Here is a 114661-nt window from a genome sequence, read left to right on the forward strand (position 1 = left end):
ACGAACACAAAGACGCGAATGAGCGTAGATTGCCAGTCCATGTCACCAAGGGCTGTTTGTGAGAGCGGCGTTAAGCACCCTCCTCAAACAGCTTGCGGTGATGTGGGTCTCAACTCTGGATTGGCATATGTATTGTAGCAATAGCTCCAGATGGAGGCGCGTTAGAGGTATTGAGAATGCCAGAAGGGAGATATTCCACATCGTCAGACAGTTCGTCGTAGGGCACGAACTCATAACTTCCATCTTCTTCTACAATCCACCCTCCTTGCTCGCGGCGTTCGCTTTGGTCTGCAGCATCAGGATTTGATGCTTCCCACAGTTCTTCCAATATCCCTAATTCATCAAGCGTCTCCATGACCTCAGCATGCGTAGCGTTGTCGAATTCTACTTCCGAGCAAGGGGTAATGTCATCCTCCTCATCGTCACAGTACTCCGGCGGGGCGTCGCTTTCACAGGGGGCGACCGGCTCGCAGTCTGATCCGGGAGGTGGATTGATCTCTGTGCAGTCTGTGTTGTTATCTCCTCCACCCGGTTCATCCCCATCTGAGCCACCGGGACCGCCTGGGTCATCAGGAAAACGATCTCCCCCCGTGGGCGGACTGCCGCCACCACATGGCACGGGTATTTCCTCAACGCCTTCAACTGTGCAGTTTCTGATTGGATCATAAGAAGGTCCCCTACACGTGACAAGGTATTTTATCTGTGTGCACGTTGACTTGGGAATAAGTCCTTGATCCTGAAGCGCTTGTTGGTTTGCATTTTCGAGGCCTGGATACAGAAGCTGCTCTTCAAGCACGCCTTCCGCCTCATCGGTGTCAGGAATGACGCAGGTTGCATACCGAACGCCAACCTCTTCACGCAGTCCGGGACGCGAAACAGCCATGTAGCGCGCAACGGCGCGCGTCTGGCCACCCGCGTCCTCTATAACCTCCTCTGGAAAGTGCAGATACCGGCTATGAAAGGCCACCTCGTCCGAATAGGGGCGCGAGGCCAGGTAGCAGCCGTAGGCGGAGGCGTCGGCATTGCTCTTTGGGGCAGGCTCGCCGGGTGTGAGCAGCTCGGACCCTGTGGGCATCGGTGCCAGCGCCAGCCCCGATGAATCATCGGGCACCGTACGTGCCGTGGGGTCGGCGTCATCTTGTTGCAGATCAACAGACGAGTCGCAGCCTGCAACAAGGAGCAGCCCGCCCAGCAGCAGGAGCGGAATGGGGTGGAGTAAAGACGGTAGAGACGAAGGACGTGGACACGAAGCCGTCGAAGGCCGCAAGGAGAATAGCACAGGTACGAGAGCAGGCAATCCGAAAAGCAGACGAGCACAGCGCAACGGCAGCAAAATAACCGTATGCACCATTGCACCCGATCACGCCTCGTACCGACGGCGATCGTATGGGGCGCATGCCGATAGATACGTCACTCGGCATACGCAGACGGGCAGCTAAAATGCACTTATAGAGTAGCCCCCCCCCGCAGATCTGCAAGGTTAAATTGTAACGAAGTTGTGAGTGGGGTTTATCGCAGACGCCTTCGGTATCGGTAGTATGGATTAACGGGGAGTGTGTACATGTTTAGCGACCTGTAGCCCGGAACGGCATGCGCTCTACGAACATCTCTTCCACACTGGCAGAAGCATACGGCTCACAGGCTGGGAGCGTCACATGAAGTACCGCTTCGGATCCACCCCTCAGTCGCTGCGCGACAGCTCCCCTCTCCAGGGGAGCGGCTTGTGATGGCACGTTTACACTTGTTTCTTCCTACACTAAAACACGTGCACGAGGACCGTTCGCGTCCGTCGAGGCAGCTTGTCGGCTCTGCTCACAATTCTGGTTCATGGGTACCAGCGTAGACGCACCAACAAAAACGCCCCACCGAGAGCCTATCTCGATGGGGCGCGGTCTGGGTGTTGGGGGCGGCAACGCGTGTTGCATCCCCCTGAACCTGTATGGTGTGCGGGCATCAGCTTTCGCCTTCGAAGGGGTAGACGTCCTTCAGGAGCGCTTGCAGCTTGGTTCGTCCACGGTTGATGCGGCTCTTGACCGTGCCCATGGGCAGGCCGGTGATCTCCGCAATCTCGTCGTAGGCCAGCTGCTGGATGTCGCGCAGCACCACCACTTCGCGGAAGGCGGGCGGGATCTCGTTCATCGCCTCCTGAATGTAGTGATCCTGAATCGTGCTCTCCGCGTGCTTATCGGGCGAGAACGACTCGTCCGGGATTTCCATCTCGTACTCTTCGTTGTCCCGGTTCACCGACTGGATGGACTGCATCCGGCGGCGCTTGCGCTTGCGGTATTCGGAGCGCGCCAGGTTTCCGGCAATGGTGTAGAGCCATGTCGAGAACTTCGCAATGCGCCGGTACGAGTGGCGATTGCGGTGCACGCGCAGAAACGTCTCCTGCAACAGGTCTTCGCAGCGCTTCATATCGCCCAGAAAGCGATAGAGGTACTGCATGAGCCGGTCGGAGTACCGCTCCACAAGAATATTGAATGCCTCCACGGTACCGGCCTGAAACTGCGACATGAGATCTTCATCACTCATGTCTTGGAGCGCATCATACCGGTTGAAGGACTTGGTGTCCTTCTTCGTTTTGGTTACGACTTCTTTGTCCTTCGCCATATATCTGCTATCGTTGCTACGTAAACGCCAATGGGCGGCGGGGCGCGTCTGTTCGTATTCCTAAATACGGGCCGAGCCAAACCAAACGCAAATGCAAGTTGTCACGAATACGGCACGCCCTGCCTTGTTCCTCCACACCTGCTTTGTGGACTATGATGTGCAGCAAATTACAGTCCAACATGCGGAAATGGAGCCTGTTTACCGTAAAGAGACGTGAAATTGCCGTTTTTTGCGCCATCCTGTCGGTAGAGCGCCGCATCGGCAGGGGCGCTCGGGGGCGCTGGTGGCGTTTTTCGAACGCATTGCCTACGTTGTCTCTCGTGATTTCCCCACCCGGCTGTTCGCTTTCGCACACGCTCAACGACACCTTTTGTCTATCATGCGGTACATCTCTCTTCCCTCTGTCGGCGTATTGTGGATGCTTGGCACCCTGCTCATTCCGCTCATGGGATGCAACGACAGCGCCCCACCCTCGTCTTCATCGTCGGATTCGTCGTCGGAGCCGCCCATTGCGCTTGCCATTCACGGCGGTGCGGGCACAATCTCGCCCGAGAACATGACCGATGACCAGGAGGCGGCCTATCGCACCGCGCTCAGCGAGGCCCTCGACGCCGGGTACGCAGTCTTGAACGAAGGCGGCTCCAGCCTCGATGCCGTAGAGGCGGCCATCGTGCGCATGGAAGACGACTCGCTCTTCAACGCGGCCCGCGGCGCGGTCTTTACCAACGAGGACCGCGTGGAACTGGACGCCTCGATTATGGACGGCGCGACCCGTAATGCGGGGGCCCTTACGGGTGTAACTACTGTGCGCAACCCCATCCGCCTGGCGCGCACCATCATGACCGAGTCGCCTCATGTCATGATGGCGGGCGCAGGTGCCGAGGCCTTTGCCGATGGCTTCGACCTGGAGCGCGTCGAGAACTCGTACTTCCATACCGATCGGCGGCTGGAGGCTGCGCAGCGCGCCCGCGAGTCAGCCACATCGAGCCTGCGTCTCTCTGAAGACGAGAACCAGAAGCTCGGTACCGTAGGTGCCGTGGCGCTCGACCGCGACGGCAACCTGGCGGCGGGCACCTCCACCGGCGGCATGACCAACAAGCAGTTCGGCCGCGTAGGCGATTCGCCCATCATTGGGGCCGGCACCTACGCTCACAACGCCACCTGCGCAGTGTCGTCAACCGGACACGGCGAGTACTTCATGCGCGGGGTGGTGGCGCACGACATTGCGGCGCGCATGCAGTACGGCGGACAGTCGCTCACGGATGCGGCCAACGCGGTCGTGCACGACATGCTGCCCGACATGGGCGGCAGCGGCGGCGTCATTTCGCTGGATGCGGAGGGCACCGTGGCCATGCCGTTCAACACCTCGGGCATGTACCGGGCCTCGGTCGATGCAAGTGGCGAGCGCGTCGTGCGCATCTATGGCAACGAGGAGGAGGCTGCCTCCACCGAGTAGTTCTCCCTACGCCCCCCTCTGATTACGCCCCTGTTGCATGGATTCGCCGGAGGCCAACGAACCCACTGAGTATCCCATTGATGGCGTGCTCGACTTGCATGTGTTCGATCCGGGCGTGATCGGCGATCTGGTGCCCGACTACCTGCGCGCCTGTCACGCCAAGGGGATCTGCCGCGTGCGCATCATCCACGGTAAAGGCACCGGGCGCTTGCGACAGGGCGTGGTAAAACTGCTTGATGGCGACCCGCTGGTGCTGCGCCATCGCCCGGCCACCGACCGCAGCAGTTGGGGCGCTACGATTGCGTTTTTGGATCCCGAAGCACCGCCTGAGCCTACATAGCGCGGGGTCATGCATCACTTGCTGTACCTGCCTACACAAACAAACGGGCGCCCCTGCGGGAGCAGACGCTCACAACACAGCGTACCGCTCCCAACTGCTCTCGCAGGTCATTACAGTCCAAACAGCAGGCCGCCCCGGATGCCAAATGCATTCAGGTTCTGATCACCGTCCGTGAAGTAGACCGAGTAGCCCAGTTCCACAAACGGCTTTAGCGGCAGCAGGTCGAACTGTGCGCCCGTCACGATATTGATGCCCGCGTCGGTGACTGTATCAGCCGGTCCCTGCGCAAGGAAGGAGAAGCCAAGCCCGACGCCCGTGTACGGCGTAAACACCTGATTGGAGACGCCAAACGGAAAAAGCGCATTGACATTCAGCGTCGAGAAGTTGATGTCGGCCCCGTTTTCGTCGTCCAGGAAGTAGAAGTCGTACGTAGGATTGATAATGAACGGCAGCGCGACCGAGGAGATGCGCACGTCGGCGCCTGCTGCGAAGGTGGTGCTTCCCTCTTCGAGATCGTCGCCAATATCCAGACTAAGGCGTGGGCCTACTGTGAAGCCCACCTGGGCATCGGCTGTCGTTGGAAGCGCGAGCATGCAAAGTAGGGCCAGCGCAGCGGTGCAAAAGACACGAGTCATAACGGAATGTGGCATCTAATGGAAAAAGCATTGTACCTTCGAATATCGCAGCCATCCTGCAAAGGTGCAATGGGCAAACGTATCCGCCTCAACAAAAAACGACGCAGCCCCCTTGAAGGGACTGCGCCGTGCATTGAACAGCTTAGCCGGTGTGCGCCTCTCTACAGGTCAAAGAGCACGCCTCCGCTAAGCCCAAAGAGCGTACCCGAATCCCCTTCCGAGAAGATAATTCCGAGTTCACCCTGCACGAAGGGCCGAAGTCCACTGTTGAGGTTGAACTCGACTCCACCAACCCCGCTCAGGCCAATGTCTGTGCTGCTGCTTTCGGTCTCTATATCGAATCCAAAACCAGTACCGCCCGTGTTGCCTATATTGTTATTTTCGTATGAACTGCTAAAAATCTGTGCACCTGCGCCTGCGTACGGCATAATGACCGAATTTTCGATCTCAAAGTCGACCAGCGCATGGGCTCCTGCTTCCCAGAAGGTGGTGTTTTCAGGCGCAAAGTAAAAGTTGAAGAACGGATTGATGCGTACCGGTGCGTCGCCCAGCCCGATGCGGACATCAGCGCCTATGAATGGGTCTTCGACATCACCAAGTCCGATGCCCGCTTTCGGACCAACAGCTACACTGGTCTGCGCCTGGGCCGCAACGGGAAGCAGCAAAAGTGCGAGAAGGATAAGCGTCCACGTGTACCGTTTCATATCGTTGGGAACCATGTCTGTACGAGGTCTATGATAGCACGCCTTCACGCAAGGAGGCCGTTACAACCCTGCGTAATTGCGTATGCGCTTTAAAAAAGCATTGTACCTTCGAATATCGCAGCCATCCTGCAAAGGTGCAATGGGCGATCGTATCCCCCCAAACAAGAAACGACGCAGTCCCTGTGAGGGAGCTGCGCCGCATGCGTCATGAAAGCGCGTTATCGATTACAGGTCAAATAGCACGCCTCCGCTAAGCCCAAAGAGCGTACCTGAATCCCCTTCCGAGAAGATGATTCCGAGTTCGCCCTGCACGAAGGGGCGGATTCCACTGTCAAGATTGAACTCGACTCCGCCAACTCCACTCAGGCCCAGATCAGTACTGCTGGCACTTCCTCCAAAATCTCCTCCCAACTCAATCGATGTGTTAAGAATCTGAACCCCACCACCTACAAAAGGCGCTATTGGTGAGTCGTCTACGGGAAAGTCAAACAGTCCGTTGACACCTGCCGACCAGTATGTGAAGTTCTCAGGGGCAAAATAATATTCAAACTTCGGGTTGATGCGCACTGGAAAATCTTCAAGCGCTACACGCACATCGGCCCCGACGTACGGATCCTCAATGTCGCCCAAGCCAAACCCGGCCTTCGGACCTATCGACACAGTTGTTTGTGCCTGCGCCGTGGCAGGAATCAGAAAGAGCGCGAGAAGCAGAGCTGTCCAGGATAGTCGTTTCATAACAATGGTTGTTGTCAGTAATTGGAGTACGAGAACCCCGCACAAGGGGGACGTTACAATTATGCGTAATTGCGCTCTCCTTACGGACATTTGCTCGTTTGCCCCTGTCTCTTTGTGTAATCATGCGTATAGACGCGTGATTATGGCACCGGCGGAGGCATCATGTCAAGAACAACGGTGCGCATCTTTTTTCTGGGCCGCTGGATGGTTACTATGCGTTTTCTTTGGGCTGCCGTCGTGCTGATTCTGCTTCCCGTCGCCCCTGCTGTTTCGCAGCCCGCTTCGATTGGTGTGGTGTGGACGCCTACCGGGCCATCGGAGACGCAGGTGCAGGCGCTTCGTACCATGCGCGACGCGGGCTTGCGGCACGTGCGTGCTGCGGCGTGGCCCCGGCCCGAAGCGCTACAGGCGGCTCACACCTTCGGCCTGCAGCTATATATTGACCTTGCCCCTCCTGTTGCCGATCCGTCGGTGCTCCGTGAGCGCCTTGCGCATCCGGCTGTGCGTGGCGTGGGCTGGGCTGGATCGCTTACAACGCGCGGCTGTGCCCGGTGGAACGCGCTCCGCTCAACTCTTCCTCCGTCTTCAATGCGCTACGTGGTAGCTCCTGTGGCTCCAGCAGGGGTCGCCTGCTCCTTCGATGCCTCCACCACGGTACTGGCGGACGTGCGTATGCTGGACCGACCGTTTGCACGCTGGTATCAGTGGCGGGCGGCTCACGCTGGTCCAGTCGGGCTCGCAGCGTTAGGTCCTGCCCGAATGCTAACAGACGGACAAGGCTGGCAGGTGCCGCGCTCTATGCTGGCTCAGGCGCGCACCCTGGAGCACCTGTTGGAGCAAGTACACACGCGCGGCGTCCCGATTGCGTTTACCGCAGCATGGAGCACGACATCTGTACAGGGGCCGCTTCGCTTTCATATAGCGGAGAGCGACTCGCTGCTGCCTCCAGGCAAAGTAGTAGCCGCTTCTACGACGGGCCCGCCCCCGCCCTTTGCCTGGCCAACCGGTTCGGTTTCTACCATAGCGCGCGCGTTTCCAACCAGCACAACACTTGCGATCTGGGGACTTGTACTGGGCCTGATGGGTGTTTTTGTGCGCCTCCCGACGGCGCGCCGTACGGTACTGCGCTACCTGTTTACTCATGGTTTCTACCGGGCCTCGCTACGTGAGGGCCGCGACGCCACGGGCCCCACGCTGGCGGCGCTTGGCCTGCTGGTGGGCGGAGCGCTTTGGAGCGGCGGCCAGGTCCTGGTCGACCGTGCTACCTGGCTACGTCCGATACTGCTCGGACTGGAGGCGCTGCCGCCCTCGCTGCAGTCATGGGTGGACGTGGGCATGACGCACCCAGGCTTTGCTGCTGCAGTTGTAACCCTGGCGCTGGGGGGCGCTCTGCTCTTCTGGACTACAGCCGTTGCTCTTGGCCTGCAAGCCGTGGGCACTCCTGTTTCATGGAGCCAGGTGCTTATGATGGGTCTGCTGCCCTGGTGGGGGGCGCCGCTATGGGCATTCGGAGCTGCTGCTCCTGCCGTTGGAACGGCTCTTCCTTTGGTGCTCTTCGCCATCGCATTCGCTGCAGCAGCATGGTCGGCGCTACGCACGGCGTACGACCTGCACCGCACGATACATCCGCCGCTTAGCATTACGCTTGGGGCAGCCCTGTGCGCTCCGGGAAGCATCTTGCTGTTTGCCGTAGTGGGAATCGCCTACAGCACGGGCGTAGACGGGCGCTGGGTGCTACAGCTTCTGGTCCATGCATAACCCATGGTCAATGCGTGTTGCACAACTGCACATTGCACAACAGGATGTCGCATGCCTTACCTTTCTGCGCTGCATCGCTACTTTGGCGGCGTGGGTGCATGGGCAGAGGCTCCGTCGTTACTCATTGAGGAAGGCGTTGCAGCAACGAGGTCTGCCCAGGACCGCTCGGCAAATGTATGAAATGGCTCTTTTTCATGGAGCCATCCAAAGTGGAGCACAAACGGCGTGATGCGCATCCGGTCGCCCATGCCGGGCAGACGGGAGAGAATTGCGATGAGCAGATCACGGATCGTTTCGTTGGGGATGCCCCGCAGGTCGTGTATGAACGGCAAGGTGTAATAGTCGCACACCACGTGTTCAAAGTCAGGGTCGTAGGTCGTCAGTCCGTCGATAAAGTCGAGCTGGGGCGTGTTGTGGCCCTGCATCCACGAAAAGACGTGCAGGTCGAGCTTGCTCATTGCCATGGCCATGCTCCACTCGCACGATTCTTCGCTGCGCCCCTCGTCGAGGCGGCTGCGGAAGTGCGTGTCGTCGTCTTGACGAAGGAAGTGCCGCGCGGTGGCGCAGAACGTCTCTGTGACGGATCGGTCTTGCGCATACAGCATACCCGCTTGCACGCGGGGCAGATACGAGAGGCCAAAGTCGCTGAGCGTGCGGTCGCGCCGGTTCAACAGAAACTCAACAAGCACGCCGAGCCCCTTGGGGCCTCCGAAGAAAAAATCGGCGCGCATCCGTCCGGTTGCGGTGAAGGGGAATGCCTGCAATTGCTGCCACAACGGATCAGGATTGCGGCACCACACCATATCTGTATCGACAAAGAGGCACCGGTCGTAGGGCATAAACCGGTCGATGTGGTGCTTGAACCCGACAATCGACCGGTGGGCTTCTGGAAGCAGTTCGATGCGGTCGAACAACGTATCCACCCCTGCCTCGGCCAGATAGGCCTTGTGCGACGCCGGGCAGTACAACGCAACCGGGCGCGTGGTGTCATAACGACGCAGGGTCGATACTGAGGCCGCTGCGTGGCGTGCGTAGGCCTCATCTCCGTAACTGTGCAGGACGTATCCTTCTGTGGGCATGAAAGGCAGGGAACAACCGAAGCAACAGCGGGCCCGCTTGCCGCGGGCGTCTCCTGAAGGATAAGCGCCTTATTGCTCGCTGGTTTCTTGCTGGGCGCGGGCCTGGCGTTTCTTGAGGCTATTCATCAGCGTATCGAAGCCACGACGACGCATCACATTCTGGAACGAGCGCGCATACCCCTCGGCGGTGCTCACCTCGTCCAAGATTATGTCCGTGGCCAGCCAGGTGCTGTCTTTGTGGTGCATGACGTAGTCAACGGGCGTGTCACTGCCCTGGTAGCGCGTGGTCGTGCGCACAAACGCGCTGTCGTCTTCAACCTCGATACGGTCGTACGTAACCTGTGAGTTGTAGACCTCCAGGTCGCTCAGCGACTGCTGGCGCACCACATCTTGGAACACGTCTACAAACTCGGTGCGCTGCTCGTCTGAAAGGTCGCTCCAGAACGGCCCCATCGCCTGCTGCCCCATCGCCCGAAAGTCGATGAAGCCGTTGATCAAGGTCATGAGCTCCTGGCGCTGCGCACGGCTGAAGTCGCTCTCGGTGCCGTTCAGGATCGCCTTGATCTCGGCATCGCGCTCTTCAAGCATCGTGCGGATAGCATCGGCCTCCGACGACGCACCTGACTGCGCATGGGCCTGTGTCGCGCTAAACAGGAGTACGACGGCCAATAACGCCATGAGCGAAGCGGTGAATCCAAAACGAGACAGCAGAGAAGGCCACATAGCAACGCGTGGGATTAGGAAAGTCATGTCGATAGGATGCATGCGGCTATGGTTCAATAAGCATGCCGCGTTCCACTTCTTGCGGTAGCGTGCCTGCCGTGCGAAGCAGGCGCAGCACCGCCACATTATAGCGCTGAACGGCCTCGTAGTAGGAGGCGCGGGTTTCGAGATTGGCCTGCACCGCATCCACCAGGTCTTGCGGATCGCCCAGGTCAAGATCAAAGTTGATTTGCTCGGTACGAAGCCACTCGCGCGTGGTGCGCACCGATTCGTCGAGCGACTGCATGCGTTGCTGGGCGATGCGGGCGGTGCGGTAGGCCTCTTCGACTTCCACAGCAATGAGCGTCTCGGCAGCCTCGCGCTGATAGGCCACTTCAGCGCGCTGCGCCTCGGCCTGCTCCACACGAGCCCGTGTCTGGAAGAAGTTCAGATTCTGCTGAATGCCAAATCCAGTGCGCGTGGACTGTCCACGATATGAGTCACCAATAAATGCATTTTCCTGCCGATACCGCCCCGGCGTCGCGCTGATACCGTACGATGCCTGCAGCGCCAGCTTCGGGTAGTAGTCGGAACGGGCCACCTCAACCAGCGCCTCGCGAGCAGCAAGGCCCGCGGTGGCCTGCTCAAACTCGGGACGATGACGGCGTGCATCGGCCTGATACATGGCAAGCGAATCGCCCAGCAGGTTCATGGGCAGCGGACGCAGCGTCTCGGCTTCCACGGCAACAGCGGTGTTCGCGTTGGGCATAACCTGTGCCTGAAGCGCCGCCCGGGCGGTGGCCTGGCGCTCGCGCACCTCGGTGCGGCGACGCTCAAACTCATCTTGCGACAGGTCGAGCTTGAACAGGTCGGCCTGGCTCACCTCGGTGCTGCCTTCGTCGAGCAGCGTCTCGACTTCGTTGCGGGCCTGCCGCAGCAGCGACTCGGCTTCGTCGGTAAGATCACGCAGAGCATTGGCCAGGAGCATGTTCTGATACAGTTCGCCGGCCCGCATTGCCACCTCCAGGCGCTGCCCCTGCACACGGGCGTCCTCGGCCTCGGCCCCGTGTCGCGCAGCATCAATGGTGCCCGAGAGTTCGCCCCAGGTAAGCAGCGGCTGCTGCACAACAGCTTCGACCCGGTTAAACGGGCGCAAGCTCCCAATCTGCCAGTCGTTCTCGACGTCGGGGTTCAGGTAAAGCTCGCTGGTCGGGCGCGTGTTGTTGTCTGGAATGTCAAGGCTCGGCGCAATGGAGTGCGCGGTGCTCAGGGTAAAGTTGGTCGCAAACCGGCTGGCCCGTGCTTCCTGATAGCGCGCGGCGGCTCTGTTGCGCTGGGCGGCCCGCACCTTAATATCAGGGCTGGTTTGCAACGCCTGCATAATCGCATCTTGCAACGATACCGTGGTGGTGTCGGGCGCCGTCTGGGATTGCGCTCCGGCTGGGATGGCGCTAACTGCTCCCCCCACAAGAGCGACTGCCAGAAGTATCATGCACAAACGCACGGTGCCCTGCCACATGCCAGGTGCTGTTCGAGTCGAGACAGGAAAGAAGCAAGACATAAGCTGCGTTAGAAAACCGCATAAGAGAACGTCATCGGTGGGGCCGCCTGCATGGCGCGAAACGTAACACGCCAGAGATGGGTGTTAAGAAGAGCCCCTTCGGGCCACATGCTTATTTTCTTGGATGCTGCTGCCCCTTATGCCAACCGACGATCCTCAGCCGCTGGGCGACATTCTCGGCAACGTACTCGACCGCCTCAACGTAGGCGGCAAGATCGACGAAGCCCGCGTGGTGGAGGCGTGGGCCATGCTCGCAGGCCCACAGATCAACAAGGTCACCGAAAGCGTGTGGATGAAAGGGCCGCGCCTCTTCGTCAAGATTCAGTCGGCAGCGTGGCGTCAAGAGCTCCATCTACAGCGGCAGCAGTGGCGCGACCGCCTCAACGAAGAGCTGGAGCAAGAGCTTATTCAAGAAGTCGTGTTTCGGTAGGATGCGCCGGGAGCTGCTCTCGTACATCCAACTGTCGCATCTCCACTTGCTCAACGGTTGCCCCTGCGCCTGTTACCCTTCAAACGCCCCCAGCACAAGTGAGGTGTTGTGGCCGCCGAACCCAAATGCGTTGTTCAGCACCACGTTAAGCTCGCGCTCTTGCGGCTCGTTGAACGTATAATTGAGATCACAATCTGGGTCGGCCTCCTCAAAGTTGATCGTGGGCGGCACCACGTTGTGCTTCATCGCCTGGATGCAGGCAATGGCTTCAATCGCACCGGCTGCGCCCAGCAAGTGTCCGGTCATGCTCTTGGTCGAGGAAACATTCAGGTCGTAGGCATGGTCGCCAAAGACCTGCTTAATGGCTGAGGTTTCGGCAGCGTCGCCCAGCGGGGTAGATGTACCATGGGCGTTGATGTAGTCGATGTCTTCCGGGTTCATCCCAGCGGTTTCGAGCGCGCGGTTCAGTGCCAGCTTTACGCCGCCGCCTTCCGGATCGGGCGCGGTGAGGTGATGGGCATCGGCAGACATGCCGGTGCCAAGCACTTCTGCATGAATGGTTGCGCCTCGGGCCTGTGCGTGCTCCAGACTTTCCAGAAAGAGCGCCCCTGCGCCCTCGCCCATTACGAACCCGTCGCGGTGCTTGTCGAAGGGACGGCTGGCATGGGCCGGGTCGTCGTTTCGCGTGGAGAGCGCCCGCATGGAGGCAAAACCCGCAATGCCGAGCTTGGTCACGCACGCGTCGGTGCCTCCGCAAACGGCCCCGTCAATGGTGCCGTCTTTGATGAGACGAAAGGCGTCAGAGATGTTGTGGTTGCCGGTGGCACACGCCGATACGACAGCGTGATTGGGGCCGCGGAATCCATGCTGAATCGCGATCTGCCCACTGGCAATATCGGGAATGAGCATCGGGATAAAGAATGGCGAGACGCGCGTTTCACCGCTATTTATGAAGTAGTCGGTCTGCTCATAGAACGTCTGCATTCCGCCAATGCCGCTTCCATAGATCACACCAATGCGATCCTTCAGGTCTTGCGGCATCTCGTCGCTATCGAACCCAGCGTGGCGCACCGCCTCATCAGCGGCAACGAGCGCGTACTGGCAAAACGGGTCCATGCGACGGGCCGATTTGGCATCGAGGTAGTCCTCGGCATCGAAGTCGGGCAGTTCGCAGGCAAAGGTGGTACGCAGCTTTTCGGCATCGAACGACTCGATGGGAGCAGCGCCGCTGGTGCCGTTGAGCGCGGCCTCCCAGAACGCATCAACGGAAAGGCCCAGCGGGGTAAGCGCGCCCATCCCGGTAACAACAACACGGCGAGCAGACATGATAACAACAGCACTTTGAAGCAGATGGTGAACAAGAGGCCCTGCAGCCGAGCCGCAGCGCCCCAGAACAGCAAACCCGGCGCACCAACTCGCGTCTGGGCGAGGGGCGGCCGGGAGGCTGGATACAGCGCCGAAACGACGTTACGCCGCTTTTTCAGAGAGATAGTCAACGGCATCGCCCACCGTCGCAATGTTCTCAGCGTCCTCGTCTGAAATCGTCAGGTCGAACTCCTTTTCGAATTCCATAATCAACTCGACTGTGTCGAGCGAGTCGGCCCCCAGGTCGTTTGTGAACGACGCATCGGTAGTCACATCGGACTCGTCTACGCCCAGCTTTTCGACGATGATGTTCTTAACGGCGGACTCGATATCAGTAGCCATGGGTTAGGGTTGTTTATGCGTTAAATCAGTACGAAATATGTTCCTCGACGGAGGAAGTAACCCGACGCCGCCGCATCGTTACGGGGCGCGTATCGGGGGGAATGACATGCGTAGGCGGCTGTGGGGCCGCTTCCGCGCCTGTCCGCACACTACACGGCGCCCGTGTGCAAATGGTTTCGGTATGCAACCACCGGATGCCGTGAAGGACTGACGTGCGGAAAATGGGAATGACCCGTTAGAATGCAGCCAGTTCGCGGGCGGCCTCAATCACGTCGTCGTCGCTGGGTAGCACTTCACGCTCCAGGCTGTGTGCAAACGGAATTGGGGAGAACGCCCCTGCTACGCGGCGTACCGGTGCATCCAGCTGCTTAAACGCGAGATCGGCGATCTGAGCGCTAACCTCCGCGCCGTAGCCAATGAACTCATGGTCTTCGTAGAGCACGAGCGCACGGTTGGTCTTCGACACCGATTCGAGGATCGTGTCGGTATCGAGCGGGACCATGGTGCGCAGATCAATCACTTCCACGCTAATGCCTTCTTTGGCGAGCTCTCGGGCCGCGTTGTTGGCCTTATGCACCATCATGCCGTAGGTGATGATGCTAAGATCGGTGCCTTCGTGGGCCACACGTGCCTGACCGAACGGAAGCAGATACTCTTCGGGCGGGGTGGGCGTGCGAGCAGCAGCGGCGCGGTAGAGCGCTTTGTGCTCCAAGAACATAACGGGGTCTTCCATCCGCATGGCCGTGGTAAGGAGCCCTTTTGCATCCGCGGCCGTGGAGGGCATCGCGATCTTCAGACCCGGGGTGTGACCAAAGATCGACTCGATGTTCTGCGAGTGGCAGAGTCCGCCATGGATGTATCCGCCGCACGGCACACGAATGACCATGGGGCAGCTCCATGTGTTGTTGGAGCGGTACCGGAACGGCGCCACCTGGTTGCGCAGGTGCTGCATGCCGGGCCAGATGTAGTCGGCAAACTGGATCTCGATGACGGGACGATAGCCACTCGCGGCCCAGCCGACGGCGCTTCCGATGATGGAGGCCTCAGCCAGCGGCGCGTTGAAGCAGCGATCTTCGCCGTACAGGCGCGTCAGGTCTTTTGTCGCGGTAAAGACGCCGCCCTTGTTACCCGCTACGTCTTCGCCGTAGACAACGATCTTCTCGTTACGCGCCATCTCTTCTTTCAGCGCCCGATTGATCGCATCCACCATAACGATGGGATCGGCATCGGAGTCGAGGTCAGATTCGTCGTTGTAGCTAAGGCCAAGATCGCCTTCGAAAAAGACGTGCTCGGTGGCCGTGGCCGGGTCCGGGTCGGGCTGCTCTTGAGCCCACTTTGCAGCGTCTTCGACCTGCTGATGCACATCGTCATGAAGGGCGTCGAGCTCTTCGGATGCGAAAAGGTTCGCTTCGATGAGCGTGTTTCGCATCCGCTCAATAGGATCGATGGCACGGTCGGCCTCCAGCTCGTCGTCGGGGCGATACTTGGTGTGATCGTCAGACGAGGAGTGCGGCAGGAGGCGCACCACATCGGCCACGAGGCACACCGGGCCGCCGCCGTTGCGCATGTGGGTGATGGCGGCTTCGGCGGCGCTGGCCATCTCGAAAAAGTCGGTGCCGTCTACGCGGATGCGGCTGAGCCCGTCGTATCCCGCTGCCAGTTTGTAGGCCGTGCCGCCTGCAGTTTGCTCTTCGACGGGGACCGAGATCGCATACTTGTTGTCCTGCACCATAAACAGAACAGGAGCCTGGGCACGCGTGGCCCAATTAAGCGCCTCGTGGAAGTCGCCCTGCGAGGTGGCGCCATCGCCGCACGACGCGTAGACGAAGGCGTCGTCGCCGCGCTGCTGAATGGCGAGGCCGAACCCAACGGCCGGCATAAACTGCGCCCCCACCGACGAGGATGTCGTCATTACATTCAGGTCGCGCAGCCCGAAGTGCTCCGGCATCTGGCGTCCGCCCGAATGCGGGTCATTGGCTTTGGCGAGGTGGGCGAGGAATGCATCTTCGGGGCGCATGCCCAGCGACAGCGTGATACAGAGGTCGCGGTAGTACATGGCAAACCAGTCGTGGCCCGGCTGCGCGTGGAGCCCGACGGCAGCTTGTGCCGCCTCGTGCCCTGAGGCGCCAATATGAAAGTGTCCTTTGCCCTGCTTGAGAAGCGTCATCATTTTCTCATCGAGGCGCCGCGACAGCATCATGGTGCGCAGCACCTGTCGCAGCGTATCGGGCGAGAAATCGTGCGGGGTACGGGGCTCCAGGTCGAAAGGGGCCTCGTACTGCGGCGTAGAAACCGCGTCGGTGGCGGCATGGGCCGCAGCATCGGCAAGATGCGAGTTCGGATTGGGCATGGGAGAGCGCTGGTTCATTCCTACCAAGTTCGAGCGGATCCGCCGACGGGCCAGGCCGGTCGGGGGCGATGCCGGAAACGATGCCAGGCAGACGTAGTGCGCTGCCTTACAAAGCGCTTCCGATCAATTAAGTATAGGGAGATCTGTACTGGATTCGGGTGAAAAACTGCTTAGAACACCGCTCTCTGCATCCCCCTACACAGGATGTCATACAAAATGTCGGGCTACAAGGCCAAATCGGACGTATCGGTCTGCCCTGTATCGCTATTGCTTGAAGACGACGCAGTGCCCCGTCCTGGCACCTTATCGTTGTCCTCCGCACTATCGTGCTCCGCATCCTCCGAGCGCTCGCCTGGCGTTGCAGTGTTCATCAGGGTTTTCATGACGCGCGTGGCGGCTTCGGTAGCATGCTCCACATCGTCGGGCGAAGGCGACGGCTCGTCGAGCGTCTCCATCGACGTAGTGGGCGCATCAAGCCCGAACAGCAGCGGGTTGTCCTCCTCGGTTTCAGCCCGAATACGATCCAGATGCATGCGCATACCCGACCGCAGGCTCGGCAGCAACTGGATGGTACGCACGCGGTTGCCGGTCCGAATGCGAATGGTGCCGCTGTCCATGTCCACATCGTCGGCTCGCAGCTTTAGTGCCTGCTTCATTTCGATGGAGCAACGCAGTAGCAGGTGTGCAAACAAGCTGCGCGCCGATGTTGGACGCGGAAAGGACTCCACCTCATCGATCTCATCCTGGTCTTCGGCGTGGCGGATGTCGGTCAGGTAGAACATCACGGCGTCGAGCGCCTGGTTGCGCTCGGCCTCCGACAACTGGGCCTGGCTGCCCAAAAAATCCATAAAGGCAGATACGCTGTCCATCCACACTACCGGCAGATCCTGATTTGAACAAAACCGGTGATAACAAATTGTCCACACCCCGTAGATCTCGGCGCGCTGGCGCGGCACGTTGAACTGCGGCGCCAGGCGGCGAATAGTATCCAGCAGGTCAACCTCCTCATTGCGAACGTTGATCGTGGGCTTTTCGGGGTCAGCCATGACGATAGACTTCAGCCAAAGAGGGTGCGGGTGAGCGTGGCGTTCCTGCCATTGCATCTACGTTGCACGAGCCCTACACGGGGGCATGCTTGTACAATACGTCTCCTGCTTAGGTACTTAAGAGTACGCAGGCAGGCAATGGTTCGCACGCAATGGGTTAAATGGGTTATGAGCAATATACAGATTGGAACGGTACGGGCGCAATGCCGCATTTCCGAGTGCTGAACTGACGTAGCCTGTCTCCAGTGTAGCACGCCTCTTGCGCCTCCTACAGCGGACCTTTGCAAACAACTACTTCGTATAGATTCATTAGCTGTTCCGTTACGCTACGGTATGATGCTACTTCATGTAGCCCGCACAGCTAACGGCGCAAACGTTTCCGCTGCATCACTCTTTTGTGTTCTCGTTCTTTTATTCATTGCCTGTTGGACGCAGAGTAGCGCACGCCAGGCACAACAGCCAATGTTGGGTATGATTGGGACTGGAACCAGCACGTTGCGGCCGCGACATCAATGGCTGTTGCTGTGCGCCCTACTTTTCACTCTGCTGCTAAGCAGTATTCTCCCTTGCGGGGTTTATGCCACAGCGCACGACCGCCCCGTGGCCTCGTGGCTGACGGAGCCGCGTGACACAACCGAAACCAGTTTGTGGGACACGATTCCTCTTGCCGGTGCCGATACGGCATCGAACACCAGCTGGTACGCGCTTCCACTCATGTACTACACCCCTGAAACCAGCGTTGGCGGTGGGTTCTCGGCTGGTTACTTCTTTGGTAGCGACCCCGCGCGCATCTCCAGCGTCAAGTCCGACCTGTCTGCCACGCTGAACGGCGAATACGAGGTATCATTCGACTCTGAGTTGTATCTGAACGACGGTCGCTACCGTTTATGGGCTCAGGTCAATGCCGCGCAAACGCCAACCTCCTTTTTTGGGGTAGGCCCTAACAGCAACACCCGTGAATCCTACACGCGACAGATGGTTGATGTGAAGATGCGGGGCGCACGACGCCTTACGCAGGCCTTGCATGTGGGCCTACGCATGCGTGTACGTCGTACCACCATTACATCGGTGGATGACGGGGGCCTGCTTGACCAGAATGCAGTGCCTGGTGCCCGCGGAAGCAGCGTGGTTGGCATTGGCCCTATTCTGTTTGTAGATACCCGCTCACGTACCTACTACCCGCGCCGTGGGCACTACGTCTCGCTGTATGCCCTGACCCATCCGTACGTGCACAACGCCCAGGGCACGTTTACACGGTTTGGGGCAGACATGCGGCGGTTTCTTCCTATGGGCACAGACCAGGTGCTTGCCTTGCAGGCCTATGCCGAGGCCGTTACGGATATGCCACCGTTTGCGCTCCTGCCTAAGCTGGGAGGGTCGGCGCGCATGCGGGGCTATCAGAATGCACGCTTCCGCGACCGCGTGACGGTAAGCGCACAGGCCGAGTGGCGCGCTCCAATATGGTGGCGCATTGATGGGGCCGTGTTTGCCAGCGTGGGCACCATCGCGCCACGCATAGCCGAGCTTGGCCATAGCGGACTGAAACCCGCAGGAGGCATTGGAATGCGGTACAAACTGAACGACTCGGGCGTACGCCTGCGCGCCGACTTTGCCGTTAGCCCCGACGGTACCGGACTATACTTGACGGGCTCCCCTCCGTTTTAGGATAGCACACGTTGTTTGGCCAATCCCCTAACGGATTCACTCCGAACTGACACCTCAAACACTCCTCACACCTCTCAAACCCTAACTTTGTAACGATTGATGTTCTCACGTTATGATCTCTACCGAACGGGGTCATAATGGTGCGTTTCCAGATAGGCCGCACTTTGCGAGCACACACGCATCGCTCATACACACCGTTCGCCTCCGGTTCATTTCTCTAAGCGCCTGGTCTCTGGTGGGAGACCAGGCGCTTTCTTTGTATGGGGCTGCTAAGGATGTGCGTTCTACACGCGGGCAGAAAAGGAGTCAAGTGACCCACACAGCAAAAGGTAGCGGTTCAACGCTACGTGATGGAGGCAATAGGCCAGTAGCCGGAGACGGGGAGCGCCGTCCGGTGTGGACGTCTCCGCATGGCTGACGGGAGCGAATGGGGGACCGTTCACCCCAGAAAAGATTCTTATCAGGGGAGTTATCATTTAACGTCTATCCACTACCCAACAAAAAAAGCGCCTTGAAACCAAAGCTCCAAGGCGCTCTTCGTGCTTGACGTGTGCCCGAGAGAGGACTCGAACCTCCACGGCCTAAAACGGCCACATGGCCCTCAACCATGCGCGTCTACCAATTCCGCCACTCGGGCATTCTAATTTGGATTTTTAGATTTTGGATTGTCGATTCTGTTTCTCAAATCCAAAATCCGCAATCTGAAATCCGCAATCCAAAATGGTGTGACCCCGGCAGGTCTCGAACCTGCGACCCACGGATTAAAAGTCCGTTGCTCTACCAACTGAGCTACGGGGTCGGCGATGTACACGGCACAGGGTCCATGCGCGTTGCCTATTACGATCAGACAACGTAGCACCTACAATGATTCGTTGCAAGAAGATGTGCCCGCTCGTACGCCGAGATTCCTTGAAGCGTTTGTGACCTCTGTGTGCAGGGCGACCTACTGGGCCCCTTGCGCGGCTCATGTGCTGCTACCGATCCCACAGCACATGCATCGGCTCACGCATCACCAACCGCCCTTCCAGAAGCCGGGGGGCGTAGTTCATGAAACCATGTACGGTGTAGATTTCGGGTGGCGTACAGTTGTACAGCCACTTTCCTTGACGTACGCCCGTGCGGTCGTCGGTCGTAAGGAGCAGCGCCACGAGTCCAGTCGTGCCCGTCCCGCGAAAGCAGTCCACGGCCTCGCCATCGCCACCCATGGTGCCAGGAATGTAGCCATAGTCGAGCGGATACACCACGGTGGGATAGTCGGGGTGCGCACTGCGTGCTGGCCGGTCAATGATGAGCCCTCGTGCTGCAATGAGCGCCTCCCATGCCTCCCACCGTACCTGTTTGGCAACCAGCGATGTAAATGCGGTGTGGGGGGCAAGCATAGCAGTGAGATGACAGCACGTTGAGGGATGCGACAGGCAGCAGCTACGCGTGCAACGCAGACCTGCAGCACAGACGTTCCGGCCATTGTGCCGCCTATGATTTTCGATGCGATCATACGCGCGCCTCTTGCGTGTATGGGTCTCGTGTAACGAAATTGTGTAACGAACAGGCTGCCTGCCTGCTTCGCGTCGTAACTCTTTGGTTAGGTTCCCTTTGCTATGGCCTCCCCGCCCCCCGAATCCAACGAATCAACGACTTCGTCAGGCCCCGATGCGTCCGCCTCCCCAGTTACAAACGGCACGCCAGCCGGCGAGTCGTCGACCAACAAGTGGTTTGAGTACTTCCTGAACGGCGTCGAGCGGCTGGGCAATATCTTGCCGCATCCGGTCACGCTATTTGCGCTGTTTGCGCTGAGCATTGTTGTAATTAGTGGCATCGCCGAGTGGCTGGGCGTGGCGGTCGAAGATCCGCGCCCCGGCGTAGATCGCACCATCGAGGCCATTAGCCTGATGAACGGCGAGGGCTTGCGCCGCATTGTGGAGAACCTGGTGGAGAACTTCACTTCGTTTGCGCCGCTGGGCACCGTACTCGTGGCGCTGCTGGGCGTGGGCGTGGCCCAGCACTCCGGACTCATCAAGGCATGTGTGCGTGGCATTGTGCTAACGGCGGCGTCGGTGCGGCCGAAGGGCGACGGCATCATCGCGTTCCTGCTGGAGCCGCGCCGCCTCGTTACGCTGTCGGTGGTGTTTACCGGGGTCATCTCAAACACCGCCTCGGAGCTGGGCTACGTGGTGCTTGTGCCCCTCGGTGCTATCGTCTTCCTATCCATGGAGCGCCACCCGCTGGCCGGTCTTGCCGCCGCGTTTGCGGGCGTGTCGGGCGGATACAGCGCCAACCTGCTCCTGGGCACGATCGATCCACTTCTTGCAGGGCTCACGCAAGAGGCGGCCCAGCTTCTGGATCCCGAGTACACGGTGCACGCCGCTGTAAACTACTACTTTATGATCGCCAGTACCTTCCTCATTACCGGCTTGGGCACCTGGGTTACGCTTAGCATTGTGGAGCCGTGGCTGGGCGAGTACGACCCGTCGCTCGCCTCCGAGGATCTGAGCGATGATGCCCAGCTCGAACCGCTCTCGGACAACGAAAAGCGCGGCCTGAAGTGGACCGGCATCGCTGTCCTCGGTATGACCGCCGTCTTAGCACTCACCATCGTACCTGAATGGGGCGTGCTGCGCAATCCCGACACGGGCGAAGTGCTGAACTCCCCGTTCCTGAACGGCATCGTATCCATCATCTTCATTGCCTTTGTGATTCCTGGCTTCGTCTTCGGATACGCCACCGGCTCCATGACCAGCGACCGCGACGTGGTCGACGGCATGGCCGAGGCCATGAGCACCCTCGGCCTCTACATCGTCATTGTGTTCTTTGCCGCGCAGTTTGTCGCGTTCTTTGGGTGGACCAACCTGGGCCAGATCGTCGCGGTTACTGGCGCGCAGTTTCTTGAAGACATCGGTCTAACCGGACCGCTCGTCTTTGTCGGGTTCATCTTCGTATCCGGCTTTGTGAATCTGATGCTGGGCTCGGCCTCGGCGCAGTGGGCCGTCACCGCACCCATCTTCGTGCCCATGCTGATGCTGACGGGCTACAGCCCCGAGGTCATCCAGGCAGCCTACCGCATTGGCGACTCGGTGACCAACATCATTACCCCCATGATGAGCTACTTCGGCCTTATCCTCGCTTTCGCTGAGCGCTACGAGAAGAACATCGGCATTGGCACCGTCATCTCGGCGATGCTGCCGTACAGCCTCGCGTTCCTGGCCGGATGGATGGTGCTGTTCTACATCTGGGTGTTTGGGCTGGGGCTTCCTGTAGGTCCGGAAGCGCCCACCTTCTATACCCCCTAATAAGGCAGGCGCGTAATAGAGCGGAGGCACTGGGCCTCTTTTCACCGACCAACTGCGTAGTTTCATGGCGGTAGGCCGCACTGTGCTTGGAGGATTCGTAACACTGGTCAGCATGCTGGTGCTGACGCTATTCAGCATCGGGTTTGCAAGCGCCTACCTGCCGCCTGCGTGGTTTTGGTGGACGGGTCTGCCTGCCTCGCTCTTGCCGTTTCTGGCCATGGCCGCGGCGGGCCTCTTCCTGTTGCACGCGTTGCTGCGCCACAGCCGCTGGGTGGCGGTTCATGCTGTCATTGTTGTGCTGTTCATCAGCCGTGCGGGTTGGCCCGCCCCTATGCAGGCGGATGCCAACACCGCTACCAACGCCGACACGCTCACGGTAATGAGCTTCAATTACACCCCACAGGAGCCTCGCCCCGAACATGCTCCTGCTTTGCGCGGCGCGCTCGGGCATCTTGCCTCCACCTATGCCCCTGATCTTATTGCCACGCAGAGTACCCGCGTGTTTCAGCGGCGTGGAGGCATTGCTCTTATCAACGAACTCGACACGCTGGCTACCGTCGGCTATCAGGCCAAGCCCGATGCCGGGTTTGCGCCCCGATTCGACACGCGCGTCCCGCTCTTTAGCCGCCTACAAGGACCGGTGCAGCAAGAACCCATCGTGCTGGAGGCCCAGCAAGACACCGACCGCCACATCACGCGCGCCGAACTCTCGTGGCGCGGACGCGATATTGTCGTCTACAACGTGCACTTGCGCTCCTTTGAGCGCGGCTATGCGCTCGATCTGCTCGAAGCCGGGCGCTACCGCGATGCGCTGCGCGAGCTCGTAGCCGTCTACCGCCGCGATGTGCTGCGCCGTGTGCACGAGGTGCGCGAGCTGCGCCGCCGCCTCGAACGCGAAACCAAACCCACGCTGCTTATCGGCGACCTCAACGCCTCTCCCTTTAACTGGGAGTACCGCCACGTGCGCGGAGCGCTGCGCGATGCCCCGGCACGCCTGGGGGGCAACTGGCGCTTTACCTGGCACACACGGATGCCGCTGGCCCGCATTGACCATGTGCTCACCAGCACGCACTGGGAGGCGCTCTCCATGCACGTCGATGCCACCACCATCTCCGACCACTTTCCGCTGATCGTCACGCTGCGACTTCGGGAGGATGCGTAGGACCGCCTTCCCTCCTACGCGCCATCCGATACCGCGGGCCCCCGCCCCAGTGCGCGCTCGACGCCCTCGGCCAGGGCCAGCAGCACGACCGTCAGCAAGGCAGCAGGCACGGTGCCTTCCAGAATCAAACCCATATCGGCGCGGCGGATGCCGGTCAAAATCGGCTGGCCGTACCCGCCTGCGCCAATGAGCGCACCCAGCGTGGCGGTGCCCACGTTAATCACGACCGCGATCTTGATGCCGGCCAGGATCGACCCCGCTGCCAGTGGCAGCTCTACGCACCAGAGCTTGGCCCATGGCGACAGTCCCAGCGCCGTGGCCGACTCCATGAGCGGGGGCGGAATGTCGCGCAGGCCTGTGTACGTATTCCATACAATCGGCAACAGGCTGTACACCACCAGCGCGGTGACCGCTGGTACGTAGCCCACGCCCAGCGGCGGCACCATCAGCGCCAGCAGCGCCAGCGCAGGCACGGTGTAGGTAACACCGACAGCAATCAGCACCGCAGGCCCCACCCAGCGCAACTTGGCGGCGATGATGCCCAGCGGAATGCTGAACCCAATGGCAAACAGCAGCGACACGCCCACCAGCGCCAGATGCTCGGCTGTCCGCGTCTGTACACGGTCCATGCGCGACGGGGCCTGGACATCCCCCGAAACGATATTCAGCGCCCGCTGCACGAACGCTGCTGCAACCTCGCGCTCCGGTTCTCCCTGAATGGCAGATCGGGCATTCAGCACACGCATGGTATCAGCAGGAATGCGGTCTTCGAGACGGGCCAGCGCAGCGGGGGCGGCAGGCGCCTCGGCCTCCAGGTCGGCGCGGTAGACGAGCACGGCCTCGTACTTGGGAAAATGGCCACGGTCGTCTTCCAGCACGCGCAGGTCGTAGCGCTGGATCTCGGCATCGGTCGAGTAGAGGTCAATCACGTCGATGGCGTCATTCGTCAGCGCGCGATAGGCGATGTCGTGGTCGAGCCCCTGCGCCGTAAAGGGGAGATTGTAGACCTGGCGAAGCGAGGGCCAGCCATCGCTGCGTTCCATAAACTCGTTCGAAAAGCCGACCCGCAGATCCGGGTGATTGCGCAGATCCGAGATCGTCTCGATCCCCAGTTTCCTGGCGTGGGCCTCCCGCATCCCCAAGGCATAGGTGTTGTTGAAGCCGAGCGGCGCTGTCATGCGCACGCCGCGCTCCGCCAGCACGTCGCGTAGAGTGGCTGGAGTCACCTCCGTGTCCGCCAGAATTTCCTCGATGAGCGTGCCCGTGTACTCGGGATACACGTCAATATCGCCCCGGACCAGCGCGTCCCACAGGAACCGGGAGCCGCCCAGCTGTTCGCGATGGCGTGTATCGAATCCGGCATCCTGAAGCGTGTAGGCAGCAGCCCAGCCCAGAATTACGTTTTCGGTAAACATCTTGGATCCAACCGTAAGCGTTGAATCTTGGGCTGCTAAGGACACTGGGGCTACGCCCACGCCAATAAGCAGGAGCCAGCAAAGAAAGCGCATGCGCATGAGACGGAGGGACCAACGAAGCGTAGGGGAGGCGAAGCGATGTGCTCAGGTGTCGAGGGCCGTTGTCAGCGACTGTTGCGCCTGCACGAACTCGCGAACGAAGTCGGAGGCCGGGGCGTCGCGCAGTTCGCGGAAGGGGCCCTGCTGCGCCACCTGTCCACTGCGCAAGAGCACGATCTGGTCGCCAAAGTAGGCGGCCTCGTGCAGGTCGTGCGTGACGAGCACCACGGTTTTACCCAGGGTGCGGAAGATGCGTCGCAGGTCGGTTTGCAGGTCGGCGCGAATGAGCGGATCGAGCGCGCCAAGCGGTTCATCGAGAAGGAGCAGCGGCGGATCGAGCATGAGCGCGCGCATCAGGCTCACGCGCTGGCGCTGCCCGCCCGAAAGCTGCGGTGGGGGCACATCGAGGCGGTCGGCAGGAAGCTGCACCAGTTCAAGCAGCGCTTCGATACGGTCGCGGATGCGCGTGGTGCTCCACCTTAGGTGCTTCGCCAGCAGCGTTACGTTGCCCCGGGCCGTGCGATGCGGAAAGAGCCCGCCCTCTTGAATGACGTAGCCCATGCGGTGGCGCAGCGTACGCAAGTTGGCATCAGACAGCGTGGTGCCGTCTACGCGAATGGTGCCGCTATCCGGACGAATCAGCCCGATAATGAGGCGCAGCAGGGTCGACTTTCCGCATCCGCTGGGCCCAATGAGCACGGTGGTCTGTCCCTCAGGCACATGAAGCGACACGTTGTCGGCGGCGCGTTCGGCTCCGAAGGTTTTGGTGACATCGGTGAGGGTGACCATAGCAGAAAGCCCAGGCAGAAAGAACAGACGTACACGTAACGGCTGCTCCCTGCTGATGTGCCTGTCCGTCAATCCATGATGAAACTACGCGTCCTTCCATGCCGTGCCCGGATCATTGCAGGATGCGTCGCGTGCATCTTTTGCTTCTAAAAAAGCGCCAACGTAGCTCAGTTGGTAGAGCAGTCCCCTCGTAAGGGACAGGTCACCGGTTCGAGTCCGGTCGTTGGCTCCATATGCACATTTCAGCCCCGCTATCCGGCGCAGGTCCCCCCTCCTGCGTGGATGGTGGGGCTTTTTTGTTGTGCCCTTGCTGTTGGGAGGTAGGGGCGCTTTAGCATCCCCAATGCTTTTCCCGGATCCTGCTCATCTCTGCACTGTTTTTACATATCCCACATCCGCCTGATGTATCCCCGTGGTGCAGCGACTGTGCGGTGCGCTGCATCTGCTTCATAAGCTGATTTTGCTGTTATGGCTACGCCTTCTGTATCAACGCTACCCCGTCTGAAGAACGGCGACCGGCTCACACGCTTCGAGTTCGAACGCCGCTACCAGACGATGCCCGGCATCAAAAAGGCTGAACTGATTGAAGGAAAAGTTTATATGCCCTCTCCTGTAACCGCCCGCCACCACAGCCAGCCTCATGCATACCTTACGACGTGGCTGGGCACATACGCTGTCCACACGCCGGGCGTCACGGTGCACGACAATGCCACTGTGCAGCTCGACCTGGATAACGAGCCGCAGCCCGATGCCCTCTTGCGCATTGACGAGGCGTGCGGCGGACAGTCGCACATCAACGATGATGATTACATCGAGGGCGCGCCGGAGCTGGTGGTGGAGGTCGCGCACAGCAGTGCGGCGTACGACCTGCACGACAAGAAGCGCGCGTACCGGCGCAACGGCGTGCAGGAGTATGTGGTGTGGCAGATGGAGGAGGCGCGCCTCGACTGGTTCCAGTTGGAGGGCGGCGCGTACACGACGCAATCGCCCGATGAGGACGGCTGCCTGCACAGCATGGCGTTTCCAGGGTTGGTGCTGGATGTGAATGCACTCTTGGATGACGATCCGGCGGCGGTGCTCACTCGGCTCAACGAGGCGCTCGGCAGCGAGACGCACCGCAACTTCGTGTCGCAGCTGGAGGAGGCCCGCTCGGATGCGTAGCACATGCCTGTTTGCATGGAGCCCCATGCAATGGTATGCCCCCCGTTGGACGGGTAAACGAGGTGCTCTGGCGGCTCTTGTATTGATCTTGGAGCACCACCGTTATGTCCACTTCTCAGGCGGCGCAATGAATCCAACAGCCGCCGTGCCGATTCGCAGGACGGTATGCGCAGCATCCCACAGCGGAGCAAGCAACAACGGGGACGGCTGCTGCAATATAGCTTCAGCGCGAGACATAACGTGCACTACGCCGATGGTGCGGAGCGCCAGCAGCCCCGCGCCCATGGGTCCGAGTATGAGTGGCGCGCCCCACACGAGCAGCGCCGACGCGTAGTAGGCAGTAAGATGCAACGCGGGCCCCGTCGCGTAGGCGCGTCCGGTTGAGGTGTGGCGGCGCTGCGCCCGCAGCCAGCGGCGCCACGAACGGGGCGATTTCGTCGGCACGTGTGCCCGGGCGTCCCAAACAGCACGACACGGCACCCCAGCGTGGCGCGCTGCCTGCACGAACAGGTCATCGTCGCCGCTGAGCAGGTGCGCGTGTGCCTGGTGTCCATCCACGCATTCGTAGACCGAGGTGGAGTAGCTCAGATTGCGGCCCACGGCCATGTACGCTGTGCCGTGCTGGGCTGCTGCCAGCATAGCGATGTTTGCCGTCCACGTTTCGTATCCTGCGAGCCGCTGAAGCACGCCCCGTGGCTCCGCAGGTAGGCTGGCGCCAATGAGCACCGCGCTCTGGTCGGTGTGCATGTGGCACTGGGCCAGCACCGCCAGCCAGTGCGGCGGCGGCGTGCAGTCGGCATCGGTGAAGGCAAGCACTTCGGTGGACGCGGCCTGGATGCCTGCATTGAGCGCGTGCTTCTTGCCGGGTGGTCCGCTATGGTGCACGACTTGCTCGCGGGGACGCAGGGCCGCCTGCGTATCCAACCAACGAGCCGTGCCATCGGTCGAGTGATCGTTGACCCACACGATGTGCACGCTGGGATGCGTTTGCGCCCGGAGCGCCTGCGCCAGTGCGGGAAGCTGGTCCTGTTCGTCACGGAGCGCCACCACAACGGTGATGGGCGGTGCTGCTTCAAACGAGGCGTCGCCGTTCGCATCTCCAACAGAGGCCGGGGGATGCGTAGGTATTCCTGCTAACAGCCAGGCCAGGTATCCAGCTTGCACGAAAAACGCCCCCACGCACAGTACTTCGATCATGACGGGCGTTCTTTTGGGAGAGAGCTTGCGGACAATGTGCTACATCCTACCTGCTGCGCCCATGTGGTGCAAGCAATTCGTGTATTCAATTGGACTTGTGCCCCCGTGTGGGGGAAAGTTTTAGTGGATTTGATAGAGCCATCCCGCACGCGCTTTCGAAAGCGGTGGCGGCGTTGCATATTGCAAGTCGATCTATTTCACGAATCCCCCTTCCTATGACTGCACGCGCGAACGAATGGCCCAACCTGGGGCGGTTCTGGACCATCCCCAACGCGCTGAGTCTGCTCCGGCTGGTGCTGGTGCTGCCTATTGCCTGGCTGATCTGGCAAGACGGTCCGCTGGAATGGGTGGTGGGGCTGGTGCTCGTGGCGATTCTTACCGACTGGTTCGATGGGCGCCTGGCCCGCTGGCTCGGCACGGTATCGGAGTGGGGCAAGGTGCTTGACCCGCTGGCCGATAAGGCCGCGGGTGGACTGGCGGTGCTGGCGCTTACGTTTCGGGCCTCCGACCCCAACCTGCCGGTGTGGTTTCTGCTGCTTGTGCTCGTGCGCGATGGTGCCATCGTCGCCGGGAGCGCAATTCTGGCGCGCCGCGTGGGCAAGGTCGTCATGAGCGCCTGGCTCGGCAAAGCCGCCACCACATGGCTCGCCATTACCGTGCTGGCCGCCCTGCTGCGCGCCGACGCGCCTGTGCTGGACGTGTGCGTGTACATGACGGCGGGGCTGCTCGTTGTATCGTTTTTTGTGTACACGTGGCACTTCATCCGCACCGCGCAGGCCCCTGAGGGGCAGAAGAAAGTCTACCAGATGGATCTGAGTGCCACTCGCGGGCATCCCGATCGGCCTGATTCGACTGCAGGGGCTGACGCCGAGCCGCCCGACCAGGAAAGCTCCAGCGAAATGCCCTCCCGCGAGCCTCCTCCCGATACGGAAACCCAACAGGCGCGCTCGGGCACCTCATCCCCCAACACATCGTAAGGCGGATGCGTACAGCGCATCTGCATCCTTCCATACTCTTCTCGCTGACCCGCTGCATCCGATGGGCTTCCTTGATCGATTTACCAACCGCAATACCGACGAAGAACAGGAAAAGCTGGATAAGGGGATGGACAAGACCCGCTCCAGCTTTATGGGCAAGCTGAACCGGCTGGTGCGCGGGAAGGACACGGTCGATGCCGCCCTGCTCGACGACTTGGAAGAACTTCTTGTTACCAGCGATGTGGGGGTGGATACCACGCTCGACATCATCGACCACATCGAGGAGCGCGTGGCCCGCGATCAGTACGTGTCGACTGAGGAGCTAAACGCGATGATCCGCGAGGAGATCGCCATGCTCATGCTCGACACCGAAGACGAGCGCCCCGCCGACTTCGACGCGGAGTTGCCCAACAAGCCGCATGTGGTGATGGTGGTGGGTGTGAACGGCGTGGGCAAAACGACGACGATTGGGAAGATGGCCCATCGCTACAAGCAGGCAGGCAAGTCGGTACTGATGGGCGCAGGCGACACCTTCCGCGCCGCCGCGATTGAGCAGCTCGAAATCTGGTCGGAGCGGGCCGATGTGCCGATGATCAAGCAGAAGCATGGCTCCGACCCGGCAGCAGTCGCTTTTGACACCATTGAGGCAGCGGTAGCGCGCGACTCGGATGTGGTGCTCATCGACACCGCCGGGCGCCTGCACACCAAGGGCGGTCTGATGGACGAGCTCAGCAAGATGAAGCGCATCATGAGCCGCAAGGTGCCCGACGCGCCCCACGAGGTGCTGCTGGTGCTCGATGCCTCGACTGGACAGAACGCGATCCGGCAGGCCGAAGAGTTTACGAAGAGCGTGGATGTGACAGGCCTGGCCCTCACCAAGCTCGACGGCACCGCCAAAGGCGGCGTTGTCATTGGCGTGTCGCATCAGTTTCAGGTGCCCGTCAAATACATCGGCGTGGGCGAGGGGCTCGACGACCTGCAGGTGTTCGACCGCAAGGGCTTTGTGGAAGCGCTCTTCGGCGAATGATGCGCCCCAACGTCTCCCCCGTGTATTTCTTTTGATGCTACGCGTATGGCTATGAACATCGTTTTTATGGGCACCCCCGAGTTTGCGGTGCCCTCGCTCGAAGCGCTTTCCGACGCCGGATACCGTCCGCAGACTGTAGTTACAGGTCCCGACCGTGGGCGGGGGCGAGGCCAGTCGATGCGTCCAACCGCCGTCAAGAAGGCGGCGCAGGCGCTGGAGATTGACGATATTCTCCAGCCCGATTCGGTGCACGACGCCTCGTTTGCCGAGAGCCTGCGCGAACGCGCCCCCGACTGCTTTGTGGTCGTGGCGTTCAAGATTCTGCCGCCGTCGGTGCTCTCGATTCCGAGCAAAGGCGCGTTCAACCTGCACGGCTCGCTGCTTCCGGCCTATCGCGGGGCAGCGCCCATCCACCGCGCCGTCATGAATGGCGATGCAGAAACCGGCGTCACCACGTTTTTTCTGGAGCCGAAGGTCGATACCGGAGACATGATTCTGAAGAAGCGGATGCCGATTGGTCCAAACGAGACCACAGGCGATGTGCACGACCGCATGATGCACCTGGGCGCCGAAGCGGTTGTTGAAACAGTACAGCTTATCGAACAGGGCACCGCCCCACGCATCCCCCAGGACAACGACGCGGCCACGCCCGCCCCTAAGGTGCATGCTGAAGAGGCGGACATCCCGTGGTCGGCATCGGCCGCCACAGTGCACAACCACATTCGGGGCCTCTCGCCCATTCCCGGGGCCTGGACGCTGCATGGCGACACCCGGCTGAAGGTGTACCGCTCGCATCGGCTTGAGGATGAAGCGGAGGCCGCCCATGACACAACGCCGGGCACGGTGCTCTCAACCAACGGCGTAGTGCATGTGGCCTGCGGCAGCGGAGCCGTGTCTCTCGATGTGATTCAGCAGCCCGGCAAACAGCGTCTGGATGCCGAGGCCTTTGTGAACGGCTACCCGATGTCTGCTGGTGATGTGCTCGCCTCGTCTGCAACCGCGTCGACGGTGGCATAGCACCTGTAGCCTCACCCTCCTGCTCACGATTGGATGCCTCTTGCTATGCCTGCTTCCTCCTCGTCCCTCCGCTCGCCCCAACGGGCCGATCTCGCATCGTCGACGGTGGATGCAGCGCGTACGTGTTTTGATGAGCATTTTGAGGATGCTGAAGAAGCATCGCCCGTTGTCGTCTATCAGCAGGCTCCCCTGGCCATTCAGGCCGACCACACGCACTACAGCGAGGGCTTTGCGCTGTTCGCGGGTCTTCCGCATGGCGTAGCCGTGGTAGCGCGTCCGTCTTCGGATGGACCGTCGCGCCTGGCCACCGCCGACATGCCCGCCCGCGTAGCCCTTCCTGCTGACGAGCCTCCTCGCACCAACGCTACTATGACGACCCGCGTGGTGCACGCCTTGCTGGCTGCAACGTCTGACGCAGCTCCAGCTCTGGATGTTGCGGTGGCGCATGCCTTGCCTAACGCATGTCGAGACGCCTACGCAGCTGCTCTGACGCGCGCCGCACACCGCGCCATTGTGCAGTGCACCCCCACCTCTGCGGGTCCGCCCTTTGCTACGTCGTTTGTGCCTGTTGCACAATCGGTCTTGGCGGATACACAGGGGCGTCCGTACAGCCATGCCTATCCGCTTGCCGTGAGCGACGCGGCTCACTCCAGTGGACGCCTGGCACCATTCGTGCTGGTCGACACGCCCGAGCACGATGCACTTCCTGTGCCCGCTCAACACAACGACGCCCTGCAGTGGGGCTTTTTTGCACCGGGTGTGCCGCCTCAATACAGGCCCGCCACGTCGGAGCACCGCAAGCAACGCGTACAGGCGGCGCTCGCTGCCCTACAGTCCACCGAGGACTTTGCCGAACTAAACACCTTTAGTTCCCTGGAGCACCGGGCGCTCGACCGGGCGCTGCGTCAGGTAGCGCCCGAACATCGGCCCATTGTGCGCCACCTGGTTACCGAAAACCGGCGCGTGCAGAAGCACGTGGTGGCGCTGCGCCACGGCGACGGCCAGATGAGCGGGGCGCTCCTTCATATGACGCATGCCTCGCTCCAGACCACCTGGGACGGCGCGTCGGCGGCTGCGAATTTTCTTGTAGGCCAGGCCAAAGGCTACACCGAGGCCGGCCTCTATGGCGCAGGCATGACCGGACGCGATGGCTATGTGCTTACCGTGGGTCGCCGCCCGGCGTATCCGGCCCACATTCGCACCCTATGTGAACGCTACGAGACCACCTTTCACCATCCCGTTCCCTTTATTGCCCTGTAGTCCGCCCGCCTATGCCGAATGCCGATCTAACCGCCATCAAGGAGCGCGTGGTGCGCCATGGCGCCTTTGTACACGACGTGATTGACGAGATGGGCGGCGTGGTGGTCGGCCAAACCCGCATGATAGAGCGTCTGCTCATTGGCTTGCTCTGCAACGGCCATGTGCTGTTGGAGGGCGTGCCCGGCCTGGCCAAGACGCTTACGGTGCGCATGCTGGCGCAGTGTATTGGTACCTCGTTCCAGCGCATCCAGTTCACCCCCGACCTCTTGCCCGCCGATGTGCTGGGCACCCTTGTCTACAACCAGCAGACCGGGCGCTTTACGGTCGAGAAAGGACCGATCTTTGCCAACGTCATTCTTGCCGACGAGATCAACCGCTCTCCAGCCAAGGTGCAGAGCGCCCTGCTCGAAAGCATGCAAGAGCATCAGGTCACCATTGGCGACCAGACCTTCCCGCTCGACGATCCGTTTCTTGTGCTTGCTACGCAGAACCCCATTGAGCAACAGGGCACCTACCCGCTGCCTGAGGCGCAGATGGATCGCTTTATGATGAAGGTGCAGGTGCCATATCCTTCACGCGAGCAAGAACTCGAAATCATGCGCCGTATGGCCCGCACCAACACCGCACCCGCCGTCTCGGAGGTAGCCACTCCTGAACAAGTCATTCGCGTACGGCAGGTCGTTAACGAACTGTACATGGATGCGCAAGTCGAGCAATATATCGTCGACCTGGTGCTGGCGACCCGCACCCCGGCTGCGTACGGAACCGAGCGCCTTGCGCGTCTGATTGAGCATGGCGCCTCGCCACGCGCGTCCATCAACCTGAACCTGGCTGCGCGGGGCCATGCGCTCTTGCGTCGGCGCGCATACGTGACCCCCGACGATGTGCGCGCTGTTGTGCCCGAAGTGCTGGCCCATCGCATTGTGCGGACCTACGAGGCCGAGGCCGAAGGTGTTACGGCTACCGCGCTCGTGCAAGATATCCTTGATACCGTTGAGGTCCCCTGATTCCATGAGCCGACCGCCTCAAGGGCCTCGCTGCCCGTCCACTCGCTCCTGCTTCCACTGCGCCATCCGCTATGTCTGAGGCCGAATCGAACGCTCCTACTCTCTCCATCGACACCTTTGTGGAACGCTTGCGTGAGCGCGCCGAACTCCCACTCACGCCGCTAAACAGCGTGGATGCGCCCTGTGCCTCCATTCAAGAAGACCACCTACACCGTCCGGGGCTGGCATTGGCGGGATACGTAGAGCTGTTCACCTACCAGCGCGTGCAGATTCTGGGCAACACCGAAACGCGCTACTTGCGGCATCTGGATGCACAGGCGCGGCGCGAGGCATTCGCTCACCTTACGCAGTTCGACATCCCCTGTATTATTTGCACTGCTGGCAACTCTCTTGGCGCATCCCTGCTCAGCATGGCCACTGAGGCGCATATCCCCGTCTTCCAGACCGATACGCCTACGGTAGATGCGATGGCGACCATCCGAGCGCTTTTGGTGGACCACTTTGCCCCTCAGAAGGCGGTACACGGCTCGCTGGTCGACGTGTACGGCGTTGGGCTTTTGCTTTCTGGGCCCTCGGGCATTGGCAAAAGCGAGGTCGCCCTCGACCTTATCGAACGCGGCCACCGCCTCGTGGCCGACGATGTGGTCATGGTCACCCGCCGCGATTCCTCGATCCTGATGGGCGCTGGCACCGATCTCGTGCAGCATTTCATGGAGGTGCGCGGGCTTGGGCTCGTCGACATCCGGGCGATGTTTGGCATTCGTGCGATTCGCTTCCAGAAACGCGTAGAACTGGTTGTACAGATGGAGATGGCCGATGCCAATACCGAGTACACCCGCATCGACATGATTGAGGGGACCCATGAGATTCTTGGCGTGCCACTTCCTCAGGTCCGCGTGCCCATCACACCGGGCAAGAGCGTAACGGTGATCTGTGAAGTCATTGCCATGAACTATTTACTGCGTCACTACGGATATAACCCAAAAGAAGTCTTTCAGCAACGTCTGCGCGACCGCATTCAGTCGAAGCGCAGCGGGCTACAGCGCGGAATTCACTATTTTGAGCAGGACTATGAGTAGAGAATAGCACCCAGCAGACCCAAAATGTCCAAAATCTGAAGAAAGGCTCATCTTTCATGCATCATTCTGGCTAATGTGGTACAGTGCTTGTCCATACAGTAGCAACACATACGAAGACGGCAAGTACGCGCGACTTGCGTTGCTACCTGGACTTTGCGCAACATGCCGCTTTACAAGGTTTTGGCGTGCTCGTAATATAGCGATTGTATTGCATATGCGTTGCATCAGCGCTTCTGGAGTGTGGGACCGCTTCCAAGCGCCATGCGTGGCAGTATACGTGCAAATGTATTGAGGCGGCAACACAGTCCCCAACCGCCTTCCCCCCCCAATATGCAAAGGATCTTGCACCGCCGACCTTGACACCGAAACCCGTGTATTCTATATTTGGCGCAGCCTGTACACGGTCATCCTCCCCACCGCTTTCGCCCCTCCACTTGACCTTGTTCACATGAATCCGGAGACCGAGTATCGCTATGACCCCGAAACGTGTCGTTTTGTTGAAGTTAGAGAGACGTCATTAGAGAAGGCAAAGCGGTATGCATGGGTATTCGGCCTTGTCCTTATGTTGGCGGGAGCACTTGCCTGGGCAATGGAGACCGAGCTCATCCGTACGCCAACCGAGTACGCCTTGCAGAGCGAGAATGAGGCGCTACACCATCAGCTTGAGCGGGCCAGCGGGCAGCTCGAAGTGCTCTCGGACGAGATCGACGAGCTGGCCAGCCGAGACGAGGAACTCTACCGCACGCTCTTGCAAGTCGAGCCCATCTCTGACGATATTCGGCAGGTGGGCGTGGGAGGGGCCGACCAGTACGGAGAGTTTGATCGCTTCGAAGAGGATACCGCCACGTTGCTTCGTGAAACCGAGGCGTTGCTCGACAAGATGGAGCGCCAGGTGGGCCTGCAAAGCGCCAGCTACCGCGAGCTGGTACGCTACGCCGAGCAGCACGAGGACCGCCTCGACCAGCTTCCGGCCCTGCGCCCGGTGAACGCGCGTATCGTGTCGAACTACGGCTACCGCACCGATCCCATTTTGGGGGTACGCCGCATGCACTCAGGTATTGACTTCGTAACGCGCATGGGCACTCCGGTCGTAGCTCCGGCTGATGGCGTGGTGCTTGAATCAACCTACTCATCCTCGTACGGCAATTACGTTGATCTGCGCCATCCTGAGACCGGGTATATAACGCGATACGCTCATCTCTCAGAACCTGCCGATGGCATCCGTCCCGGTACGCAGGTAAAACGGGGCGAACTGATCGCATACACCGGTAACTCCGGGCGCTCTACCGGCCCGCATCTCCACTATGAGCTCCGCACCGAAAACGACGAGGCGCTGAATCCGCTCAACTTCTTCGTGCCTGACATGACGCCGCAGACGTACATTACACTCGCTGCGCAAAACGATCAGCACGAATTGCACGACCACGCTGGCACTGAGCAAACCCTTTCTATGATGCGATAGCGCACAGACGCTGCACGGGGCTTCGTGCATCCAGCAAACCGTCATTCCTCGTCCAGCAGCCTGCTGCCGCATGCCAACGCACAGGCTACGTCCCCATCAGGGCATGCATATCACGTGGGAGACGCACGGTAAAGCGTGTACCCACGCCCTGCTCGCTGTCTACCTCAATGGTCCCGTGCATAAGCTCGACGAGCTCGCGCGTGATGGCCAGCCCAAGCCCACTTCCTTCGTATTTGCGATGATGCCCGGTCGACTCCTGTTGAAACGGGGCAAACAGCTGGTCAATGAACGCCTCCCCAATACCGATGCCGGTATCGCGCACTATGAGCAGAACATGGGTATCTGTGCATGAACATTCGAGCGTAACCGAGCCCCCTGCATCCGTGAACTTGATTGCGTTGCTTAGCAGATTGCTGATCACACGTTGCACTGCGCTTTCATCGAGCACAACCGGGATTGGGTTCGGTGGATACTTGAACGCAAGCTGCACATCGTTCTCGCGAGCCCGCTCCCGAAACATAGCGTGCACCCCCTCCAGCTGACGCTTGAGGTCGAATGCCTCGGGCGTAATCTCCGCGGTCCCGGCCTCCAGCTGCGAAAGGCTGAGCACCGAATTAAGGGTACGCATGAGACGCTCACCCGCTTTGTGCACCAGCTTCACAAACCGATCGGCGGGAGCGTCGAGTGCCTCGTTGAGGAGCACCTCAGAAAATCCAATGATTGAGGTGAGCGGCGTACGAATTTCGTGGCTCATGTTCGCCAGCAAGGCCGACTTCAGGCGGCTCATCTCCTCGGCCTGCTCCTTGGCAGCGATAAGCTCCTGCTCGTACCGCTTGCGCCCACTAATGTCAATGCCAATGGCAATGCGCAGGTCTTGCATCGGCGCCACGATCGTCCACGACGTGTCAACCACGGCGCCACTACGCGTATGCACCGGAATGTCGCGCCATGCGTCGGGGGCTTCGATGAGAAATGAGCGAGCCTGGGCACGAAGCACATCGTCTGGAAACAGCGCCTTGAGTATGTTGGGATGATCGAGCGCCTCCTCCATCGACCAGCCCATGACCTGCTGCCAGTGGCGGTTTACCATGCTCAGCGAGCCGTCCATGGAGTAGAACGAGATCATGGCGGGCACATGGTCAAAGATGACCTGCAGAATCTCTTTTTGCTCTTTCAGCGCCTTCTTGGTTTGGCGCGTTTCGGTAAGATCCATGTGCGTGCCTACAGCGCGGCGCGGCGTGCCGTCCTTGTTCCATTCGAGCACTTTGCCTCGCATAAGCACGACCCGCACCCGTCCGGCTTTTGTGCGCATGCGAAGCGTGGCCTCGATGACCGGTCGTCCGCCTTCAACGTGGGCATCAACGGCCTTATGGAAGAGCGTGCGGTCTTCGGGATGCAGCCGCTGCAGAAAAAAGTCGAGGGTCGGCTTCATCTCATCGGGAGCGTAGCCTAGCATGTGGGCCCACCGCGCATCGACGGTGTACGTGCGTGTGGTGAAGTTATACTCCCAGCTTCCCAGGTCGCCGCCGTAGAGCGTCATTTCGAGACGTTCGCGCTCGGTGCGAAGCCGCGTGCGCTGCCGATGGTGCGTAATGGCTACGCGTGCCAATTGCACCACCGCATCGATGACCTGCTGCTCGGCAGGCGCCGGTACACGCGTATCGGGATAGTACAACGCAAACGTTCCCAGCACCTCGCCTTCCTCATTCCGAATGGGCGTTGACCAGCACGAACGCAGGTCGTGCTTCAGTGCCAAGTCGCGGTAGTCGGCCCATCGCGGATCGTGTGCAATATCTTCGCTTACAACCTGCGCGTTGTGATGCATGGCGGCCCCGCACGATCCTACGGTAGGCCCGACCACGATTCCATCAATGGCATTCACATACGCATCGGGAAGATGTGGCGCTGCACTGTGACGCATACTGTTCTCTTCGGCGTCATAAAGCAGCACCGACCCGCGCGCCATCGGACTGTGGGCTTCGGCCAGCGACACGATGTTCGCCAACACCTCGGGGAGCGGCGTTTCGGTCGCGATCTGCTCCAGAATGGTGTGCTGATACGTTTGCAGCTGCTGAATGCGCTCCTGGTCATGCGCTTGTCGCCGTAACGCGAGCAGATCAGCAACCACCTTGGCCAGCTCCTCTAACTCATGCAGAGCTGTTTGGGGGAGCTCGCGAGCTACGGTATCCATAATGCAGAGCGTTCCGATTACGTAGCCCTCTACCCGAACGGGTATGCCCGCATAGCACCGCACATGCGGCGGCGTGGCGACCAGCAGTGTCTGCGCAAACGCCTCGTGCTTAGCGGCATTAGCCACCATGAGCGCCGTCTCAGTCTCCATGACCTGGCTGCACATTGCCAGTGGCTCGCTTCGTTCATTCAGGTCGAGGCCCACGCATACTTTAAACCACCGGGCCGTGCCCGTACGTAACGAGAGCGCAGCAAACGGCGCATCCGCCGCGCGGGCTGCGAGCCGCACGATGCGAGCCAAGGGGGCCTTCGGAGCACTATCGAGCAGGTCGTACTGTCGCACCACAGCCTCACGAGTCGACGCAGCGGTAGCACGCGGCTCAAAGGCTTCTGGCTCGAACGGAGATGAGGCTTCCGGCATAGCAATTCAAGTCACTGAGCAAGGTCCTGCCACGGAAGATGCAGGCGTCTCTCTACAAACACAACGTCGCTCTGCGCTTCCGCATAGCGTGCCCACCAGGCTCTCTACTCCCGGTATCCATACGAACGCAAAAACTGCTCCCGGTTTCGCCAATCTTTTCGCACCTTAACGTGCAGTTGGAGATATACCGATTTGCCTAAAAACTCTTCAATGGTATGCCGTGCGGCTTTGCCCAGTCGCTTTAGCGCCTGCCCGCCTTTTCCGATGAGAATGCCTTTGTGGCTCTTCCGCGTGACCACGATCTCTGCATCAATGAAGTCTTTGCTGCCGTCGCGCTCGGTGTACTCGACAATGTTGACCTGTGTGGAGTACGGAACCTCTTCGTGGAAATACTCCAGGATCTGCTCGCGAATGAGCTCTGCAACAAAGAATCGCTGCGGATGCTCGCTAATCTGGTCTTTCGGATAAAACGGCGGACCCTGCGGCAGCATGTCACGCAGCGTATCGAGCAGCACATCGAGATTGAACCCGGTAACAGACGACGTGGGCACAACTTCTTCGAAGCCGCGCAGGCCGGTGTACGTCTCAACAAGCGGAAGCGCCTGCTCTTGGGGAATGAGATCCATTTTGGTGAGCACAAGCAGCGCCGGGCGATCTTCGATGTGCTCTAAGCTGAGCGTATCGGGCGTGTCGCGGGTGGCATCGGCCAGGAAGAGCAGCAGGTCGGCATCACGAATGGCCGTGGTTACCTGGTCCATCATGGCATTGTGCAGGCCATATTCGGGCTTGATGATGCCCGGCGTATCCTGAAAGATAATCTGGTGCTCAGGCCCCGAGTGAATCCCCACAATGCGGTGCCGCGTGGTTTGCGGCTTGCGCGTTACGATGGAGAGCTTCTGACCCAGCAGCGCATTCATGAGCGTGCTCTTGCCCACATTGGGCTTGCCCACAAGCGACACATAGCCGCTGCGGTGGGAATCGGGAATGTCGTCGAACATAGGGAAGGCGGAGGTCTGAAACAGGTTAGGCGGTGTGGATGAGGTGGCGCATGTCGCGTACGGCCTGCGGGAGGCCGCTGAACACCGCTCGGCTAATGACGGCGAATCCGATTGAGACTTCGGCCACATGCGGCACGGCCCGTACGAACGGCTGCACGTTGGTGTAGTTGAGCCCGTGACCCGCGTGTACGCGAAGGCCTGCTTGGTGGGCCGCCTCTGCCCCCGTTGCCAGACGGTCGAGCTCGTGGAAGCGGTCCGACTCGGTCGTCGCGTTGGCATAGTCGCCTGTGTGCAGTTCGACTGCATGGGCCCCGGCTTCAGCTGCTGCCTCAATCTGATGCGGCACCGGATCTACAAAGAGGGCGACCTGCTCAACACCGGCGCCTTTCAGCTTCGGAATCACCGCATCCAGCCGCTCTGCATTGGCCGTTACGTCGAGCCCGCCCTCGGTCGTCACTTCTTCACGCCGCTCGGGCACAAGCGTAGCCAATTCGGGCTGTACATCGCAGCAGATGTCGACCTCTTCGGTATTTGTAGACAGCTCAAAGTCGAGCTTGCCGTGCACGGTCTGCTTGAGCAAACGCACGTCGCGCTCGGTGATGTGGCGTCGATCTTCACGCAAATGAAACACGATTCCGTGAGCATTTGCCTGCATGCAGAGCCCGGCGGCGTGCACCGGGTCTGGGGCCGCCTCACGGCGTGCATTGCGCAGCGTGGCTACATGGTCGATGTTAATCAGCAGGCGCGGAACGGTCATGAATACAAAAAAATGCGTAATGCAGGGCAGGTGGGCATTCAGATCGGTCTTCTCTGTACCCGAGCTGTAGCGCTTTGTTTAGGCCGTATCCGAAAAGGGTAGTAGGCCGATCCTAATGAGAAACGTTGACCGGGGTAGCGCTGGCCTCCGCTATCCGGCGGCATGTAGCTCGCAGCGAGTTTTCAGATGTTGTTTGAGCTTTCTCATACAGATATGCTGCCTTTGGAACCCGCTTCGGCTTATTGTCACGTCAATAAATAACGATCTGGAAAACGATCCTTGCAATTCGTTATGGTACCGTATATTTTTGATTCATGTTATAGCACGCAGTCAGTGCCACAGGCTCATATGCTCTGGGTGCTGTCCCACTAAACACCGCCCAGTCGGCCCTCGTTTTCGGGAAGCACCGCTTCCACATGCTCCGTCGCAGGTCGGCGTTTAGATTCTCCACTATCGTCTTACCCACTGCTGTACTTTATGGCGCTCAAGAGCGATCGTCTCCGGACTACTCTGCAAGTTGTGCTGGCCATTGTTATCGGCGCACTTGCGTACTTCCTGTATTACTCGATCACCGAACCGTATGAGGCCATCGAGCGCGAGCAGCGGATCACCGAGGAGGTGCGCAATCGCATGTCCGACATCCGCACCGTCTTGAACCGCTACGAGCGTGACAGCACCACCTACCCCGACTCGCTCGACCAGCTCATGGCCCACATTCAGCGGGATTCGGCGCTTCTGGCCAGTCGCGACAGTATCTTCACAACGTCGTTTGAGCTCGACTCGATGTTCTACTCGCCCCGCAATGGCGAGCCGTTCACCTACACCCTCAGCGACACCGGCCAGGTGCCTACCTACCTGCTGGAAGCTCCGGCCCCCGATTCGACCGACCAGATCGGTACGCTTTCGGGCGACCCCACACGCACCAATGTGGCCAGCTGGGAGTAGCCACGGCGAACCGCATGATGGCCCTGACGACTTCGCCTCGGCATTTGCGCCGGGGCGGCGTCTCCCCTTGCACGATCCGGTAGATCGTGCCGGGGGCACACCGGCCCGCCGGGATGTACCCCATCTCTTATGAACACCGCGTATGATGCTGTCGTGGAGCTTTGGGGGACAACCTGCCGTGTTGCGGTAGGGTCGCGTGCACCTGTACAGTGGTATGCCCACACTGAGCAAACGCTCAATGCTCACGCCAGCCGGGCCCTATTCGCACCCGCTCCCCTGCCTGATGCGCAGGCTGCTGCGCTCACCGACGTTCAGGCGCAGTTAACGGCTACCTTTCGCACCGCAACGGTTGCGGTGGACACTTTGCATGTGCTCGTGCATCCCCCTGCGGCGCTTACCGTACAGGCTCCCCTCCAGTCCACAGCCTCAGCATCGGCATGTCGGCGCGCGCTTATGCAGCAGGCGGCTCTGCTTACCGGAGCACGCCGTGCCCAGGCGCTTCAGCTCTCCATGACGACCATCGACGCGCCCCTGCCAGCCCCTGCATCAATGCAGTGGTATCGCGGGCTCGTTCTGCCTCATGCGGCGCACGCACGTGCCAGCGAGTGGGCTGAAGCTATCAATGCAGACCACATAGCCATTGCCAACAGCGCAGCCCGCACCTGCGACGCGAGTGCCTCACGCCAACACGGCTGGCACTTAGGGGTTGGTTGTCATTCTTCACATACCGAGTATGCCCTGTGGCATAGCGATTCGTGTGCGTATCTCTACTATACGCCTCTTGCATCCACGCCAACCGACCGCGCATACTTTGCTGCCCTACTGCTGAACCGGCTGCGCCTCTCCGAATCAGGGATTGCCGCTGTCTGGACCTACGGCCCTGCCGCTCAGCACGCCGCTATGATGCCTCCCATTGCAGGCGTACAGCCCCGCCTGGCCCAGCTTCCGCATTCGAAGACAATGCACCGTCTGCATGCGTCCGATGCGTCCGGCAGCCTGCACCCATTACGGTGGGCCGCCGTCCACAGCGTACTGGCGTCCCCAACGTCGTAAGCTACGCGGCTGCACAGCCCCCGCGCGAACCTGTCCGGTATCACCCCGGTACACAATTTACCTTGCTTAGCGCGTTTCTTTCGTACTAACTGCTTGCCTGTATGCGCATTATTGCTGGCCAATTCCGAGGGCACACGATTGATGCCCCCGACGGGCACCGCACCCGCCCCTCTACGGCCCGCACCCGCGAATCCCTCTTCAGCCTGATTGATAGTCGCATTTATCTGCAAGGGGCCGAGGTGATCGACCTGTTCGCCGGTACCGGGGCGCTGGGGCTTGAGGCTATTAGCCGCGGCGCAGCGCTCGTCACATTCGTCGAGTCGGACGGCCATGTGCTCAACTGCGCACGCCAAAACGCCGAACGCCTGGGCGTATCCGACCAATGCCTGTTTGTACAGGGGGATGCCGTTACGTATCTGGATCGCTACACCGGTCCCGATGTAGACCTGATCATGGCCGACCCGCCGTATAAGCTGGAGGCGATGCGCGAGATGCCCGACCTGGCCGTGCCGCACCTCAACACCGATGGCGTCTTTACGCTGGAGCACAGCTCCCATCACTTTTTCGATGACCACCCACACCGCACCATGCATCGTGCATACGGGCGCACCATCGTCACCGTCTTTCGTCCCCCACTTCCGCCTGCAGATACCGATGCTGTAGATGCCGAGGCCGCATCGGCAGATCCCGAATCTGCTGCGGATGCATAAGCTGCCCTGCTCTTGCCTGATTCCCTTCACTGCCTGTGCTTGCCCTGTACCCCGGCACATTCGACCCCTTCACATACGGCCACCTCGACGTACTGGAGCGCGCGCTGGCGCTCTTTGATTGCGTAGAGGTGACCGTAGGCATAAACGCCTCGAAGGAGACGCTCTTTTCAACCGAGGAGCGCATCGACCTTATTGAGTCGTGCACCCAATCGCTTGATGATGTGCAGGTGGTGGCCCATGAAGGGCTTATCGTCGATCGCGCGGAGGAGGCCGGTGCACAGGTGCTGGTGCGGGGCTTGCGACAGGTCAGCGACTTTGACTATGAGTTTCGCATGGCCTTCGCCAATCGCAAACTGGCGCCCGATCTCGAAACCATCTTTCTCATGACCTCGGAGGCGCATGCGTTTGTGAGCGCCTCCATCGTGCGCGATGTGCACCACTGGGGCGGCGATGTCTCGAAGTTTGTGCCTCCTCCTGTGGTACAGGCGCTCGCGCGCAAGCCCCAAGCGCCCGAGACGGCCTCGTAAGCGTTGTTTCCTTGCAAGGCCCCCTGTCTTTCTCGTATACCAGCCCACGCCACATCCTGCTCATGCCTAATTCCATCCGATTCAATGCTCGCGTTGCCCAGATGCAGCCGTCGGCTACCCTCGCTATGAAGTCGCGTGCCTCGGCCCTGCGTCGCGCCGGGCACCCGGTCGTCGCGCTCAGCGCAGGCGAGCCCGACTTCAACACGCCCCAAGCTATTGCACAGGCGGGCAAGCAGGCCATCGACGAGGGATTCACCAATTACACGGAGAATCCGGGCATGGCCTCGCTGCGTGAGACGATTGCCGACAAGTTCGAGCACGATAACGACCTCTCGTACACGCCCGAGCAGATTCTATGCTCGAACGGCGCCAAGCAGTCCATCGCGCTGGCCGTGCACGTCTTGTGCGACAAGGGCGACGAGGTGCTCATCCCGGCTCCCTACTGGGTCAGCTATCCCGAGATGACGCGCTTTGCTGGCGCTACGCCGCGTACGGTGTCGACTACGCCGGAGCAGCAGTATCGCCTTACGCCCGAGCAGCTTGACGCCGCCATCACGCCCGAGACGCGCCTGCTCATCCTGTGCTCGCCCTCGAATCCCACCGGCTCGGTGTACACGCGTGGCGAACTGGAAGCGCTCGCCGAGGTGCTACGGGCAAACGACCACGTGTACGTACTCTCTGACGAGATCTACGAGCATGTCGTGTTTGATGCCGAGCACACCGCCATAGCTGGGCTGCCCGAACTCTACGACCGCACCATCACCATCAACGGCTTCTCGAAAGCCTTTGCGATGACCGGATGGCGCCTGGGCTACATGGCGGGGCCTGAACCCATTGTGCAGGCCGCGGCCAAAGTGCAGGGGCAGTTCACCTCCGCACCAAGCAGCATCTCGCAACGCGCCGGGCAAGCGGCCCTCACGATGGACATGCAGCCGGTGTACGACATGGTGGATGCGTTCCACGAGCGCCGCGACTACGTGCTGGGTCGCCTCGACAGCATAGCTGGCGTTACGTGTCCCACACCCGAAGGCGCGTTCTACCTCTTCCCCGATGTGTCGGCGCTCTTTGGCACAGCCACGCCCGATGGTACGGCCATTACGAGCAGCAACGACCTGTGCATGTATCTGCTGGAGCAGCACCACGTGGCGCTGGTGCCCGGCGAGGCGTTTGGCGACCCAAACGGGCTGCGCATCTCATACGCATCGTCGATGGACGACCTCGAAACGGCGCTCGACCGCATTGCCACTGGCCTCAACGCCCTCTCGTAGCCCGACACCACGCCCACGGCCCGTACCTGGCTTCTTCTCCTCGTAGCCCGCCCCCTTCATGCCCAACTCTGCATCGTCTTCGGCCTCGTCGCCACGCGCCTCGTCGCAGGCCTCGCCCGACCGGGCCTGGCTGCACCTGGGGCTGTTTGTGCTGACGCTGGCGTCGACGATCTACGCGGGCACGCTCTGGGTGAACCGGGCCCTCTACTACGAAACGGCCGGCCAGTGGGCGCTGTGGCTCGACGGGATTCGCTATGCCGTGCCGCTCCTTGGCTTTCTGACCGTGCACGAGTTCGGGCACTACTTTGCAGCGCGCCACCACGGCATCAACACGTCGCTGCCGTACTACATTCCGTTTCCGTTCAATGGCATCGGTAACTTTGGAGCCGTCATTCGGATTCGGGAGCCTATCCCCTCCATGCGTACGCTCTTCGACATTGGGGCCTCGGGGCCGGTGGCCGGGTTCGTGATTGCGCTTGGCATCCTGCTATATGCATTTGCAACCCTGCCGCCGCCCGAGTATCTCCTGGATCAGCCGGGCCACGAAGCACTCAAGACACATATCGAGCAGTACGGCACCTTCCCCGATGAACCGCCCTCGTTGGCGGATGCGGAGGGCGAGGCCTCGGTGCTGGTGGTGGGCCAGACGCCGCTGTTCTGGGCGCTCTCGCAGCTGTTCGAGAATGTGCCACCCATGTACGAAATCTACCACTACCCGGTGCTCTTTGCCGGATGGCTGGGCCTCTTTTTTACCGCGCTCAACCTGCTTCCCGTAGGCCAGCTTGACGGTGGCCATGTGCTCTACGCACTGTTCGGGGACCGATGGCACCGCCGTCTGGCCCGCCTCTTCGTATGGATTCTGCTGCTTTCGGGCAGTATCGGGTTCATGGAAGGCATTCAGCCCGCCCTGCTTGCGTTCTCGCCTGCGTGGGGCACCTGGCTCTCGTGGGGCGTGTTAGCAGGCGTACTGTATCTCTACAACCGAAGCATATTCAGCAAAGCCCCTGTTTTACAGATTGTTAGCTTAGGCACCCTTCTTGGTGGAGCCGCCCTCGCAGAAATGGAGTGGGCCGGGCTACACACCATCGGGTACAGCGGGTGGCTGATCTGGACGCTGCTCATTCTGTGGCTGATTCGCGTCGAACACCCGCCGGTGCACCGCCGCGAACGGCTCTCGCCTGCGCGGCGCTGGCTCGGATATCTGTGCATCGCCATCTTTATCTCGTCGTTCAGCCTGCAACCGCTCTCCATCATGTAGCGCGTGACTACCACAGCGCACGGGCTCTGCTTCACAACGCCGCTGCCTCATGCCGTTTGCTCTGCCGTTTTGTTATCGCCCCGCTTTCGCCGGTGCCTGGGTCTGTGGGATCCTCGTGGGCCTCCTGCTTGCCGGATGTACCGATGCCCCCACCACGGCTCCGCCGCTCGACCGCGCGGCCCCGCAGGTGCGCAACCTGAGCTATGCGCCGCAACGCGTGCTGCTTGCCAACCCCGATCCCGACGCCGATGTGCGCGTGCCGCTGAACCTCAATATCACAGCCGACCCGGGCTCGGCTCCCATCGATCGTGTGGTGTTCTCGCTACTGGCCAGCGGCTCCAACCTCGGCGCTACCGGCACGCTCCCCGATCCGACCGAGGGCAACACCTACACGCTGTCGGCGCAGTTCACCCTGCCCGCAGCCCCCGATCAATACACCCTGCGCGTTTTTGCCATCGGCGCCGATAGCCTGCAAAGCAACGTCGCGCTGGGCCAGATTCGCATCGTTCCCGATACAACGACCACGCCATGACCTGCTCGCTTTTTTCTGTATCGCGTGTTCTGGGGGATGCGGCTGCATCGCGCTTTTGGGCATGGGCCGTGCTAATCGTTGTGGGCCTTGTTGCCCCCGTGCAGGCCCAAACTCCACCCGACGCGGCCCTCCAACCCGTGCCGGGTCCCGCCAGCAACGTGGTGCAGGTGCTTGAAGCCCAAGGCGACTCGCTCTGGATCGGCCCGAATCTGGCGCTCACAACCGACGGCGGCACCTCCTTTCGCGAAGCCGAGGCCCCCGCCCTGCAAGACGACGACAATGTCGTCTTCGCGGTCGACGTGCGAACGGACCTGCCGGGCTCCTCGCTGGTGGCGGCCGGGCTGGCCTTCGACGCAAACGGGCAATCGGCTGCGGGCGGCTTCCTCCTCTCGCGCGACGGGGGCGAGACCTTCCGCTTTGAGCCTCCCGCCCTTGACGCGGGGCAAGACACCACCATTACGTACGGTATAAACACGCTTTCGGCCCGCCCCATTGTGCAAGAAGCCGGCAGTGCGCCGCAAGGTCTTGCTACCTCGGCCTCGGGCGATACGCTATGGCTGGCAGCCGGGCAGGCCGGCATCCGCTACAGCACCAACGACGGCGCCTCATGGCAGCGCGTGGTACTGCCTCCCGACACGCTCAATGCCATCAACCCAGACACCGCGTACGACTTCCCCATTGCCCCCGCCGGAGATCAGTCGGGCTTCTTCAACCACATCGGGAGCAGTGTGCTGGTGGATGCCTCCGGTACCGTGTGGGCAGGCACCGCGGGCGGACTCAACCGCTCCACGCCCAACGACCGCACCAACAGCGGCGCCCGCGCCTGGCAGCGCTTTACGTACACCGGCACGCCCAACGGCTTAACCGGCAACAACGTCGTGCGCATCACTGAGCAAGTCCGGCCCAACGCACCCAATGCACTCTGGATGATTACGTGGCCCGTGAATACCGAGCCGGGACAGCAGCAGCGCTTTGGCGTCACGCGCACCACCAACAACGGGGCTTCGTTCACGCAGACCCTGGTCGATGAGCGTATCTTCGACCTCGCATTTGACGATGAGCGCGTGTATGCAGCTGGCGACAACGGACTGTTCATCTCTGAAGACGATGGGGCCACCTGGACGGCCACCCGCCGCTTTGCATTGCCCAGCGGCGCCTACCACCGCCCCGATGCAGGCGTCCGAGCAGTGACCACGACGCGCAACGCCGTGTGGGTGGGCACCACCGACGGCCTCCTGCGCAGCACCGATCGGGGCCTCACCTGGCAGTTGTTTCGCGCATCGGCCCCGCTGGATCCCGACACGCCCGGCGGACGCTCAGTCGACACGTACGCCTACCCGAATCCCTTTACCCCCTCTGCCGACCGCGTGGTGCGCATCCGCTATGCCCGCGACGAGCCGGGCACCACCCGCGTGCGCATCCTTGACTTTTCGATGCAACGCGTCCGTACGCTGCGCTCCGAGGGCGACGCATCCGGCGAGCAGGAGCTCGTGTGGGACGGTACCGACGAAAGCGGCCTCCGCCTGCCCAACGGCACCTACTTCTACGAAGTCGAGACCGACCGCGGCAGCGCCCGTGGCAAAATTCTGCTGATTGACTGATGCCTATGTTTATGCTGCGTGCTACCAAATCGGCCCGTTCCTCTGCCCCGCGTGCGTGGAGCGCCGCATGGATTGGAGCCATCATGGGGCTCCTGATAGGTCTGCTGACCAGTCCCCCCCCACTGGTTGCGCAAGATACTGCTGCTGGCGCCTTTGCTCGCATCGGGGCGGATGCGCAGGGGATGGCCCTGGGCAACGCGCTCGGCGCATCTCCCGAGGCCGACATCGCTGCGCTCTACAATCCGGCGCTCGCCCACCAGGCCAGCGGCCAGTACCTGTCGCTCTCAGCCGCACTGATGAGCTTCGACCGCGAATTGCAACTGGCCGCCTTCAACACACCGCTGGGCCCCACCGCCGGTATCAGCGCAGGGGTGTTACGCGCTGGCGTAAGCGACATTGACGGGCGGGATCCCAGCGGAAACCCCACCGAAACGCTCTCCACCAACGAGTACGCGCTCTTTCTTGCATTTGGCAACCAGTTTTTCGATCGCGTTGCCGCCGGCGCCACGCTCAAGTTTTACATTGCCGACCTCGTCGACGAAGTCAGTACCGTACAGAGCCTTGGCGTAGACCTGGGCCTCACCTACACGCCTCGCGACGGTACGATGCTTGGTCTTACGGTGAACGACCTGCTGGCCGCCTACGAGTGGGAAACGGGGGGCGTTGGTGGGCGCTCTGCCACCGACGCGTTTCCTGTACGTCTCCGCATAAGTGGCTCGCAGCAACTGCTCGGCGGCGACCTGATGCTTCTTGCCGAGTATGAGGCGCGTTTTAGTGAGCGCGAGCAGCGCCGTCGCATCCCCCGCGACCCGCCCGTTCAGCCCGTTGACCAGATCGCAACCTCGTCGTTTCGGATTAACGAGTCGCTCGGGCGTGTGGGCGTGCGCTATCGCCTGCTCGATGTGCTCGATGTGCGCGGCGGGGCCGACCGTCTGGGCGCGAACGGATTCGAGGGCTGGAAGCCCAGCGCCGGGTTCGGACTCCGCCAGTCCGTCGGCACGCTTAACCTTCGCATCGACTACGCGGCTGTGGTCGAGCCGTATGTGACCGACTTGATGAATGTGCTCAGCATACGCATCTATCTGTGAGCCGCTTCCTCTAAGCCAATGGGCACGCGCGGTCGGCAGCTATGCGATTGCACTTTCGCGTCCTGAGTCGCGCACGAACACACACGACGACTCGGTGGTGGACACAAGTTCGCGGAAGAACGCGAAGTTGGGATTGGGAAGCAGGCCAAAGATATTGAGATCGGCATGGGGCGCCTGCTGCACGTAGTCCTTGAACTCGCCGTGCTCAGCAATCAGTGTAGCATTAGGAATGCGGCCCAGATCGATTAGCTTTGCCAGGAAGTCGCGTGCCTTTTCCAGTTCGTCTGGGTCATCAACGATGGTAATGAGGCGTAGCTTTGCATCCCAATTCTGCGAAAGCTTGTAGGCGGCGAGTAGTGCAAGGTCGAGGTTGCCTGTCTGCATGGCAATACGCCAGTCGGGACTGCGATCATGAATCCACACGTTGATGACCTCACGCTGTCCCAATGCAGCCCGAGGGTGGGGCGCATAAATCATCACAGCAATCTCCTCGCGCTCGGCCTCCCGAATGATAACCTGCTGTTCGTCTTCTCGGGTGTTGCTTTCGGGGAGGCGAAGGAAGACGGTGTTGGGGCGAAAGAACGCGCTACGAAGCGCCTGCATAGCCGCACATACGCTGCCCGCAAAGTCGCCCACGTCGAGGACTGTGGAGGAAGCAAACACCCCACGCTCGCGGAAGGAGTGCGTAAGCGTCTCGATCTCGGTATCCATCACGTCGGGATGCCCCTCTGGGGCCACCCCCAGAATCTTGACCGATCCCTGCGGCTTGGTAATGTTTTCGATGAGCAAGAAGCTGCCGCGCAGGTCATTGGCGTTTTCAACCGGCACGAGCAGGTTGGGCTTCCAGGCGCGCTCTTGCATGGTGGGAAGCTCCGTAACGCGCTTGGCGGCCCACTCCGCAAACGCGACAAACATGCCGCTGCGTACGTCTTCGAACGGAGCATCGAGATGGCGCCGGGCCAGCACTACGTAGAAACCAAGCGTAACAACAACAGCAACGAGGCTCACCGTTGGATTGATGATAAACATGGCAAACAGCGAGCCGATGAGTCCCAAGAACGAGACCCAGCGTGGGATTTGCAGCCGAGGCCGAAAGCTGACCAGGTCCAGGCTCTGTTCAATCAGTACCGACGCGCAGATCATAGCGTACGTTACCAGAAAGAACATCGTGATGAGCGGCGCGACTGCATTTAGGTCGCGGACCAGAAGAGAGAGGAAGATGATACCGCCTGTGATCCACATGGCGTTGCGCGGCTCTCCGTTCTCAGAGAGCTGCTCCAACCAGTCGGCGCCCGGTACTACGCGGTGAGCGCCCATTGCCTGTAAGATCCGTGCGGCCCCAACCAGCGACGCCAGTGCTGAGGAGAACGTGGCCCCCAGCAGTCCGGCCAACACCGCCGACGGCCAGTAGGCCTTGTCCATCATGATGGTGTAGTTGCTCGTCATCTCCTCGGGCGTCGCCGAGCGGGCCAGCCAGATCGCCAGCACAACGTAGATCACGAAGGAAACGCCGATGGCAAGGAGCGTTCCGAGTGGAATGGCGCGCTTCGGATCCTTCAAGTCGCCGCTCATGTTTGCGCCCGCCATGATGCCTGTGGTAGCAGGAAAGAACACGGCAAACACGACCCAGAAGCCGGATCCGCCCGTATCCGCGCTTCCAGCAAAGTCGCCCCACAGTTGGACCTCACCCAGGCTGTACTGCATGGAGCCCGTGGCTGCAGCCATCCCGATCGATGCAAGCGCGCAGGCAATGACTGCCATGATGAGATACTGCACGCGAATCGCGAAGTCTGCGCTCACGTATGCGATGACAAACACCGTCAGAAAGGTCGCCGCATCAACAAGCAGCGTCGGATGCTCGGGAAAGATGTAGAGCCAGCCTTCCCGAAAGCCAAACAGGTACATGGTCACGGCAAGGGCCTGCGACAGAAACCGCGGAATCCCTACGCTTCCGCCCACTTCCAGTCCCAACGATTGCGCAATGATCGCATATGCCCCTCCGGCACCAATGCGGATATTCGTGGTGATGGCCGACATGGCCAGTGCGGTGCATAATGTGATCCCAAATCCCACTGTAATAATGAGCAGCCCGCCCAGCAAGCCCGCATGGCCGATGACCCAGCCCTCGCGCACAAACATGATTACGCCAAGGATGGTAAGCAGCGTCGGCGTAAACACCCCACCAAACCATCCAAACTGGTTTTGCTGTGCTGCCGAGGCTCCTTCAGGCAGCTGAATGCTCGGATCGATCTGCGCGGTGTTGCTCGCATCCGATGCTCCAGCGTCTCCACTCGCTACAGGTTGGGGAGATGCGGCACTCTGTGCTTCCGCTTTTGAGCTGTCAGCCATAGGAGAGGGGCAAGAAGGAAAGCCAAAGGATGGAGGTTGCACAACAGTCAACGCACAAGGCAGTATGCGTGTCCACGCCAGTCTCCATTATCCAACACGGACCCAAGCACAGGGGGCTACGGCGCACGACAGCGTCACCACTGATTTATTCAAACTACGTATCCACGGCAACCCGGTGCCGCGTACAGGGTACCAACCCCGAGCATCTACCCCAGGCAAAGCTTTCTTCGTTGTACCGATTTGTGCGTGTCACCGCCCCTGTTATCCCTTTCTCTCAGTAGCTATGATGCAGCAAACTTGAAGAACCGACCACGCATCCGTATCTATCTGTAGACTGTGCATCTGTAGACTATCTGTGCGTTGCATACGCCCAGCTCACTGGCCGGAGCCGATGGCGAACTGCGCATATGAACATGGCCGCTGCCTTTGTTTTCTCGTTAACGCCCTACTCCCATGATTCTCACGCTGATTATCGTTCTGGCACTGATCCTCATCCCCCTGGTGCTGGTGGGGCTGTATGCCGTAAGCCAGTACAACAAGCTCGTAAAGCTCGACCAGCGCTACCAGAGCCTCTACTCTGACATCGACGTGCAGCTGCAGCGTCGCCACGACCTCATCCCGCAACTGGTCAACACCGCCAAGGGCGCGATGAAGCACGAAGAGAAGATCTTCCAGGCGCTCTCCGATGCGCGTAACCAGGCTGAAAAGGCCCGCAAGAGTGCGAAAGCCAACCCCGGCGACCCTGAAGCGATGAAGAACCTGGCTGCTGCCGAGCAGGTGCTCGATAAGCAGGTAAGCGGGTTCATGATTCAGGTGGAAGACAATCCTGAGTTGCAAGCCAACGAGAACATGCTGAAGCTGCAAGAGCAGCTGCAAACCACCGAAAACAAGGTGAGTTTTGCCCGGCAGGCCTACAACGACGGCGTGCGTGCCTACAACACAGCTCGCGAGAGCTTCCCCACCGTCATTATTGCCAATATGTTTGGCTACGGCGAAGCCGAATACTTCGAGGTTGATACCGCCGAGGTGCGCAATGCCCCCGAAGTATCGTTCGACTAACCCCGTCTGCCCCCTTGCGGCCTGTCGACTGACTCACTGGCTCTTTGCTGCTGCGCGCTGTCCTCTGCTGTCATGAAAAACTTTTTCGAGCGCCAAGACGAAGCCCGGCGCAACACCACCCGGCTCATCGTGCTGTTCATTGCCGCTGTGATTGGGCTCGTTATAGCTGGATACGGCGTTGCGCTGGCGATCCTCATGTTTATGAGCGAAGGCGGGATATCTCCCATTCAGCCGGGGCTGTTTGTTCTCATTGTGCTGGGTACCGTGGTCATTGTGGGCGGGGGCAGCGCCTTCAAGATCATCCAGCTTAAGCAAGGCGGGCATGTCGTGGCCGAATCGCTGGGCGGCCAGCCCCTCGACCGCAATCCGTCCGACTACGACGAGCAGGTGCTGCGCAACGTAGTCGAGGAGATGGCCATTGCCTCGGGCGTGCCCACGCCCGAAGTGTATGTGCTCGACGAAGACGGCATCAACGCGTTTGCAGCGGGCTACACGGTAGACGACGCCGTTATCGGCGTGACGCGCGGCTGCATGAAGCAACTCAACCGGGCCGAACTACAGGGCGTTATTGCCCACGAGTACAGCCACATCCTAAACGGCGATATGCGGCTGAACATCCGCCTCATGGGCGTGCTCAATGGCATCCTACTCGTTGCTATTCTTGGACGTACGCTACTACGCGCTACGTTCTACAGCAGCATGGGCCGCCGCCGCAGCGAGGACAACAAGGGGCAGCTTATTATGATTGCCGCCGGGGTGGGCCTGCTTGTTATCGGCAGTGTGGGGCTGCTGTCTGGTCGTCTCATCAAGAGCGCGGTGTCGCGCCAGCGTGAGTTTCTGGCCGACGCCGCTGCAGTGCAGTTCACTCGCAACCCGCAGGGCATTGGCGGTGCCCTCAAAAAGATAGGGGGATACGAATCTGGCTCAACCATCGAACACCCGAAAGCCGAAGAGTCCAGCCACCTCTTCTTCAGCGACGGCGTTGGCAGTGCGCTGTTTGGCGGTGGAGCCTTTGCTACGCACCCCCCGCTCGAAGAACGTATTCAACGCATCGACTCGGACTTCGAAGGCGAGCAGCGTGAGGCGCAATCCTCCGCTTCGGGAGGGGCGGGCGCGGCCCAGGCCGCTGGTGCGTCGGGCTTTGCTGGAGACAGCAGCGCGTCATCGCCGAGCCGCTCGGCCCCCAATGCCGACGATGTCGTATCGCACACTGGCGACCTCACCGCCGACGACGTTGACTTTGGTGCCAAGTTGCGCAATGCAGTCCCTGAATCTCTGCTCGACGCAGCTCACGAGCCGCTTGGCGCTACGGCCATTGTGTACGGCCTGCTCCTCTCGCCGCAGACCGGCTCCGACAACCGCACCGCTCAGATGGATGTCCTGCGCGAACACACGACATCTGAAGAGCGCGATGAAGTGATGCGGCTGCTGGACGATCTGCACGCCTTGCCACACCGCCTGCGCCTCCCCCTACTCAACATTACCGCCCCAGCGCTGCGCCATCGCAGCGCCGACCAGCGCACCGCCCTTCATGACACCGCGCAGGCTCTTGTTCGAGCCGATGATCAGCTCACGGTGTTTGAATACGCTCTCGAAACCGTTGTGCGGCACCGGCTTGACCGCATTGCCAACCCATCGTCCGATCGTCCTCGGTTTAAGCGGTTTAGCCAGATTCAAGACGACGCGGTTGCGCTCCTCTCTATGATCGCCCAGGCAGGCGCACAGACTCAACGTGAAGCGGCCCAGGCCTTTGAAGCCGGAATCGGCGCCTTTGACGATGTAAGCGACCCAAGCGCGCACCAACGCACCAGCGCCCACCCCAGCCAGCTCGACGATGCACTCGACCGCCTGGCTCAGACGCGCCCAGCGCTCAAACAGCAAGTGCTTGAGGCCTGCGCGCGCTGTATCCTGGATGACGACACCGTTACCGACGCCGAAGCCGACCTGCTCATGGCTGTGGCCGAGGCGCTGGACTGCCCGGTACCTCCTTTCGTTCTGCACGCCGATGCCCTCTCGTCCTCATGATGCCTGCTTGGCTCTCTCGAACGGCTCTTGCGTGGATCGGGCTTCTGCTCGCCGTTATGGCTCTGGGATGCACCGCTGAACGCGATACGAACGACGCCCCTCCTGCTCCCCCCGCAACCGACATCTTCCAGGCTGCGTACACGGTCCAGGGGGATTCGATTGCGATTGCTCCCCCCATCAACCGGACGCAGCGCACAGGGTACGACAATCAGCCGCAGTTCACCTTCGATGGGCACGCGCTTCTCTACACCTCCGCACGCAACGGGCAGACCGACATCTACCGCTGGCCGCTGGATGCCGACGCGCCGCATCCTTTGACCGCTACGCCCACCAGCGAGTATTCGCCCACCCCGCTCTCCGACAGCACCTACGCCGTAGTCCGTGTGGAAGACGATGGTACCCAGCGGCTCTGGAAGTTTTCCATGCGTGAGGCAGCGGTCCCTGCTACAACGGGAACCGTGCTGCTGCCCCAGATTGAACCGGTGGGCTACTTTGCTCCAGTAGATACAACGCACTGGGCGCTGTTTGTGCTGGGCGAACCGCCCACGCTGCAGTGGACTCCGCGCAGCCCCAATGCCGACCCGACGGTGGTTCGCCGCAACATTGGGCGGTCTATTCAAGTGCATCCAGATGGCAGGCGCATCAGTGCCGTGCAGCGCCATGCCGATGCCCAAGATTCGCTGCTGGTGGTGCGCAGCCCGGAAGAGGTGAAGACATACGCCCCGGCGTTAGATGGCAACGGCGACCACGTGTGGACGCCCGAGGGCTACCTGCTTATGACAAGCGGCACAGCGCTCTATCAGTGGCATCCTGAGGCCGCCTCGTGGCGTGTGGTGCATGACTGGGCCCCCGCTACACCTTCGCGCATTGCCGTATCGCCGCAGGGTGGGCAGCTTGCCGTCGTAGTGGCGCCTGCTGATTCTTCGTAGAGTGGGTGTGCTCTTCTACCTCGTTCAAGAAGCATTTTCAGGAGAAACATTGCGTCCGAGTGGATCGCGAAGGGCCGCCTTCACCTGCTGCAGCTTCTCTTGCTCTTCCTCGTCGCTCTGATTTGCGAAGAACGTGCGCGCAAATGCACCTCCGATGCCAACAATTCCTCCTAAGAAGGCGCTAAGTAGTACCAGCAGCGTGCGCTGGGGGGCACTGCGATTGATAGGCGGTGTGGGCGCTTCCAGAATCGTGATGACAGGCTGACTCTTTTGAAGCTCAATCTGTGCTTGCGTGCGCTGCGTCTGAAACTCGCTATACAGGTTGGATGCAAACTGGACCTGGCGCTGGAGACGATCGCGCTCAGTGCGCAGACGAGCCGACTGAATGTCACGGTTGCGGTCGCTGAACGCCGCCAGGCGCTGCTCAGCAGCTTCCAGCTCATCCTCCGCTTCCTCAAACCGTTCATTAATGAATGCCAGGTTGTCGCGCGACTTCTGCGTGCGAATCGTACGCACGCGCTCGGTGAGATGCGTTAGAAAGCTGTCGGCGATCTCCGCCGCCCGCACCGGATCATAATCAGTCACCGACACTGTCATAATACCACTTTCAACGTCAACTGAGGAGTTCACCATGTTGCTGATGATCTCCATTGCTTCCTCTTCTTCTTCAGCCGGGTACACCTGTTCATCTCCATCCAACGTTTCTACGGGACGCTGCCTCGGTTCACTTTTCAGAGCACTCAAAATTTGCCCTGGTAGCCCGATTGTATACTTTTTCAGTGCAGACAGTACGCCGCCCGTCTCACGCGCATGGTAGTCAACGAAGCTCATCTCCTGCTCTGCATCAGCAAAGTAGAAGGTGTCGCGCACCACCGATAGTGTAACCTCACGGCTGGTGAGAATGCGCGGATAGGTTTCTGCCGTCAACCCTGTCGATCCGCCCCCCAGGCTAATGCCCAGGCCGCGCAGCGCCGAAAATCCGCCTGGAACGGAGGCCGACCCGTCCTCCACCTCACGCACCATTTCTGCCCTCGATGTGTACTGCTCAGGCGTAACAACGGCATAGATCACCCCAAAGAGCGTGAATACCACAACGCACCCGATAACAAAGCGTCGGTTCTGCGCCAGAACGACCAGCAGGTCGAGCAGCGAGATTTCTTCCTCTGCATAGGGTGAGGTTGCCTCCGTGGGCGATCCGTCCGAAGGCGGCGTGGAAGAAGCAGACGAAGCGTTGACAGTCTCAGACATAGCGTCGGGGCAACCGAGGAACCAGGAAGAGGCAATGCAAAAGGTCGAGTCTGCGTTTAGTCAAACGCGCGGCTCGCAAGCACAATGATCGTAAGCGCACTCGACAGGATGCCAGTTACCTCGGTAAGCGTTTCGGAGAGATCGAACGACTCTTCACTTTCGGGCTGCTCGGGCTCGGCAATGACCTCGATGGTCGCGCCGTCGTCAACGCGGGGGGTGCGCCGAAACCATCCGGTACGCACCCGAAAGGTAGCTCCCGATGCCTGGGTAAGCAAGATGGTTTCAGTATCCTCGCGGAGCCCACCCGCACGGTCGATATAGTACCCAACGCGCTTTCCTGACTCGTGCTTAATCAGCCCCTCGTTGGCCACATTACCACGTACGGTCACTGTATTCGGGCGTTTGGGGATGACGATGCGGTCGCCCGGTTGCACGATGATATCGCTTCGCTCGCGCCCATCGATTGCTTCGCCAATATCGCTAATAACCTGCTCACCCTCCCGGATGAGGCGCCCTCCGCCCGCGTATCCCGTAGACGAAATGCCGCCTGCCCGTTGCAGCACTTCGCTGAGGCGTTCGTTGTCTTCAAGGATGGTGTATTGACCGGGAAACTGCACTTCGCCTTCTACGGCAATGGTTTCTTGCGTACGGAACGCCGGGTCTTGGCGTACAAAGATGCGGTCGCGATGCTGTAGTTCGAACGTGCGCGCCTCACCGAGCACCTGTGCCGAATCGCCATCTGCAGCAAAGCTGACCGGATCGGTGTACTGCGTTCCGCCCAGCGGAACCGTAATCGGAGTGGCTCGCTCGTTGCCATCTGCGTCGATACGCATGCGCGTGACTTCTACTTCGCGAAGCAGCGCGCCTTCGTCAAGTCCACCTGCCTGCAGTAGTGCATCGGCCAGGGTCATGTCATCGCGGTACGGGATACGACCGCCATCTTTGACGCGACCGCTCACCTCCACAAAGCGCTCTTCGAGACGCTCTACCGTAGCCTGATAGATGCGCACTTCGTCGCCCGGCTGCAGGCGGCGATCGGCCTCGCCGGTGCCTTCGATCGCGTTGCCCAGGTGAAAGGGGATGATCTCGGTACGGCTGCCATCGGGCGACTCCCGAAACAGATCAGCGCGCTCCATGAATACATCTTTCTGATACTCTTCGTCGAAGAGCCCGCCGCCCTGTGCAAGCAGGTCACGCAGCGTCATGTCGGTACGTAGGCGATAGCGACCGGGGCGCCGCACCTCGCCAGAAATACGTACTTGCCGGTCGCGCAGCACCGCGTTGCGCGATGCCACATGCAAGCTATCGCCCGGCTGCAGCACCACGTTTTGGGTCGGATCGTCGTTGAGAACGGCTTCCAGGTCGAGGCCACGTACGGCTGGGTCGAGGTTCTCATCGATGCGCAAGAGTTCGGCGCGCGGCATGTAGGCATCTCCGGTTACGCCATCGGCGGCTTCCACCAGGTCGCGCACGGTGCGAATGTCTCCGCCAAGCTCATACTCGCCCGGCTGAAAAACGGCTCCTGATACCTGCGCGCTGTTCACGCGGGCTCGGGCGGCCCGTTCGTCGGCCTCCAGAATCGTGCGAATGCGAACGAAATCGCCGTCGTTGAGCCCGACTTGTACATCCCCCGAACGTGCTGCATTGAGGTTCAGGTTGACGACTTCACGCGCAATCGAGGGATCACTGCGCTCATCAAACGGCACGATGCGATTGATGGTAAACCGATCCGTGTAGGCATTGGCTTCGAGTCCGCCCGCGTACTCGACGAGATCGGCCAAGGTCTCGTTCGGACGCATTTCGTAGATGGCGGGTCGTTTTACGGCTCCGCTCACGGCTACTGTTTCTCCGCGTGGCGGGACAAATACCACATCGTTATTCTGCAGTTGCACTGGGTTTTCGGCAAAGCCTTGCAGCAGGTAGTCGTAAAAGTCGACAGTGGCAATAACGTTACCATTGCGAATGACCTTTACATTGCGCAAGCTGCCGCGCTCCAGCGGGCCACCTACGCTGTAGAGCGCGTTGAATGCCGTAGAGAAGCTGCTCATGGTGTATCCACCAGGCTGCGATACCTCGCCCAGCACAAACACCTGTACCGGACGCAAACGCGTGACCGTGAGGTCCATAAACGCGGTGGGCGGGTCGGTGGTGAGCTGCGAATAGCTCCGCGAAAGCTGCTGCTTTACGTCTTCGCGAAGCGTAGACAGGCGCTTTCCGGCTACGGTAATCTGCCCCACATCCGGAATGTTGATCCGCCCTTCGCGGTCAACGGTCAGGTCGTACTGAAAATCGGCTGCGCCCCACACCGTAAGCCGCAGTTCGTCGTTGGGTCCCACGATGTAGCTGTCATCAACCGGCCCCACGGGCTGCGGCGCAAAGGCTTCTGGAATGGAATCGAACAGTTCGTATCCAAACGCAGACAGATCGTCGAGGCGCGGGCGGGCGTCCTCGTCGGGCTCATCCTCGTCTTCAATCGGGGTATCCGTTAGCTCCAGGCGACGCCCTGTAGCAATGACAACCGTGGTGTCTTGCGTTTCAACGCGCGTGAAAAGCGGCCAATTGGCGGGGTCGCTTTCTTCGGGCGTAAAGAGGCGACCTTCCCATGTGCCCTCTTGTTCAGATCCGGAAATACGTTCCACACTCTCTACGCGCGCGGTGTCGCCTTCTGCGGTCAGGAAGAACGGATTCACGTTTTCGATAGGCTGTTCGCTCCGCAGCGGTACCCGTACAGACACCTCGCGCGGTAGGTCGCCCACGAAAATCTGGGCCGGGTTGAGCGATGCGCGGCCTGTGAGCATCGGCACCGAAGGCATGGCTATAGTTTCTTCTGCTTGTTGGCCATCCCCACTGCCGCGCTCCGCACGTTCGGCCGCCTGTAGCAACGCGTTGATGCGCGACTCCGGAACCCCCAGCTGGCGGGCTTGCTGTGCCGCGCGCTGCGGGTTGGACAGGTCGATGCCCAACTCGCGGGCCTGGCGCCGCGCCTCGGCCGCTGACATGCCCTGGTTGTTCAGCTCTTCGCGCACTTCGGGGCTAACGTCCTGGGCAACGCTTTCAACCGGCGCGCTTATCCATACCAACAACAGCAGCCCTGCTACTATGCAGCGTAACGAAAGTCGTGAGATCATGACCAGCAATACTAAATGGAGAGGTCGCGACATGCCAGTAGACCTGGCTGAAGACGTGAACGCGACAAATAAGCGGAATACACTTTATCGAAATACAATAGCTGCCTGTGAATCGCGAACAGCGGGCCCAGCTCCGTGGCCAAGTTAGCACATTTTTCGTGCTCTTGTGTACAGACAGAGTACCAATGAAACCGATACGCCCTGTTGGCAATGCAACTGTGACGACGCTGCCTGTACGGCTCCTTGTCGTTGCCTTCACTTGTTCTGATTACTCATGCCCGCTTCGCATTCTCGCTCTGCCTCGCTCTCGCACGCACATCTTCTCGATCTTACGGCGTACACAGCCACCGATCTGCGCCGCATTCTGGATACGGCGCATGCTTTTCATGACGGCGTAGATACCGAGCTACCGTCTCTTCATGACCGCACGGTAGCCACCTTATTCTTTGAGCCCTCTACGCGCACCAAGACCTCGTTTCAGCAAGCGGCCCAGCAGCTTGAGGCCCGCGTCATTGGCGTAGATGCATCGGGGTCTTCGGTGGTAAAAGGTGAGTCGCTGAAGGATACAGCGCAGACGCTCCAGGCCCTGAACGCAGAGATTTTTGTTGTGCGGCACGCCGCGGCCAGTGCGGCGCACTTCGTAGCTCAGCATACCGACGCAACTGTCATTAACGCGGGGGATGGCGCACGGGCGCACCCTACGCAGGCCCTTCTCGACCTGTACACGTTGGATGCCCACTACCCCGCCGTGCGCGACCTGCATGTTGCTATCGTTGGCGATATTACGCACAGCCGCGTGGCGCGCTCCAACATTCGTGCGCTGCGCACCATGGGTGCCGAGGTCACGGTGTGCGGCCCTCCTACGCTGCTGCCTGCCGATCTGGCGGCAATGGATGTGCACGTTACGCATACCTTGAGGGATGCGCTTGACGCTTGCGACGTGGCCATGCTCCTGCGGCTCCAACTGGAGCGCCAGCGAACGGGGCTCTTCCCCAGCCTGCCCGAGTACCACGCTCAGTTTGGCGTCACGGCGGCACATCTCCAGGCGTACCCTGATCTGCGCATCATGCACCCCGGTCCAGTCAACCGGGGGGTCGAAATTGAGGCGGCGGTGGTTGACCACGAACGGTCTATGATTCTCGACCAGGTTGCCCATGGCGTGCCTGTGCGCATGGCGGTGATGGCGCTCCTGGCTCGCTCGTAGGTATTGAGAGCACAATAGACCACAGCTATGCCACCGCGTATCCCGCACAGTGTGGACGGATAACCGGCACACCTACGCTAAAATGAGTCATGGCTACCTCCTGGAATCCAGCCTGCCGAATCGCACGGTCGGTGGCGCGGTTGGGATGACAGCCATCGAGGCATCGATGCCACAGCGGGGTAATGCGGTCTTGCACCAGGCGCGGCCAACTGTGGTCTTCTGCAGCAATGTGTTCGATGAACACGAACCGCCCGCCCGGACGCAGCAATCGCCGAATGGAAGCAAGGGCTGCAGCTACGTTGGGCACGGAGCACAGCACCAGCGTACTGATGACCACATCGGCACACTGGGGCGGTAGCGCCTCAGCTTCTACCGGATTCGCAAGCACGCGCCCGCCAATGCCGTGCGTACGCATTTGAGCACGAATACGTGCGTGTAGATGACGGTTAGGCTCCAGTCCGACATACGTCACGTCGCGGTTGAGATACGCCAGGTTGAGTCCTGTACCGGGCCCAATCTCAACCACTGTACCGCGTAGCCCACCCAGCAAACGTGTTTTATGCGCTGCGTACACCGCGTGCTGCATCGCGTCGATGCGGCGCAGTCCTTTCGCAAAGATCAACTGGCGAAGCGACATGGCCGGTCATGGGGGAGTAGTCGGTAGCCGGAGCCTGGACGAGCCTATGGGTTAAGCACCGTTACGTAGCGACGCTCGTCGTTTAGCAGGCGTGTTGCCTCTTGCACCATTTCGTCTTCGGCAAGCGTGGCCGCGTAGTAGCCCCGTGATGTGAGGTAGCGGCTTCGTATTTCGGAAAGCAGTTGCGCTACGATCAGATCGGCATGGGCATCGAACTGCCCCTCAACCGAAGCATCGAGCGCCTCGCGAAGGCGATCGAGCTGCGCGTCGGCTTCCGGATGGTCAGCCACCACCAGCGAGTCGATCGGCTGTAGCGCGCGCTGTGCTTCCGTCTGAACCGGAATTGACTCAGACTCGACCCACGCCCGGAATTCGTTGAGCAGTTCATCCGAATCCCACCCGCCTGCAGGGGGATGCGGATGCGTACGCGCCACCCGACTGGCAAACCGAAAAAACGCACCCTCGCGCTGCAGTGCTTCTTCGAGCGGACTCGCATAGTTGTCATCAATCGGCACATCGGGCTCGATGCCGTGACGCTCGCGAATGAGACGCCCTGAATCGGTTCTGAAGGCGGCTGTATGCATCGTCTCCTGCATCACGTCCGTCGTCTCCGCCTGGATGCTACGTCCGCTGGGCGTGTAGTAGCGCGCTGTTGTCATCTTGAGGGACGCGCCATGCGGGAGGGACCGAATCACCTGCACAAGACCCTTCCCAAACGTCGTTTGTCCGAGCACGACGCCACGGTCATGGTCTTGCAGTGCTCCGGCTAAGATCTCGCTCGCCGAGGCGCTGCGTCCGTTTACCAGCAGCACGAGGGGCATGTCAGGATGCGCGGGCGTTGTGGTGTTGCGGTAGGTGCGCGCACTACGCTCGGTGCGCCCTCGGGTGGAAACGACTACGCGGCCTCGATCCAGAAAGAGCGCCCCAACATCGACAGCCGCCTCCAGCAGCCCGCCCGGATTGTCGCGCACGTCGAGCACGAGGCCCTTGACCGGGGCGCTGTCTTCCAGATCGGCAATAGCCTCCTCCACCTCGTGCGCTGCTTGCTGCGTGAAGCGCTCGATGCGCACGTAGCCCATGCCCTCGTGCACACCGCCAATAAACCCGGAGTACGGAACCGCCGCCAGCTCCACCGGCGTCCGGTCGAGCGTTACCGTGTCGGGGGTTTCGCCCATGCGCAAGATAGAAAGCGTAACGGTGCTGCCCGATTCGCCGCGCAGTGCGCCGCGCACACGGTGAATGCTCCAATCCTCTACGGAAGCGCCGTCGATGTGCGTAACTACGTCGCCGATGGACAAGCCCTGCTGCTCGGCGGTGCTTCCCTGTACAACCGACTCGACGACCACGTGCCGCCCGCGCCGCTCGACCTGGGCCCCAACGCCAATATATCGGCCTTGTGTGAGTGCCTCGACCGTAGCGCGCTCGTCTTCGCTGATGTACGCGGTGTACGGATCGAGTTCGCTGAGCATAGCCTGCAGCCCAACCTCCATGAAGTCCTGTGCGTCAACGGGATCCACATAGGTGTTGACGACCTCCTCGAATGCGGCTGACCAGATCTGAATGCTTTTGCGTACGTCAGCATCGGTCTGTGAGCGTGCCATGCCGAATCCAACGAGCAGCCCGACCAGAGCCGCCACGACCCAGCCTCCCCAAATGTACGTGTGGCGTGTATCGATACGCATCATACGAGCAAGAGGGCCAAATGCAACAAATAGCGAGACAACATGCCCACAACGCTTCTCCCAACCTTGGCGTCATAGCAACTGCACCATCTTGGCGCTACTGGGATGCGCGTGCTTGCTGGCGGTTTACGTAGGCCGACACACCGATGGAGAGTTCGTAGAGCAGCAGTAGCGGCACAGCTACCAGAATCTGGCTGAACGGATCGGGCGGAGTGAGTAGCGCCCCCACCACAAGCACCACAAGCAGCGCATATTTGCGATACGTACGCATGAGATCGGGCGTAAGCAGTCCCACCTTCGACAGGAAGTACACCACCACCGGGAGCTCAAACAAAAGGCCAGTGCCCAGCGCCCAGAACGTCACCATGTTAAAATAGGTGATGATGTCGAACTGGTTTGCGATCTGCGCTGAGATCTCGTAGGTCGCAAAAAATTGCAGCGCCACCGGCGTCAGGATCAGGTAGCCAAACGCAATGCCCAACAAGAAGAAAAACGTAGCTGAAACAGATGCAAACTTCATGCCTGCACGCTCTTTTGGATAGAGCGCCGGTTCAATGAACCGCCACAGGTAGTACACCAGTACCGGCGACCCTGCGACCATGCCCACCACGAGAATTGTACCGATGTCTGCAAAGAATTGCCCGGTGATGGTCCGGTTGAGCAGGTTCAATTCTTCGGCCTGGAAGCCAAGCACCTGGTACATGAAGAAGTCGGGCCGCGTAGGACCGATGAGCACGGTATCTACAACCCAACGGCTAAAGACTGCCGCCAGCACGGTGGTAATAAGCACGCCAATACCGCCTTTGAGCAACGCCCAGCGCAGCTCCTCCAGGTGATCAAGGAACGGCATAACGCCTTCCTCATCGGGCGCAGACGCCGGGTCGGGCGCTCCGTCGCCGTGCATAGAGCGGGGCGCTTCGGTACGGGAAGGCGAGGATGAGCTCGAAGGCATAGTGACTTCACATTTGGGTTACGCCGAGTCGGAGCTACCGGTGGCTTTGTCACGCAGGTTCAGGTCAAGCAGCGAATCGACCCAGAGCCCTTCGTTTTCAATGCGCGAACGTCCACGGCTCCACGTAAAGTTGAACAGCGTGAGTAGCCCATCAACGGTGTAGTTCGCCGCACGTAGCTGCTCCAACGCCTCAACGGCACTGCGCCCACTGTTGATAATGTCGTCGAGCAGCACGACCGGTTCACTCGGGTCGATCGCGCCCTCCACAATGCGCCGCCGCCCGTGCGGCTTGCGCTCCTCACGAATGAGCCCGCCTCGAAACGCAGGCTCGTTGGGGGTTCCCACCACCGCACACACCAGCGGATGCGCGCCGAATCCATACCCGACGACCTGACCTATCTCCTTTTCAAGGAGCCGCTTGGCCAGCACCTGCCCGACTTCTCGAAACAAATCACCATGCAACATGGGCACGCGTGTGTCAAGTAGCCACCCGATGGGCTGGCCTCGCGGATCGGTGATGAGCTCATCCTCGCGGCGGATGAGTGCTTTGTCATATAGGCGGCGCCCCAGGTCGACCAGCTCGTCGTAGGCTGTGGGCGAAAGCGCGTTATGGTCCATAGAAGGCATGGAGCGGACGGGCGCGTAGGCGGAATATACACGGGATACAGAGGGAGTAGAATGCATCCATTCCAAACCCTCGTCTTGGGCGGTGCGTTCCCCCACCCTTGTAGCTCTACGGTATGGTTACGCACACAGCAGATCCGCTACACCGTCGCAAAATCGTACAGCGGGAATGTGTCGCAGAGCGCTTGCACCTCGCTGCGCACGGCCTGCTGTACGTCTTCGTTGGATGGGTCGGCCAGCACGCGGTCAATGAGAGCGGCCACGCGGCGCAGTTCATCGGGACCAAAGCCGCGCGTGGTCAGCGCCGGCGTGCCCAGACGGATGCCGCTCGTTACAAACGGGCTCTTGTCGTCGTACGGAACCATGTTTTTGTTCGTGGTGATGCCGGCTGCCTCCAGCGCCTGTTCGGCTTGCTTTCCGGTCAGGTCCTTGTTACGCAGGTCTACCAGTACCAGGTGGTTGTCGGTACCACCGGATACGAGATTGTAGTCACGCTCGATGAGCGCCTCGGCCAGCGCCTGCGCGTTGTCAACGATCTGCTGCGCGTATGTCGTAAAGTCGTCTTGCAGCGCCTCTCCAAAAGCTACCGCCTTCGCTGCAATCACATGCATCAGCGGACCGCCCTGTGTGCCGGGGAAGACACCCGAGTCGAGCACCTCGCCCAGCATCTTGGTGCGTCCGCTCTTGCGGGCGGTGATGCCAAACGGATTCTCGATGTCGTTACCGACCAGCATCATTCCGCCGCGTGGACCACGAAGCGTCTTATGCGTAGTCGTCGTTACGACGTGCGCGTAGGGCATCGGGTCGTTCATGACCTCTGCGGCTATGAGTCCTGCTGTATGGGCCATGTCCATCCAGAGCAGCGCGTCTACTTCATCGGCAATGTCGCGGAATGCCTCGTAGTCAAAGTCCCGCGGATACGCACTGGCCCCAATCGAAATCATCTTCGGCTGCACCTCGTGGGCTTTGTCGCGCACCTTGTTCATGTCGATGCGCCCGGTATCCTTCTCTACGCCGTAGAACGCCGCCTCATAGAGAATGCCGGAAAAGTTGACTGGACTGCCATGCGTAAGGTGGCCGCCGTGGGCCAGGTCCAGGCCGAGCAGCTTATCGCCTGGCTCCAGCGCCTTCAGGTAGAGCGCGGCATTGGCCTGCGCCCCCGAGTGCGGCTGCACGTTGACCCAGTCGGCGCCAAACAGCTTCTTGGCGCGGTCGCGGGCCAGATCTTCCACCACATCGACGTGCTCGCACCCGCCGTAGTAGCGCTTGCCGGGCAGGCCCTCGGCATATTTGTTGGTGAGCGGCGTGCCCATGGCTTCGAGCACAGCGCGCGATACGAAGTTTTCCGAGGCAATCATCTCAAGCCCGTCGTTCTGCCGATCCACCTCGTTTTGGATGGCGGCGTACACGTCGGGGTCTTGTGTGGAGAGTGCATGCTGAGGCAGGGTAGACATAAGGTGTCCAAAAACAGGTGAGTAAAAGGAGTCAGAATGGATACGCAGGTACGGTATACGGAGCAGCGCTACTCCTTGGCCTCCAACTGTACGAACCGGTCAGCAATGCCGAGCCACTTCAGGTCGGGCTGCTCATCGCCGTCGATGTCGATGGTGTAAACGCTGGCCACGAAGTAGTTGGTGCGCATCGTGTACTCGTCGGCGCGGTTAGCCAGAGCGGTACCGGCTACGCTGCCCAGCGCATCCCCAAGCCAGGAATCGCTGCCCACCTCGTTGCGAATGAGCGTAGCAGCTTCGTCTTCAACGTGCGCTTCGAAGGCCTCTATACCGGGATTCGTGTATACGAGCAGGCCGACAAGCACGAGAAGAAACAGGGTGGAGATGCGCATGGCGGTTGATGGTTCGAGTCAGGAAAGCGCACAAGTACGTTTAGTGGGTGAGTGCGTAGGTGAGCACGTTCACACCCATCTCGCGGGCGGTGCGGCGCAGATCGGCAGGCGTGTCGTGCACCGAGGCCGGCTCCCACCCATCGGTAATGTTGGATTCGTGCAGGTAGTACACCACCACGCGTCCGTCGTGCACAAGACCAAAGCCTTGTGGGGCATCGCCATCGTGCTCATGAATCTTGGGCGGACCGTCCGAAAAGTCGTACGGGTGGTGATAGATCGGATGGTCGTACGGCAGCTCAACCAGCTCCTGATCCGGGAAAACCTTGGCGAGTTCCGGGCGGATGTACTCATCCAGCCCGTAGTCGTCGTCAATAAGCAGAAAACCGCCGGTTTCCAGGTAGTGGCGCAGGCGCTCGGCCTCGCGGCTGGTGAAGCGGACGTTGCCATGTCCGCTCATCACCAGAAACGGATACGTGTACAGCCGATCGGCTCCCAGCTCGACTACGTCGCCCTCAGGGGCCACGTCAATGGCGGTGTGCTCGCGTACAAACGACAAAAACGTAGGCAGCGGCGTCTCAGCCTGGTACCAGTCGCCCCCGCCCCCGTACTGCAGCGCCGCAATGCGCACATGCGGGTCATCGTTTGGCGCGTAGCTCGGTGCTTGGACTGCAGGCGGCACCGTGCTCCACGCGCCCAGCGTCAGGAGCGCAAGCAGCAGGCCCGTTATGCGAATCAGCCGCTGTGTCATGGCGTTTTGTGATGAATCCAACAAACAACAAGGCACCGGTTGGCACGCTACGCTATACGCCGCCTTGCAGCGCATGTGCCGAACCATCCGACGCCCCCTGATGTTAGGTGTGGATACGTCTGTACTCCTATGCTCCTGTGTCCTTCAACGGATTCCTCTGCTTATGTCGCGTGTCCTGAAAGCTCTTCTCATTTCGGCTGCTGCTACCGGCGCCGCTGCACTGGTACTGCGCCAGTTTGATCTGGATCAGCCCGCTCCTGCGCCCTCCGACGATATGCCCTTTGGCGGTATGGATCCCGATGCTATGCCCGACGAAGACGTGGAGCTGCTCATGCGCGAGCTGGCCTCGCAGCTGGGGCTGTAACGCCCTGTTTCCTCGTTCTGCTTGTGGCATCTCGCCCTGCATCCCCAACTGTGCCATGCCTGAAACCCGTGAATGCCCCTCGTGCGCGCTGGAGTATGAAGACACCGGCGACGTAGACGTCTGCCCCTACTGCGGCTATGAGTTTCCGCAGCGCAAGTCTTCGACTATATGGGCGGCCCTCCTCTTTTTACTGCTGATGCTGCTGTTTATCTTTGGGTTTTAGAACCTGTTTTGATTTCTTATTTTGGGCTCCGAGCGGCTCCGCTGGGCTGCAAATTGCCCCTAATCTCGGCCCGTAGCCCCGGCTACGAACCTCGATTGGGGTCCAATTTTCGCCTCAGCGTCCCTCGCTCTCGCCGTCAAACCAAAACCCAAACAGGTTCTTAGCAGGTCATGGGGGATGCAACACCTTGCTGCCCACTCGCTGTCTATCTCTGTTTGTTGACTGCCCTGCCCTATGCCTGATTCGCCCACCGCGCCTTTTGGATCGCTGGCCCCGCGCGATTTCCTCAATACCTACTGGCAGAAAAAGCCGCTCTTCATCCGCGACGCGTTTCCTGATTTCACATCGCCGGTAACGGCGAACGAACTCGCCGGGCTGGCCTGCGAGCCGGATGTGCAGAGCCGCCTCATTCTGGAGCAGGGCGGCGCGCACCCGTGGGAGCTACGCCACGGCCCGTTCGACCCATCGGCGTTTGGCGACCTGCCCGAGACGCACTGGACACTCCTCGTACAAGAGGTGGATCGCCTGCTGCCCGACGCGGCGGCGCTACTCGACCATTTTGATGTGGTGCCCTCATGGCGTCTCGACGACATCATGATTAGCTATGCGCCTGAAGGGGGCAATGTGGGCGCACACATCGACAACTACGATGTGTTTTTGCTGCAAGCGGAGGGCACGCGCGAATGGGCCATTGGCCACGACCCGGTTGAGAACGAGCGCATTGTACCCGACCTGGATGTGCGCATCCTGGCGGACTTTACGCCGGATGAGACGCTGACCGCCCGCCCCGGCGATCTGCTGTATCTGCCGCCTCGCGTGGCGCATCATGGCATCTCGAAGAGCGACGACTGCCTCACCATCTCGGTTGGATTCCGCGCTCCCAGCCACCGCGCGCTCGTGCAGAGCTTCGCGCAAGACGCTGCCCAACAGATCCCCGACACGGCCCGCTACAGCGACCCCGATCGTCCACTGCCCAATGCGCCGGGCGAGCTGCCTACGTACGACCGCGAGCGGGCTCGCCAGCTGGTGCGTCAGCGCCTCGAATCGCTCTTGTCGGACGACGCGGCCCTCGACGACTGGTTCGCGCGCACCCTCACCACACCGGCTCCCGGACGCGACGCTCCGCCCCGCGAGGAGCCGCTCTCGCCCAAGACGCTTGTAGCGCATCTGCGCGATGGCACGGGGCTGCGGCGCGGACCCGTGGCGCATCTCGTGTTTACCGATGCCGAGGATGGTACGCGCACGCTCTACATAAACGGACAGGCTCGTGTGCTTTCGGAGGCCGAGGCGCCGCTGGCTCCGCGCATTGCAGGGCGGGCGCGCATCCCTGCCGATGACTTGACGGACCTGCTCGGCCAGGCCGCTGTGCAGAAACTGCTCACCGAGTTGGTTAATGACGGCGTACTCGAACTCGACCATGTCCTGGCTGATGCCTAATATCAAATCCGGTTGTATGATTGTAGTATCCCTGCGGTGTACAACGGTAACGACACGGCGTGCCGTGTCGCCACGTATGCGTATGCGACTGACGCCCCACGCTGCCTCGTTACAGTCGTTATACAAGGCATGACACGTTGCATTACAGGCCCTCTCATTATGGAACCGCTGCCGCCACCGTACGAGCCGTACCGATCTGGATTCGAGACGTGCTGCCACGATGCCCGTATGCTGTGGGACGCCATGACACCCGGCGAGGCCCTTACGCCACCCGCACCCGGACGCTGGTCGCCTGCGCAGTGCCTGGCGCACCTAAACGCGGCGGCGCGCCCGCTCGTACCGGCGCTGGAGGCGCGCATCTTCAAGGCACAGCGCTACGGACCATACGGCGCCCCGCCGTTTCGCTATGGATGGCTGGGCCGCCTCTTCATTGCGTCGGTGGATCCGGAAAGCTCGGTGGCCATCCCCGCCCCGCCGTCGTTTCGTCCACCGCCCGAGCCGGACCCGCAGGCGGTGCTCGACACCTTTTGTGACTACCAGCGCCGCCTATCGGTATGCGTGGCACGCAGTCAAGGACTCGACTGGGCCCGCGTGCGGGTGGCCTCGCCTGCGCTGCCGGTGCTGTATCTGGGTATTGGTGCCTGGTTTGAGGCCACGCTCAACCACGAGCGCCGTCACCTGCAGCAAGCGCGTCAGGCCCGTGGCGCTGCACCTAATGTGGCGTAACATCGCTTTGCTCTGCCTCCCAACGTACGATTTTTGTATGGCCGCCCCCCTTGCCGATCCACGCCTTTTTCCTGATGCCACGGCTCTCGCCAAGCGCATCCAGACAAATGATACCTCAGTGCCCGAGGTGCTCGAACTGCACCTGGAGCGCTTGCAGGCCGTGCAGCCCGAACTCAACGCTGCTACCGCATGCCTGACTGATCGCATCCAACAAGCTGTTGATACGCCGCCGACAGGCTCTTGGGCGGGCGTGCCCATCAGCGTGAAGGAAACCTATGGGCTGAAGGGCGAGCCGCTTACCGCTGGGTCGAAGCGTGCGCCGACCCTGCATCCACAGGAGGATGCGGTGCTCGTGCAGCGGATGGGCGCGCAAGGCGCAGTGGTCTGTGCACGGGGCAACATCCCGGAGTTTGCGATGACGCACGAAACGGAAAACTTGCTCTACGGGCGCACGCACAATCCGCTAAATCCAGAACGTGGTCCGGGCGGATCGAGCGGCGGCGATGCGGCGCTGGTGGCCTCGGGCGCTGTCGCCGTTGGGTTTGGGTCGGATCTGGGCGGCTCGGTGCGCTACCCGGCCCACTGCTGCGGCATCGTGGGCTTTAAGCCGGCCTCGGGCGAGATCGACGATACCGGCACCTGGCCGCTTATCGATGCGGAGCCGCCCGAGCCGCTACTGGCCGACAGCATGCTGGCGCTGGGTCCGCTGGCGCGCTCGGTCCGCGATGTGCGCACCACGTACACCTGGACCGCCAACCGTTCGCTGCCCGAGCCGCCCCCGCTCGATTCGCTGCGCCTTATCGCGCCTGCCGACTTTACGATGACCGCCCGTGAGCGGCTCATCCCTGCAGCCGTTGACTACAGCCGCCGCCAGCTGGAGGACGTGGGGCTCACGTCTACCCGAGCGCGCCTGCCCGATGCCGGAGCGCTCTATCAGGCCTACCTCACGGTGGTCGTGCGCGACTATGCCTCATTTCTGTACGATGCGCTCACCACCCGCAACGGCGAGGCGCTGTCGTGGACGCGCGAGGCGTGGCAGCAGGCGCGCAACCGTCCGACGGTGCACTGGTATCTGTTTCGGCTGCTGGCCTCGATGCATGCGCTGCGCCCCTCGGCGCAAACCGGATGGAACGCCGAAGCCGAAATCCGCCAGGCGCGCCGCGCCATCCGCACGCAACTGGGCGATGACGGCATTGTGCTGCTGCCCACGAACGGCGCCCTGGCTATGCCGCCTGGCGAGGCCGCAGCGTACATGGCGCGTCCGGGCATTCGTGGGCTGTTTACACCGACCATCTACCCAAACGTGCTCAACCTGCCTGCGATCTCCATTCCAGCATGGACGCACCAGGACGCTCGCTCGGGGCTGGTGCCAGGTATCCAACTGATTGCCGCACCGGGCAACGAGGCTGCGCTGTTCGCCGTAGCAGAAGCCCTCGAAGCGCGTCTGCACGATGGTCCGTAGGGCCGCTCCTTCGCATCCCCCTGTTTCTATTGATGCTCTGACTGTTTCTTATGGTTTCCGATCTGTTTGATGCTGAGGCGTGGGCTCCTGTCGACGGCTTTGACCTGACCGATGTGACGTACCACCGCGCCCGCCATCAGGGCACGGTGCGCATTGCATTCGACCGGCCCGACTCGCTGAACGCGTTTCGTCCGCAAACGGTGGATGAACTCTACCGCACGCTCGACCACGCGCGCCAGACGTCGGACGTGGGCACGGTGCTGCTGACGGGCAACGGCCCCTCGCCGAAGCACGGCAAGTGGGCATTTTCCTCAGGCGGCGACCAGCGTATCCGTGGCAAAGACGGCTACAAGTATGCGGACGACGCAGGCGAACAGGATCCAGCGCGCCTGGGGCGGCTGCACATTTTGGAGGTGCAGCGCCTCATCCGCTTTATGCCCAAGGTGGTGATTGCAGTGGTGCCCGGCTGGGCCGTGGGCGGCGGACACAGCCTGCACGTGGTGTGCGATCTGACGCTGGCCAGTGCCGACCACGCCATATTTAAGCAGACGGATGCGGATGTGGCCAGCTTCGACGGCGGGTTTGGCTCAGCCTACCTGGCACGCCAGGTCGGACAGAAGCGCGCCCGCGAGATCTTTTTCTTAGGACGCAACTACTCGGCGGAAGAGGCGGTGGAGATGGGCATGGCCAACGCGGCAATCCCGCACGAGGAGCTGGAATCGACGGCACTGAAGTGGGCTGAAGAGATCAACACGAAGAGTCCGACCGCCATTCGGATGCTGAAGTACGCGTTCAACTCGATTGACGACGGCATGGTGGGGCAACAGCTCTTTGCGGGCGAGGCCACACGCCTGGCCTATGGCACCGACGAGGCGCAGGAGGGCCGCGACGCCTTCCTCGAAAAGCGCGACCAGGACTACAGCGACTTTCCCTGGCATTATTGATGCGGGCCGCAGCCGCGCAGCGCATCCGTTTTCCTCAACTTCCTATAGATTCAACTTCTTATGGCCGACACCACGACCACCATCCACGGACGCACCGTCCCCACACTGGGGCTGGGCACGTACAAGATTACCGGCGACACCTGCCGCGAGAGCGTGGCGCATGCCCACACGATGGGCTACCGCCACATCGACACCGCACAGATGTATCAGAACGAAGCCGAGGTCGGCGCAGGCATCGCCGAGGCGCCTGTAGCCCGCGAAGACATCTTCCTGACCACAAAGGTATGGCACACCAACCTTGCACCCGCTGACGTAAAACGCACCACCGAGGAGAGCCTGCGTGCCTTGGGCACCGACTACGTGGACCTGCTTCTCATCCACTGGCCTGCGCACCTTGATAGCGATGAAGATGCGCTGCGTCGCACGCTCGATGCATTTGTGGAGGTGCACGAAGCGGGGCAGGCGCGGCATATTGGCGTGAGCAACTTCTCGCCGAAGCTGCTCGACCAAACCGTGGCGCATCTGCCCGACGAAGCGCCGCTGTTTGCGCATCAGGCCGAGTACCACCCGTTTCTGTCGCAGGAGCCGGTGCTTCAACACGCACGCGAGCACGGCTACCTGTTCACCGCGTATCGTCCGCTGGCGCGTGGGGCGGTGCTCCAAAACGAGCGTCTACGAGCGATTGGGGAGCATCATGGCAAGACTGCGGCACAAGTAACGGTTCGTTGGCTCTTGCAGCAGCCGAACGTATCTGCGATTCCAAAAGCCGCCAGCGCCGCGCACCGCGTGAGTAACCTGGATGTGTTCGACTTTACGCTCTCCGACGACGAGATGACCGCCATCCACAATTTAGCACGCGGCGAGCGCCAGATCGACCCGGCATTTGCGCCTGCCTGGTCCGAAGGTGCCTAACCGCGCGACCCGTTTTCGCTTCCCCCTGCATCTACCTCGCATCCTCATGTCTACGCTCTCCATTCGCCGTGCTGCCCTCAGCGACCTGAACACGCTTGTTGCTTTCAACACAGCAATGGCAGACGAGACCGAAGACAAAACGCTCGAACAAGACACGCTACGAGCGGGCATTCGCACGCTGCTACAGGATGAGCAGAAGGGGCGCTACTGGGTAGCCGAGCAGGGCGGTCGTGTTGTGGGAGCCCTCATGTGCACGACCGAGTGGAGCGACTGGCGCAACGGCGCGTTCTGGTGGATTCAGAGCGTGTACGTACGCCCAGAAATGCGTCGGCAGGGCGTGTTCACGGCGCTGTATGAGCATGTGCACGCAAAAGCGCAGGCCAAAGCCGACGTTTGCGGACTGCGCCTTTACGTAGAGCGCGAGAATGCGGCGGCCCAGTCCACCTACGAGGCGCGGGGCATGGCGCGCACGGCGTATCAGATGTACGAGACCGAAGTATGATCTGCGTGCGTCTGCAACAGACGGATCAGCAGGCGACTACTCTTCGGCAATCCCTACCGGGGTGAGCGACGCATGAGCGGGCTGATCGTCTTCCTTATCATCAGCCAGAGCCACGTAGCGCCCCATAAAGGTAAACGCACACTCGCCCGCCGCCTCAATTTTGCACTTCAGGTCGAGGCGCGCGCGGCCCCAACGGTCGAGCATTGCCTGAAAGCGGTCCAACGCGTCTTCATTCGGGCGCTCGCAGACTACCGAGATGTTTTCGCACACCGGTTTCAGGTATTCAATGTCGCTTTCCTGAATGATGACCTCGACCTGCTGCTTCATGTTGTCGACCAACTGGTGCATCATCGCCCAGCCAGTTACGGTTGCCAGCATGCTAAGGCTGCCGCCAAAGGCCGTGCCCATGTGGTTGGCATTGGGCTTGAGCGGAGCCGACGCGCACAGGCAGCCATCTTCTTTCGGGCTCAAGGAAAATTGCAGGTGCTCCGTAATCGGCATTTCCTGCATAATGAGCTGCTCCAGGTGCTCCAGCGCCTGTTCAGTCATAGACGTACGCGACATAGTTGTATGCAATAAAGTCGGTTGCGTGTGTGAAGCAGTAAAACAAGTGGGATACTAAAAAGCCATACGTCCCAGACGCTCACACGTTCTTTGCATCCATGAAGGATACGTGCGATGCGTTTCAGCATCAGGCCGTCTGAACGTACGCACCTCCGCAAAAGACTCACACATCTCCCTGTTGCGGACGCAGCAGCACCTCTTCCATCACCGTACGGTCGGAGAGCGCGTAGGCTTGTACGACTGTAGCAGCAATATCTTCGGCAGGCATGAGGCGCTCGGGGTCAATGTCGACTCCCTCCCATGTTGGGGTGTGGGTAGCGCCCGGAAAGACTGTTGTAACGCGCACACCCTCATCTTTAGTTTCCTCGCGCACCACACGGGCCAGTCCGCGCAGCCCATGCTTGCTGGCGCAGTAGCCCGCATTGCCCGGATACGCTTGCAGCGAGGCCACCGATGCCGTGTAGAACAGGTGCCCGCTGCCTCGCTTGCGCATGGGTGGCAGAAATGCCTGCGTGACAACAAACGCGGACGTCAGGTTCACGTCGATCTGGCTGCGAAAGCCCTCGGCAGTAAGTTCGCTGAGCGGCGCGGGCGTAAACGCCCCGGCATTGTTCACCACCACATCGGGCGTGCCCCAGGTGTCGTGTACGCGCTCCGCCATTGCTGCAACGGCTTCGTCGTCGGTGACGTCGGTAGGGCAGACAAGCGGAGTGGCTCCGTGATCGCGGCAGGTGTCGGCCACGGATTCGAGCTTGCCGGTGGAGCGGGCGACAAGCGCAACGCGGGCGTCATCATACCGTGCGGCAAAAGCTTCAGCAATGGCTGCGCCAATGCCCTGGCTGGCGCCGGTTACAACAATCGTCATAGCAACGGGATCACCGTAATGAGAAAGCATACGTGGTTCAGCCCCCAGCCTGTGCGGCTGCTTAGCTGCGAACCAACCGCATGAATTCGTCGCGGGTGCTATGGTTGCGAAAGGCTCCGCTTACGGCGCTGGTGGTGGTGCAGGAGTTCTGTTTTTCGACCCCGCGCATCATCATGCATAGATGCTGCGCCTCAATCACAACGGCGGCCCCCTGCGGCTTGAGCACCTCGTCGATGGCTTCACGGATCTGCAGGGTAAGCCGCTCTTGCACCTGCAGGCGACGCGCAAAGACCTCTACGGTACGGGGAATCTTACTCAAGCCCACAATGTGTCCATCCGGAATGTAGGCGACATGGGCTTTCCCAAAAAATGGAAGCATATGATGCTCGCACAACGAGTACACCTCGATGTCTTTCACCAGGATGATCTCGTTGTAGGTCTCCTCAAACATGGCTTGCCGGAGGATGGCCTTGGGGTCTTGCGCGTAGCCCTGCGTAAGAAACTGGTAGGCCTTGGCTACGCGTTCGGGCGTCTTGACCAGCCCCTCGCGCTCGGGGTCCTCACCCAGCTTCTGAATGATGGATGCGACATGGTCGGCCACATCCCGGGTCGTCTCCGCATCGTACATGTCGCGGCGCTCGTAGTGGGTGGGATAGTCGCCCACTACGGTCCCGTTTTCGACGATGTCGTCAGTAACAATTTTTTTCTCAGCCATGGATCATCAAAGAGCAAGCAAACAGAATAAAAACAAGCCAGGGGCCGATGCAGAACGCCTACGAAGATTCGCCTCGGTATTCGGCAAAGTTGCGTGGCGTTTCGTACAGGCGGATACGGTGCAGCGTGCCGCCCGGCAATGTGCCTTCCAGTTCGTTCCAGATCGCCACAACGAAGTTCTCAGTCGACGGGATAATACCATCCATGAATTCGACATCAAGATTCAGGTTCTTGTGGTCGACCTTGTCGATGATCCGCTCGTGCAGGATCGCCTTGAGCTGGCCGAGGTCGATCACGTAGCCGGTGTCGGGGTCGGGCACACCCGCTACCGTCACCTCCAATTCGTAGTTATGACCGTGCCAGTTTGGGTGGTTGCAGGCACCAAACACGTCCTCGTTCCAGGCATCCGACTTTTCGGGATTGTGCAGCCGGTGCGCTGCATTGAAGTGCGTTTTGCGGGTAACGTAAACAGTAGGCGGCATAACGCCAGGCATTCTCAATGAAAACACATGCACCCTCAATGCTATCGTGCCCCCGTATGGGCACCCAAGCGCGCGAGGGATATAGACGGGATACAATCAGACCGCAGCTCTCTCGGAAGGTTCACCGTACCTACCGAAGCGTTACAGTTCTACCAGGGAATCCTCCGCAACATGTGGCTGCATACGTAATATGAAGCATCGTCGTACGCGCAAGCTTCTTTCGTGCTGTGCCTCGCCCTGTTTCCCTGGATTATGCCAATGCCCCGTATGAGTACCGATCCAGCTGCCTCCGAACCTACGATCTTTCAGAAGATCCTTGACGGCGACGTGCCTGCCGATATTGTGTACGAGGATGAGCAGTGCATCGCCTTCCACGACGTAAACCCCCAAGCGCCCACACACATCCTTGTGATCCCGCGCAAGCCGATCCCGACAGTCGACGACATCAGTCCCGACGATGAAGCACTCGTTGGCCACCTGTTTCGCGTAGCGAGCAAAGTCGCCGAGCGGGAAGGGCTCGACAACGGCTACCGCACGGTCATAAACTGCGGCGACGACGGGCAGCAGACCGTGTACCACTTGCATGTCCATGTGCTGGGCGGACGTTCGCTGCAGTGGCCACCCGGATGACGGCTCTCTTTTGACCTGACCATGCTCCCCTCATTCTCCCCCACCTGTACTGTGATTACCTTAGGACTTACCGGCGGCATTGGAAGCGGAAAAAGCACTGCCTGCCGCATGCTCAACGACATGGGCGCACGTGTCTTTTACGCCGACAAGGTAGCGAAAGACATTATGCAGAATGATGCGGATGCGCGGGCACTTATCCGCGACACGTTTGGTTCAACCAGCTACAATGAACACGGCTCGCTAAACCGTTCGTATCTGGCGGCGCAGGTCTTCAGCGACCCATCGAAGCTCGAAAAGCTCAACGCCATTGTGCATCCGCTTGTGTTTGATGCGTTTGAAGACGCCAAGACGCAGGCCGAATCCGACGGCGTAGAGTTGCTCGTACACGAGGCTGCACTTCTGTTCGAGGCCGGGGGCGATGCCCATGTCGACTACGTGGCCGTGGTCACTGCGCCCGATGATGTGCGCATCCATCGCGTGATGCAGCGCGACGACACCACCGAGCGCGCCGTACGCGACCGCATGCAGCACCAGCTTCCACAAGACGAAATTCGAGACCGGGCCGATTTCGTCATCCCCAACAATGCCGACCGCGAGGCCTTGCAGGCTAAGGTGCGCCGCCTGTACGAACAACTCGTCACTGAAGCGAAAGCCGCCTCTGACCCTGCGGCGTAGCACCTGCTGTAAAACGCCGAGATAAACGCCAAAACTTCCATGAATTGGCCTTCCGTCGAATCCCCCGGCTGCAGTAGGCATTGACACTATGCCCGCGCGGGTCGTATGCTGTGCGGCGCGAGGTGCCAAGCACCTCTTTCTACACGGGTCTATAGCTCAGTTGGTTAGAGCGCTACGTTGACATCGTAGAGGTCAGTGGTTCGAGTCCACTTAGACCCACCGTTTCATTCTGTTTGATGCTCCGGCTTTTGCTCGTGCCCATGTTCCATCTGCCTACCTACATTCGGTCGCTCACGCGAACGCCGGATACGGCAGGTCAGCGATGCCGGTAAGCACACGGTCTTCACTGCGAGGTGCAATCACCGCTTGAGCCGATTGCGCACATCGCCCGCCTGCCTTTGCTGAAGCGCTCTGTCCTCGCGATGGAGCGCTTTTCGTTTGTCGACTCATGCCTCTGTCTTTTATGCCCGACGCCGCCTCCGACACCCTCACCATTACGCTTCCTGACGGCTCCACGCGCACCTACAGTGTGGGCGTGACGGGCCGCGAGATTGCTGAAAGTATCGGCGCCGGGCTTGCTCGTGCCGCCCTTGCTATTACAGTGAATGGTACCGTGCAAGACCTGGAGCGCCCCATCACTGAATCGGCTGAGATCGCAATTCTTACGTGGGACGACGACGAAGGCAAGGAGACGTTTTGGCACTCGTCGGCGCACCTCATGGCCGAGGCGCTGCAGGCGCTGTATCCCGATGTGCAGTTCACCATCGGACCGCCCATTGAGCGCGGCTTCTACTACGATGTAGACCTGGGCGATGGTACGCTCTCCGCGGATGATCTGGAGGCCGTCGAATCCAAAATGAAAGAGCTCGCCAAGCGCGATGTATCGTACGAGCGGCGCGAGGTCTCGAAAGATGAGGCGCTTGCTTACTACAAAGACCAGGGCAACCCGTACAAGCTGGAGCTCATTGAGGACCTCGACGATGGGGAGATCACATTCTACGAGCAGGGCCAGTTTACGGACCTCTGCCGCGGTCCGCATATCCCATCGACCGGACGCATCAAATATCCGAAGCTGCTGTCGGTAGCCGGCGCATACTGGCGCGGTGACGAGTCGAATCCGCAGCTTACACGCATCTACGGCATCAGCTTCCCCAAGAAGAAGATGCTCGATGCGTTCCTGGAGCAGCGCCGTCTGGCCAAGGAGCGCGATCACCGCAAGCTGGGCAAAGAGCTGAACCTGTTCACGTTCAATGCCGACGTGGTGGGCCCCGGCTTGCCTATGTGGCTGCCCAAGGGCGCTACGCTCCGCGAAACGCTGGCCGACCTGCTCAAAGATGAGCAGCTCAAGCGCGGCTACGAACCGGTCGTATCGCCCCACATCGGACGTCTGGCGCTCTATCGCACGAGTGGGCACTATCCGTACTACAAAGACAGCCAGTTTCCGCCGATGCACTTTGGCGGCGAGGGCGATGAGGAGGACGGCTACCTCCTGAAGCCGATGAACTGCCCGCACCACGTCATGATGTACAAGCACGACATGCACTCGTACCGCGACCTGCCGGTGCGCTTTGCCGAGTTTGGCACCGTGTACCGCAACGAGCAGAGCGGCGAGCTGGGTGGGCTGACCCGCGTACGTGGCTTCACCCAAGACGATGCCCACATCTTCTGCACGCCCGAGCAGGTAAAAGCCGAGTTCAAAGACGTCATTGACCTGACGCTCAAAGTGCTGGGCGCGCTCGACTTTACCGAGTTCACGGCCCAGATCTCGCTGCGCGATCCGCAGAACACCGACAAGTACGTGGGCGACGACGCGCTGTGGACGCAGGCGGAGCAGGCCATCCGCGAGGCGGCTGAAGAGATGAACCTCGACACCGTTGAGAAGACGGGCGAAGCGGCATTCTACGGCCCCAAGCTGGACTTCATGGTCGAGGATGCGCTGGGCCGCGAGTGGCAGCTGGGCACCATCCAGGTCGACTACAATCTGCCCGAGCGCTTCGATCTTACCTATGTGGATGCAGAGGACGAGCGCCAGCGGCCCGTCATGATTCACCGTGCCCCGTTTGGCTCGCTGGAGCGCTTCATTGGTGTGCTGATTGAGCACTGCGGCGGCAACTTCCCGTCGTGGCTCGCCCCCGTGCAGGCTATGGTGATTCCGGTGGGGGCCGACTTCAACGCCTATGCCGAAGACGTAGCCACACAACTCCGCGATGCCGACCTACGCGTTAAGGTTGATGCAAGCGACGATACCGTGGGCTACAAAATTCGCGAGGCCGAGACGCAGAAGATTCCGTACATGCTTGTGGTTGGAGGGCGTGAGGAAGAAGCAGGCACCGTTGCGGTGCGCGCCCACGGCGACGGGCAGCAAGAGGTGATTTCTGTAGACGCCTTTATTGAGAAGATGCAAGCCGAGCGCGAGGCCGCCTGGTCGTAGGCAAAAGGGCCAGCCGGCCACCTGGGGCAGGCGTTGCAGAAGAGGGCGCACGACATCTCTGCCTATCAACGGCGGCTCCTTTGCAGCCAACGAAACGGCGCCCAGAAATGGAACCCGTTGTTGGCACGATGCGTGCGAATCTATCCGTAAATCACGCAACTATTCCTGAACAAACCCCAAACCTACTATCGCTAAAGCTGATAAAGTTCGCGTAAACAGAGAGATCCGCTCAGACACCGTGCGGGTCGTCCAACCCGATGGTGAGCACAATGTGGTGGACCTGGACACCGCCCTGGAGCGCGCCCGCGAGCACGAACTCGATCTTGTCGAGATTGCCCCAGAGGCCGACCCGCCGGTCTGCAAGATTATTGACTACGGCAAGTACCGCTACAAGCAGCAGAAGCAAGAGAAGCGGCAGCGGAAACGCTCGAAGTCGATGCAGATGAAGGAGCTGCGGTTTCGCCCGCGCACCGACGATCACGACTACGAGTTCAAGAAGAACCATGCCCGCGACTTCCTGGAAAATGGAAACAAGGTCAAAGCCTACGTTCAGTTCCGCGGACGCGACATCATCTACAAAGATCAGGGGATGGATCTGCTTCGTCGCCTCATTGAAGATCTGCAGGACTTGGCTCGCATCGACCAGGCTCCGCAGATGGAGAACCGACGGATGACGACCATTTTGGCCCCCCACAAAAAGAAGAAGTGACCCCTACTCTGGGGTAGGCCCTTGCTCTGGCACCACGCGTGCCGGGTCCCCCCTCATACACTTTTTGCAGAAGCTGTGCGCAGCATACGCCCTGGCCCGGAACGCGGGCCGGGGTGTTTCCATTGACGCACGTCCGTTCTGTCTTGGCACCGCCCACTGGGCTTAATGCCAAATGGCAGGTTACGCAGCCCAATTACGCGTTCTTTGAACCGACTGCCCTCCCTCTTATGCCGAAGATGAAATCACACAGCGGCGCCAGCAAACGCTTCAAAAAAACCGGAAGTGGCAAAGTGAAGCGGAAAAAAGCCGGACGCCGTCACATTCTGACGAAGAAGTCGCCCAAAACCAAGCGCCAGCTTCGCAAAGACACAACCGTTGACAAAACGCAGGAAAAGCGCATCAAGCAGATGCTGAATAACTAACGCAGCCTGCACGAACGCACCGGCTGCCAATTCCCAGGGCCCTCTGCGCTCTGGGATGTCCTGCTTCTTCCCTCCACCTGTTACCCTACATCCACCATGCCACGCGCAACAAACAAGCCGCAAACTCGGCGGCGCCGCAAGAAAGTTCTAAATATGGCCAAAGGCTACTGGGGCCGCCGGAGCAAAACGTATAGCTCCGCCAAGCACTCGGTCGAAAAGGCCCTGCAGTACGCCTATCGCGACCGGCGCCAGCGCAAGCGCAATTTCCGCAAGCTGTGGATCACCCGCATCAATGCAGCTACGCGCCAGCAAGGCGTGAGCTACTCGCAGTTCATGGGCGCATACCGCAAGGCGGACCTCGACATGAACCGCAAAGTGCTGGCCGACTTGGCTGTGCACGACCCTGAGGCGTTTTCGCACGTCGTTGATCATGTGATGGAGCAAGCGTAACTCCCTGCCTGCGAAGGCCGCCCGCAATGCCTTCGGAGGCTCCATTGCATGACGTTCCATCCCGCCGCTGCTGCCCCCCAGCAGGTCTGGCGGGATTTTCTATGTGGCGCGCTGCACCCTTACTGTTGCTCAGTGCACATCGTCGCGCGCTCCCGTAGCCCCGTCCGCATCCGCCCTGTTCCTGCCAATCCGCCGTTCCCATGGCCGACCCTATCGCCGCGCTACGCGCCGAACTCGAAGCCGAAACGATTACTACCGACGAAGAGGCCGAGGCCTTTCGCATCAGATACCTGGGCCGCAATCAGGGCGCGATTCCCGACCTCTTCAGTCAGATCGGCCAGCAGCCGCCCGAGGAGCGCCCCGACTTTGGGCGTCGCCTCAACGCGCTCAAGGCAGATGCTCAGGCCAAGCTCGATGCCGCCCGCGAGCGCCTCAGCGCCGAAGACGCTACCGACACGGGCACTGACTTCGACCTCACGCTCCCCGGACGCCGTCACCATCCCGGCTCGCTGCATCCGCTCACGCAGACGCTTAACGAGATTCTGCATATTCTGGAGCGCCTGGGGTTTGCCACCTACGAAGGACCCGAGGTCGAAACCGACTGGCATAACTTCACCGCGCTCAACTTCCCCCCCGACCATCCGGCGCGCGACATGCAGGACACCTTCTTTGTGAAGGATACACCGCCCGATGCCCCCACACTCTTGCGCACCCACACCTCCCCCGGCCAAATTCGCGTGCTGCAGGCCACCGAGCCACCCGTCCGCGTCATGGTGCCTGGGCGCGTCTACCGCAACGAGGCGATCTCGTATAAGTCATTCTGCCTCTTCCACCAGGTCGAGCTGCTGTATGTGGATACGGATGTGTCGATGGCCGACCTGAAGCAGGTGCTCTACCAGCTGGCCCAGGCGCTCTTTGGGGAGGACGTACGCCTGCGCTTCCGCCCGAGCTACTTCCCGTTCACCGAGCCCAGCGCCGAAGTCGACATCTGGTGGGCTGATCCCGACCATGACGATGGCGGGCGCTGGCTCGAAATCCTGGGCTGTGGCATGGTGCACCCCAACGTGCTGCGCGCCGTCGATGTGGATCCAGAGCGGTACAGCGGCTATGCCGTGGGGATGGGCATCGAACGCATGACGATGCTCAAGCATGGTATCGACGACATTCGTGTGTTCTATGAGAACGATCTGCGCTTTTTGCAGCAGTTTTAGCACGCGGGCTGCCGGCCCTGCCTCCCCCCAAACCGTTTCTTGCACAACGCCCTCCTCGCTTCATGGACTGCTCCATCCAGTGGCTGCGCCGCTACGCCGCCCCCCAGGCTGATGCCGACACCATCGCTGATTTGCTCACCATGGCCGGACTCGAAGTCGACGGCATAGCGCGCTATGGCCAACCGCTCGACGACCTGGTGATTGGTCACATCGAAGCGGTACACACGCATCCCAATGCCGACCGCCTTGTGCTCTGCGATGTAGCCACGAACCCGGATGCTACGGTGCAGATTGTGTGTGGAGCGCCCAACGTAGCTGCCGGGCAGCGCGTGCCCGTAGCTCCCGCAGGCACCACGCTCCAGCTGCCCACCGAAAAGGGCAGCGACGAGCGCCAGCCCATCACGCTGGAGGCCCGCGAAATCCGTGGCGAAATGTCCAACGGAATGATCTGCTCCGCCCATGAGTTGGGGCTGACGAGCGACGCCAGCGGCATTATGGTGCTCGACGACGAAGCCCCCGTCGGTATGCCGTTCGTGGAGTATCTGCAGGCGCACAACATTACACCGACCGACACGGTGCTCGACATTGACCTGACCCCCAACCGTGCCGACGCCGCCAGTCATATTGGCGTTGCGCGCGACCTGTCGGCTCTGACCGGCGCACCGCTGCACCGTCCCAACGTAGACCTGCCCGACGAGGGCGGCCCCGTAGCTGAGCGGTTTAGCGTGTCGATTGCGGATGCAGAAGCCTGCCCGCGTTACGTGGCACTCTGCGTAGAGGATGTGGAGGTGGGCCCCTCGCCGGTGTGGCTGCAGCAGCGTCTGGAGCGCATTGGGCTGCGCCCGCGCAACGTAATCGTGGACATCACCAACTTTGTGCTGCATGAGTGCGGTCAGCCGCTGCATGCGTTCGATGCCGACACGCTCCACGGAAACGAAATTCATGTCGGCACCGCGACGGAAGACACCCCGTTCACCACGCTCGACGACCAAGAGCGCACGTGTCCGGCGGGTACGCTTTTCATTCGAGACGCCGAACGTCCGGTGGCCATTGCAGGCGTAATGGGCGGCGCCGATACCGAGGTCACGGAAGACACGACCACCGTGCTCATCGAGAGCGCGTACTTCGACCCGTCGCACATTCGCCGTACTGCGAAGGCGCTGGCATTGCAAACGGACTCGTCGTACCGGTTTGAGCGCGGCGTAGACCGCGACGGTCAGGTGTGGGCGGCTGCTCGTGCCGCCGATCTTATGGTAAAGCTGGCAGGAGGCACCCGGGTCAACGGCATGATCGATGCCCATCCCCATCCCCCCGAGCCGCGCACCGTTACGCTGCGCCCGGAGCGTGCTAACGCCCTCTTGGGCACCGACCTTGCACGGGCGGATATGCAGACGCATCTCGAATCCATTGGCATTGCTGCCGAACCCACGGGCGAGGGGCTCCGATGTACGCTGCCGACCTGGCGCCCCGACCTGGCGATTGAAGAAGACCTGATCGAAGAAGTCGCGCGCCTGCATGGCTACGACCGCATTCCACGTCCCGAGCGCATCCAGATTCCCGCACGCATAGCCGACCTGCCCGGCAGCGAACGCACGCACCGCAACGAAGCGCGCCAGCTGCTACGGGGGGCCGGGTTCCGCGAGATCTACACCAACAGCATGCTGCCGCTGGAGGTGGCCGAGCAGTTCAATCCGCACGACACGCCGGTTGTGGAAACGCAGAACCCCATCTCACGCGAGATGGCCGCGCTGCGTCCGCGCCTGCTGCCCGGCGCACTCCGTGTGCTACAGCACAACCATAACCACGGCCAAGACGCGATCCGGCTGTTCGAGTTTGGCCGCGTGATGCGCCGCGCCACCGCCGACGAAGCCACGCAGGTGCCGGGCACCACCGAGCACGAAGCCCTCTTGATTGCTGCCACCGGCCCCGATGCGCCCCGCCACTGGGACCGCGCGGCTCGCAATACCGATGTGTACGACCTAAAGGGCACCGTGGCCGATCTGCTGAGCGCTCTTGGAGCCCCCGCGCAGTTCACGCCGTCAACCAGCACGCCCCGCTATGTGGCATACGCCCTCGACATTGCCGCCGACGATGTCGCCCTGGGTACGCTCGCCTGCATCCATCCCGACACCGCCGCCCACTACGACCTGGACGAGGCTGTGCTTGTGGCCGAGCTCGATTGGGAGGCGGTATCGCGCGTTGTGGATACGCAGCCTGGCTACCAGCCCGTGCCACGCGTCCCCGTGGTAGAGCGCGACCTGGCTGTGCTCGTAGATGCCAATGCTCCGGTGGGCCCACTGCTCGACACCGCAAAAGACGCCGGAGCCCCGCTGGTGCAACAGGCTGACCTGTTCGACCTGTACGAGGGCAAGGGCATTCCCAGCGGTCAGAAGAGCGTTGCGCTCTCGGTGCGGCTGGCTGCCGATCACACCTTGACCGATTCCGAAATCGACGCCTGCATGGACAGTATCACTTCGGCTCTGCAGCATACGCACAGCGCCACCTTGCGCCAGCAGTAGTTCCACCCTACAACCGTCAAAACAGCCAGGCGGCTGGTGGATTTGCCGATTTTTTCCCACACTCGGCACATCCGCGATCATTAGCCGTAGAGGTGATTCATTGTTGGTCTCTTTTAGGGCAATAATACTACCTGCGCAAAGAGACCGAATGACCCCATTTGCATCCTGTACTCTCTACGCCCAGCGGCTTCTGGCCCCCTGCCATGACTGCTGAACCCGACTCTTCGATGAATGGTGCGTCGGCTCCGTTTGAGACCGACTCGATTCTCTACGCTCTGCCTGAATCTCTGCGTACGCCTGTGCAAACGCTTATTGCCCAGGTCGAAGCAGCCACCCGTCAGATTCAGGCGTTGCAAGCTGAGAATGAGCGGCTACGCGACCGCATTAAAACGCTGGAAAAACGCCGCGACGTTCCCCCCTCCGCGTTTGTGCTCTCGTTGGATGAGAACGACCCTGATGCCCTTGATGACGAACTGAGCGCACACATCGAAACAATTGACGCGCTCTTGGATGATCTGCCTACTCCTCATCCGCCTGCCGACGATGCCTCTTCTTCTGCATAGCCCGTTCTGGTTATGGCTACTCCCGACATGAAACCGATTTGCGTCCACATTATGGGCCACGAGTATGCATTGCGCGTGCGCAAGGGCGAAGAATCGACCACCCGCGAACTGGCTGAGCAGGTTAACGCACGCATGAAAGCGTTTAAAGAGGAGCACCCTGAGCAAGCCGAACTCACCACCTCGGTGATTACGGCGCTTGCTATGGCCGAGGAGCTCAACGACCTGCGCTCCGAGCTTGAATCGGTACGCCAGCAGGCCCAGTCTGCAAACGAGCAGGCGCAGGCGCTACAGCAACTGCTCACTCATCTGTCTGAGCAGATGGCCGAGACCCTGCCTTCAGGCGCCCTCCCCGTTGACCCAGACGTTACCCCGGCCCTGCCCTCCAACGACGATGCGCCCGAGGTGGCTTCCGCCTCCGATGGGCATGCCGACGCTGACGTGTCGCCTCCCGCCCCAGCTCTGGTTCCGGGCTCCAACACAGGCGGCTCAGAGTCATCCGAGGAAGACAAGACGTAGCTTCATCAGTGAGAATCGCGTCTGTCTCGTCCAGTGTGCCTATCCTTTACGACTCCGTCAAGTCTGCCCCGTAGCGGAGCGCATCTTACCGGGGCAGCTTGCGGTTTCGTGTTGTCCTGTTGCTTCGTTCTAACGCTGCCGCCTCCCCCATGACCAAAACGCTCGATACGGCACCTCCCCAAGACCCTGTCATTGCCAATGCCTCGGACGAGGCGCGCGAGAAAGCCCGCTCGCATATCGTGGTGCGCGGTGCACGGCAGCACAACCTGAAAAACATCGACCTGGACGTGCCCCGCGAAACGCTGACGGTGGTTACCGGGCCATCGGGATCTGGCAAATCGAGCCTGGCCTTCGATACAATCTACGCCGAAGGGCAGCGCCGCTATGTGGAAAGCCTCAGCGCCTACGCCCGGCAGTTTCTGGAGCGCATGGATAAGCCCGATGCCGATCTGATCACCGGCCTGGCTCCAGCCATTGCCATCGAGCAGAAGACCACAGCAAACAACCCGCGCTCGACGGTCGCCACGCAGACGGAGGTGTACGACCACCTGCGCCTGCTCTACGCCCGCATCGGCACCACGATTTCGCCGGTGAGTGGGCGGCCCGTCACCAAAGACACGCCCCGTAGCGTAGCGCGCTCGGTTGAAGAGGAGCTGGACGACGGCACGCGCTACTATCTGTGCTGCCCCGTGCCCGACCGCAGCCGGGCCCTGCGCGATGAACTGAAGAGCCTGCGCGAGCGCGGATTCTTTCGCATCTTGCTGCTCCCCACCGAAAACCAGGCCGAGCGCGGCGAGCAGCCCGAAGTGCTCGACTTGAACGACACGCCGCCGAGCAACGTCAACAACTACGGACGCAAGCGACTGCTCGTGCTCATCGACCGGCTCAAGGTGAAGCAGGGCAACGCCTCCGCCCGCACCCGTGTGGCCGAATCGGTGGAGCAGGCGTTCGATGTGGGCAACGGACGCTGCGTGGTGCAGGTGGCACGCCGCCGTGGCGATGACACCGACGGACCCGCGCCACAACTGCACTTCAGCGCGCGCTTCGAACGCGATGGCATGGAGTTCGAGGAGCCCACGCCGCTCATGTTCAGCTTTAACAGTCCAGTGGGCGCGTGCCCCGAGTGCCAGGGCTTTGGCCGCGTGCCGAGCCTGGACCCGGATCTGATCGTGCCCAACAAGGGACTCTCCATCCGCGAGGGGGCACTTGCACCCTTTCGCACGGACAAATGGAGCAAGCACTTCCGCAAGCTGATCCGCGTGGCCGCCGAAACCGGCATTGACATCGACTGCCCGTACCGTGAGCTCGACGACTGGGAGCTCGACATCATCTGGGACGGCCAGGATGAGTACATCGGCCTGAACGGCTTCTTCGAGTTTCTGAACGAGCGCTCGTACAAGACGCACTACCGCATCTTCCGATCGCGCTTTCGCGGCTACTCCACCTGCCCGGAGTGCAACGGCTACCGGCTGCGCGAAGACGCCTACTACGTCAAAATCAACGACACGCACATCGGCGAGGTGTGCGCAATGACCACCCGCGAGGCGTTCGACTTCTTTCAGGATATCGAGCTCTCTGAATACGAAGAGGAGGTCGCCGGGCGTGTTCTGGAGGAGCTGCGCACCCGCACCGAGTACCTGGTGGATGTCGGGCTTGACTACCTCACGTTCGACCGGCTCGCCCAGACGCTGAGCGGCGGCGAGAGCCAGCGAATCAACCTGTCGACCTCGCTCGGCTCCTCGCTCGTCGGCTCGCTCTATGTGCTCGACGAGCCCACCATCGGGCTGCACCCGCGCGACAACGACCGCCTTGTAGGCATTTTGCATCGCCTGCGCGACCTGGGCAATACCGTGCTGGTGGTGGAGCATGATCCGGTTACCATGGAGGCGGCGGATCATCTCATCGACATGGGCCCCGCCTCGGGCCAGTTTGGGGGCGAGGTGGTGTTTCAGGGCTCCCACAGCGAAATTCTCGACGACGAAGACTCGCTCACGGGCAAGTATCTGAGCGGACGCACCGCCATTCCGATTCCAGAAGAGCGGCGTGCTGCAGATCCCGACCGGATGCTCACTATCACCAACGCACGGCAGCACAACCTGAAGCACATCGATGTTGAGATTCCGCTCGACGGCATCGTGTGCGTAACGGGCGTATCGGGGTCGGGCAAGTCCACGCTCATTCAGCAGACCCTCTACGAAGGGCTGCATCGCCTCAAAGGCGGCAGCGGCGACGGCACCGTAGGTGCCCACGACGACATTCGTGGCCACACGCTCGTCGACGGGGTCGAGATGGTCGACCAGCAATCGATTGGGCGCACCCCGCGCTCCAACCCCGCCACCTATACCGGCGCGTTCGATGGCATCCGCAAGCTCTTTTCCAAGACGCGGCAAGCGCAGATTCATGGCTACGAACCCGGTTTCTTCAGCTTCAACGTTTCGGGCGGACGCTGCGAGTCGTGCAAGGGCGAGGGCGTGGTCAAAGTCGAGATGCAGTTTCTGGCCGACATCTACCTGGAGTGCGAGGCGTGCAATGGGCAGCGCTATAAGCAGGAAGTCTTGAACGTAACGTACAACGGCAAAAACATCGCCGACGTGCTGAACATGACGGTAGATGAAGCCGCCGACTTCTTCGAAGGCGAGCGTGCCGTCACGAACAAGCTGGAGGTGCTGCAAGACATCGGGCTGGGCTACCTCTCGCTGGGGCAGCCCTCCACCACGCTCAGTGGGGGCGAGGCGCAGCGCATCAAGCTGGCCTCGCACCTGGGCGGGCGCCACTCCGACCGCATGCTGTACATCTTCGATGAGCCGACCACCGGGCTGCACTTCGACGACATTCGCAAGCTGCTGAACGCGTTCGACCAGCTCGTAGAACACGGGCACTCAGTGCTCATTGTGGAGCACAACCTGGACGTTATCAAATACGCCGACCACGTCATCGATCTGGGTCCCGACGGCGGTGCAGAGGGCGGCGAAGTCGTCGTTACCGGCACACCCGAGGAGGTCGCGGCGCATCCTACCAGCCACACTGGACGGTTCTTGAAGGAGGTGGTGTGAGAGCATCTCTGCTCGACGCCGCGTTCCGTACAACTGTTTTCGGTTGTAAAGCGCAAATACAACCCGCATAGGTTGTGGCCAGCAGCAGGAGTCCAAATGACCACGTTCCGTTGCACAACGCGCCCACTCACCACATCGCCGTTGCGGCTTCCGCACCGTCTTTGTAGGTTGGATGCGACGTTTGCTCCCCCCACTGAACCTGGTGCTGTTGATGCGCACTGTTTCGCTCCGTACGTGCTGGACCCTCGCCCTCGGACTGCTGCTGGCCGTGTGCAGTGGCCCCCTCGCCACCGCCCAGCAGGCACTCGACCACGACGACTACGCCATCTGGAACCAGATGCACACGCAAGCCCTGGCCCCCGACGGCGAATCGGTGCTCTACGTGCTGGGTCCTGAGCATGGCGACGACACCCTGCGCGTGGCTCAGCCCGACGGCACCCACTTGCTGGATGTGCCGCGCAGCACGCACGATGCTCAGTTTACGGCGAACAGCCAGCATGTCATCACGCGCATCGTGCCGCCCACTGACGCTGAAGACGACGACGCCCCCGACTCGCTCGCTGTGGCCTCCATCGATACCGGCGAGGTGGAGCGCATCCCCGACATCGCCTCGTTCCGGCTGCCCGAAGAGAGTGGCGACTGGATCGCGTATCGCCACGCCGACACGACCAATGCAGACAACACATCTGAAAACGCTGACCCCGACACCTCCGACACCCGCGCGGACGCCGGGTCTACACTGGTCCTGCGTTCGCTGGAGAGTGGTGAGGAACGCACCTACGAGCACGCAACCGACGAGTACGCCTTCTCGCCCGATGGCGCCTGGCTCGTCTTTGCCCGCGCTACGCCCGACAGCACCGGCGACGGCGTCTTTGCCGTGCCCACCCAAACCGGCGATGTGCGTCCGCTGCTTACCGGCCCCGGCAGCTACACCAACCTCACCATCGACGAAGACAGCGAGCAGGTTGCCTTCCTCACCAACCGCGACGACGTCGAATCTGAAGCTATCGAGGCCGATGCGCCAGCCCACACGCTCTACCGCGCCGCCCTTGCTGAAGATGCAGAGCGCATTGCCGGGTGGCAAGCCGACGGCCTCCCCGATAACTGGTGGGTGAGCGAGCACGGATCGCTCTCGTTCTCGGACGACGGTACGCGCCTGTTCTTCGGCACGGCTCCACAGCCTGCTCCCGATACTACCGCCACGCTCGTAGGCGAGCCCGTGCAGGTCGACATCTGGCACTGGCAAGACGAACGTCCGCAGAGCGTGCAGCTCAACGACCGCGAGGAGGAGTTGCAGCGCAGCTACCAGGCGGTGGTGCATCTCAATGACGACAACCGCATCGTACAACTGGCAACGGAAGACCGTCCCAACGTCGACGTAGGCAACAACGGAAACGCGGATCTTGCGGTGGCGAACACCAGTCGTCCGTACCAACAGGAAATGTCGTGGGACTTTCCGTCGTATCACGATGTCTATCTCGTTGATGTGAACACCGGCGCAGCGCGGCAGGTGCAGGAGCAGGTGCAGTACCCGGCCTCGCTCTCACCCGAAGCCGAATACCTGACGTGGTGGGACGGCACCGCCGAAACGTGGTGGGCGCAGTCCGTCGAGGCAGGCAGCACACCGATCGATCTGGGGCAGGCCATTAACGCACCGCTCTACAACGAAGACCACGACCGTCCGTATCCCCCCTTTCCGTATGGATCCGCAGGCTGGCTCACGGAGGACGAGGCATTTCTCATCTATGACCGCTTTGATGCCTGGGCGGTCGATCCGTCTTCGCCTGAGAACCCGACCAACCTCACAGGCGGTCTCGGACGCGCCGAATCGATGCAGTTTCGCATCCAACAGCTCGACGACGAGGCCGACACTCTCGACCCCGACGCTCCGCTGATGCTCCACGCCTTCAACACCGAAACCAAAGCCTCGGGCTACTACGAAGGCGCCGTGGATGGCGCCCCGCCCACCGAGCTCATTATGATGGACCGCCGCTTCTCGGGGCTTACACAGGCCGCCGACAGCGACCGCCTGCTCTACCAGCGCGAAGATGTGAGCGAGTTTCCCGATCTGTGGACCGCCACGCCCGACTTCGACGCCCCCGTGCAGATCAGCACCGCCAACCCGCAGCAGTCCAATTACCGGTGGAGCACCGCCGAACTCACGTCGTGGACGGCGCTCCATGGCGAAACGCTCGACGGCATCATCTACAAACCCGACGACTTCGACGCGGACGCCACGTATCCGCTCATGGTCTACTTCTACGAGCGCAACAGCGACAACCTGCACAATCATTGGGCCCCTGCGCCGCATCGCTCCATCATCAACCCCACGTTCTATGCCAGCCGCGGCTATGTCGTATTCGTGCCCGATATTGTGTACGAAGAGGGATACCCGGGCGAGAGCGCCTACAACAGCATCATGCCAGGCGTTACCGAGCTGGCCGATGCGCCATTTATCGACCGCGATCGCATTGGCGTACAGGGCCACAGCTGGGGTGGCTACCAGATTGCGTACATGATTACGCGCACCGACCTATTTGCAGCCGCGGAGGCTGGTGCCCCCGTATCCAACATGACGAGCGCGTACGGCGGCATCCGGCAGCGCACCGGGCGCAGCCGCATGTTTCAGTACGAGCAGACGCAGAGCCGCATTGGCGGTTCGCTGTGGGAGTACCCCACCCGCTACTGGGAAAACTCGCCGCTTTTCTATGCCGACCGCATCGACACGCCGCTCATGATGATGCACAACGATGAAGACGGTGCCGTGCCGTTTGAGCAGGGCGTGGAAATGTTCATGGCAATGCGCCGGCTGGGCAAGCCCGCCTGGCTCATCAACTACAACGGGCAGCCGCACTGGCCCACCGAGTATCACCTGAAGGTGGACTGGCAGCGGCGCATGCAGCAGTTCTTTGACCACTACCTGATGAATGCCGACGCGCCCCCCTGGCTCGATGAAGGCATCCCGGCTACCGAGAAAGGCCGCACGCTGGGCTATGAGGTGGAGTAAGTCCGTGCCGGGCGACGTGCCCCGACACAACCCAACATAATCAATACAAGATGAAGCTATTGCTTTCTCACAGATAAGCGTTTGGGTCAAACCGAGATCGCTACGCGTGCCGTGCCGTCCCAAACAGTTCCCGCCAAACGCCGAGGAGATGGTTCGACTGCGCTCACCATGACACGCTTCGTTGGGGGAATGATGCCAGGGTAACCATCAAAATGAGGGTTGGCACAGCACTATGCGTTATGCGCCGTCTCCAGTTGATCTTTCAGGTTGGCAAGTAGCGTGCGGACCTCGCGCTCATTGTAGCGGCGCGCCACGGCTTCCGCGGCTTTCTGCAGCACCGGCACTGGGATTTCGTACATCGCTTCGTAAATGAGACGGGAGCGCTCCTTGGCAAGCGACGTAAACGTCCATGCAATTTCGCCACCGAGGTCGCCTTCCATGGCAAACACAATACGATTGGGTGGGTCGTATGTGGTAGCGCGGACTTCCCCCTCAAACGCGATGCCCAGAAAGCTGTAAGTGTAGGCAGCGCGCGAGCCGCCATTCGGAAGCCGCTCAATAAGCTCCGAACGCACCAGGCTGGGTGTAATCTCGGCTTGATGCGCCGGTTCGTCCATGTATGCAAATGCGTCGCTGCGCGGGACAGAAAGGTCGACTTGATCACGCACGCGTACCATAACTTAAAGCTGTTTGGAGATCACATTCTGGCGAAGGGGATAAACCTCCACCACGCGCAATCAGCACGCTATGCAGCCCACTGGCTACGCGTCCTCGTCGCGCACCACGTCAAACATCGATCCGGATGTGGACTCAGACGCATCGGACGCCTCTTCTTCCACATTGGCGGACTGCTGGAGCGCGCTCATGGCTTCGTTCATGAGCGACTCGGTGTCGGGCGCTGTATCATCTGTATCGTCCTCTGTATCGTCTGTGGCATCACCCCGTATCGCACTCAACCGGTTGCTCATGCGGCGCAGGCGGTCGGCAGCCGTGTCGGTATCTGCGTCTTTCGTTTCGGCTGCTGTCGTAGATGTATCTCGCTTCGTCCTGTTGGCTGCAGCACTGTCAGGGACAGCAGAAGACCTTTTGTCTTGGGTTACAGCCTGCTCGGGGTGACGATGCACATCGATAAGGGTTGCAAGCACTTCATCGACGGAGCACTTCTGTTCGCTGGCCTGCTTTGCAAGCCACGACCAGAGCCGCTGCGGAAGCGTTACATCGCGCGTGTCGAGCGCATTGAGGGCGTTCTGCGTTGCGCTTGCTGAGGAGGGAGAGGTATGGGCCATAACAGAGAGCGGAGCCAAGCGTGAAGAGCAATTGCACGTGCGCTGCTGCGTGGACACGTAGCAGTTGGTAGAGCCACGTGCTGAATTACGATGCATTACAGTAGTGTGATGTGCAGTCCACTGAGTGATAACTCTCTGGGCCTGTGGTGTTTGTACCAATGTGTTGACAGTCTCTCTACAGCGTTACACTCAGGTAATTTGTAGTCCCCACCGCTCAATCTTTCTCAGCTTGTGCTATTGCGATCGTACATGAGAGGGTAGTTCATCGGGAGCGGGCACCGCGTGCCAGTGTCCCTGCACTGTAACGCGCGGTGCCGTCTGTCCACGAAGGGTTAGCGTAGCATGTACCCGCCCCACATGATCGGTAGGCGTAGCCCGCTCCACATGCAGCGTGCCTGCCTGCGCCTCAAACGTGCCCTGTGTGCCATATGCCATGAAGAGCGAAGCCGCCAACGGATCAGTAACGCGCGGCGCAGGGCGATATGCATCGTCGGTTGCTTCTTTCTGCACCGCCTGCATCAGCGCATGAGGAACGAGCGTGTATGTAGGAGCAGGTGCCTCGCTACGCATCCAATGAACCGACCACCCAATAGAGTCGGCATCCAACTCAAGGCCCGGCTCTGTAGATGTTGTATCGCGCAGGTACGCTGCGCCGCGCACGGTGTCTTGCACAGCCCCGTCAACATACATCACGAATGCACCTCGTGCCACGCCATTGCCCGAGGGTGCCTCGCTGGTACACGCAGCTATCCCCAGAGCACTACATATACAGAGAAGGAGCATGCGTCCCCACGCTCCGTGCATTCCTGCCCTACGTGCAGCCATGCTTTCGTTCAGGTTGGTTTACTAAATACTGGACTCGCCTATACCAACAGCCGGGCCCACCGATTCCTACCTGGCTGTTCCGAATCAGAACCCCCTGCAGTCCGTGCACACTGTCCTCGTATTCTTGCAAGAACGCTGCCTCGCATGACCGGCCTCGACGTACTCGCTGTGGGCGTGGCCGTGGGCTACACGGCCTGCCTGGTAGTCCTTACGCTGTTCGGACTGCACTGGGGCTGGTGGGCCTGGATACGCCGACAGTACCGTTCCCCCAATGCCTCGTCCCCACCCACCTGGCCTGCTGTTACCGTACAGATCCCGCTCTACAACGAGCCGCGTCTGGCCACCCGCGTGATCGACGCCTGCGCACAGCTCGACTATCCGGCGGACCGCCTCCACATCCAGGTGCTCGACGACTCGACCGATGCCACTTCGCAGCGCGTGGCCGAACGCATTGCCTACTGGCAGCAGCGCGGATGCTCCATTACGCATGTGCAGCGCACGCACCGTACCGGATACAAAGCCGGGGCCCTTGCCCACGGTCTTCGGCACACCACCGCCCCCTTCGTAGCTGTGTTCGATGCTGATTTCGTACCGCCGCCTCATTTCCTGAAGCGCCTGCTGCCCCACTTTTCTACACCGGATACAGGACTCGTGCAGGCCCGATGGGCCCACCTCAACCCCGATACCTCATGGCACACCCAGAGTCAGGCCGTGGGCCTGAATGCCCACTTTGCACTCGAACAGGCCGGACGCTATGCCGGAGGCTATTTCATGCACTTCAACGGCACAGCTGGCATCTGGCGGCGGGCCTGTATCGAAGACGCCGGGGGCTGGTCGGCTGATACGCTCACCGAGGATCTGGACTTAAGTTATCGAGCCCAACTGGCCGGGTGGCAGCTCCGCTACGTGAATGACGTAGCCGTACCGGCCGAGCTGCCCCGCACCGTATCCGCCTGGCGCACCCAGCAGTTTCGGTGGACGAAGGGGGCCATCGAAACGGCACGCAAGCTGCTACGTCCGTTGTGGCGATCTTCGCAGCGCCTCGGACACAAGATTGCAGGCAGCGCCCACCTGCTGGCGCATCTGGCGTTTCCAGCTATTGTAGGAACGGCACTGCTGCACACGCCCTTACTGGTGCTGGCCATGTACAGTCCCGCCGTGTCGAATACGTATCTGGGTATGCTGGCAGTGGGTGGGGTTGGCTTTGCCGCATTTGCTACAGCTGTATGGACGGCCCAGCGTGTGCTTGGCTCTTCGCGATGGCGCACCGCGCGCACACTCCCCCTTTTTCTTCTCGGATCAATGGGACTGGCCGTCAACAACACGCAGGCGGTGTACGCTGCGCTAACCCGCGTATCTATACCGTTTCGGCGTACGCCCAAAGGCGGCGCACCGCCATCGCGCTCGTCGGTCCGCACCTGGACGGGTGAGCTGCTACTGGGACTCTATAGCGCGGCGGGGCTGGGCGTGCTGTTGCATCAGCAGATCTGGAGCGGCGTACCCTTTCAAAGTGCACTGGCGCTAACTTTTTTGCTTATGGCCGGTACCGACTTGTGGGAGCGCATTCAGGCGCCTCAAGACACAGCACCGCCCGAAGCGCTGTGCAAAGAGACTGCAAACCCCACGCCCCCCCTTTGAAAGACGCGGTCCCCGTCGTACGTTAAGAGATACGCGGGCCCGAATGAGGCCTCCTCCGTTGGTGATCTCTACGCTCATGGCTGCTTCCGTCATTCAAGACGCTCTCGAATTGCTCCGTACCCAGTCGGTCGTCGAGGCCATCGATTGCCTCGAAGCTGCGGTGGTTGAGACTCCGGCCTACCCGGCGGCCTACGTGCTCCTGGCCCGCGCCTACGAGGCGCGCAAGAACTGGGGGGCGGCACGCTCAGCGTGGGATCAGGCCTACGTGCTCATGCCGCACAGCCCAACGGTGCAAGACGGACGCACACGGGTGCGGTCGCTCATTCGCAAGCAGCGCCGGGCCGAGGCCTCCTCAGATCGCCCCGCTTCCCCGGACGCACCCCGTTCGCAGCAGGATGCAGACGCCCCATCCGCTACGCCGTCTAACGCCCCAACCGACGAGGCTTTGCCTTCGCTGTCCATGGACGACGGGCCCGCTGACCTGGAGGCACTCCGCGCGCAGGCCGATCAAGCGGCTCAGGACCACGCCGCAGCCGCATTCGATAGCGAGGCGCCTTCTTCAGCCGAAGCGCTTGACCAGATTGACGACGACCTGGATGCGCTCATCGAGGAGCTGCAGTCCGCACGCATCCGTCCCGACCCGAACATCGACGACCTCCCCCCCGATGAGCTCGACGACGACATTGACGACATGGTGTCGGAAACGCTCGCCCGCATCTACGCTTCGCAGGGCGCCTATCACGAGGCTGCCCGCGTGTATGTGCAACTGGCTGCTCAAGAGCCCGATCGGTCAGAGGAGCGGTTGCGCGAGGCCTCCAAGATGCGCCAAAAGGCCCGGGCCCAGGACGACTCATCTGGGGAGCAATAGCGATCCGCTCCGATAAGGCGCTTTCGCCTGTCCCCATCAGGACGACGATTGAGGGGAGGCCATCTCGTCTGTTGTAGAAGTGTCGTGCGCTGACGCGGCATGGTGCTCCTTGCGCGTCATGCCATCTCCGTTGGGCGCCTGCAGTTGAATCGGAGCAGCCGGGTGCAGATCCAAAGCAAAGAGCCGACACGCCATGCCCGCTTCCACACAGATGCGGAGCAGCTCGCGTTGGGTATCTCTATCGGTCGAAAATGTAGGGACAATCAGCTCGTCGGCATCGTAGCTGCCGCTGATGGACGCCAGCTCGTCTGGCGTGCCTACGACCGAGAGGCCCTGCACATGCATCCCCACGCGATTGGCGTCGGCATCGACGAACCCGACAGCGGTGCGGTGGAGCGTGTCATCTTCGCGCAGATGGCGCAGCGCCAGCACGCTTGCGCTATCGCTTCCATAGATGAGTACCCGTTTTCCATTCGAACGCTGGGCGGCCAGATACTGGCGCATCCCCCGAAAGCCAAACCGAATGCCTGCAATGGATGCGGTCGTCACCATCCAGTCAAGAATTACGAGCGCAGGCGAGAGCGTGGCCCCATGCCCCAGCAATAGAATCCCCACAACGAGCACGGCCGATGCCGCTGTGGAGCCCATCACCAAGCGCACAAACTCGGACGTGCCGGCGTGGCGCCAGATGCCGTGGTATAACCCACACAGGTAGAACACGGTCACTTTCACGGTCATGACGGCCGGTAGAATACGCAGCATCAGGTTGTCGTAGGGCGCAGGCGGGGCGCCATCGAACCGCAGGTGAAAGGCCAGCACGAGTGCAGCACCTACGAGAAGCAGGTCGGCCATTGTGCCCACGATAGACTTCCAGTAGGGGCCGCCCGCTACCGCTTGCATCACCGCCCCAAACTTCTGGCTGGCAGTTTTCCGTTCTACGCGAAGTGGAATGTCGATCCGTGGGTAGTGCGTGGCTCCTGCCAGATACAGACCGAGCAGTACAAATCCGGCCCCTGCGAACAACATGAGCGCAATGAAGAGCGGAGTCGTCACCCAGTATAGCATGAGCGCGCCCCCCGCAAACACCGCAGCGATGCTCCACAGCAGCAGCACAGTCTGCCGCTCCGACAGTCCCAGAAGCACGAGCCGGTGCATGGTGTGGTCGTTGCCCCCCTCGGTAATGGGGCGATCATTTAGAATGCGCGTGATGGTTACAAAGCTGGTGTCGAAGATCGGGACGGCGAGCACGGCCACCGGCACCAGCGTAGCAGCCAGCGGCTCGCCCATGCCCTGCACGGTAAGCGCCAGCGTAGCCAGCACAAAGCCAAGCAGCAGGCTGCCGCAATCGCCCATGAAGACCCGCGCTGGCTTGAAGTTAAACACCAGAAATCCGATGGTGGCCCCCATCACAACAACCGACACCGCCGCCACACCGGGCACCCCCACCAGCCAGGCAATCGTTGCCAGAACCGCGGTAGCCACAGCGGTAAGTCCGGCCGCAAGCCCATCCATGCCGTCAATGAGATTCACTGCATTGGTAACACCCACCACCCAGAGGAACGTTAGGGGAATGTGGATCCAGAAGGGCGCGCTGTTCCAGAAGGCAAACCCCGCGTAGAGCAAAAGCGACGTTGCAACGATCTGCACAACGAGCTTGGCCTCGGGCCGGATGTCGATCAGGTCGTCGGCGAGGCCCGAGGCAAACACGAGCGTTATAGCCAGCCAGACGGGCCAGGCATACACCTCAAGAAGCCCGGTGGCAACAATTCCCGTGGCAATTGCCCCAAACACCGCAATGCCGCCCATGAGCGCAACCGGCGTGGAATGCCAGCGGTCGTTGGCAGGCCAGTCGAGCCATCCAAGGCGGCGTGCACCAAAAATGACGAGCGGCGTAAAGGCAAGCGCAGCAAGCAGGGCAATGCTGCCTCCCATCACCAGGCGGTGCCCGGCGGTATCCCCCAGAAACAACCCGTGTAGTTCAGCAAGTAGTGATGTCAACATACCGGAATGCAAGCTATGAAGCAGGGCCGATACGGAGTACCGAATCGGCGTTAGTGTCGTGGCCGCCCCTTCTGTACCGGTGGGGATCTCCCGGTTATGTAACAGCGGCCGTGCGGCTACGAATGCATGTGTGCAACGTGCGTTCAAATGCGGATGCGGCCTCCGAGGCCGCATCCGCAACCACGGCCCGCGCCCGATTCCCAGCGGCGGTGCGGCGCTCAGCATCGGCATACCACGTTTCAAGTTCGCGGGCCAGCGCACGCCCTGTAGGCTGCGGCAGCACCGCTCCGCAGTCATGATCGCGCAAGACGCGTGCCGCCTCACTGCCTGCTGGCCCCAAGAACAGCGCCGGACGCCCGGCGGCCAGCACGCCGTACAGCTTGCTGGGTACCACAAGGCCCTCCAACTTCGGCTGCATTGTAACCAGGTGCACGTCGGCGGCGCTTAGGCTGTGGGCCAGTGTCTCAAACGGTTGATACGGAAAGAATCGGACATTGTCCAGCTCGCGCTCGCGGACGCGCGCCTGTAGTTCTGCCTTGCGGGGACCTTCGCCGACGAGGGCAAGCACTGCGTGCGGCACCGTGTCGTGTAGATAGGTGGCTGCCTTCAAGACCGCATCGAACGGATGCGCCAGCCCCATATTGCCGGAGTACATCACAACAAATGCATCCTCCAGCCCATGCTCGGCACGGAACGTGTTTTCGTGGTGCGGCACCGGATGTACCGACTCGGGCGGCCAGTTCGGAACCACGCGCGTGCGCTGCTCGGGATAGCCACGTGCCACAATGCGCTGCTGCATACAGCGGCCCACCGTAACAACCCGGGCATGCTGATGCAATGCTGCCGTCGATACGCGCCGCAGCCCACCCGCCAGCCAGCCGTTCTTGGAGATCACACCCAGCTCCTCGGCCACCTCCGGGTACACGTCTTGCGCCCAGTGCACCGCCGGTACGTTCCATATGCGGCTTAGCAGTGCGCTCACTACCAGTTGCAGCGGCGGGTCGGTCTTCGACACGATTACGTCGGGACGCGGCAGGCGCAGGGCCCGCGCTACAAAAGCCGGATACAGCGAGGCGTAGGCCAGTCCGCGCCTCCAGGTGCTGGCGCGCGTAAACTTCAGGGCCGACACGCGTTCTACCCGCACACCATTGCGATACGCTGACGGGGGCGCATCCTCTGCGGGACCGGCAACAACAGTTACGTTCCAGCCGCGCGTTACAAGACGCTCGGCCAACTCAGCCAAAATGGCGCCTGTGGCCCCTGTATTGGGCGGATACACGCGGTTCGTAAAAAGCACATGGGGGGATTGCGTATCCAACAGAGAAGCAGGAATGAGGAGAAGGATGCGTGCGCGTAGAAAACTGCCATAGTCGTCTTAACAAGGCACCGCCAACATAAGATGCACACACTGAACATGAAAGAAGGTTCATCTGGTCAGAAGCGCTTTCATTCCCCAAAAATAAACGATTTTAGGCGTAGGTCACGACATGGTGGTGCCGATTTCCCATCCGTCACCTCGCCACTGGACATGCCGGAGCGGCACCATCGGATAAAGGGAACAGACTCTTTTGTCGGAGTGAGTATCACATACCCTGTCGCCAATATCGTATCGGCATGTCCGATCGTCTCATGAGATGCAACATCGCACGTTACAGCGGACGCAATGCCGGAGCCAGTTCGCCTACCGTGTAGTGCGATCCGGTAACAAGCAGGAGGTCTTCGGGAGAGGCCGTGTGCTGAAAGTAATCGACGTGGGTCATTAGCGAAGCCGGAGCGCGCGTTGACCAGCCACGGGCCTGGCACGCATCAGCAAGGGCCTCTGCCGGCAGGGCCCGGTCGGTGGGTACCTCAACGGGCCACACCGTATCGATTCCACGATCGTCCAGCGCATCGAGCAACGCGCTGAGCGGCTTGTCGCGCATCACCCCCAGCGCCACGATGCAGCATCCGGGGCAGTGGGGCAGTGCCGTGCATGCTGCCGCCAGCCCCGCCGGGTTGTGTGCCACATCAATCCACACGGGTGGATGCACAGCCAGACGTTCCATACGCCCATGCAATCCGGCATACGCACGCACGGCGCCCAGTCCGCTGGCTACGGCATTGGAGGTGAGGCGCACCGCCGGGTGCAGCTCCAGCGCCCGCACCGCGCAGGCCGCGTTCTGCTGCTGATGCACACCCGGCAGGTCCAGGTCGGGCACGGCGTAGCAGGCACGCGGCGTGATGAGCGTGCGGCGGGCCTCGTTCCAGCGTGTCGTGGCGGCGGTGCGGTGCAAAACAGCCCCACGCGCCGATGCTTGTTTCTGGAGGGCAGACTCAGCTTCATTGGAAAGCGGGCCCAGCACCACGGGCTGCCCCGCTCGCATGATGCCGCCTTTTTCTTGGGCGATCTTCGCCTCCGTATCCCCCAGAAGCGCCGTATGCTCCAGCGCAATTGATGTGATGATGGCAACCTCGGCCTCTACCACATTGGTCGCATCCAGCCGCCCGCCCAGCCCCACTTCAACCACCGCCAGGTCCACGCTTTCACGAGCAAAGTATTGTAAGCTGAGCGCCACCGTCGCCTCAAAGAAGCTGGGTTCGATGCGATCGAACGCGGGCTGCGCTTCCGCAATCATGGCGCGGAGCGTGTCGTCAGGGATCGGCGTGCCGTCAATGCGCATCCGCTCGGCCACCGACCACAGGTGCGGCGACGTGTGCAGCCCCACCCGATAACCCGCCGCCTGTGCAATGGCGGCACTCATAGCGGCGGTAGAGCCTTTGCCATTGGTACCCGCAATGTGCAACGTGGGTAGGTCGTCAAGGCGGATGCCGAGCGCATCGATGAGTGCCTGCATCCGGTCGAGGCCCGGCTTGTAGCTGTCGTCATCGGTGCCGGCGTAGCGGGGCAGCGCGTGGAGTGCGTCGATAGGGTCAGTCATGGCACGTTTGCCTGATTCGGCGCGTGGTGCGGGTTTCGTGCGTAAGCTGCAGGTGCAGTGCGGTGTCGGGCAGCAGCTCGCCCATCCGGCTGGGCCATTCGATGCAGCAGACGCCCTCGCCGTACAGGTAGGTGTCGGCGCCCATCTCGTACAGCTCTGCCGGGTCGCCAAGGCGGTACGCGTCGATGTGATACAGCGGCAGCCGCCCGCCTTCGTGCACATGCACCAGCGTGAAGGTAGGACTACGAATATCGGCGGGGTTGTATCCCAATCCCGCACCGATTCCTTTTACCAGATGTGTCTTCCCGGCCCCCAGGTCGCCATGCAACGCTATCACATCGCCGGGCTGGACCCGCTCGGCCAGTTGCTCGCCCAACGCATGGGTCGCCTCGGGCGAGGTGCTCTGCAACGGCAACAGGTCGGTCCAGCGGTCAGATTCGGTCATAGGAGTGCGTCAAACAGATAGAGCCGATTGGTTTGCGGCAGGTGTGCTTCCCCTCCGTCAGCCATGATTTTAGTAGTCGAAACCTATTTTCTCTCAACGTGCGTCACCTTGAGCGCAGCAGATGCCCCGCATCTGCGCAGCCGAAAGGTCTCTCTCAATTTAGTAGGGCGCTCTATACCAGTGCATGCCTCGATAGTGGATAGACCGTGAGTGATAGCCCTCCTGATAAAAACATTGACAGGGATCTGCCAATCGAGTAGGAGATGGTTCGGCTCTCGGCTCCTTCGTCGCCTTCCGCTCACCATGACAGGCTTCGTTGGGGGGATTTCAAGATGGTCATCCGAATGATAATGGGCGTACGACCTCCTCTTCAGCAAGTGGCGGCTCCTTTGACCGTCAACGTACCTGTTCTGATCACGCATCAGCAGACGGGTCGATCAAATGCTCGTTTGGGCGGGGGCGCAGGTTATAGATGTTGGCCATTGCAGCTCCGTAGGCCCCCGTGGTGGCAATGAGCATAACATCACCGGGTTCGGTCGCCGGAAGGCGGCGGCTGTAGCCGAGCACATCGCCACTCTCGCAGATGGGCCCCACCACATTCACCGTCTGCACGTTGGGCTGGTCCAGCTTGGTCAGGTTCACGATGTCGTGGTAGGCCCCGTACAGCGCCGGACGCATGAGCGTGTGCATGCCGGCATCGAGTCCGACGTACGTGGCCTCCCCCTTTTGCTTCGTCTGCGTGACGCGTGCGAGCAGCGCGCCTGCCTCCGCCACCAGGAAACGGCCCGGCTCCATCCACAGGGCGTATTGGGGATGCGACTGCTTGAACGCGGAGAGCCGCTCGTTCAGCGCATCCAGCGGCAGCCGGTCGCCATTGGGCCGCTCGGGCACGCCGAGTCCGCCCCCCACGTTCAGAATCTCCACGTCCGGGAAGTCTTCGGCCAGCGAGCCCAGAAACGCGGCGATGTCGGCCCACGGCTCGGCGCGGGTGATGCCGCTGCCCACATGCACGTGCAGGCCCTGAACGCAAATGTCGTGCTCAGCGGCCAGCGCGCGGGCCTGCGGCAATTCGTCGGGCACGATGCCGAACTTCGACTGCGCGCCCGCGGTGCGCACGTGGCGGTGATGGCCGTGCCCGCGTCCGGGATCGATGCGGAGGAAGATCGTCTGCCCCGCAAACACCTCGGGGTGCGTGTCGAGCGGCTGCACGTTGTCGAGCGTCACGCGCACGCCCTGATCGAAAGCCGCCCGGTATTCGTCGATGGCTGCAAAGTTCGGCTGGAAGAGCACGCGCTGCGGATCCACCTGGGGGACGGCCTCAAAGACGCGTTCCACCTCGCCCAGCGATACGCACTCAAAGCCCAGGCCCTCATCGTACAGGCAGCGGAGCACGTCGGGATGCGGGTTGGCCTTCACAGCGTAGTAGGGCTGATCCACCGCCTCCAGCGCCGTAAGCTGCCGGGCACGGGTGCGCAGTGTGGGGGCGTGATAAACGTAGCCAGGCGTGTTGGTGGTGTCGGCCAGGGCCAGAAGCGCCTCGCGCTCGGTCTGCCACCAGGGCGGCGTAGCCTCCGCGTCGGACTCGTTGGTGTCGAACAGCTCCGACCACGACGGCCCGAAGAGTTCGTCGGCGGGGCGGGCGCTGAACCGCTCGGCGTGCAGCTCGCGCACCAGCCGGGGCGCCTGCTCCGCATCCACCACAAAACTGAAGTTGAGATCGCTGGCCGCTTGCGAGACCAGGTAGATGTTCTGCTCGTCGAATACTTCGAGCGCCGGCCCCAAGTCGCTAAGCAGCGCACGGATGTGGCGTCCCACCAGACTGACCACCGCACACGGCCCAATGACGCGGGCGTTGCAGAACGCGTTCAGGTCGCGCACCACCGCGTTGATGGTGTCGGGGTCGAGCGCGTTGGCCACCGGGTCAAGCGTCACGGTGACGTTCGCCTCTGACGTCGCCACCAGGTCGACGGAGAGGCCGTGATGCTTGAAGACGCTGAAGACATCCGCCAGGAAGCCCACCTGCTGCCACATCCCCAGGGTATCCATAGAGATGGCGGTGACGTTGTCCTTCGCGGAGATCGCCTTCACCTGCGGACCGTAATCGGGCACGTCGTCGCGGATGGCGGTGCCCTCAAGGTCGGGCGCGTCGGTGCAGCGCACGTGCAGGGGGATGCCATGCGTGCGCACCGGGTCGATGCAACGTGGATGCAGCACGGCCGCGCCCATCGTGGCCAGCTCCTGCGCCTCGTTGTAAGTAAGCCGCTTCAAAAGCCGCGCCGAGGGAATGTCGCGCGGGTTGGCGGTGAAGAGGCCCGGCACGTCGGTCCATATTTCGAGGCGCTCTGCTTCGAGCTTGGCGGCAAAGTACGCCGCCGAGGTGTCGGAGCCGCCGCGCCCCAGCAGCACGGTCTCCCCAATCTCGTTCCCCGCAATGAAGCCTTGCGTGAGCACCGCGTCGGTGTCGGCATCGTGCAGGTGGTCTTGCAGGATAGCGTCGGGGTAGAAGCTGCACGTGGCCGATAGATAGCGGCGCGCAGGCGTAAGGTGCGCCTCGCGCTCGGAGCGCAGAACCTCGCGGGCATCCAGCCAGCGGGTGGATACGCCTTGCGCCCGCAGAAACGCGGCACCGAGTCGCGTAGACAGCAGTTCGCCCTGCGCCATCAGCGCAGCTTGCTGCCGTGGATGCGGCGTGTCGTTATCGGGCAGATCATCGACGAGCGCCTGCAGGTCGTCCAGTGCATCACCCAGCACAGCATTGCCATCCAGATCCAGATCGCGCGCCAGTTCGAGATGCTGCGTTCGGAGGGCCGCGAGTTGGTCGGTGCGCTCTGCAGACGCGCTGGCATGCAGAATCGCATCCAGGCGGTCGGATACGCCGCTGAGTGCGCTACACACCAGCATGGGACGCATCCCGCGGTCGATGTGGCGCTGAACGAGGGCGGCAATGGTTTCCCAGCGGGCGCGAGTCGACACACTGGTACCGCCAAACTTGCAAACAATCCAGGAGGATGCGGAGGTGGGCATACGTCAGGAACAGCTACGAAGTAACAAAGACGCCCTCACGTACCGCTGGCCCGCCTTTGAGTTCGAGTGAGTTCGAGCGCGCGTGCTCCTTGCGTTTCCACCACGGCCCTTATGTGTGACCTTGCCGCTTTTTTGCGATTACTTACCAGCATCCGCAGAGTCGTGCGGTACGAGGCTGTAGGGATACGGCGCGCCGTGTCCCTACGGCATGATTCTGCCCATGCATTAGATCTGACAGGTCTTCGAGACCTGTCAGATCGTTGTGTCGAGAGCCTCAATCGTCTTCAGCCACCCTTTCATTATTGATCATGTACACCTCGCACGCGTTCTCCAGCCGGTAGATTTCGCGACGTGTTTCGCACTGGAGCCGCGCTGCTTCCAACGCCTCTTCCTGTGTTGAATGCCCCGATCCGTACCCGTAGACGTACGCCCGGCTTCCCGCTTTCCGCGAAACCATCAAGACCTTTTCAGTTTGCGCTTCCATGTATGCTTGATAGGCATCGGGATCGAGCGACTCAAAGCTTGGTAATGTGGTGCACCCTGTGCCCGCAAGCGATAGCCCGATCAACAGCAGCGTGTAGAGAGGGAAAGAGTGAGACATGGTTTTCATGAGAGAGTGAGCAGTCGACTGGTTACCTCATAATACGAGCCGTCTCAATCACATCCAAGTCCGGGTAGTTGCGCGCCAGGTAGGTGCGGCCCTTCACGCGAATGGAGTCCTGGCTGATGTCTTCGCCGTAGCCGCTGTGCCACGCATCGACGGCCTCCATGCCACGGGTGACGCGCCCGAGCGGCGGAAAGCCGGTTACGCCGTTGTAGGTGGTGGTGTCGAGGCGGGCGTTGTCGGCGAGGTTGATGAAGAGCTGCGCCGACCGCGTGTCTACGCTGTCACGGGCAAAGGCGATGGTGCCGCGCTTGTTGGAGGCGCGCACCGGCTCATCGGGAATGCCCGCCTCGGCCCAGAGCGAATCGGTCGCCGGGTCGCCGGTCAATCCGAACTGCGCTACGAAGCCCTCAACCACGCGAAAGACCGGCAGATCCGTAAAATGATCGTGCCGCACCAGGCAGTGCAGGCGATCTACGCCGTGGGGCGACCAGTCGCGATACAGGCGCAGCCGCACCGGGCCCGTGGTGGTTTCGAGCGCCACCGTAAACGAGTCGGGCGCGGCGGGCGTATCCTCGGGCGGACACGGTACGGCTTGCGGAGGCGGCGCGATGTGTTGCATCCCCAGAACAGCAAGGAGTGCCGCTACAGGCACCACACCAACAATGTATTGAGGCACGCGGATCATAAAAGCGTCGTGTACCCACCGAGTAGAATCTGTGCCCTCGTAATAACGCTGCCGCACAGCGCAATAGCAACTGCGCAGACCCTCGAACGGGGACGCGCAGGGCGTACCGTCAACCCGTAGGGACACGGCGCGCCGTGTCTCTACGACCGCACCGCGCCTCTTCCATGGGGTGGATCCTGAACCAAGTTCAGGATGACGGTTCCGGAGGTGGAGAGCGCCGTCCCAGAGCAGACCGCTCCAGCCCCGCTGTGTCACGTGTCTTCTTGCCGCACGGTCAGGACGGGCACGTCGGACATACGCACCACCTTTTCGGCGACGCTGCCGATCAGGTAGCGATCCAGGCCGGTTCGCCCATGTGTGCCCATCACGATGAGGTCGGCATTACAGTCGGAAGCGCCTTCAAGAATCACTTTATACGGATTGCCCACCTCCAGCATCGTCTGCGTCTCTACACCGCCCAACCGGCTTGCGGCATCAGCTACGATTTGGGCGCCATGTGCCTTGATGCTCTCCTGCATCTCTTCGCGCTTCGTTCGGCTGCCCACCATGCCAGTCCCCTTTCCCTCGGCATCGCCGACCGTTCCGCGGGGCTGCTCCACCTTCAGATCGCTGCTCAGTCCATACGAGTCCAGCTGCTCCACGGCATGCAGCACATGCACCGTGGCTCCGTACGACTCAGCCAGGTGGCGGCAGTGAGCAAGGGCGGCATCGGCTCCTGGGCTTCCGTCTGTCGGATACAGAATATTATCGTACATAATGCACCTTAGATCTTGTGCGCAGACTGTTTTATTGGTTGTAGAATACGCATCAATCAATGTTCATTGTTATAAGCAAGTCAGGGACATGGCCCTACATCAGGATAGGGCAAACCCTCACAGGTAGTGGGTAGACGCTAAGTGATAAGGCTATCGTAGAATGTAGGTTTGTCTTGTTCGAACCCCCTCTCCCTTCGGGTTTCTCCCCCTTTTCCAAGGGGGAGATGTCGATAGACAGAGGGGGTTGTCTGGCTCCGATGATGTCGGCCATATGACAATCACTTACCATTGAACCGCTACCCCCTCGCAAACCGAAGGCCCTACCCTCGATGGCCCCGCGCCCAAACAACCGTAGGGACACGGCCCGCCGTGTCCCTACGAACGGGTTTACGAGTGAATGGGCATGTCTGAGTACGCAGAAAAGGCCTTCACAGAAGTTCGAAGAACGGCGGTGGCCTGTGCTGCTACACCGCACTGGATTCCCACCCTTCGGTGAAGATGGCATCTTCAGCAACACCGTGTTCGTTTTTCAGCACGTCTTCCGTCTCCACCACCATCGGCGGGATGCCGCAAATGTAGTAGTGGGGATCGTCGAAGTCGGTGCCAAGCGCGTCCTTGATGTGCGTCTGCACAAAGCCGGTTGGGCCGTCCCACTCTTCGTGCGAGAGCGAGTAGAACACGCGCAGGTTGGCGTGATCGGCCGAGAGGTGATCGAGCGTTTCCCGGTACATGATGTCTTCTTGTGTGCGCTCGCCATAGAGGAACGCCGCCTGCCCCGTGCCCTCGCGCAGATACTGCTTCAGCATCGCAGTCATGGGCGTGATGCCGGTGCCGGTCGACAAGAACACCACATCGCGGTCGGTATCGCGCAGGTGCAGGTTGCCCCCGGGTGGAATGATCTCTATCGTGTCGCCCATCTCACGCTCATCCATGTAGGTAGAAAGCGTGCCATCGTCATACTTTTTGATGCCGAGCGCAATCGTATCGGTGCCCGGCAGGCTCACCGGCGTGTAGGGCCGCTGCACCAGGTCGCCGTCTTGCCGAATAGCAATCCGCACATGCTGCCCCGGCTTATAATTGAACGTGTGTCCAGGCGCCTGCAGCACATACTGCTTCACACGCGGCGTCATCTGATGGATGGAGGTCAGCGTGGTTTCTATTGTGTCGTCGGGCATAGTGGTACAGGGGGATTCGGTGCGTAGTCGTTGATGCGTAATGGGACAGCCATACACGAAGCAAATCCCCTTCGTATCCAGCCAACCCTGTAGCGTGATGTAACGATCTTCGCAGAACAACTTGCGCCGCAATGCGGGCAGCGCAGCCTCAACGACTCGACGCCACCCGACACAATCAGGGGGCTTTCGATGAACGCAGAAGCTGCACGGTGACGGTGGTCCCGTGTTCGGGTGCAGACTCGATATGCAGTGTGCCACCATGCCAGCGCACAATCTGATCGACAAGCGACAGCCCGAGTCCGCTGCCGTCTACTTGCGTAGCATGCATCGACGCAGCGCGGAAGAAACGATCGGTTGCCTGTGCCTGCTCGTCTTCGGTCATGCCAACCCCCGTATCCGATACAACCAATGCGGCTGTTTCGGGGTCATGCACGCGCACCGTCACCTCAATGCGTCCCTGTCGCGTGTACTTCACAGCATTGTCGAGCAGATTCGTCACGACCTCGCGCAGCATTTCGGGCGCTCCGGCTACGGGCACTGATTCTGGCGCATTGACCACGAACGCAACGTCGCGCTCGGCCACGGCCGCTCGAAACGTTGGGGCTTCCGAACGCACAAGCTGCGCCAGGTCGACCGTGGCCTCTGGATCGGGCTGATCGGCCTGGTCGATGCGCGCGAGCGTGAGCAGGCCCTGCACCATCGCAATGAGGTGACTGATCTTGCGGCGCGCCAGCTGCAGCGTCTCGCGGTAGTCCTCGGCCTCACGCGGACGCCGCAACGTGACGTCGACGTGCCCCTGCAGCACGGTGAGGGGCGTTTTGAGTTCGTGAGCAGCGCTTGCGGTAAAGCGGCGCATCTCGTCGAACGCCGTTTCGAGGCGATCAAGGAGCGTATTCAGCGTAGCCGCCAACTGTGCCGTCTCGCGGTCGGCCTCATCCGGAACCGTGATGCGTGTGCCCAGCGCATCGGCAGAGATGGTCTGCGTGGCTGCGGTGATGGTTTCGAGCGGACGCAGCACGCGCCCGGCCACCCACCAGATGAGCCCGCCCAGCCCCATCAGCACGACGAGGAGCCCGCCGCCGAGCCCGAACGCCAGCCGCCGATGCAGCTGCTGCAGCCCCGGGTCCCGACGGGCCAGTTGCACGATGCCAATGGGCGTGCCTTCAGCATTGCGAATGGGCCGCACCATGTAATAGAGCTGCGTGTCCTCCACCTGCACGGTGCGCAGCGGAGCATACGAGCGTCCTGGCGGCGTGGGAGTTTCCAGCAGCTGTTCCGGGTAGGCGTCGTCGGGGAAGGCCGCGATGTTTTCGGAGGCGCGGACCAGTTCGCCTTCTGCGTTGAACACCTGCAAAAAGAAGGGGTCAACGTGCTCTCCACGGAAAAGATGGTGCGGCTCGTTCCATGCATAGGCGTCGGCCCGTAGCGCACCTTCGGGCCCCACCACCTGAGCCAGCACATGCTCCGTCTCGGCGCGCAGCACCTGGTGAGCTGTATGATTGAACCACGCATACGCTCCCAGCCAGATGAGGGCAGCCAGTACGGCCAGTGCCACAGCCAGTGCACTGCCAATGGTAAGCAGCAGTCGCTGCCGGAACGTAGACCGGTTGGGCAGAGCCGCTGTCGTAGACGAGTTCGCCATGGGGAGGTATGGATGCGCTCATATGGATGTGCTCAGGAGGCGCTGGCATTGCTTGTCGGGGCGAAGCGATATCCTACGCCTCGCACGGTCTCGATGCATGCATCGCAGCAGGCGGTTTCGTTCAGCTTATTGCGCACGTAGGCCACATATACATCAATGAGATTGGTGCCCCGGTCGAAGTCGTGCCCCCAAACGTCGCGATGGATCTGCGCACGCTGTAACGCCTCGCCGGGATGCGCCATGAAGTAGGCCAGCAGGTCGAACTCCTTGGGCGTAAGATCCAGGGCCGTGTCGTTACAGATGCAGGTGTGCGCAGCACGGTCGAGCCGCAGAGCCCCCGCGTGCAGCACGTCGGACGCGTCGGAGTCCCCATCGGGGGAGCCTGCACGCCGGAGCAGCGCTTCTACGCGAGCCAGCAGCTCGTCAAAGTCGAACGGCTTGGGCAGGTAGTCGTCAGCGCCCGAGCGCAAGCCCGCCACCCGGTCTTCCACCGCATCGAGCGCAGTTAGCATCATCACCGGCAGGTGCGGCAGGCGATCACGCACCTGGTGGAGCACCTCCATGCCCGAGATGCCCGGCAGGCGGATGTCGAGGAGCACCACATCGACCGAGGACGTGCGCAGCTCGTCCAGCGCCTGCTCGCCCTCAGTGACCCAGGTCACCACGTATCCCTCTTCCGTAAGTCCACGCTGAATAAACGAGGCGATGTCGGCCTCGTCTTCGACAAGTAAAATGTGCGCATCCATACTGAAGTTTGCTGTTGTGGAACGGGGGTATCATACGGATTGCACACGCGAGGTGCCTCCTTATTCCACCCCGACGGCCTCCTCTAATCGTTCTCTAATGCGTCTCTAATCGGGCTCTAATGATTCTGTCTATGTGCTTCGTGTACACTGCACCATGCACACAGAGCCGACCCTGCGTTTTTCCCTCTTGCTATGCACCGTGTTTTGATGTTCTCGCCCACTTTGTGGCATTCGCATAGGCACGGGGTGCCCCTTATGCTTCTGATTGGCGTGCTGGCGCTTCTTAGTGCCTCTCCCGTGCAGGCCCAATCCCGTGCGCTGCCCGATTCGCTCACGCTGGAGGCGGCGGCCTCCCTGATGATGGCGAACAACCCCGGCTTACGGGCTGCACGAGCCGATGCCGACTACGTGGCACGCAGCGCACGCGATGCCGCACGCTGGCCCAACCCATCCGTGCACGCAGCGCAAACGAGCCTCCCACTTCCTACGGGCGGCACCGAGCGCGAAACGGAGCTGGGCCTCACGCAAACGCTGCCGTATCCGGGCAACAAACGCGCCCAGCGCCGCGCCGCCACGTACACGTCCGAAGCCGCCCAGTTTTCGTATCAGGAAGCGCAGGCGCAGGCGTTCCACGAGTTGCGCACGCGCTACCTTAGCGTAGCCGCCGCCGAGGCACGGGTGCAGGCCCTTCAGCAGCTCACCGATGCTGTGGCCGAAGCCGCCCACACCGCCGACGTGCGCCACGAGGAAGGCGATTTCAGTCCGTTCGGGCGGGCTCGGATGCGTGTAGCGGTAGCCGACTTCGAGAACGCCTTGGCCGATGCCAGGGTCAGCCGCCGCAACGCCCGCCTGCGTCTGGCCGCCTATATTCTGCCGGACAGCACCATACAGGCAGCCGCCCCCGAAACCCTCATAACCTACACCGTTGCCGCCACCCTGCAGGCCCCAGCGTTCGACGCAGCGTACGATGCGCTACGCACCCAAGCCCTGGCGCAGCGCGGACTGCTCAACGCAGCCGAGGCGCAAGTGGATGCGCAGCAGCAACAGCTGCGCGCCGCCCGGCTCGGGCGCATCCCCGACGTCACCCTCTCGCTCGGACCCGTCCTGCGCGACCAACCGGGCGGTACGGAGTGGGGCTATCACGCGGGCATCAACATTGGCTTGCCCATGTGGGACACCGGACGCATGCGCGTTCGCGTCCAAGAGGCGCAGCAGCAACGTGCTCAGGCCCAGCAGGCAGATGCAAAACGCGCTGTTGAGGTGGAGCTGCGCACGGCCTACACCGAGGCACAGAGCTACCGCAATCGCATCGACCAGCTCTCCGGCGAGGTGCTTGCGTCGACCGACTCGCTGCTTCAGCAGGCCCAATACGTCTATGAAGAAGGCGAACTGAACCTGGTTGGTCTGCTGGATGCGATGGAAGCCGCTCGCTCCGCCCAGCTGCTCCAGATCGATCTGGTTGCGGGCTACCTGCGTCGCCTTTCCGCGCTCGAATATGCGATGGGCGTGCGCCCCGCCGACACCCCGCCGCTGCTTCCCGCTGCTCGCCTGGAGCCTGCTGACTAACACAGCCGGTGGGTTTCTCCTCATTCTTCTATCGCCCTACTGCTTCCGTGCCCATGCCTGTCCGCTCTCTGCCTCTGCTTGCACTGCTCTTTTTTGCTGTTGGATGCAGCAGCAATGCACCGCCCCCGACCAATGACGCCACCGCTGAAGACGCGTCGCCGCCAGATCAGATTACGCTGACTGACGCAGCGCGCAGCGAGCTCACCATTACCACCGTGACCGTTGAGGAGCGCCCCATCACGAGCCACCTGTCGCTCCCGGCGCGTGTGCTGCCCGAAGCGAATCAGCAGGCGTACGTCACGTCGCTGATCAGCGGGCGGGTCGACGCGCTGCATGTAGGCGTGGGGGCGCAGGTTGAGCAAGGCCAGGTGCTGGCCGAAGTCACGGCCCCCGGACTCAGCCAGCGCGTTGCGGCGCTGCGCCAGGCGCGCGATGAGTTGGATCGCCAGCAGCGTTTGCAGGAGCGCGGCGTCGGCCTCACCAAGAACCTGACCGCTGCCGAACGCGACTGGGCGATGGCCCGCCAGGAGCTGCGCTCCATTGGCGTGCGCGCCGACCGAATCGAACGCGTGGCACGGGGCGAGGAGGACCTGAGCACCCTGCCTATGGAAGCCCCCATCAGCGGCACCGTGCTCGACCGGATGGCGGTCTTGGGCAGTCCGGTGGATGAAGGTATGGAGCTGTTTTACGTGGTCGACCTGCATCCCATCCGCGTGGTGGCCGATGTGTTTGAGCGCAACCTGGATCAGGTTCGCGAGGGGCAAGAGGTGACGGTCCAGACACCTGTGAATCCAGACCGCGCATACCAGGGCACAATCGCCCAGCTGGTGCCGCAGGTGGATACCGAACGCCGTGCCGTAAGCGCGCGCATCCGCCTCAGTAACAGCGACGGGTCGCTGCGTCCCGGCATGTTCGCCACAGTGCGCGTAGCCATCACCGGAGCCGCCGAGCCTGCACTACCTGCCGATGCCATCATGACCGACGAGCGCGGCACCTACGTCATTGTGGAGGAGGGCAACAACACCTACCGCCGCCAGGATGTCGACGCCCCCGCCGATGCCGAAGGTACGGTGGTCGTTCGCGAGTTGGCCCCCGGCACGAATGTCGTCATGGATGGCGGCTTCCAGATCATGAGCGCCATCGACAATCAGCAGGCCTAACAGCTTGGCTGGCTGCCGATGCTGATACGACGCTGCAATTCCCTGCATCACCCTGACCTCAACCCCTTATGTTCGACGCCCTTATCAAGTCTGTTGTCAAGCAGCGCGTACTCGTTCTGCTTCTTACCGCGGCGCTGGCCGGGTGGGGGCTCTACAGCTGGCGTGCGGTGCCGCTGGATGCCTACCCTGAGCTCACAAACAAGCAGGTCCAGATCCTGACCGAAGCGCCGGGCCTTTCGCCGGTGGAGATGGAGCAGTCGGTAACCTATCCCATCGAAACGAGCATGGCCAGCCTGCCGGGCGTGGTCGAAAACCGATCGCTGAGTCAGTTTGGCCTGAGCGTGGTTACGCTTGTGTTCGAGGAAGATACCGACATCTACTTTGCACGGCAGCTGGTCTTCGAGCGGCTTAGCCAGGTGCGCGATCAGCTCCCCGGCACTGCCCAG

100 protein-coding genes and 4 tRNA genes (1 of these 104 cut by a window edge) are annotated in these 114661 nt (G+C 61.2%); 55 read left to right on the forward strand and 49 right to left on the reverse strand.

Annotation, left to right across the window (positions count from 1 at the left end):
• Positions 1–109 precede the first annotated feature (109 nt).
• Both CRI93_RS15070 and CRI93_RS03915 read right to left on the reverse strand, forming a co-directional pair.
• Complete coding sequence (locus CRI93_RS15070) at positions 110–1279, reverse strand: hypothetical protein (protein ID WP_141491559.1); 1170 nt, start codon at positions 1277–1279, stop codon at positions 110–112.
• A gap of 674 nt (positions 1280–1953) precedes the next feature.
• Positions 1954–2610: an RNA polymerase sigma factor gene (locus CRI93_RS03915; RefSeq protein WP_217992495.1), complete on the reverse strand. Its 657-nt coding sequence runs from the start codon at positions 2608–2610 to the stop codon at positions 1954–1956.
• A gap of 379 nt (positions 2611–2989) precedes the next feature.
• Here CRI93_RS03915 and CRI93_RS03920 point away from each other — a divergent pair, with 379 nt between their 5' ends.
• Both CRI93_RS03920 and CRI93_RS03925 read left to right on the forward strand, forming a co-directional pair.
• Positions 2990–4066, forward strand: coding sequence for an isoaspartyl peptidase/L-asparaginase family protein (locus CRI93_RS03920; RefSeq protein WP_098061315.1), 1077 nt, complete (start codon positions 2990–2992; stop codon positions 4064–4066).
• Between the two features lie 37 nt (positions 4067–4103).
• Complete coding sequence (locus tag CRI93_RS03925) at positions 4104–4406, forward strand: Smr/MutS family protein (protein WP_098061316.1); 303 nt, start codon at positions 4104–4106, stop codon at positions 4404–4406.
• Positions 4407–4516: 110 nt separating this feature from the next.
• Here CRI93_RS03925 and CRI93_RS03930 read toward each other — a convergent pair whose 3' ends face one another.
• The 3 genes from CRI93_RS03930 to CRI93_RS03940 form a co-directional block, all read right to left on the reverse strand.
• On the reverse strand, positions 4517–5041 hold the full coding sequence (locus tag CRI93_RS03930) for an outer membrane beta-barrel protein (protein ID WP_176521672.1): 525 nt from the start codon (positions 5039–5041) through the stop codon (positions 4517–4519).
• Positions 5042–5202: 161 nt separating this feature from the next.
• Complete coding sequence (locus tag CRI93_RS03935; RefSeq protein ID WP_098061318.1) at positions 5203–5760, reverse strand: outer membrane beta-barrel protein; 558 nt, start codon at positions 5758–5760, stop codon at positions 5203–5205.
• A 210-nt stretch (positions 5761–5970) separates the two neighbouring features.
• Positions 5971–6480: an outer membrane beta-barrel protein gene (locus CRI93_RS03940; protein ID WP_176521673.1), complete on the reverse strand. Its 510-nt coding sequence runs from the start codon at positions 6478–6480 to the stop codon at positions 5971–5973.
• A gap of 213 nt (positions 6481–6693) precedes the next feature.
• Here CRI93_RS03940 and CRI93_RS03945 point away from each other — a divergent pair, with 213 nt between their 5' ends.
• Positions 6694–8238 (forward strand): hypothetical protein, encoded by a 1545-nt coding sequence (locus CRI93_RS03945; RefSeq protein WP_098061320.1) that lies wholly within the window; start codon positions 6694–6696, stop codon positions 8236–8238.
• A gap of 77 nt (positions 8239–8315) precedes the next feature.
• Here the strand turns inward: CRI93_RS03945 and CRI93_RS03950 are convergent, their stop codons facing one another.
• From CRI93_RS03950 to CRI93_RS03960, 3 genes are all read right to left on the reverse strand, one after another.
• Entirely contained in the window at positions 8316–9317 is a 1002-nt protein-coding gene (locus CRI93_RS03950) for a glycosyltransferase family protein (protein ID WP_098061321.1), read from the reverse strand.
• A 69-nt stretch (positions 9318–9386) separates the two neighbouring features.
• Positions 9387–10040 (reverse strand): MlaC/ttg2D family ABC transporter substrate-binding protein, encoded by a 654-nt coding sequence (locus CRI93_RS03955; protein WP_098061322.1) that lies wholly within the window; start codon positions 10038–10040, stop codon positions 9387–9389.
• A gap of 46 nt (positions 10041–10086) precedes the next feature.
• A complete protein-coding gene (locus CRI93_RS03960) occupies positions 10087–11511 on the reverse strand; it encodes a TolC family protein (protein WP_098061562.1) in 1425 nt (474 codons plus the stop codon).
• 208 nt (positions 11512–11719) lie between these two features.
• Between CRI93_RS03960 and CRI93_RS03965 the strand changes: the two genes are divergently transcribed.
• A complete protein-coding gene (locus CRI93_RS03965) occupies positions 11720–12010 on the forward strand; it encodes a DciA family protein (protein ID WP_098061563.1) in 291 nt (96 codons plus the stop codon).
• Between the two features lie 72 nt (positions 12011–12082).
• On the opposite strand, the gene fabF is transcribed toward CRI93_RS03965, so the two are convergent.
• The 4 genes from fabF to CRI93_RS03985 form a co-directional block, all read right to left on the reverse strand.
• Positions 12083–13336 carry a beta-ketoacyl-ACP synthase II gene (gene fabF / locus CRI93_RS03970; RefSeq protein WP_098061323.1) on the reverse strand — a complete coding sequence of 418 codons (1254 nt, stop codon included), beginning with the start codon at positions 13334–13336 and terminating at the stop codon, positions 12083–12085.
• A gap of 141 nt (positions 13337–13477) precedes the next feature.
• Entirely contained in the window at positions 13478–13717 is a 240-nt protein-coding gene (locus CRI93_RS03975) for an acyl carrier protein (RefSeq protein ID WP_098061324.1), read from the reverse strand.
• 235 nt (positions 13718–13952) lie between these two features.
• Positions 13953–16067, reverse strand: a complete 2115-nt coding sequence (locus CRI93_RS03980) for an alpha-ketoacid dehydrogenase subunit alpha/beta (protein ID WP_245850304.1) — start codon at positions 16065–16067, stop codon at positions 13953–13955.
• 224 nt (positions 16068–16291) lie between these two features.
• A complete protein-coding gene (locus tag CRI93_RS03985) occupies positions 16292–17113 on the reverse strand; it encodes a site-specific integrase (protein ID WP_098061326.1) in 822 nt (273 codons plus the stop codon).
• Between the two features lie 600 nt (positions 17114–17713).
• Here CRI93_RS03985 and CRI93_RS03990 point away from each other — a divergent pair.
• Positions 17714–18778 (forward strand): BamA/TamA family outer membrane protein, encoded by a 1065-nt coding sequence (locus CRI93_RS03990; RefSeq protein WP_176521674.1) that lies wholly within the window; start codon positions 17714–17716, stop codon positions 18776–18778.
• A 551-nt stretch (positions 18779–19329) separates the two neighbouring features.
• On the opposite strand, the gene CRI93_RS03995 is transcribed toward CRI93_RS03990, so the two are convergent.
• The 3 genes from CRI93_RS03995 to CRI93_RS04005 all read right to left on the reverse strand — a co-directional run bounded on the left by CRI93_RS03995 (position 19330) and on the right by CRI93_RS04005 (position 20157).
• Positions 19330–19415: transfer RNA gene (locus tag CRI93_RS03995), tRNA-Leu, on the reverse strand.
• 89 nt (positions 19416–19504) lie between these two features.
• A tRNA-Lys gene (locus CRI93_RS04000) sits at positions 19505–19577 on the reverse strand.
• Between the two features lie 175 nt (positions 19578–19752).
• On the reverse strand, positions 19753–20157 hold the full coding sequence (locus CRI93_RS04005) for a hypothetical protein (protein WP_098061328.1): 405 nt from the start codon (positions 20155–20157) through the stop codon (positions 19753–19755).
• 219 nt (positions 20158–20376) lie between these two features.
• On the opposite strand from CRI93_RS04005, the gene CRI93_RS04010 reads away from it, so the two are divergent.
• Both CRI93_RS04010 and CRI93_RS04015 read left to right on the forward strand, forming a co-directional pair.
• On the forward strand, positions 20377–22065 hold the full coding sequence (locus tag CRI93_RS04010; protein ID WP_098061329.1) for an AbgT family transporter: 1689 nt from the start codon (positions 20377–20379) through the stop codon (positions 22063–22065).
• A gap of 64 nt (positions 22066–22129) precedes the next feature.
• Positions 22130–23227, forward strand: coding sequence for an endonuclease/exonuclease/phosphatase family protein (locus tag CRI93_RS04015; protein ID WP_098061330.1), 1098 nt, complete (start codon positions 22130–22132; stop codon positions 23225–23227).
• Between the two features lie 14 nt (positions 23228–23241).
• Here CRI93_RS04015 and CRI93_RS04020 read toward each other — a convergent pair whose 3' ends face one another.
• Both CRI93_RS04020 and CRI93_RS04025 read right to left on the reverse strand, forming a co-directional pair.
• Entirely contained in the window at positions 23242–24741 is a 1500-nt protein-coding gene (locus tag CRI93_RS04020; protein ID WP_217992496.1) for an ABC transporter permease/substrate-binding protein, read from the reverse strand.
• 45 nt (positions 24742–24786) lie between these two features.
• A complete protein-coding gene (locus CRI93_RS04025; protein ID WP_098061331.1) occupies positions 24787–25530 on the reverse strand; it encodes an ATP-binding cassette domain-containing protein in 744 nt (247 codons plus the stop codon).
• A gap of 156 nt (positions 25531–25686) precedes the next feature.
• Between CRI93_RS04025 and CRI93_RS04030 the strand changes: the two genes are divergently transcribed.
• Together CRI93_RS04030 and CRI93_RS04040 are read left to right on the forward strand one after the other, a co-directional pair.
• Positions 25687–25762, forward strand: a tRNA-Thr gene (locus tag CRI93_RS04030).
• Positions 25763–25998: 236 nt separating this feature from the next.
• Positions 25999–26691, forward strand: coding sequence for a Uma2 family endonuclease (locus CRI93_RS04040; RefSeq protein WP_098061332.1), 693 nt, complete (start codon positions 25999–26001; stop codon positions 26689–26691).
• A 102-nt stretch (positions 26692–26793) separates the two neighbouring features.
• On the opposite strand, the gene CRI93_RS04045 is transcribed toward CRI93_RS04040, so the two are convergent.
• Entirely contained in the window at positions 26794–27888 is a 1095-nt protein-coding gene (locus CRI93_RS04045; RefSeq protein WP_098061333.1) for a glycosyltransferase, read from the reverse strand.
• Positions 27889–28103: 215 nt separating this feature from the next.
• Here CRI93_RS04045 and CRI93_RS04050 point away from each other — a divergent pair, with 215 nt between their 5' ends.
• The 7 genes from CRI93_RS04050 (at position 28104) to CRI93_RS04080 (ending at position 35717) form a co-directional block, all read left to right on the forward strand.
• Complete coding sequence (locus CRI93_RS04050) at positions 28104–28865, forward strand: CDP-alcohol phosphatidyltransferase family protein (protein WP_098061334.1); 762 nt, start codon at positions 28104–28106, stop codon at positions 28863–28865.
• Positions 28866–28926: 61 nt separating this feature from the next.
• Positions 28927–29892 (forward strand): signal recognition particle-docking protein FtsY, encoded by a 966-nt coding sequence (ftsY, locus tag CRI93_RS04055; protein WP_098061335.1) that lies wholly within the window; start codon positions 28927–28929, stop codon positions 29890–29892.
• A gap of 51 nt (positions 29893–29943) precedes the next feature.
• On the forward strand, positions 29944–30909 hold the full coding sequence (fmt, locus tag CRI93_RS04060) for a methionyl-tRNA formyltransferase (protein WP_098061336.1): 966 nt from the start codon (positions 29944–29946) through the stop codon (positions 30907–30909).
• 45 nt (positions 30910–30954) lie between these two features.
• Entirely contained in the window at positions 30955–32169 is a 1215-nt protein-coding gene (locus CRI93_RS04065) for a hypothetical protein (RefSeq protein WP_098061337.1), read from the forward strand.
• A gap of 11 nt (positions 32170–32180) precedes the next feature.
• Positions 32181–33176, forward strand: coding sequence for an AAA family ATPase (locus CRI93_RS04070; RefSeq protein WP_098061338.1), 996 nt, complete (start codon positions 32181–32183; stop codon positions 33174–33176).
• Between the two features lie 71 nt (positions 33177–33247).
• Positions 33248–34255, forward strand: a complete 1008-nt coding sequence (gene hprK / locus CRI93_RS04075; protein WP_098061339.1) for an HPr(Ser) kinase/phosphatase — start codon at positions 33248–33250, stop codon at positions 34253–34255.
• A 448-nt stretch (positions 34256–34703) separates the two neighbouring features.
• Complete coding sequence (locus CRI93_RS04080) at positions 34704–35717, forward strand: M23 family metallopeptidase (protein ID WP_098061340.1); 1014 nt, start codon at positions 34704–34706, stop codon at positions 35715–35717.
• A gap of 85 nt (positions 35718–35802) precedes the next feature.
• Here CRI93_RS04080 and CRI93_RS04085 read toward each other — a convergent pair whose 3' ends face one another.
• The 3 genes from CRI93_RS04085 to CRI93_RS04095 all read right to left on the reverse strand — a co-directional run bounded on the left by CRI93_RS04085 (position 35803) and on the right by CRI93_RS04095 (position 40083).
• Entirely contained in the window at positions 35803–38328 is a 2526-nt protein-coding gene (locus CRI93_RS04085; RefSeq protein WP_098061341.1) for an ATP-binding protein, read from the reverse strand.
• Positions 38329–38432: 104 nt separating this feature from the next.
• Complete coding sequence (era, locus tag CRI93_RS04090) at positions 38433–39326, reverse strand: GTPase Era (protein WP_098061342.1); 894 nt, start codon at positions 39324–39326, stop codon at positions 38433–38435.
• A gap of 25 nt (positions 39327–39351) precedes the next feature.
• Positions 39352–40083 (reverse strand): pyridoxine 5'-phosphate synthase, encoded by a 732-nt coding sequence (locus CRI93_RS04095; RefSeq protein WP_098061343.1) that lies wholly within the window; start codon positions 40081–40083, stop codon positions 39352–39354.
• 477 nt (positions 40084–40560) lie between these two features.
• On the opposite strand from CRI93_RS04095, the gene CRI93_RS04100 reads away from it, so the two are divergent.
• The 9 genes from CRI93_RS04100 (at position 40561) to CRI93_RS04140 (ending at position 49065) form a co-directional block, all read left to right on the forward strand.
• Entirely contained in the window at positions 40561–41028 is a 468-nt protein-coding gene (locus CRI93_RS04100; protein WP_098061344.1) for a hypothetical protein, read from the forward strand.
• A 129-nt stretch (positions 41029–41157) separates the two neighbouring features.
• Positions 41158–42081 carry a hypothetical protein gene (locus CRI93_RS04105; protein ID WP_098061345.1) on the forward strand — a complete coding sequence of 308 codons (924 nt, stop codon included), beginning with the start codon at positions 41158–41160 and terminating at the stop codon, positions 42079–42081.
• 101 nt (positions 42082–42182) lie between these two features.
• Complete coding sequence (locus CRI93_RS04110) at positions 42183–42791, forward strand: RsmD family RNA methyltransferase (protein ID WP_098061346.1); 609 nt, start codon at positions 42183–42185, stop codon at positions 42789–42791.
• A gap of 29 nt (positions 42792–42820) precedes the next feature.
• Positions 42821–43318 carry a pantetheine-phosphate adenylyltransferase gene (gene coaD / locus CRI93_RS04115; protein ID WP_098061347.1) on the forward strand — a complete coding sequence of 166 codons (498 nt, stop codon included), beginning with the start codon at positions 42821–42823 and terminating at the stop codon, positions 43316–43318.
• A 62-nt stretch (positions 43319–43380) separates the two neighbouring features.
• A complete protein-coding gene (locus CRI93_RS04120; RefSeq protein WP_176521675.1) occupies positions 43381–44586 on the forward strand; it encodes a pyridoxal phosphate-dependent aminotransferase in 1206 nt (401 codons plus the stop codon).
• 58 nt (positions 44587–44644) lie between these two features.
• The gene (locus CRI93_RS04125; RefSeq protein WP_098061348.1) at positions 44645–45844 is read left to right on the forward strand and encodes a site-2 protease family protein; all 1200 of its coding nucleotides are present in this window, start codon (positions 44645–44647) and stop codon (positions 45842–45844) included.
• Positions 45845–45893: 49 nt separating this feature from the next.
• Entirely contained in the window at positions 45894–46376 is a 483-nt protein-coding gene (locus tag CRI93_RS04130; RefSeq protein ID WP_141491561.1) for a hypothetical protein, read from the forward strand.
• A complete protein-coding gene (locus CRI93_RS04135; RefSeq protein ID WP_098061350.1) occupies positions 46373–47977 on the forward strand; it encodes a sialidase family protein in 1605 nt (534 codons plus the stop codon). Before CRI93_RS04130 ends, CRI93_RS04135 begins: the two co-directional genes overlap by 4 nt.
• A gap of 11 nt (positions 47978–47988) precedes the next feature.
• Positions 47989–49065 carry a PorV/PorQ family protein gene (locus CRI93_RS04140; RefSeq protein WP_245850308.1) on the forward strand — a complete coding sequence of 359 codons (1077 nt, stop codon included), beginning with the start codon at positions 47989–47991 and terminating at the stop codon, positions 49063–49065.
• A gap of 39 nt (positions 49066–49104) precedes the next feature.
• Here the strand turns inward: CRI93_RS04140 and CRI93_RS04145 are convergent, their stop codons facing one another.
• A complete protein-coding gene (locus CRI93_RS04145; RefSeq protein ID WP_098061351.1) occupies positions 49105–51414 on the reverse strand; it encodes an amino acid permease in 2310 nt (769 codons plus the stop codon).
• Positions 51415–51867: 453 nt separating this feature from the next.
• Between CRI93_RS04145 and CRI93_RS04150 the strand changes: the two genes are divergently transcribed.
• From CRI93_RS04150 to CRI93_RS04160, 3 genes are all read left to right on the forward strand, one after another.
• On the forward strand, positions 51868–52473 hold the full coding sequence (locus CRI93_RS04150) for a LemA family protein (protein WP_098061352.1): 606 nt from the start codon (positions 51868–51870) through the stop codon (positions 52471–52473).
• A 72-nt stretch (positions 52474–52545) separates the two neighbouring features.
• On the forward strand, positions 52546–54498 hold the full coding sequence (locus tag CRI93_RS04155) for a M48 family metallopeptidase (RefSeq protein ID WP_098061353.1): 1953 nt from the start codon (positions 52546–52548) through the stop codon (positions 54496–54498).
• Positions 54495–55427 (forward strand): TolB family protein, encoded by a 933-nt coding sequence (locus tag CRI93_RS04160; RefSeq protein WP_141491562.1) that lies wholly within the window; start codon positions 54495–54497, stop codon positions 55425–55427. Before CRI93_RS04155 ends, CRI93_RS04160 begins: the two co-directional genes overlap by 4 nt.
• Positions 55428–55451: 24 nt before the next feature.
• On the opposite strand, the gene CRI93_RS04165 is transcribed toward CRI93_RS04160, so the two are convergent.
• Together CRI93_RS04165 and CRI93_RS04170 are read right to left on the reverse strand one after the other, a co-directional pair.
• Positions 55452–56675 carry a Wzz/FepE/Etk N-terminal domain-containing protein gene (locus tag CRI93_RS04165; RefSeq protein ID WP_098061355.1) on the reverse strand — a complete coding sequence of 408 codons (1224 nt, stop codon included), beginning with the start codon at positions 56673–56675 and terminating at the stop codon, positions 55452–55454.
• 56 nt (positions 56676–56731) lie between these two features.
• Positions 56732–59758 (reverse strand): SLBB domain-containing protein, encoded by a 3027-nt coding sequence (locus tag CRI93_RS04170; protein WP_245850310.1) that lies wholly within the window; start codon positions 59756–59758, stop codon positions 56732–56734.
• A gap of 319 nt (positions 59759–60077) precedes the next feature.
• Between CRI93_RS04170 and CRI93_RS04175 the strand changes: the two genes are divergently transcribed.
• On the forward strand, positions 60078–61007 hold the full coding sequence (locus tag CRI93_RS04175) for an aspartate carbamoyltransferase catalytic subunit (RefSeq protein ID WP_098061356.1): 930 nt from the start codon (positions 60078–60080) through the stop codon (positions 61005–61007).
• A 25-nt stretch (positions 61008–61032) separates the two neighbouring features.
• On the opposite strand, the gene CRI93_RS04180 is transcribed toward CRI93_RS04175, so the two are convergent.
• From CRI93_RS04180 to CRI93_RS04210, 7 genes are all read right to left on the reverse strand, one after another.
• Positions 61033–61644, reverse strand: coding sequence for a class I SAM-dependent methyltransferase (locus CRI93_RS04180; protein ID WP_098061357.1), 612 nt, complete (start codon positions 61642–61644; stop codon positions 61033–61035).
• Between the two features lie 44 nt (positions 61645–61688).
• Positions 61689–63329 carry a S41 family peptidase gene (locus CRI93_RS04185; protein WP_098061358.1) on the reverse strand — a complete coding sequence of 547 codons (1641 nt, stop codon included), beginning with the start codon at positions 63327–63329 and terminating at the stop codon, positions 61689–61691.
• Between the two features lie 94 nt (positions 63330–63423).
• Positions 63424–64278 (reverse strand): twin-arginine translocase subunit TatC, encoded by an 855-nt coding sequence (tatC, locus tag CRI93_RS04190; protein ID WP_098061359.1) that lies wholly within the window; start codon positions 64276–64278, stop codon positions 63424–63426.
• An 18-nt stretch (positions 64279–64296) separates the two neighbouring features.
• Positions 64297–64905: an orotate phosphoribosyltransferase gene (locus tag CRI93_RS04195; RefSeq protein WP_245850311.1), complete on the reverse strand. Its 609-nt coding sequence runs from the start codon at positions 64903–64905 to the stop codon at positions 64297–64299.
• Between the two features lie 137 nt (positions 64906–65042).
• Entirely contained in the window at positions 65043–66356 is a 1314-nt protein-coding gene (gene glyA, locus CRI93_RS04200) for a serine hydroxymethyltransferase (RefSeq protein WP_098061361.1), read from the reverse strand.
• Positions 66357–66424: 68 nt separating this feature from the next.
• Complete coding sequence (locus tag CRI93_RS04205; RefSeq protein WP_098061362.1) at positions 66425–66745, reverse strand: DUF4359 domain-containing protein; 321 nt, start codon at positions 66743–66745, stop codon at positions 66425–66427.
• Positions 66746–66785: 40 nt separating this feature from the next.
• Entirely contained in the window at positions 66786–67493 is a 708-nt protein-coding gene (locus tag CRI93_RS04210) for a DUF4159 domain-containing protein (protein WP_098061363.1), read from the reverse strand.
• Between the two features lie 163 nt (positions 67494–67656).
• On the opposite strand from CRI93_RS04210, the gene CRI93_RS04215 reads away from it, so the two are divergent.
• The 8 genes from CRI93_RS04215 to CRI93_RS04245 all read left to right on the forward strand — a co-directional run bounded on the left by CRI93_RS04215 (position 67657) and on the right by CRI93_RS04245 (position 74063).
• Positions 67657–67857, forward strand: a complete 201-nt coding sequence (locus tag CRI93_RS04215) for a hypothetical protein (RefSeq protein WP_098061364.1) — start codon at positions 67657–67659, stop codon at positions 67855–67857.
• Positions 67858–67912: 55 nt separating this feature from the next.
• Positions 67913–68080: a zinc ribbon domain-containing protein gene (locus CRI93_RS15075; RefSeq protein WP_141491563.1), complete on the forward strand. Its 168-nt coding sequence runs from the start codon at positions 67913–67915 to the stop codon at positions 68078–68080.
• Between the two features lie 234 nt (positions 68081–68314).
• The gene (locus CRI93_RS04220; RefSeq protein ID WP_098061365.1) at positions 68315–69517 is read left to right on the forward strand and encodes a ribosomal protein uL16 3-hydroxylase; all 1203 of its coding nucleotides are present in this window, start codon (positions 68315–68317) and stop codon (positions 69515–69517) included.
• 159 nt (positions 69518–69676) lie between these two features.
• Complete coding sequence (locus CRI93_RS04225; RefSeq protein ID WP_176521676.1) at positions 69677–70243, forward strand: DinB family protein; 567 nt, start codon at positions 69677–69679, stop codon at positions 70241–70243.
• A 37-nt stretch (positions 70244–70280) separates the two neighbouring features.
• Positions 70281–71705 carry an amidase gene (locus CRI93_RS04230; RefSeq protein WP_176521677.1) on the forward strand — a complete coding sequence of 475 codons (1425 nt, stop codon included), beginning with the start codon at positions 70281–70283 and terminating at the stop codon, positions 71703–71705.
• 50 nt (positions 71706–71755) lie between these two features.
• Positions 71756–72649 carry a 1,4-dihydroxy-2-naphthoyl-CoA synthase gene (locus CRI93_RS04235; RefSeq protein ID WP_098061368.1) on the forward strand — a complete coding sequence of 298 codons (894 nt, stop codon included), beginning with the start codon at positions 71756–71758 and terminating at the stop codon, positions 72647–72649.
• A gap of 60 nt (positions 72650–72709) precedes the next feature.
• Positions 72710–73561, forward strand: coding sequence for an aldo/keto reductase (locus tag CRI93_RS04240; protein WP_098061369.1), 852 nt, complete (start codon positions 72710–72712; stop codon positions 73559–73561).
• Between the two features lie 46 nt (positions 73562–73607).
• Entirely contained in the window at positions 73608–74063 is a 456-nt protein-coding gene (locus CRI93_RS04245; RefSeq protein WP_098061370.1) for a GNAT family N-acetyltransferase, read from the forward strand.
• Positions 74064–74099: 36 nt separating this feature from the next.
• Here CRI93_RS04245 and CRI93_RS04250 read toward each other — a convergent pair whose 3' ends face one another.
• From CRI93_RS04250 to CRI93_RS04265, 4 genes are all read right to left on the reverse strand, one after another.
• Positions 74100–74627: a YiiD C-terminal domain-containing protein gene (locus tag CRI93_RS04250; RefSeq protein ID WP_098061371.1), complete on the reverse strand. Its 528-nt coding sequence runs from the start codon at positions 74625–74627 to the stop codon at positions 74100–74102.
• A gap of 163 nt (positions 74628–74790) precedes the next feature.
• The gene (locus tag CRI93_RS04255; protein ID WP_098061372.1) at positions 74791–75492 is read right to left on the reverse strand and encodes an SDR family oxidoreductase; all 702 of its coding nucleotides are present in this window, start codon (positions 75490–75492) and stop codon (positions 74791–74793) included.
• Between the two features lie 61 nt (positions 75493–75553).
• A complete protein-coding gene (folE, locus tag CRI93_RS04260) occupies positions 75554–76120 on the reverse strand; it encodes a GTP cyclohydrolase I FolE (protein WP_245850346.1) in 567 nt (188 codons plus the stop codon).
• A 145-nt stretch (positions 76121–76265) separates the two neighbouring features.
• Complete coding sequence (locus CRI93_RS04265) at positions 76266–76688, reverse strand: 6-pyruvoyl trahydropterin synthase family protein (protein WP_098061374.1); 423 nt, start codon at positions 76686–76688, stop codon at positions 76266–76268.
• A gap of 267 nt (positions 76689–76955) precedes the next feature.
• Between CRI93_RS04265 and CRI93_RS04270 the strand changes: the two genes are divergently transcribed.
• The 13 genes from CRI93_RS04270 (at position 76956) to CRI93_RS04330 (ending at position 92874) form a co-directional block, all read left to right on the forward strand.
• Positions 76956–77318 carry a histidine triad nucleotide-binding protein gene (locus tag CRI93_RS04270; protein WP_098061375.1) on the forward strand — a complete coding sequence of 121 codons (363 nt, stop codon included), beginning with the start codon at positions 76956–76958 and terminating at the stop codon, positions 77316–77318.
• 51 nt (positions 77319–77369) lie between these two features.
• Positions 77370–77993: a dephospho-CoA kinase gene (gene coaE, locus CRI93_RS04275; RefSeq protein WP_098061376.1), complete on the forward strand. Its 624-nt coding sequence runs from the start codon at positions 77370–77372 to the stop codon at positions 77991–77993.
• A 145-nt stretch (positions 77994–78138) separates the two neighbouring features.
• Positions 78139–78212: transfer RNA gene (locus tag CRI93_RS04280), tRNA-Val, on the forward strand.
• 229 nt (positions 78213–78441) lie between these two features.
• A complete protein-coding gene (gene thrS, locus CRI93_RS04285; RefSeq protein WP_245850312.1) occupies positions 78442–80424 on the forward strand; it encodes a threonine--tRNA ligase in 1983 nt (660 codons plus the stop codon).
• A gap of 187 nt (positions 80425–80611) precedes the next feature.
• Positions 80612–81133, forward strand: a complete 522-nt coding sequence (gene infC / locus CRI93_RS04290) for a translation initiation factor IF-3 (protein ID WP_098061378.1) — start codon at positions 80612–80614, stop codon at positions 81131–81133.
• A gap of 227 nt (positions 81134–81360) precedes the next feature.
• Entirely contained in the window at positions 81361–81555 is a 195-nt protein-coding gene (gene rpmI, locus CRI93_RS04295) for a 50S ribosomal protein L35 (RefSeq protein ID WP_098061379.1), read from the forward strand.
• Between the two features lie 96 nt (positions 81556–81651).
• Positions 81652–82005, forward strand: a complete 354-nt coding sequence (gene rplT / locus CRI93_RS04300; RefSeq protein ID WP_098061380.1) for a 50S ribosomal protein L20 — start codon at positions 81652–81654, stop codon at positions 82003–82005.
• Positions 82006–82205: 200 nt separating this feature from the next.
• Complete coding sequence (gene pheS / locus CRI93_RS04305; RefSeq protein WP_098061381.1) at positions 82206–83216, forward strand: phenylalanine--tRNA ligase subunit alpha; 1011 nt, start codon at positions 82206–82208, stop codon at positions 83214–83216.
• A 62-nt stretch (positions 83217–83278) separates the two neighbouring features.
• Complete coding sequence (gene pheT, locus CRI93_RS04310; RefSeq protein ID WP_098061382.1) at positions 83279–85735, forward strand: phenylalanine--tRNA ligase subunit beta; 2457 nt, start codon at positions 83279–83281, stop codon at positions 85733–85735.
• A gap of 203 nt (positions 85736–85938) precedes the next feature.
• Positions 85939–86298 carry a hypothetical protein gene (locus tag CRI93_RS04315; protein WP_098061383.1) on the forward strand — a complete coding sequence of 120 codons (360 nt, stop codon included), beginning with the start codon at positions 85939–85941 and terminating at the stop codon, positions 86296–86298.
• A gap of 12 nt (positions 86299–86310) precedes the next feature.
• Entirely contained in the window at positions 86311–86814 is a 504-nt protein-coding gene (locus CRI93_RS04320) for a cell division protein ZapA (RefSeq protein WP_098061384.1), read from the forward strand.
• A 149-nt stretch (positions 86815–86963) separates the two neighbouring features.
• Complete coding sequence (gene uvrA, locus CRI93_RS04325) at positions 86964–89867, forward strand: excinuclease ABC subunit UvrA (protein ID WP_098061385.1); 2904 nt, start codon at positions 86964–86966, stop codon at positions 89865–89867.
• Positions 89868–90078: 211 nt separating this feature from the next.
• On the forward strand, positions 90079–92874 hold the full coding sequence (locus tag CRI93_RS04330; protein ID WP_176521678.1) for an alpha/beta hydrolase family protein: 2796 nt from the start codon (positions 90079–90081) through the stop codon (positions 92872–92874).
• Between the two features lie 230 nt (positions 92875–93104).
• On the opposite strand, the gene CRI93_RS04335 is transcribed toward CRI93_RS04330, so the two are convergent.
• The 3 genes from CRI93_RS04335 to CRI93_RS15315 all read right to left on the reverse strand — a co-directional run bounded on the left by CRI93_RS04335 (position 93105) and on the right by CRI93_RS15315 (position 94853).
• A complete protein-coding gene (locus CRI93_RS04335; RefSeq protein WP_098061387.1) occupies positions 93105–93551 on the reverse strand; it encodes an SRPBCC family protein in 447 nt (148 codons plus the stop codon).
• Between the two features lie 84 nt (positions 93552–93635).
• Positions 93636–94160 (reverse strand): hypothetical protein, encoded by a 525-nt coding sequence (locus CRI93_RS04340; protein WP_098061388.1) that lies wholly within the window; start codon positions 94158–94160, stop codon positions 93636–93638.
• Between the two features lie 234 nt (positions 94161–94394).
• A complete protein-coding gene (locus tag CRI93_RS15315; RefSeq protein ID WP_176521679.1) occupies positions 94395–94853 on the reverse strand; it encodes a hypothetical protein in 459 nt (152 codons plus the stop codon).
• Between the two features lie 276 nt (positions 94854–95129).
• Here CRI93_RS15315 and CRI93_RS04345 point away from each other — a divergent pair, with 276 nt between their 5' ends.
• Positions 95130–96623: a glycosyltransferase gene (locus CRI93_RS04345; protein WP_176521680.1), complete on the forward strand. Its 1494-nt coding sequence runs from the start codon at positions 95130–95132 to the stop codon at positions 96621–96623.
• Between the two features lie 76 nt (positions 96624–96699).
• A complete protein-coding gene (locus CRI93_RS04350; protein ID WP_098061390.1) occupies positions 96700–97491 on the forward strand; it encodes a hypothetical protein in 792 nt (263 codons plus the stop codon).
• A 36-nt stretch (positions 97492–97527) separates the two neighbouring features.
• Here CRI93_RS04350 and CRI93_RS04355 read toward each other — a convergent pair whose 3' ends face one another.
• From CRI93_RS04355 to CRI93_RS04405, 11 genes are all read right to left on the reverse strand, one after another.
• Entirely contained in the window at positions 97528–99492 is a 1965-nt protein-coding gene (locus CRI93_RS04355) for a hypothetical protein (protein WP_176521681.1), read from the reverse strand.
• Positions 99493–99586: 94 nt separating this feature from the next.
• Positions 99587–100810: a glycosyltransferase family 4 protein gene (locus CRI93_RS04360; protein ID WP_098061392.1), complete on the reverse strand. Its 1224-nt coding sequence runs from the start codon at positions 100808–100810 to the stop codon at positions 99587–99589.
• A 331-nt stretch (positions 100811–101141) separates the two neighbouring features.
• Positions 101142–102410: a bifunctional folylpolyglutamate synthase/dihydrofolate synthase gene (locus tag CRI93_RS04365; protein WP_098061393.1), complete on the reverse strand. Its 1269-nt coding sequence runs from the start codon at positions 102408–102410 to the stop codon at positions 101142–101144.
• Positions 102403–102855, reverse strand: coding sequence for a tRNA (adenosine(37)-N6)-threonylcarbamoyltransferase complex ATPase subunit type 1 TsaE (gene tsaE, locus CRI93_RS04370; RefSeq protein WP_098061394.1), 453 nt, complete (start codon positions 102853–102855; stop codon positions 102403–102405). The genes CRI93_RS04365 and tsaE overlap by 8 nt, the downstream gene beginning before the upstream one ends.
• A gap of 414 nt (positions 102856–103269) precedes the next feature.
• Positions 103270–105879 (reverse strand): bifunctional aspartate kinase/diaminopimelate decarboxylase, encoded by a 2610-nt coding sequence (locus CRI93_RS04375; protein ID WP_098061395.1) that lies wholly within the window; start codon positions 105877–105879, stop codon positions 103270–103272.
• Between the two features lie 274 nt (positions 105880–106153).
• On the reverse strand, positions 106154–106489 hold the full coding sequence (locus CRI93_RS04380; protein WP_098061396.1) for a hypothetical protein: 336 nt from the start codon (positions 106487–106489) through the stop codon (positions 106154–106156).
• Positions 106490–106511: 22 nt separating this feature from the next.
• On the reverse strand, positions 106512–107162 hold the full coding sequence (locus CRI93_RS04385) for a peptidylprolyl isomerase (RefSeq protein WP_176521682.1): 651 nt from the start codon (positions 107160–107162) through the stop codon (positions 106512–106514).
• A gap of 260 nt (positions 107163–107422) precedes the next feature.
• Positions 107423–107926, reverse strand: coding sequence for a universal stress protein (locus CRI93_RS04390; RefSeq protein ID WP_098061398.1), 504 nt, complete (start codon positions 107924–107926; stop codon positions 107423–107425).
• 464 nt (positions 107927–108390) lie between these two features.
• Positions 108391–109101 (reverse strand): ferredoxin--NADP reductase, encoded by a 711-nt coding sequence (locus tag CRI93_RS04395; RefSeq protein ID WP_098061399.1) that lies wholly within the window; start codon positions 109099–109101, stop codon positions 108391–108393.
• 175 nt (positions 109102–109276) lie between these two features.
• On the reverse strand, positions 109277–110743 hold the full coding sequence (locus tag CRI93_RS04400) for a sensor histidine kinase (protein WP_098061400.1): 1467 nt from the start codon (positions 110741–110743) through the stop codon (positions 109277–109279).
• A gap of 32 nt (positions 110744–110775) precedes the next feature.
• Positions 110776–111489 carry a response regulator transcription factor gene (locus CRI93_RS04405; protein ID WP_098061401.1) on the reverse strand — a complete coding sequence of 238 codons (714 nt, stop codon included), beginning with the start codon at positions 111487–111489 and terminating at the stop codon, positions 110776–110778.
• Between the two features lie 255 nt (positions 111490–111744).
• On the opposite strand from CRI93_RS04405, the gene CRI93_RS04410 reads away from it, so the two are divergent.
• The 3 genes from CRI93_RS04410 to CRI93_RS04420 all read left to right on the forward strand — a co-directional run.
• Positions 111745–113055, forward strand: coding sequence for a TolC family protein (locus tag CRI93_RS04410; protein WP_176521683.1), 1311 nt, complete (start codon positions 111745–111747; stop codon positions 113053–113055).
• A gap of 53 nt (positions 113056–113108) precedes the next feature.
• Positions 113109–114215, forward strand: coding sequence for an efflux RND transporter periplasmic adaptor subunit (locus CRI93_RS04415; protein WP_098061403.1), 1107 nt, complete (start codon positions 113109–113111; stop codon positions 114213–114215).
• 68 nt (positions 114216–114283) lie between these two features.
• On the forward strand, positions 114284–114661 hold the beginning of the coding sequence (locus CRI93_RS04420; RefSeq protein ID WP_098061404.1) for an efflux RND transporter permease subunit. Its footprint extends 2868 nt past the window's final position; 378 of the gene's 3246 nt are visible here — the first part of the coding sequence; its start codon is at positions 114284–114286; the stop codon falls past the right edge of the window.

The sequence above is a fragment of the Longimonas halophila genome, assembly GCF_002554705.1.
GTDB classification, from domain to species: domain Bacteria; phylum Bacteroidota; class Rhodothermia; order Rhodothermales; family Salinibacteraceae; genus Longimonas; species Longimonas halophila.

What these genes read in the sequence shown, in the direction of transcription:
- CRI93_RS04225 (WP_176521676.1), top strand. Translation starts at nt 69,677, where the DNA reads ATGGAACCGCTGCCGCCACCGTACGAGCCGTACCGATCTGGATTCGAG.
- CRI93_RS04205 (WP_098061362.1), bottom strand. Translation starts at nt 66,745, where the DNA reads ATGCGCATCTCCACCCTGTTTCTTCTCGTGCTTGTCGGCCTGCTCGTA.
- CRI93_RS04340 (WP_098061388.1), bottom strand. Translation starts at nt 94,160, where the DNA reads ATGGCCCATACCTCTCCCTCCTCAGCAAGCGCAACGCAGAACGCCCTC.
- CRI93_RS04180 (WP_098061357.1), bottom strand. Translation starts at nt 61,644, where the DNA reads ATGTCGCTTCGCCAGTTGATCTTTGCGAAAGGACTGCGCCGCATCGAC.
- fmt (WP_098061336.1), top strand. Translation starts at nt 29,944, where the DNA reads ATGAACATCGTTTTTATGGGCACCCCCGAGTTTGCGGTGCCCTCGCTC.
- CRI93_RS04220 (WP_098061365.1), top strand. Translation starts at nt 68,315, where the DNA reads ATGCCTGATTCGCCCACCGCGCCTTTTGGATCGCTGGCCCCGCGCGAT.
- CRI93_RS04245 (WP_098061370.1), top strand. Translation starts at nt 73,608, where the DNA reads ATGTCTACGCTCTCCATTCGCCGTGCTGCCCTCAGCGACCTGAACACG.
- CRI93_RS04005 (WP_098061328.1), bottom strand. Translation starts at nt 20,157, where the DNA reads ATGCTTGCCCCCCACACCGCATTTACATCGCTGGTTGCCAAACAGGTA.
- CRI93_RS04350 (WP_098061390.1), top strand. Translation starts at nt 96,700, where the DNA reads ATGGCTGCTTCCGTCATTCAAGACGCTCTCGAATTGCTCCGTACCCAG.
- CRI93_RS04265 (WP_098061374.1), bottom strand. Translation starts at nt 76,688, where the DNA reads ATGCCGCCTACTGTTTACGTTACCCGCAAAACGCACTTCAATGCAGCG.
- CRI93_RS04315 (WP_098061383.1), top strand. Translation starts at nt 85,939, where the DNA reads ATGACTGCTGAACCCGACTCTTCGATGAATGGTGCGTCGGCTCCGTTT.
- CRI93_RS04010 (WP_098061329.1), top strand. Translation starts at nt 20,377, where the DNA reads ATGGCCTCCCCGCCCCCCGAATCCAACGAATCAACGACTTCGTCAGGC.
- CRI93_RS03950 (WP_098061321.1), bottom strand. Translation starts at nt 9,317, where the DNA reads ATGCCCACAGAAGGATACGTCCTGCACAGTTACGGAGATGAGGCCTAC.
- CRI93_RS04380 (WP_098061396.1), bottom strand. Translation starts at nt 106,489, where the DNA reads ATGAAAACCATGTCTCACTCTTTCCCTCTCTACACGCTGCTGTTGATC.
- CRI93_RS04025 (WP_098061331.1), bottom strand. Translation starts at nt 25,530, where the DNA reads ATGGTCACCCTCACCGATGTCACCAAAACCTTCGGAGCCGAACGCGCC.
- CRI93_RS04125 (WP_098061348.1), top strand. Translation starts at nt 44,645, where the DNA reads ATGCCCAACTCTGCATCGTCTTCGGCCTCGTCGCCACGCGCCTCGTCG.
- CRI93_RS04105 (WP_098061345.1), top strand. Translation starts at nt 41,158, where the DNA reads ATGAACACCGCGTATGATGCTGTCGTGGAGCTTTGGGGGACAACCTGC.
- CRI93_RS03935 (WP_098061318.1), bottom strand. Translation starts at nt 5,760, where the DNA reads ATGGTTCCCAACGATATGAAACGGTACACGTGGACGCTTATCCTTCTC.
- CRI93_RS04390 (WP_098061398.1), bottom strand. Translation starts at nt 107,926, where the DNA reads ATGTACGATAATATTCTGTATCCGACAGACGGAAGCCCAGGAGCCGAT.
- CRI93_RS04095 (WP_098061343.1), bottom strand. Translation starts at nt 40,083, where the DNA reads ATGACCGTTCCGCGCCTGCTGATTAACATCGACCATGTAGCCACGCTG.
- thrS (WP_245850312.1), top strand. Translation starts at nt 78,442, where the DNA reads ATGCCTCTGTCTTTTATGCCCGACGCCGCCTCCGACACCCTCACCATT.
- CRI93_RS15075 (WP_141491563.1), top strand. Translation starts at nt 67,913, where the DNA reads ATGCCTGAAACCCGTGAATGCCCCTCGTGCGCGCTGGAGTATGAAGAC.
- CRI93_RS04145 (WP_098061351.1), bottom strand. Translation starts at nt 51,414, where the DNA reads ATGGCTGACAGCTCAAAAGCGGAAGCACAGAGTGCCGCATCTCCCCAA.
- folE (WP_245850346.1), bottom strand. Translation starts at nt 76,120, where the DNA reads ATGTACGATGCGGAGACGACCCGGGATGTGGCCGACCATGTCGCATCC.
- CRI93_RS04335 (WP_098061387.1), bottom strand. Translation starts at nt 93,551, where the DNA reads ATGGTACGCGTGCGTGATCAAGTCGACCTTTCTGTCCCGCGCAGCGAC.
- CRI93_RS04355 (WP_176521681.1), bottom strand. Translation starts at nt 99,492, where the DNA reads ATGTTGACATCACTACTTGCTGAACTACACGGGTTGTTTCTGGGGGAT.
- CRI93_RS03940 (WP_176521673.1), bottom strand. Translation starts at nt 6,480, where the DNA reads ATGAAACGACTATCCTGGACAGCTCTGCTTCTCGCGCTCTTTCTGATT.
- CRI93_RS03985 (WP_098061326.1), bottom strand. Translation starts at nt 17,113, where the DNA reads ATGGCTGACCCCGAAAAGCCCACGATCAACGTTCGCAATGAGGAGGTT.
- CRI93_RS03960 (WP_098061562.1), bottom strand. Translation starts at nt 11,511, where the DNA reads ATGATACTTCTGGCAGTCGCTCTTGTGGGGGGAGCAGTTAGCGCCATC.
- CRI93_RS04365 (WP_098061393.1), bottom strand. Translation starts at nt 102,410, where the DNA reads ATGACTGACCCTATCGACGCACTCCACGCGCTGCCCCGCTACGCCGGC.
- CRI93_RS04110 (WP_098061346.1), top strand. Translation starts at nt 42,183, where the DNA reads ATGCGCATTATTGCTGGCCAATTCCGAGGGCACACGATTGATGCCCCC.
- CRI93_RS04185 (WP_098061358.1), bottom strand. Translation starts at nt 63,329, where the DNA reads ATGATGCGTATCGATACACGCCACACGTACATTTGGGGAGGCTGGGTC.
- CRI93_RS04045 (WP_098061333.1), bottom strand. Translation starts at nt 27,888, where the DNA reads ATGATCGAAGTACTGTGCGTGGGGGCGTTTTTCGTGCAAGCTGGATAC.
- CRI93_RS03955 (WP_098061322.1), bottom strand. Translation starts at nt 10,040, where the DNA reads ATGTGGCCTTCTCTGCTGTCTCGTTTTGGATTCACCGCTTCGCTCATG.
- CRI93_RS04195 (WP_245850311.1), bottom strand. Translation starts at nt 64,905, where the DNA reads ATGCCTTCTATGGACCATAACGCGCTTTCGCCCACAGCCTACGACGAG.
- uvrA (WP_098061385.1), top strand. Translation starts at nt 86,964, where the DNA reads ATGACCAAAACGCTCGATACGGCACCTCCCCAAGACCCTGTCATTGCC.
- CRI93_RS03930 (WP_176521672.1), bottom strand. Translation starts at nt 5,041, where the DNA reads ATGACTCGTGTCTTTTGCACCGCTGCGCTGGCCCTACTTTGCATGCTC.
- CRI93_RS04080 (WP_098061340.1), top strand. Translation starts at nt 34,704, where the DNA reads ATGAATCCGGAGACCGAGTATCGCTATGACCCCGAAACGTGTCGTTTT.
- CRI93_RS04100 (WP_098061344.1), top strand. Translation starts at nt 40,561, where the DNA reads ATGGCGCTCAAGAGCGATCGTCTCCGGACTACTCTGCAAGTTGTGCTG.
- CRI93_RS03975 (WP_098061324.1), bottom strand. Translation starts at nt 13,717, where the DNA reads ATGGCTACTGATATCGAGTCCGCCGTTAAGAACATCATCGTCGAAAAG.
- CRI93_RS04345 (WP_176521680.1), top strand. Translation starts at nt 95,130, where the DNA reads ATGACCGGCCTCGACGTACTCGCTGTGGGCGTGGCCGTGGGCTACACG.
- pheT (WP_098061382.1), top strand. Translation starts at nt 83,279, where the DNA reads ATGGACTGCTCCATCCAGTGGCTGCGCCGCTACGCCGCCCCCCAGGCT.
- CRI93_RS04250 (WP_098061371.1), bottom strand. Translation starts at nt 74,627, where the DNA reads ATGTCGCGTACGTCTATGACTGAACAGGCGCTGGAGCACCTGGAGCAG.
- tsaE (WP_098061394.1), bottom strand. Translation starts at nt 102,855, where the DNA reads ATGACCGAATCTGACCGCTGGACCGACCTGTTGCCGTTGCAGAGCACC.
- CRI93_RS04215 (WP_098061364.1), top strand. Translation starts at nt 67,657, where the DNA reads ATGTCGCGTGTCCTGAAAGCTCTTCTCATTTCGGCTGCTGCTACCGGC.
- CRI93_RS04135 (WP_098061350.1), top strand. Translation starts at nt 46,373, where the DNA reads ATGACCTGCTCGCTTTTTTCTGTATCGCGTGTTCTGGGGGATGCGGCT.
- CRI93_RS04015 (WP_098061330.1), top strand. Translation starts at nt 22,130, where the DNA reads ATGGCGGTAGGCCGCACTGTGCTTGGAGGATTCGTAACACTGGTCAGC.
- CRI93_RS03915 (WP_217992495.1), bottom strand. Translation starts at nt 2,610, where the DNA reads ATGGCGAAGGACAAAGAAGTCGTAACCAAAACGAAGAAGGACACCAAG.
- CRI93_RS03945 (WP_098061320.1), top strand. Translation starts at nt 6,694, where the DNA reads ATGCGTTTTCTTTGGGCTGCCGTCGTGCTGATTCTGCTTCCCGTCGCC.
- tatC (WP_098061359.1), bottom strand. Translation starts at nt 64,278, where the DNA reads ATGCCTTCGAGCTCATCCTCGCCTTCCCGTACCGAAGCGCCCCGCTCT.
- CRI93_RS03925 (WP_098061316.1), top strand. Translation starts at nt 4,104, where the DNA reads ATGGATTCGCCGGAGGCCAACGAACCCACTGAGTATCCCATTGATGGC.
- CRI93_RS03980 (WP_245850304.1), bottom strand. Translation starts at nt 16,067, where the DNA reads ATGCCCAATCCGAACTCGCATCTTGCCGATGCTGCGGCCCATGCCGCC.
- CRI93_RS04235 (WP_098061368.1), top strand. Translation starts at nt 71,756, where the DNA reads ATGGTTTCCGATCTGTTTGATGCTGAGGCGTGGGCTCCTGTCGACGGC.
- CRI93_RS04395 (WP_098061399.1), bottom strand. Translation starts at nt 109,101, where the DNA reads ATGCCCGACGACACAATAGAAACCACGCTGACCTCCATCCATCAGATG.
- CRI93_RS04040 (WP_098061332.1), top strand. Translation starts at nt 25,999, where the DNA reads ATGGCTACGCCTTCTGTATCAACGCTACCCCGTCTGAAGAACGGCGAC.
- CRI93_RS04415 (WP_098061403.1), top strand. Translation starts at nt 113,109, where the DNA reads ATGCCTGTCCGCTCTCTGCCTCTGCTTGCACTGCTCTTTTTTGCTGTT.
- CRI93_RS04320 (WP_098061384.1), top strand. Translation starts at nt 86,311, where the DNA reads ATGGCTACTCCCGACATGAAACCGATTTGCGTCCACATTATGGGCCAC.
- CRI93_RS04375 (WP_098061395.1), bottom strand. Translation starts at nt 105,879, where the DNA reads ATGCCCACCTCCGCATCCTCCTGGATTGTTTGCAAGTTTGGCGGTACC.
- fabF (WP_098061323.1), bottom strand. Translation starts at nt 13,336, where the DNA reads ATGTCTGCTCGCCGTGTTGTTGTTACCGGGATGGGCGCGCTTACCCCG.
- ftsY (WP_098061335.1), top strand. Translation starts at nt 28,927, where the DNA reads ATGGGCTTCCTTGATCGATTTACCAACCGCAATACCGACGAAGAACAG.
- CRI93_RS04410 (WP_176521683.1), top strand. Translation starts at nt 111,745, where the DNA reads ATGCTTCTGATTGGCGTGCTGGCGCTTCTTAGTGCCTCTCCCGTGCAG.
- CRI93_RS04130 (WP_141491561.1), top strand. Translation starts at nt 45,894, where the DNA reads ATGCCGTTTGCTCTGCCGTTTTGTTATCGCCCCGCTTTCGCCGGTGCC.
- CRI93_RS04210 (WP_098061363.1), bottom strand. Translation starts at nt 67,493, where the DNA reads ATGACACAGCGGCTGATTCGCATAACGGGCCTGCTGCTTGCGCTCCTG.
- CRI93_RS04140 (WP_245850308.1), top strand. Translation starts at nt 47,989, where the DNA reads ATGCTGCGTGCTACCAAATCGGCCCGTTCCTCTGCCCCGCGTGCGTGG.
- CRI93_RS03920 (WP_098061315.1), top strand. Translation starts at nt 2,990, where the DNA reads ATGCGGTACATCTCTCTTCCCTCTGTCGGCGTATTGTGGATGCTTGGC.
- CRI93_RS04155 (WP_098061353.1), top strand. Translation starts at nt 52,546, where the DNA reads ATGAAAAACTTTTTCGAGCGCCAAGACGAAGCCCGGCGCAACACCACC.
- glyA (WP_098061361.1), bottom strand. Translation starts at nt 66,356, where the DNA reads ATGTCTACCCTGCCTCAGCATGCACTCTCCACACAAGACCCCGACGTG.
- CRI93_RS04020 (WP_217992496.1), bottom strand. Translation starts at nt 24,741, where the DNA reads ATGCGCATGCGCTTTCTTTGCTGGCTCCTGCTTATTGGCGTGGGCGTA.
- CRI93_RS04085 (WP_098061341.1), bottom strand. Translation starts at nt 38,328, where the DNA reads ATGCCGGAAGCCTCATCTCCGTTCGAGCCAGAAGCCTTTGAGCCGCGT.
- CRI93_RS04330 (WP_176521678.1), top strand. Translation starts at nt 90,079, where the DNA reads ATGCGCACTGTTTCGCTCCGTACGTGCTGGACCCTCGCCCTCGGACTG.
- CRI93_RS04240 (WP_098061369.1), top strand. Translation starts at nt 72,710, where the DNA reads ATGGCCGACACCACGACCACCATCCACGGACGCACCGTCCCCACACTG.
- CRI93_RS04120 (WP_176521675.1), top strand. Translation starts at nt 43,381, where the DNA reads ATGCCTAATTCCATCCGATTCAATGCTCGCGTTGCCCAGATGCAGCCG.
- CRI93_RS04230 (WP_176521677.1), top strand. Translation starts at nt 70,281, where the DNA reads ATGGCCGCCCCCCTTGCCGATCCACGCCTTTTTCCTGATGCCACGGCT.
- CRI93_RS04175 (WP_098061356.1), top strand. Translation starts at nt 60,078, where the DNA reads ATGCCCGCTTCGCATTCTCGCTCTGCCTCGCTCTCGCACGCACATCTT.
- CRI93_RS04405 (WP_098061401.1), bottom strand. Translation starts at nt 111,489, where the DNA reads ATGGATGCGCACATTTTACTTGTCGAAGACGAGGCCGACATCGCCTCG.
- CRI93_RS04165 (WP_098061355.1), bottom strand. Translation starts at nt 56,675, where the DNA reads ATGTCTGAGACTGTCAACGCTTCGTCTGCTTCTTCCACGCCGCCTTCG.
- CRI93_RS04050 (WP_098061334.1), top strand. Translation starts at nt 28,104, where the DNA reads ATGACTGCACGCGCGAACGAATGGCCCAACCTGGGGCGGTTCTGGACC.
- CRI93_RS04255 (WP_098061372.1), bottom strand. Translation starts at nt 75,492, where the DNA reads ATGACGATTGTTGTAACCGGCGCCAGCCAGGGCATTGGCGCAGCCATT.
- CRI93_RS04150 (WP_098061352.1), top strand. Translation starts at nt 51,868, where the DNA reads ATGATTCTCACGCTGATTATCGTTCTGGCACTGATCCTCATCCCCCTG.
- CRI93_RS04270 (WP_098061375.1), top strand. Translation starts at nt 76,956, where the DNA reads ATGAGTACCGATCCAGCTGCCTCCGAACCTACGATCTTTCAGAAGATC.
- hprK (WP_098061339.1), top strand. Translation starts at nt 33,248, where the DNA reads ATGTCTGAGGCCGAATCGAACGCTCCTACTCTCTCCATCGACACCTTT.
- CRI93_RS04160 (WP_141491562.1), top strand. Translation starts at nt 54,495, where the DNA reads ATGATGCCTGCTTGGCTCTCTCGAACGGCTCTTGCGTGGATCGGGCTT.
- CRI93_RS04070 (WP_098061338.1), top strand. Translation starts at nt 32,181, where the DNA reads ATGCCGAATGCCGATCTAACCGCCATCAAGGAGCGCGTGGTGCGCCAT.
- rpmI (WP_098061379.1), top strand. Translation starts at nt 81,361, where the DNA reads ATGCCGAAGATGAAATCACACAGCGGCGCCAGCAAACGCTTCAAAAAA.
- CRI93_RS04400 (WP_098061400.1), bottom strand. Translation starts at nt 110,743, where the DNA reads ATGGCGAACTCGTCTACGACAGCGGCTCTGCCCAACCGGTCTACGTTC.
- pheS (WP_098061381.1), top strand. Translation starts at nt 82,206, where the DNA reads ATGGCCGACCCTATCGCCGCGCTACGCGCCGAACTCGAAGCCGAAACG.
- era (WP_098061342.1), bottom strand. Translation starts at nt 39,326, where the DNA reads ATGTTCGACGACATTCCCGATTCCCACCGCAGCGGCTATGTGTCGCTT.
- rplT (WP_098061380.1), top strand. Translation starts at nt 81,652, where the DNA reads ATGCCACGCGCAACAAACAAGCCGCAAACTCGGCGGCGCCGCAAGAAA.
- CRI93_RS03965 (WP_098061563.1), top strand. Translation starts at nt 11,720, where the DNA reads ATGCCAACCGACGATCCTCAGCCGCTGGGCGACATTCTCGGCAACGTA.
- CRI93_RS04065 (WP_098061337.1), top strand. Translation starts at nt 30,955, where the DNA reads ATGCCTGCTTCCTCCTCGTCCCTCCGCTCGCCCCAACGGGCCGATCTC.